General features: G+C 58.6%; 108 protein-coding genes (2 of these 108 cut by a window edge). 57 read left to right on the top strand and 51 right to left on the bottom strand.

The window, feature by feature from the left end:
• The 3 genes from ACWKV5_RS19335 to ACWKV5_RS19325 form a co-directional block, all read right to left on the bottom strand.
• Positions 1–2431 carry the 5' portion of a LuxR C-terminal-related transcriptional regulator gene (locus ACWKV5_RS19335; protein WP_483842587.1) on the bottom strand. Its footprint begins 131 nt before the window's first position, so 2431 of the gene's 2562 nt are visible here — the first part of the coding sequence; its start codon is at positions 2429–2431; the stop codon falls past the left edge of the window.
• Positions 2432–2570: 139 nt separating this feature from the next.
• The gene (locus ACWKV5_RS19330; RefSeq protein ID WP_483842586.1) at positions 2571–3938 is read right to left on the bottom strand and encodes a DUF1329 domain-containing protein; all 1368 of its coding nucleotides are present in this window, start codon (positions 3936–3938) and stop codon (positions 2571–2573) included.
• Between the two features lie 23 nt (positions 3939–3961).
• The gene (locus ACWKV5_RS19325) at positions 3962–5755 is read right to left on the bottom strand and encodes a DUF1302 domain-containing protein (RefSeq protein ID WP_483842585.1); all 1794 of its coding nucleotides are present in this window, start codon (positions 5753–5755) and stop codon (positions 3962–3964) included.
• A 749-nt stretch (positions 5756–6504) separates the two neighbouring features.
• On the opposite strand from ACWKV5_RS19325, the gene ACWKV5_RS19320 reads away from it, so the two are divergent.
• The 3 genes from ACWKV5_RS19320 (at position 6505) to ACWKV5_RS19310 (ending at position 9886) form a co-directional block, all read left to right on the top strand.
• On the top strand, positions 6505–8640 hold the full coding sequence (locus ACWKV5_RS19320) for an S-type pyocin domain-containing protein (protein ID WP_483842584.1): 2136 nt from the start codon (positions 6505–6507) through the stop codon (positions 8638–8640).
• A 1-nt stretch (position 8641) separates the two neighbouring features.
• Positions 8642–8905: a bacteriocin immunity protein gene (locus tag ACWKV5_RS19315; RefSeq protein WP_483842583.1), complete on the top strand. Its 264-nt coding sequence runs from the start codon at positions 8642–8644 to the stop codon at positions 8903–8905.
• A gap of 213 nt (positions 8906–9118) precedes the next feature.
• Positions 9119–9886 (top strand): N-acetylmuramoyl-L-alanine amidase, encoded by a 768-nt coding sequence (locus ACWKV5_RS19310; protein ID WP_483842582.1) that lies wholly within the window; start codon positions 9119–9121, stop codon positions 9884–9886.
• 65 nt (positions 9887–9951) lie between these two features.
• On the opposite strand, the gene ACWKV5_RS19305 is transcribed toward ACWKV5_RS19310, so the two are convergent.
• The 4 genes from ACWKV5_RS19305 to ACWKV5_RS19290 all read right to left on the bottom strand — a co-directional run bounded on the left by ACWKV5_RS19305 (position 9952) and on the right by ACWKV5_RS19290 (position 13317).
• Positions 9952–10863, bottom strand: a complete 912-nt coding sequence (locus tag ACWKV5_RS19305) for an SDR family oxidoreductase (protein ID WP_059181601.1) — start codon at positions 10861–10863, stop codon at positions 9952–9954.
• Between the two features lie 111 nt (positions 10864–10974).
• Positions 10975–11877 carry an alpha/beta fold hydrolase gene (locus ACWKV5_RS19300; protein ID WP_483842581.1) on the bottom strand — a complete coding sequence of 301 codons (903 nt, stop codon included), beginning with the start codon at positions 11875–11877 and terminating at the stop codon, positions 10975–10977.
• Positions 11877–12659 (bottom strand): class II aldolase/adducin family protein, encoded by a 783-nt coding sequence (locus ACWKV5_RS19295; protein ID WP_483842580.1) that lies wholly within the window; start codon positions 12657–12659, stop codon positions 11877–11879. The genes ACWKV5_RS19300 and ACWKV5_RS19295 overlap by 1 nt, the downstream gene beginning before the upstream one ends.
• A gap of 199 nt (positions 12660–12858) precedes the next feature.
• Positions 12859–13317, bottom strand: a complete 459-nt coding sequence (locus tag ACWKV5_RS19290) for a flavodoxin (protein ID WP_483842579.1) — start codon at positions 13315–13317, stop codon at positions 12859–12861.
• 101 nt (positions 13318–13418) lie between these two features.
• Between ACWKV5_RS19290 and ACWKV5_RS19285 the strand changes: the two genes are divergently transcribed.
• Entirely contained in the window at positions 13419–13895 is a 477-nt protein-coding gene (locus ACWKV5_RS19285) for a PAS domain-containing protein (RefSeq protein ID WP_483842578.1), read from the top strand.
• A 54-nt stretch (positions 13896–13949) separates the two neighbouring features.
• The gene (locus ACWKV5_RS19280) at positions 13950–14555 is read left to right on the top strand and encodes a hypothetical protein (protein WP_483842577.1); all 606 of its coding nucleotides are present in this window, start codon (positions 13950–13952) and stop codon (positions 14553–14555) included.
• Positions 14556–14558: 3 nt separating this feature from the next.
• Here the strand turns inward: ACWKV5_RS19280 and ACWKV5_RS19275 are convergent, their stop codons facing one another.
• On the bottom strand, positions 14559–15518 hold the full coding sequence (locus ACWKV5_RS19275) for a MerR family transcriptional regulator (RefSeq protein WP_483842576.1): 960 nt from the start codon (positions 15516–15518) through the stop codon (positions 14559–14561).
• A 211-nt stretch (positions 15519–15729) separates the two neighbouring features.
• Here ACWKV5_RS19275 and ACWKV5_RS19270 point away from each other — a divergent pair, with 211 nt between their 5' ends.
• The 11 genes from ACWKV5_RS19270 (at position 15730) to ACWKV5_RS19220 (ending at position 24408) form a co-directional block, all read left to right on the top strand.
• Positions 15730–16299 (top strand): antibiotic biosynthesis monooxygenase, encoded by a 570-nt coding sequence (locus ACWKV5_RS19270; RefSeq protein WP_483842575.1) that lies wholly within the window; start codon positions 15730–15732, stop codon positions 16297–16299.
• Positions 16300–16370: 71 nt separating this feature from the next.
• On the top strand, positions 16371–17081 hold the full coding sequence (gene folM / locus ACWKV5_RS19265; RefSeq protein WP_483842574.1) for a dihydromonapterin reductase: 711 nt from the start codon (positions 16371–16373) through the stop codon (positions 17079–17081).
• Between the two features lie 21 nt (positions 17082–17102).
• Positions 17103–17681 (top strand): GTP cyclohydrolase I FolE, encoded by a 579-nt coding sequence (gene folE / locus ACWKV5_RS19260; RefSeq protein ID WP_483842573.1) that lies wholly within the window; start codon positions 17103–17105, stop codon positions 17679–17681.
• Positions 17681–18052 carry a dihydroneopterin triphosphate 2'-epimerase gene (gene folX / locus ACWKV5_RS19255; protein ID WP_483842572.1) on the top strand — a complete coding sequence of 124 codons (372 nt, stop codon included), beginning with the start codon at positions 17681–17683 and terminating at the stop codon, positions 18050–18052. Before folE ends, folX begins: the two co-directional genes overlap by 1 nt.
• Positions 18053–18119: 67 nt before the next feature.
• The gene (locus tag ACWKV5_RS19250) at positions 18120–18416 is read left to right on the top strand and encodes a DUF1244 domain-containing protein (protein WP_007944633.1); all 297 of its coding nucleotides are present in this window, start codon (positions 18120–18122) and stop codon (positions 18414–18416) included.
• Positions 18409–18747 carry a HopJ type III effector protein gene (locus ACWKV5_RS19245; RefSeq protein WP_483842571.1) on the top strand — a complete coding sequence of 113 codons (339 nt, stop codon included), beginning with the start codon at positions 18409–18411 and terminating at the stop codon, positions 18745–18747. The genes ACWKV5_RS19250 and ACWKV5_RS19245 overlap by 8 nt, the downstream gene beginning before the upstream one ends.
• A gap of 278 nt (positions 18748–19025) precedes the next feature.
• Complete coding sequence (locus tag ACWKV5_RS19240) at positions 19026–20276, top strand: 2-aminoadipate transaminase (RefSeq protein ID WP_483842570.1); 1251 nt, start codon at positions 19026–19028, stop codon at positions 20274–20276.
• Between the two features lie 128 nt (positions 20277–20404).
• Entirely contained in the window at positions 20405–21379 is a 975-nt protein-coding gene (locus tag ACWKV5_RS19235; protein ID WP_027924560.1) for an amino acid ABC transporter permease, read from the top strand.
• 6 nt (positions 21380–21385) lie between these two features.
• Entirely contained in the window at positions 21386–22177 is a 792-nt protein-coding gene (locus tag ACWKV5_RS19230) for an amino acid ABC transporter ATP-binding protein (protein ID WP_483842569.1), read from the top strand.
• Between the two features lie 47 nt (positions 22178–22224).
• Positions 22225–23058 carry a transporter substrate-binding domain-containing protein gene (locus tag ACWKV5_RS19225; RefSeq protein WP_027924558.1) on the top strand — a complete coding sequence of 278 codons (834 nt, stop codon included), beginning with the start codon at positions 22225–22227 and terminating at the stop codon, positions 23056–23058.
• A 66-nt stretch (positions 23059–23124) separates the two neighbouring features.
• Positions 23125–24408 (top strand): NAD(P)/FAD-dependent oxidoreductase, encoded by a 1284-nt coding sequence (locus ACWKV5_RS19220; protein WP_483842568.1) that lies wholly within the window; start codon positions 23125–23127, stop codon positions 24406–24408.
• Between the two features lie 174 nt (positions 24409–24582).
• Here the strand turns inward: ACWKV5_RS19220 and trxB are convergent, their stop codons facing one another.
• On the bottom strand, positions 24583–25545 hold the full coding sequence (gene trxB / locus ACWKV5_RS19215) for a thioredoxin-disulfide reductase (RefSeq protein ID WP_140666732.1): 963 nt from the start codon (positions 25543–25545) through the stop codon (positions 24583–24585).
• Between the two features lie 313 nt (positions 25546–25858).
• Here trxB and cysZ point away from each other — a divergent pair, with 313 nt between their 5' ends.
• A complete protein-coding gene (cysZ, locus tag ACWKV5_RS19210; RefSeq protein ID WP_123435330.1) occupies positions 25859–26611 on the top strand; it encodes a sulfate transporter CysZ in 753 nt (250 codons plus the stop codon).
• Between the two features lie 40 nt (positions 26612–26651).
• A complete protein-coding gene (locus ACWKV5_RS19205; RefSeq protein WP_483842567.1) occupies positions 26652–27851 on the top strand; it encodes a glycosyltransferase family 4 protein in 1200 nt (399 codons plus the stop codon).
• A gap of 117 nt (positions 27852–27968) precedes the next feature.
• Here the strand turns inward: ACWKV5_RS19205 and ACWKV5_RS19200 are convergent, their stop codons facing one another.
• The 3 genes from ACWKV5_RS19200 to ACWKV5_RS19190 form a co-directional block, all read right to left on the bottom strand.
• Entirely contained in the window at positions 27969–29072 is a 1104-nt protein-coding gene (locus ACWKV5_RS19200; protein WP_483842566.1) for an NADH:flavin oxidoreductase, read from the bottom strand.
• Positions 29073–29228: 156 nt separating this feature from the next.
• A complete protein-coding gene (locus ACWKV5_RS19195; RefSeq protein WP_483842565.1) occupies positions 29229–29711 on the bottom strand; it encodes a glutathione peroxidase in 483 nt (160 codons plus the stop codon).
• Between the two features lie 122 nt (positions 29712–29833).
• On the bottom strand, positions 29834–30319 hold the full coding sequence (locus ACWKV5_RS19190) for an FKBP-type peptidyl-prolyl cis-trans isomerase (RefSeq protein WP_140666744.1): 486 nt from the start codon (positions 30317–30319) through the stop codon (positions 29834–29836).
• Here ACWKV5_RS19190 and ACWKV5_RS19185 point away from each other — a divergent pair.
• From ACWKV5_RS19185 to ACWKV5_RS19175, 3 genes are read left to right on the top strand one after another with little or no spacing between them, the layout of a single operon-like run.
• A complete protein-coding gene (locus ACWKV5_RS19185; protein WP_483842564.1) occupies positions 30288–30626 on the top strand; it encodes a DUF3565 domain-containing protein in 339 nt (112 codons plus the stop codon). The two genes, ACWKV5_RS19190 and ACWKV5_RS19185, sit on opposite strands and share 32 nt — an antisense overlap.
• Positions 30627–30686: 60 nt before the next feature.
• The gene (gene pta, locus ACWKV5_RS19180) at positions 30687–32786 is read left to right on the top strand and encodes a phosphate acetyltransferase (protein WP_483842563.1); all 2100 of its coding nucleotides are present in this window, start codon (positions 30687–30689) and stop codon (positions 32784–32786) included.
• Entirely contained in the window at positions 32787–33692 is a 906-nt protein-coding gene (locus ACWKV5_RS19175) for a 1-acylglycerol-3-phosphate O-acyltransferase, YihG family (RefSeq protein ID WP_483842562.1), read from the top strand.
• 180 nt (positions 33693–33872) lie between these two features.
• On the opposite strand, the gene cysN is transcribed toward ACWKV5_RS19175, so the two are convergent.
• The 3 genes from cysN to ACWKV5_RS19160 form a co-directional block, all read right to left on the bottom strand.
• On the bottom strand, positions 33873–35771 hold the full coding sequence (gene cysN, locus ACWKV5_RS19170) for a sulfate adenylyltransferase subunit CysN (RefSeq protein ID WP_483842561.1): 1899 nt from the start codon (positions 35769–35771) through the stop codon (positions 33873–33875).
• 9 nt (positions 35772–35780) lie between these two features.
• Positions 35781–36698: a sulfate adenylyltransferase subunit CysD gene (gene cysD / locus ACWKV5_RS19165; RefSeq protein WP_027924547.1), complete on the bottom strand. Its 918-nt coding sequence runs from the start codon at positions 36696–36698 to the stop codon at positions 35781–35783.
• A 172-nt stretch (positions 36699–36870) separates the two neighbouring features.
• Complete coding sequence (locus ACWKV5_RS19160; RefSeq protein ID WP_483842560.1) at positions 36871–37629, bottom strand: Nif3-like dinuclear metal center hexameric protein; 759 nt, start codon at positions 37627–37629, stop codon at positions 36871–36873.
• 102 nt (positions 37630–37731) lie between these two features.
• Here ACWKV5_RS19160 and algW point away from each other — a divergent pair, with 102 nt between their 5' ends.
• Entirely contained in the window at positions 37732–38892 is a 1161-nt protein-coding gene (gene algW, locus ACWKV5_RS19155) for a Do family serine endopeptidase AlgW (protein ID WP_027924545.1), read from the top strand.
• A 122-nt stretch (positions 38893–39014) separates the two neighbouring features.
• Here the strand turns inward: algW and hisC are convergent, their stop codons facing one another.
• The 10 genes from hisC to ACWKV5_RS19105 form a co-directional block, all read right to left on the bottom strand.
• Positions 39015–40067, bottom strand: coding sequence for a histidinol-phosphate transaminase (hisC, locus tag ACWKV5_RS19150; RefSeq protein ID WP_483842559.1), 1053 nt, complete (start codon positions 40065–40067; stop codon positions 39015–39017).
• 2 nt (positions 40068–40069) lie between these two features.
• Entirely contained in the window at positions 40070–41395 is a 1326-nt protein-coding gene (gene hisD, locus ACWKV5_RS19145; protein WP_483842558.1) for a histidinol dehydrogenase, read from the bottom strand.
• Between the two features lie 124 nt (positions 41396–41519).
• Positions 41520–42155, bottom strand: coding sequence for an ATP phosphoribosyltransferase (gene hisG, locus ACWKV5_RS19140; RefSeq protein WP_007942738.1), 636 nt, complete (start codon positions 42153–42155; stop codon positions 41520–41522).
• 126 nt (positions 42156–42281) lie between these two features.
• Positions 42282–43547, bottom strand: coding sequence for a UDP-N-acetylglucosamine 1-carboxyvinyltransferase (murA, locus tag ACWKV5_RS19135; protein ID WP_027924542.1), 1266 nt, complete (start codon positions 43545–43547; stop codon positions 42282–42284).
• A gap of 22 nt (positions 43548–43569) precedes the next feature.
• Positions 43570–43809, bottom strand: coding sequence for a BolA family protein (locus ACWKV5_RS19130; RefSeq protein ID WP_007912386.1), 240 nt, complete (start codon positions 43807–43809; stop codon positions 43570–43572).
• Positions 43810–43922: 113 nt separating this feature from the next.
• On the bottom strand, positions 43923–44228 hold the full coding sequence (locus ACWKV5_RS19125) for an STAS domain-containing protein (RefSeq protein ID WP_483842557.1): 306 nt from the start codon (positions 44226–44228) through the stop codon (positions 43923–43925).
• Complete coding sequence (locus ACWKV5_RS19120) at positions 44225–44881, bottom strand: MlaC/ttg2D family ABC transporter substrate-binding protein (RefSeq protein ID WP_483842556.1); 657 nt, start codon at positions 44879–44881, stop codon at positions 44225–44227. Before ACWKV5_RS19120 ends, ACWKV5_RS19125 begins: the two co-directional genes overlap by 4 nt.
• Before the next feature lie 11 nt (positions 44882–44892).
• A complete protein-coding gene (gene mlaD / locus ACWKV5_RS19115; RefSeq protein WP_027924539.1) occupies positions 44893–45360 on the bottom strand; it encodes an outer membrane lipid asymmetry maintenance protein MlaD in 468 nt (155 codons plus the stop codon).
• Positions 45360–46157, bottom strand: a complete 798-nt coding sequence (gene mlaE, locus ACWKV5_RS19110; protein ID WP_123435318.1) for a lipid asymmetry maintenance ABC transporter permease subunit MlaE — start codon at positions 46155–46157, stop codon at positions 45360–45362. The genes mlaD and mlaE overlap by 1 nt, the downstream gene beginning before the upstream one ends.
• A complete protein-coding gene (locus tag ACWKV5_RS19105; RefSeq protein ID WP_007942749.1) occupies positions 46157–46966 on the bottom strand; it encodes an ATP-binding cassette domain-containing protein in 810 nt (269 codons plus the stop codon). Before ACWKV5_RS19105 ends, mlaE begins: the two co-directional genes overlap by 1 nt.
• A gap of 277 nt (positions 46967–47243) precedes the next feature.
• Here ACWKV5_RS19105 and ACWKV5_RS19100 point away from each other — a divergent pair, with 277 nt between their 5' ends.
• From ACWKV5_RS19100 to ACWKV5_RS19055, 10 genes are all read left to right on the top strand, one after another.
• Entirely contained in the window at positions 47244–48218 is a 975-nt protein-coding gene (locus ACWKV5_RS19100) for a KpsF/GutQ family sugar-phosphate isomerase (protein WP_483842555.1), read from the top strand.
• Complete coding sequence (locus ACWKV5_RS19095) at positions 48218–48742, top strand: KdsC family phosphatase (RefSeq protein WP_483842554.1); 525 nt, start codon at positions 48218–48220, stop codon at positions 48740–48742. Before ACWKV5_RS19100 ends, ACWKV5_RS19095 begins: the two co-directional genes overlap by 1 nt.
• Positions 48743–48749: 7 nt before the next feature.
• Complete coding sequence (lptC, locus tag ACWKV5_RS19090) at positions 48750–49322, top strand: LPS export ABC transporter periplasmic protein LptC (RefSeq protein ID WP_483842553.1); 573 nt, start codon at positions 48750–48752, stop codon at positions 49320–49322.
• Positions 49309–49857 carry a lipopolysaccharide transport periplasmic protein LptA gene (gene lptA, locus ACWKV5_RS19085; protein ID WP_027924533.1) on the top strand — a complete coding sequence of 183 codons (549 nt, stop codon included), beginning with the start codon at positions 49309–49311 and terminating at the stop codon, positions 49855–49857. Before lptC ends, lptA begins: the two co-directional genes overlap by 14 nt.
• Positions 49857–50582: an LPS export ABC transporter ATP-binding protein gene (lptB, locus tag ACWKV5_RS19080; RefSeq protein WP_027924532.1), complete on the top strand. Its 726-nt coding sequence runs from the start codon at positions 49857–49859 to the stop codon at positions 50580–50582. Before lptA ends, lptB begins: the two co-directional genes overlap by 1 nt.
• A 183-nt stretch (positions 50583–50765) precedes the next feature.
• Positions 50766–52259 carry an RNA polymerase factor sigma-54 gene (locus ACWKV5_RS19075; RefSeq protein WP_483842552.1) on the top strand — a complete coding sequence of 498 codons (1494 nt, stop codon included), beginning with the start codon at positions 50766–50768 and terminating at the stop codon, positions 52257–52259.
• 74 nt (positions 52260–52333) lie between these two features.
• Complete coding sequence (gene hpf / locus ACWKV5_RS19070; RefSeq protein WP_007941242.1) at positions 52334–52642, top strand: ribosome hibernation-promoting factor, HPF/YfiA family; 309 nt, start codon at positions 52334–52336, stop codon at positions 52640–52642.
• A gap of 12 nt (positions 52643–52654) precedes the next feature.
• Positions 52655–53119, top strand: coding sequence for a PTS IIA-like nitrogen regulatory protein PtsN (gene ptsN / locus ACWKV5_RS19065; protein WP_123435314.1), 465 nt, complete (start codon positions 52655–52657; stop codon positions 53117–53119).
• Between the two features lie 2 nt (positions 53120–53121).
• Positions 53122–53979 (top strand): RNase adapter RapZ, encoded by an 858-nt coding sequence (rapZ, locus tag ACWKV5_RS19060; RefSeq protein ID WP_140666776.1) that lies wholly within the window; start codon positions 53122–53124, stop codon positions 53977–53979.
• Between the two features lie 15 nt (positions 53980–53994).
• The gene (locus tag ACWKV5_RS19055) at positions 53995–54270 is read left to right on the top strand and encodes an HPr family phosphocarrier protein (RefSeq protein ID WP_483842551.1); all 276 of its coding nucleotides are present in this window, start codon (positions 53995–53997) and stop codon (positions 54268–54270) included.
• Between the two features lie 8 nt (positions 54271–54278).
• Here ACWKV5_RS19055 and ACWKV5_RS19050 read toward each other — a convergent pair whose 3' ends face one another.
• The 4 genes from ACWKV5_RS19050 to pmbA all read right to left on the bottom strand — a co-directional run bounded on the left by ACWKV5_RS19050 (position 54279) and on the right by pmbA (position 57884).
• Complete coding sequence (locus ACWKV5_RS19050) at positions 54279–55172, bottom strand: ZIP family metal transporter (RefSeq protein WP_483842550.1); 894 nt, start codon at positions 55170–55172, stop codon at positions 54279–54281.
• Positions 55173–55202: 30 nt separating this feature from the next.
• Positions 55203–55814 (bottom strand): superoxide dismutase, encoded by a 612-nt coding sequence (locus tag ACWKV5_RS19045; protein WP_483842549.1) that lies wholly within the window; start codon positions 55812–55814, stop codon positions 55203–55205.
• Between the two features lies 1 nt (position 55815).
• On the bottom strand, positions 55816–56244 hold the full coding sequence (locus ACWKV5_RS19040) for a DUF2753 family protein (RefSeq protein WP_483842548.1): 429 nt from the start codon (positions 56242–56244) through the stop codon (positions 55816–55818).
• Between the two features lie 293 nt (positions 56245–56537).
• Positions 56538–57884, bottom strand: coding sequence for a metalloprotease PmbA (gene pmbA, locus ACWKV5_RS19035; protein ID WP_483842547.1), 1347 nt, complete (start codon positions 57882–57884; stop codon positions 56538–56540).
• A gap of 107 nt (positions 57885–57991) precedes the next feature.
• Between pmbA and yjgA the strand changes: the two genes are divergently transcribed.
• A complete protein-coding gene (yjgA, locus tag ACWKV5_RS19030) occupies positions 57992–58516 on the top strand; it encodes a ribosome biogenesis factor YjgA (RefSeq protein WP_123405273.1) in 525 nt (174 codons plus the stop codon).
• 50 nt (positions 58517–58566) lie between these two features.
• Here yjgA and tldD read toward each other — a convergent pair whose 3' ends face one another.
• From tldD to mreB, 8 genes are all read right to left on the bottom strand, one after another.
• Positions 58567–60009 carry a metalloprotease TldD gene (tldD, locus tag ACWKV5_RS19025; RefSeq protein ID WP_483842546.1) on the bottom strand — a complete coding sequence of 481 codons (1443 nt, stop codon included), beginning with the start codon at positions 60007–60009 and terminating at the stop codon, positions 58567–58569.
• Between the two features lie 18 nt (positions 60010–60027).
• Entirely contained in the window at positions 60028–60876 is an 849-nt protein-coding gene (locus ACWKV5_RS19020) for a carbon-nitrogen hydrolase family protein (RefSeq protein WP_483842545.1), read from the bottom strand.
• 80 nt (positions 60877–60956) lie between these two features.
• Positions 60957–64760: a YhdP family protein gene (locus ACWKV5_RS19015; protein WP_483842544.1), complete on the bottom strand. Its 3804-nt coding sequence runs from the start codon at positions 64758–64760 to the stop codon at positions 60957–60959.
• A 75-nt stretch (positions 64761–64835) separates the two neighbouring features.
• Entirely contained in the window at positions 64836–66293 is a 1458-nt protein-coding gene (gene rng / locus ACWKV5_RS19010; protein ID WP_008008603.1) for a ribonuclease G, read from the bottom strand.
• 57 nt (positions 66294–66350) lie between these two features.
• The gene (locus ACWKV5_RS19005; protein ID WP_483842543.1) at positions 66351–66947 is read right to left on the bottom strand and encodes a Maf family protein; all 597 of its coding nucleotides are present in this window, start codon (positions 66945–66947) and stop codon (positions 66351–66353) included.
• Between the two features lie 43 nt (positions 66948–66990).
• On the bottom strand, positions 66991–67482 hold the full coding sequence (mreD, locus tag ACWKV5_RS19000) for a rod shape-determining protein MreD (RefSeq protein WP_483842542.1): 492 nt from the start codon (positions 67480–67482) through the stop codon (positions 66991–66993).
• Positions 67482–68615 carry a rod shape-determining protein MreC gene (gene mreC / locus ACWKV5_RS18995; protein ID WP_483842608.1) on the bottom strand — a complete coding sequence of 378 codons (1134 nt, stop codon included), beginning with the start codon at positions 68613–68615 and terminating at the stop codon, positions 67482–67484. The genes mreD and mreC overlap by 1 nt, the downstream gene beginning before the upstream one ends.
• 142 nt (positions 68616–68757) lie before the next feature.
• Complete coding sequence (gene mreB / locus ACWKV5_RS18990; protein ID WP_002555108.1) at positions 68758–69795, bottom strand: rod shape-determining protein MreB; 1038 nt, start codon at positions 69793–69795, stop codon at positions 68758–68760.
• Positions 69796–70006: 211 nt separating this feature from the next.
• Here mreB and gatC point away from each other — a divergent pair, with 211 nt between their 5' ends.
• From gatC to ACWKV5_RS18960, 6 genes are all read left to right on the top strand, one after another.
• Complete coding sequence (gene gatC / locus ACWKV5_RS18985) at positions 70007–70294, top strand: Asp-tRNA(Asn)/Glu-tRNA(Gln) amidotransferase subunit GatC (protein WP_007901429.1); 288 nt, start codon at positions 70007–70009, stop codon at positions 70292–70294.
• A gap of 16 nt (positions 70295–70310) precedes the next feature.
• Positions 70311–71762, top strand: coding sequence for an Asp-tRNA(Asn)/Glu-tRNA(Gln) amidotransferase subunit GatA (gatA, locus tag ACWKV5_RS18980; protein ID WP_483842541.1), 1452 nt, complete (start codon positions 70311–70313; stop codon positions 71760–71762).
• A gap of 10 nt (positions 71763–71772) precedes the next feature.
• Complete coding sequence (gene gatB, locus ACWKV5_RS18975; RefSeq protein ID WP_223523715.1) at positions 71773–73218, top strand: Asp-tRNA(Asn)/Glu-tRNA(Gln) amidotransferase subunit GatB; 1446 nt, start codon at positions 71773–71775, stop codon at positions 73216–73218.
• A gap of 191 nt (positions 73219–73409) precedes the next feature.
• Positions 73410–73784: a septal ring lytic transglycosylase RlpA family protein gene (locus ACWKV5_RS18970; protein ID WP_483842540.1), complete on the top strand. Its 375-nt coding sequence runs from the start codon at positions 73410–73412 to the stop codon at positions 73782–73784.
• 50 nt (positions 73785–73834) lie between these two features.
• Entirely contained in the window at positions 73835–74896 is a 1062-nt protein-coding gene (locus ACWKV5_RS18965; protein ID WP_483842539.1) for a calcium/sodium antiporter, read from the top strand.
• A complete protein-coding gene (locus ACWKV5_RS18960; protein ID WP_452624944.1) occupies positions 74893–75273 on the top strand; it encodes a carboxymuconolactone decarboxylase family protein in 381 nt (126 codons plus the stop codon). Before ACWKV5_RS18965 ends, ACWKV5_RS18960 begins: the two co-directional genes overlap by 4 nt.
• 129 nt (positions 75274–75402) lie before the next feature.
• On the opposite strand, the gene ACWKV5_RS18955 is transcribed toward ACWKV5_RS18960, so the two are convergent.
• The 5 genes from ACWKV5_RS18955 to kdgD all read right to left on the bottom strand — a co-directional run bounded on the left by ACWKV5_RS18955 (position 75403) and on the right by kdgD (position 82058).
• Entirely contained in the window at positions 75403–76344 is a 942-nt protein-coding gene (locus tag ACWKV5_RS18955) for an AEC family transporter (RefSeq protein ID WP_483842538.1), read from the bottom strand.
• A 185-nt stretch (positions 76345–76529) separates the two neighbouring features.
• Positions 76530–78083, bottom strand: coding sequence for a galactarate dehydratase (garD, locus tag ACWKV5_RS18950; RefSeq protein WP_483842537.1), 1554 nt, complete (start codon positions 78081–78083; stop codon positions 76530–76532).
• Positions 78084–78094: 11 nt separating this feature from the next.
• Positions 78095–79474 carry an MFS transporter gene (locus ACWKV5_RS18945; protein ID WP_483842536.1) on the bottom strand — a complete coding sequence of 460 codons (1380 nt, stop codon included), beginning with the start codon at positions 79472–79474 and terminating at the stop codon, positions 78095–78097.
• A 166-nt stretch (positions 79475–79640) separates the two neighbouring features.
• The gene (locus ACWKV5_RS18940; protein WP_123435297.1) at positions 79641–81086 is read right to left on the bottom strand and encodes an aldehyde dehydrogenase family protein; all 1446 of its coding nucleotides are present in this window, start codon (positions 81084–81086) and stop codon (positions 79641–79643) included.
• 60 nt (positions 81087–81146) lie between these two features.
• On the bottom strand, positions 81147–82058 hold the full coding sequence (kdgD, locus tag ACWKV5_RS18935; RefSeq protein WP_027924508.1) for a 5-dehydro-4-deoxyglucarate dehydratase: 912 nt from the start codon (positions 82056–82058) through the stop codon (positions 81147–81149).
• 237 nt (positions 82059–82295) lie between these two features.
• Here kdgD and ACWKV5_RS18930 point away from each other — a divergent pair, with 237 nt between their 5' ends.
• On the top strand, positions 82296–83600 hold the full coding sequence (locus tag ACWKV5_RS18930; RefSeq protein ID WP_483842535.1) for a phospholipase: 1305 nt from the start codon (positions 82296–82298) through the stop codon (positions 83598–83600).
• Between the two features lie 14 nt (positions 83601–83614).
• A complete protein-coding gene (locus tag ACWKV5_RS18925) occupies positions 83615–83806 on the top strand; it encodes a hypothetical protein (protein ID WP_483842607.1) in 192 nt (63 codons plus the stop codon).
• 156 nt (positions 83807–83962) lie between these two features.
• On the opposite strand, the gene ACWKV5_RS18920 is transcribed toward ACWKV5_RS18925, so the two are convergent.
• From ACWKV5_RS18920 to ACWKV5_RS18905, 4 genes are all read right to left on the bottom strand, one after another.
• Positions 83963–84712, bottom strand: coding sequence for a FadR/GntR family transcriptional regulator (locus tag ACWKV5_RS18920; protein WP_483842534.1), 750 nt, complete (start codon positions 84710–84712; stop codon positions 83963–83965).
• Between the two features lie 190 nt (positions 84713–84902).
• Positions 84903–86630 (bottom strand): ABC transporter ATP-binding protein/permease, encoded by a 1728-nt coding sequence (locus ACWKV5_RS18915; protein WP_483842533.1) that lies wholly within the window; start codon positions 86628–86630, stop codon positions 84903–84905.
• A gap of 96 nt (positions 86631–86726) precedes the next feature.
• Positions 86727–87287, bottom strand: coding sequence for a response regulator transcription factor (locus tag ACWKV5_RS18910; RefSeq protein ID WP_027924503.1), 561 nt, complete (start codon positions 87285–87287; stop codon positions 86727–86729).
• Positions 87280–88542, bottom strand: a complete 1263-nt coding sequence (locus ACWKV5_RS18905; protein ID WP_483842532.1) for an ATP-binding protein — start codon at positions 88540–88542, stop codon at positions 87280–87282. Before ACWKV5_RS18905 ends, ACWKV5_RS18910 begins: the two co-directional genes overlap by 8 nt.
• A 364-nt stretch (positions 88543–88906) precedes the next feature.
• On the opposite strand from ACWKV5_RS18905, the gene ACWKV5_RS18900 reads away from it, so the two are divergent.
• Positions 88907–89623, top strand: coding sequence for an SIMPL domain-containing protein (locus ACWKV5_RS18900; RefSeq protein WP_483842531.1), 717 nt, complete (start codon positions 88907–88909; stop codon positions 89621–89623).
• Between the two features lie 213 nt (positions 89624–89836).
• On the opposite strand, the gene ACWKV5_RS18895 is transcribed toward ACWKV5_RS18900, so the two are convergent.
• Positions 89837–90208 (bottom strand): DUF6124 family protein, encoded by a 372-nt coding sequence (locus ACWKV5_RS18895; RefSeq protein ID WP_483842530.1) that lies wholly within the window; start codon positions 90206–90208, stop codon positions 89837–89839.
• Positions 90209–91682: 1474 nt separating this feature from the next.
• On the opposite strand from ACWKV5_RS18895, the gene ACWKV5_RS18890 reads away from it, so the two are divergent.
• The 8 genes from ACWKV5_RS18890 (at position 91683) to ACWKV5_RS18855 (ending at position 102438) form a co-directional block, all read left to right on the top strand.
• A complete protein-coding gene (locus ACWKV5_RS18890; RefSeq protein ID WP_483842529.1) occupies positions 91683–93308 on the top strand; it encodes an ABC transporter substrate-binding protein in 1626 nt (541 codons plus the stop codon).
• Between the two features lie 307 nt (positions 93309–93615).
• On the top strand, positions 93616–95214 hold the full coding sequence (locus tag ACWKV5_RS18885; protein WP_483842528.1) for an ABC transporter substrate-binding protein: 1599 nt from the start codon (positions 93616–93618) through the stop codon (positions 95212–95214).
• Positions 95215–95384: 170 nt separating this feature from the next.
• Positions 95385–96797, top strand: a complete 1413-nt coding sequence (locus tag ACWKV5_RS18880) for an OprD family porin (RefSeq protein ID WP_483842527.1) — start codon at positions 95385–95387, stop codon at positions 96795–96797.
• Positions 96798–96875: 78 nt separating this feature from the next.
• Positions 96876–98471: an ABC transporter substrate-binding protein gene (locus tag ACWKV5_RS18875; RefSeq protein WP_483842526.1), complete on the top strand. Its 1596-nt coding sequence runs from the start codon at positions 96876–96878 to the stop codon at positions 98469–98471.
• A 74-nt stretch (positions 98472–98545) separates the two neighbouring features.
• Complete coding sequence (locus tag ACWKV5_RS18870) at positions 98546–99556, top strand: ABC transporter permease subunit (RefSeq protein WP_483842525.1); 1011 nt, start codon at positions 98546–98548, stop codon at positions 99554–99556.
• Between the two features lie 11 nt (positions 99557–99567).
• Positions 99568–100479 (top strand): ABC transporter permease subunit, encoded by a 912-nt coding sequence (locus ACWKV5_RS18865; RefSeq protein WP_483842524.1) that lies wholly within the window; start codon positions 99568–99570, stop codon positions 100477–100479.
• 10 nt (positions 100480–100489) lie between these two features.
• The gene (locus tag ACWKV5_RS18860; protein ID WP_483842523.1) at positions 100490–101458 is read left to right on the top strand and encodes an ABC transporter ATP-binding protein; all 969 of its coding nucleotides are present in this window, start codon (positions 100490–100492) and stop codon (positions 101456–101458) included.
• Entirely contained in the window at positions 101458–102438 is a 981-nt protein-coding gene (locus ACWKV5_RS18855) for a peptide ABC transporter ATP-binding protein (RefSeq protein WP_483842522.1), read from the top strand. Before ACWKV5_RS18860 ends, ACWKV5_RS18855 begins: the two co-directional genes overlap by 1 nt.
• Positions 102439–102535: 97 nt before the next feature.
• Here the strand turns inward: ACWKV5_RS18855 and ACWKV5_RS18850 are convergent, their stop codons facing one another.
• Both ACWKV5_RS18850 and ACWKV5_RS18845 read right to left on the bottom strand, forming a co-directional pair.
• The gene (locus tag ACWKV5_RS18850; protein WP_483842521.1) at positions 102536–102790 is read right to left on the bottom strand and encodes a hypothetical protein; all 255 of its coding nucleotides are present in this window, start codon (positions 102788–102790) and stop codon (positions 102536–102538) included.
• A 257-nt stretch (positions 102791–103047) separates the two neighbouring features.
• On the bottom strand, positions 103048–104631 hold the full coding sequence (locus tag ACWKV5_RS18845; RefSeq protein WP_483842520.1) for a peptide chain release factor 3: 1584 nt from the start codon (positions 104629–104631) through the stop codon (positions 103048–103050).
• Between the two features lie 365 nt (positions 104632–104996).
• Between ACWKV5_RS18845 and ACWKV5_RS18840 the strand changes: the two genes are divergently transcribed.
• The 5 genes from ACWKV5_RS18840 to ACWKV5_RS18820 all read left to right on the top strand — a co-directional run bounded on the left by ACWKV5_RS18840 (position 104997) and on the right by ACWKV5_RS18820 (position 110080).
• A complete protein-coding gene (locus ACWKV5_RS18840; protein ID WP_483842519.1) occupies positions 104997–105713 on the top strand; it encodes an ABC transporter permease in 717 nt (238 codons plus the stop codon).
• Between the two features lie 20 nt (positions 105714–105733).
• A complete protein-coding gene (locus ACWKV5_RS18835; protein ID WP_483842518.1) occupies positions 105734–106627 on the top strand; it encodes a glycine betaine ABC transporter substrate-binding protein in 894 nt (297 codons plus the stop codon).
• Positions 106628–106639: 12 nt separating this feature from the next.
• Positions 106640–107293 carry an ABC transporter permease gene (locus ACWKV5_RS18830; protein WP_140664124.1) on the top strand — a complete coding sequence of 218 codons (654 nt, stop codon included), beginning with the start codon at positions 106640–106642 and terminating at the stop codon, positions 107291–107293.
• The gene (locus ACWKV5_RS18825) at positions 107290–108447 is read left to right on the top strand and encodes an osmoprotectant ABC transporter ATP-binding protein OsmV (protein ID WP_483842517.1); all 1158 of its coding nucleotides are present in this window, start codon (positions 107290–107292) and stop codon (positions 108445–108447) included. The genes ACWKV5_RS18830 and ACWKV5_RS18825 overlap by 4 nt, the downstream gene beginning before the upstream one ends.
• Positions 108448–108916: 469 nt before the next feature.
• A complete protein-coding gene (locus tag ACWKV5_RS18820; protein WP_027924486.1) occupies positions 108917–110080 on the top strand; it encodes a type III PLP-dependent enzyme in 1164 nt (387 codons plus the stop codon).
• A 46-nt stretch (positions 110081–110126) separates the two neighbouring features.
• On the opposite strand, the gene ACWKV5_RS18815 is transcribed toward ACWKV5_RS18820, so the two are convergent.
• Positions 110127–111005, bottom strand: a complete 879-nt coding sequence (locus ACWKV5_RS18815; RefSeq protein ID WP_483842516.1) for a hypothetical protein — start codon at positions 111003–111005, stop codon at positions 110127–110129.
• A 52-nt stretch (positions 111006–111057) separates the two neighbouring features.
• The gene (locus tag ACWKV5_RS18810; RefSeq protein ID WP_483842515.1) at positions 111058–113271 is read right to left on the bottom strand and encodes an alpha-xenorhabdolysin family binary toxin subunit A; all 2214 of its coding nucleotides are present in this window, start codon (positions 113269–113271) and stop codon (positions 111058–111060) included.
• A 252-nt stretch (positions 113272–113523) separates the two neighbouring features.
• On the opposite strand from ACWKV5_RS18810, the gene ACWKV5_RS18805 reads away from it, so the two are divergent.
• Together ACWKV5_RS18805 and ACWKV5_RS18800 are read left to right on the top strand one after the other, a co-directional pair.
• Positions 113524–114621 (top strand): alpha-xenorhabdolysin family binary toxin subunit A, encoded by a 1098-nt coding sequence (locus ACWKV5_RS18805; RefSeq protein ID WP_483842514.1) that lies wholly within the window; start codon positions 113524–113526, stop codon positions 114619–114621.
• Positions 114622–114659: 38 nt separating this feature from the next.
• On the top strand, positions 114660–115343 hold the 5' portion of the coding sequence (locus ACWKV5_RS18800) for an alpha-xenorhabdolysin family binary toxin subunit B (RefSeq protein ID WP_483842513.1). Its footprint extends 318 nt past the window's final position; the window shows 684 of its 1002 coding nt (coding positions 1–684); it begins with the start codon at positions 114660–114662; its stop codon lies off the right edge, out of view.

The raw sequence follows: 115343 nt of genomic DNA, 5'->3' as shown, positions 1-115343 counted from the left end.
CTTGATTGGAATGACCGAGGGCCACCAGCTTCAAGACTTGCAGTTCACGCTGACTCAAGGTTTCCGCTGTATCTGCACGACCGCACGGCTGATGACACGACTCTAGAGAAGCCTGTTCGTCGACAAACAATAACGGCTGACGCTGGCGCAACTCATTGAGCACTTGATGCGCCTGATACCGTGTCACGTTGCGCAAGCCCTCCTGCAATACATCAATCGCCTTCGTGGTTTGGCCTTCTAGCCACAGCACTTCAGCCAGGGCCAATTGCAATTCGGTCGCGAGCATCCACATGCCTTGCGCCTGCGCCAGCTTCATCAATGACTCAAGTTGTGCTGCCGCCTCGCCCGTATCCGGCTCAGTCCGAAACCTTGCGATGATCAACAGGTATTCGATACGCGGGATCAGCTCAAGCGTGGCCGGGGGCGCCTGCCGCGCCTGAGGTCCGCGATAGTGCTTGAGCACACGACTCAAGGCTTCGCACGCCAGTTCGGCACGCCCCTGTTGCAACCAGAAATGGCTACTGACTTGCAGCAGCACGCCGCGATAGACCGTGTCCGGAATATGCCGTTGCTGCATCAGCCTCTCGGCATCGCGCAGCAAGACGAACGCCTGGGCATAGTCACGCTGGTTAGCCGCCAACTGGGCAAGACCGAGAAAGCCGTAAAGCACGCGTTTGTCGTGGCTGCGCAAACACTGTTCCAGGCCGGCGTGAAAGAACGCCTCGGCGCGTTCATCGTTTCCTTGGCAGAGTGCGAGCCGACCACGACGCAGCGCGATTCGACCCAGCAATGGCACAGGTCGCTCGACGGGTTGATTGAGCAATTCATGAATGTTCGCGAGCAGGCTTTCGGCACGCTGGGGAGCGCCACGCTGTTCAAGCAATTGCGCATGATCGAGTTCCAGCAGCCCTTCGAACACCAGCGAGCCCTGCGCACGCGCCAGGCACAGCGCCTCGCGATTCAACGCCTGCGCCACATCGAGTTCGCCCCGCAGCAGGGCCTGTTGCGTCAAACCCGACAGGCACATCAAGCGCACGGTCCACAGGCCTGGACAAAGCTCGCTCAGCGCCTCAAGAAAATGTGCCCTCGAGCCCTCCATACGCCCCTGCAAATGCAGCAACCAACCCTGTTGCGCCTGCCATCGTGCGATCAGTTGCCGCTGCTGTACCGCCGAGGGTTGCGGGGTAAAGCGCGACAACTGTTCGATGCAAACGGCGGCTTGCTCGAATCGCCCGGCAAACAGCAATGCCGCGGTGATCAAGCCGACCAATTGTGGGGAGCCGAACATAAGCTCTGCGCCTTGATGCTCATACAAACGCAGCAACAGCACGACCGTCTGTTCCTCGAACAAGTGCTCGAAACTGAAGTGCTGCAACAGGCTGACCGCGACCTCAAATTCTTCGGCCAGCAGGGCCTGCTCGAAAGCCGCTTTCCAATCCAGTTCAGCGGCGAACCACTGGCAGGCGCGACGATGCCAGGAGCGCCCGGCCGGCCATTGTTCATCACGCATCAATTGCGTGAACGGCGGGAAAATCTGCAGCCAGTCGGCCGACGCCTGCCACGGTTCGATAAAGCACCCCAACTCCTGCAAGGTCTTGAGGCATTGCGCGCCCTCACCCACACCAAACAGGTGATCGCACAGCCGTGCATTGAATCGTGGCAAATGCGCGAGCACCCGCCAGACCTCGGTCAACTCCGGGGTCAGACTGGTGAACAGTTCGTGTTCGAGGTAATCGAGTAACGTGTCCGCTCGACCGTGAAGTGAATCGCTGCGCGACCAGTCGCATTTTTGCAGCAACGCCACGCGCACCCCGGCGCACCAGCCGCCGCTGCGCTGGATGATCTTGCTGGCGGCGGTGTTGGCATCGACCGGCGTCAGGTGATGCAACAACGAGGCAATTTCACTTTGTTTGAAGGCCAGCGTCGAGCGCTCACATTCGTACAGTTCGTCATCGAGCAGCAACCGTGGCCAGTTGCATTGCGGGCGACGGCGAGTCCCCAGCCACCAGGTCAACATCGGGCTGCTGACGGCCAGCATGCGGTCCAGCAGTTGGTCGAGTTCTGGATTGGGGACGCGGCAATAATCGTCCAGAAACAGCCAGGTCGGCGATTGCACTCGGGCCAGCGCGGCAAGTAGCGCGGTCTCCTCCGATGACGCCAGTCCCAATGCCTCAGCCACGCGCAGACAAAAATCCTCGACGCTCATGGCGATGCCCGACAGCGGCAACCAGCACACCCGGCACTGCGGCGGCGCCTGCAACAGGCAGTCGGCAAGCAGCGCCGACTTGCCACTGCCAGCGGGGGCGCAGATCAATTTCACCCGTGCGGTCGACGCCAGCAATGGGTCGCTCAAGCGCTCACGCGACAGGTGATGAGAGGACAGACGGGGCAGGAATCCGGAGCGGTCCAGACACGGAGTCATGGCGGTCATTGCAGCGTGCCTTTTTATAGTTGTGAGGCCACCCTAGACCTGTCTAACCCGCTTGTTGAGAAGTATTCAGGACGTTGATCGACAGCCATAAAAAAGGCGACCCATCGGTCGCCTTTTGCACGGTGAATGGATAAAGCCCTTAACGAACCCCCTCCGCACGCAACGCCGATGGCGTGTAGTCGGCGATCTTGGCTTCGAAACCAAACTCGAAACTGTGCTTCTCTTCGTTCTTCATCCCCAGCGCGATGTACCGGCCGGCAATGATGTCGTAGAGCGCTTCCAGCGTGTACGCCTGGGCCTGGTGATCGTAGTAATACTGAGCATGCCCTTCGGCCACTCGCCACAGTTGGCCGCGACCGTCGTAGTGATCCGCCAGCGCCACTTGCCAGCTGTCTTCGTCGATGTACATGTGGCGCTTGGCGTAGATGTGGCGCTCGCTCGGCTTGACCGTGCCGACCACTTCCCAGACGCGGTGCAGTTCATAACGGGTCAGGTCCTGATTGATGTGGCCGGCCTTGACGATGTCGTCGTACTTGAGACTCGGCGAGTCGAGTTTGTAGCTGTTGTACGGGATGTACATTTCCTTCTTGCCGATCAGTTTCCAATCGTAGCGATCCGGCGCACCGGAGAACATGTCGAAGTTGTCGGAGGTGCGCAGACCGTCAGCGGCAGTGCCCGGACCGTCATAGGCTACTTGAGGAGCGCGACGTACACGACGCTGGCCGGCGTTGTAGATCCACGCCAGACGCGGTTCCTTCACCTGATCGAGGGTTTCGTGCACCAGCAGCACGTTACCGGCCAGACGCGCCGGCGCAGTAACCGACTGTTTGAAGAAGGTCAGCACGTTGGCGGATTTGTCCGCGTCCAGGTCCTTCATCAGCTGCGGGACGGCGATTTCTTCCTCAAAGCGGATCGGCGTGTAGCTGCCGTTCGTTTGCGGGGTCACCTGGGTGATGATGCGTTTGACGTTACCGCCGTGGTAACGGGTGATGTGGTTCCACAGCACTTCGACGCCGTTCTTGGGAATCGGGAACGCGTAGTAGCGATTGCCGGTGAAACCGGCCAGGCCGTTACCGTCGTTGATGGTGCTCACGTTCAGTGCACTGCGCTTGGCCGATTCGAAAATTTCCGGCGGCACGGCCACGGTGCGGTGGGTCGGGTAGACCGGGATCTTGTAGGTTTCCGGGTAGCGCTTGAACATCGCCACCTGGCCTTCCGACAGTTTGTCCTTGTACTTGTCGACGGTCGCCGGAGTGATCACGAACAGCGGTTTTTCGCTGGCGAACGGGTCGGCGAGAAAGCCTTTGCTGTCCACCGCACCCGCATTTTTTGGAATGCCACCGGTCCAGGCCGGAATCGAGCCGTCAGCGTTGCCGGCCTTCTCGGCCCCCAGCGGCGTGAGGCTGGTGCCGAGTTTGTTGGCTTCATCCGGCGACACCGCCGCCATCACGTTGGCAGCCAGCAAGCTCAGGGCCAGGGCGCCGCATTGCAGAATCATCTTGCGCATTGAAATCATCCTTCTCAGCCAGATCAGAAGTTCACGCCGAAGCTCAGCGCCACGAAGTCGCGGTCTTCGAGGACGTTGTAGTCACCACCAAAGAAGTCGGTGTAACTGAGGCTCGCGGTATAGGTGTTGCGATAGTCGGCATCGACGCCGACGCTGACCGCCTTGACGCCTTCGTTGAACAGGCCGTTGGGGCCGTAGCCGGAAACGTCATGCGACCAGGACAAGTTGGGCTTGAGGTTGACCCCGGCGAATACGTCGGCGTAATCGAGGATCGCCCGGGCGCGGTAGCCCCACGAGGTCGAGGTGACAAAGCCTTCGGTGTCGCCCCCGAAACCGTACTGGCCGTAGACCGAGTCGCGGCCGTAACGCAATTGACTACGCCCCTCCAGGCCACCGACGTGAACCACGGCCGCTTCGCCCACCACAGTCAGTCGTTGCGCGCCCAGTACCTGGTCGAAAAACTGCGTCAGGGTGCTCTGGATCTGCGTGACTTCCTTGCGGCGGTAGCCTTTGTTATCAGCGCCAGGCGTCGTGGCAATCGGTGATGCGGCACCGCCGGCAATCGGGTTGATCAAGGCCAGGGTCAGGTCGTTGGTGTTGACCTGTACCGGGGCGTTAGGGCGATAGCTGATCTCGCCGCTCCACGCCGTACCGGTCGACAAGGTGGTGGAGAAGCTCGCGCCATACAGACGAATGTCTTCCGGGTAATCGAGGTAGTACTGGCCACGACCGAGCATCACACTCTGCGCCAGCCCCGCACCGCTACCGGGGGCCAGGCGGTTGGCGATGCCGACCATGCCCGGCAGGCTGGCCAGCGTCGACGCGCCAGCCGTGACAGTGCCCACCGTCGGTGTGCGGCTGTGGTAGTTCATGAAGTACAGGCCGTACTCGGTATCATCACCGAGCCAGCGCAACGCGGTGCCCCACTGCCCGGAGTCCCGCGCATCGCGGTCGCCGCCGCGAGGAACGACCACACCTTCGCGGGTCACTAGAATCGGCTGGCCGAACGCGGCTGCCACCGGCGCCAACGGCGCAATCGCGGGGCTGCCGACGGTGTAGTTGTTGTTGCAACCATCCGCCGCTACGTCGACAGCGAAGAACGTCCCGCAGTTGTCGAGAACGGTCTGGTCCCACTCCAGTTGGTAGAACCCGTCGACCGAGAGCTGATCCGTCAGGCCTTGGGAGACGTACAGCATGTTCACCGGAATCAAGCCTTCCTTGATCTCGGCACCCGGACGACGAAACGCAGAAACGTCAACCGGGTTGATGCTGTTGATCGAGTTGCCGATGAAGGTACTTTCACCCCAACTCACCACTTGCTTGCCGGCGCGCACGCTGCCCGGAAGTTCAGCGATGGAGTAGTTGTGATAAACGAAGGCGTCGAGGATTTGCGCGCCGGAAGACTTGGCGCCTTCCTTGCGGCCGTGGTCACTGATTTGTTTGAACGGACGATCTTCATCCTGCAATTCGAAGTCGTACCAGTACTTGCCCCGCACGAACACTCCAGTGTCGCCGTACTTCAGTTCGAGGTCGTGGATGCCCTTGACGATTTTGGAAAAGGTTTCTCCCTTCCCGAAGTTCTGCCGCCCGTCATCACCGGTCGACGACTGCCCGGTCCCGCCGTTGACGGTGCCCACCAACGATTTCTCGGCATCGCGCATGCCCCAACTCGCGCCGACGGACAGTGAGGAGTCAAACGTGCCCTCGATCTCGCCGATATTGAATGAAACAGCCTGCGCCTGGGCACAGCAACCCAAGGCCACCGCAGCGGCCAGCGCTTGCGGTTTGAAGATGGCGCGCATTGTTGTTTTTGTCATGCGTCTTCCCCGGTGAGTGACAGAAGGCCCCACCCTACTGCCGCAACCGAAGAGCGATAAGCGCACCAAGGAGGTATTCGCGGTGTACCTCTTAAGGATGAATGGCCAGACGGGCCGCGGCTTTGCGCCGGGCATGAATGGGCTGGATGAAGGGTTATCAGTCAGACGCATGGGACAGGTGAATGCCGACTTGTAGCAACGCGAGGCTGCAACTACAGGAGTGTGTCGAGCAGGGACTGTTACCCAGGCTGCAACACTGCATGTCGCGAATCGCTATTTTTCCTTTGGGCTCAACGGCTTATTCTTGCCGGGCTGTCACGGTGATCCGCCGGACAGCACGAAGCCATGGCGGTGTGATCAACCCACGCCATTGACAACAGAATCCAGATGAGTCGACGCTTTTTCGATTGATCACCCCGTGTACACAGACGTTGATTTGTAGCTCCTGATCCAACGTCTTACTTGGCCGCTGCGTTTGCAGCGGCCTTTTTTATGGGCGAGATTCCTGCAGGATGTTTCCTGTAACAGCATAAGAAACATCTCATTACGCGAAAGATAATCCTGCGTTTAATCCTGCCTGATCGAAATTTCTCTCGAATCTTTATGTAAAAACTGACGCACCTCTCGGACCCACACTTTCGATTTCCGTTGTAACTTTTAATGGCACGACGAAATAACCGGCATTCATTTTTTAATGACCAGCAATACGTTATTTCTCAATCCATATGCACATTCAAAAGGATATGAATATGCAAAAGCCACCTAACCATTCCAGCCAATCAGGGCCAGGTTTTCTTAATTTTGAAACGCCTCTCGAAATAAAGGGCATCGCACCCGACCACATGATTCCCGCACCGCGAACATCAAAAGTACTGGTAGATGGACCGCTCGGCCACGGCCTCAGCGCCTTTAATCAAAACCTGCTCACACTCCAACGCACAACCAAAGCGCTGGAACAGGAATACCAGGCCAGGTTCAGTCAATTACCTCAATCGATCGAAGCCGAACTGGCCTCCGTTAGAACTGAAGGTCCCACCGATCCACTTCCACCTTCGCAATCGATCATTCGGGAACTGGGAGTACTTAACACACTGACACAACGAAAAGCCGCGGAGTTTCACAGTAAAACTGCGACTGCCAATGCTTTCTATTCGGGTGATCCGTTTAACCGGAATATCAATGATTTCATGAAAAAAGCCACGACGATGGAAAAACGTCCAACGTCGAACGGCATTGCCATGCAGGCGTGGACTCAATCTTTGAGGGCAGGTTACGACGCAAGATTGTTGTCTCAAACACTCCAGTCGCTCAACCAGCGAACCGTTGATGTGCAGAACTTCCTCAGGGTTGTTCAAGCGAATGAAGAAGCACAAAGGGCCGCCGCTGAGTTGGTGCGCATAAATGAAGAAGCTGCGGCCCGGGCTCGTGAGCAAGCGCGACTTGCCGCATTGGAAAATGCACGGCAATTGGCGGCGGAACAAGCGCGGGTTGCGGCGCAAGCGGCAGCGCAGCAAGTCGCTGCGGAACGGGCTCTTCTAGAAGCACAAGCCGAGGCCAAACGGCAGGAAGAAAAGGCACGTGAAAAAAAAGAACAACAAGAAGAAAAAGAAAGAAAGGAAGCCGATGCCAAAAAGAATGCGCAAGAGCTCGAACGATTCAGAGCGATGGTTGCGATGTTCGAATCGTGGGAAGCCGCCAAAGCCAGTCGGCCGTTTCCCATATCAGGCCGGTCTGCCGCAGCCGGTCCGGTGTTCACCTTGGCAGCGGGACGTCTCGCCGCTGGCGTAGCGACAACCCAGGCCGTCAGGGTCGCACTGCACGCCGCAGTTGGCGCAGTAACAACGGCAGGCACCGCAGTTGCAAGCGCCGTACTAGTGGGATTTGCAGCACTCCTGTTCCCCTCGCCGCTGGCTGACGGTGAAAGCCGTGAACTGAGCACCCCGCTTTCGAAACTTGTCCCTGACAACTTCCATGCCTGGAGCCTCGCGCTTTCGGAGTACCAGCCCGAGGATCTCCACGCCTTTAGCATCCCGCTCTCGGATTTCGCACAGGTCAATGCAGATGACTTGTATGCCATTGCCCAGGTCAATGGAGACGCCAGGCTGGCAGTGGCGATCGGCTCCAGAACAGCGGGGAACATAACCGAGTTCTTTGTCGCTGCCACAAACGACACAACGCTGCCTGGCAACGTTCCGGTGCGACTCGCCACTTACGATACTGCCGTTAATGCCTACAGGTCTTACAACCCGGATGCCCCATCCATCGGTATGACCTGGACGCCGATCGTCACGCCGAACAACGCATCAACCACCCTCCCTGCCATCGAACGGAACACTGCCGTTTACGACGGCACCAGCCTGACCGCTTTGGAAGGAAGGCTCGATGAATTTCCAGAGCTGGATTTGTACAGCTTTGGTGGGTTTATCACAGTCTTCCCGGCTGAGTCGGGGCTTCCTCCGGTCTTCACGATGTTCAGGGATCGACGGAGTGAACCCGGTGTTGCCAGTGGTTCCGGACAGTCCGTTTCGGGAAACTGGGTGGGAGTAGCGTCAACACGAGATGGCGCACCGATTCCCAAGCAGATTGCGGATAAACTTCGAGGGAGGGAGTTTTCGAGTTTCAAAGCGTTTCGCAGGGAATTCTGGAAGGCCGTAGCAAATGAAGAGGTTTTGCTTGAACAATTTACCCTGTTCAACAAATTTGATATTCGAAAGGGACTATCGCCAAGCGCTCACCCAACAGAGCAGGTGGGCAAACGGCAAAAATTTGAAATCCACCATATCCAGCCAATCAGTGAAGGTGGTTCGGTCTACGATCTAGATAATCTCCAAGTATTAACACCAAGGCAACACATCGAGACCCACTCCAAAAAAGGAGATAATTAAAATGACTTTTAAAGATAAATTTGAAGAATATACAGAATCCGAATTTATGAGCCTTATAAACCGATTAGTTGAAGGCGATTACTCATCGGAGAAAGAACACGACGCGATCGTCGACAATATCGTAAGTACTTCAGAGCACCCCAACGGAACTGGAATTTTGTACTATCCAGAGCCGGGTGTTGAGGACAGTCCAACCGGCGTTATGAAAGCCATAAAACAATGGCGAGCCGCCAACGGCAAACCCGGCTTCAAAATAGAAGAATAGAAAATAAAACAGTGGAGCAGGCATACGTGCCTGACTCCACTTCCAAATCTCTAACTCCACCCCCCAGACTCCCACTACTTACACATCTTTCGGAAAGCGACTACAAGCTTCTGTAAACACACAAAGCGCCCCACGCATTAAGGTTAATGACAGCTCAGCCACTAACTCTCATTACGTGCTGACTTCAACTTAATTAACCACGAGCCGTTTTTCATGAAACCCATCATCTACAACAAACTCCACGCCACCCAGAGTTCCAACAGCCGAGTACGCTTTCTGATCTTCCACTACACGGCCGGCAACTTCTCCAGTTCGGTCAATGCATTGACCGGCCCGAATGTCAGCGCCCACTATTTGGTTCCGGACATTACCGATCCGAGCTACTTGAACGCCGGTTACACCGGGCAAGAAGTCTTCAGCCTCGTAGACGAAACCAAACGCGCCTGGCACGCGGGCGTCAGTCAGTGGGGTAACCGCAGCAATCTGAATGACACCTCTATCGGTGTCGAAATCGTTAACCTGGCGACGTTCAGCCAAGGGGTGTTCAATTTCCCGCCGTATCAGCCAGAACAAATTGCCGCGATTGAACAACTGGCGCTGAACATCCTTGAGCGCTATCCGGATATCAGTCCGACCCATGTCCTGGGCCACTCTGACGTTGCGGTCGGCCGCAAGAGCGACCCGGGGCCCAAATTTCCCTGGCATGCCCTGTATTTGAAAGGCATTGGTGCCTGGTTCGACGACGCCACCCGTGATGCCTATCTGCAGCAATACAGTGAAACCGGCACTCCAGCCCGAACCGAATTACTCAAACTGTTCAAAACCTATGGGTATGACGTTTCAAATGCGTCTACCGATCAAGGTTTCACGCAACTGGTTCGAACCTTTCAGTTGCACTTCCGCCCTGAAACATACGATGGAATCATGGATGCGCAAACGGCGGCGAATCTGGCCGCATTGGTTCGCAAGTATTTTCCTTGATAACCGTTGCAGCCCAGAACACTAAGCACCAGCAAGGTCATCAACTGTGACCTTGCCGGCCTCCATCAAAGCGAATACTTCTGCAAATTCCCCATCATTTCCTTCAGCGCTTCAATATTGTCCTTCGGATGCGCCGCGCCCTCGAAATCACAAATCTGCTCCCACTGCGCCGCTACATCCTCCGGCGAGAATCCCACCCGTGGATCGAACCCGGCGCCCAGGCTACGCTCCCAGCGCACCTTGCCCATCCAGCCGCCGCCGACTTCGAACAGCCCGGAAGTCTCCTTGCAGTTTTCACTGGCCAGATACACCACCAGCGGGCTGACCAGTTCCGGTTTGAGTTGTTCGAACACTTGCGGCGGGATCAGGCCTTCGGTCATGCGCGTGCCGCCAGTCGGTGCGATGGCATTGACCAGAATGTTGTTCTTGCGGCCTTCGATGGCGAGGGTGCGCGTCAGGCCATAGAGGCCGAGTTTGGCCATGCCGTAGTTGGACTGGCCGAAGTTGCCGTAGATGCCGGAGGTCGAAGCGGTGAAGATGACGCGGCCATAGTTTTGCTCGCGCATGTGCGGCCAGGCAGCGCGGGTGACTTTGTAGGCGCCTTCGACGTGGACGCGGTAAACCAGGTCCCAATCGGCGTCGTCCATTTTGTGGAAGGTCTTGTCGCGCAGAATTCCGGCGTTGTTGACCACTACATCGACACGGCCGAAAACATCGAGCGCGTGCTGGACGATTTTGTCGCCGTCGGTGACGGAATCATGGTTGGCTTCGGCAATGCCGCCGGCCTCACGAATCTCGGCCACTACGCGGTCTGCTGCGGACGCGTTGGCGCCCTCGCCTTGCGCCGACCCGCCGAGATCGTTAACGAGCACTTTGGCGCCCTGCTTGGCGAACAGCAGCGCATGTGCCCGGCCCAGGCCGCCGCCTGCACCGGTGACGATCACGACTTTATCTTCGAAGCGCACAGACTCATTCATGGGAGGAACTCCAGCAGGCCAGGGACAATAAGCCCGAGTGTCAGGCACGGCGCTGCTGGTCACAATGAACAGGGGTGAGGCTGAATGGTGCCCGATAAGGCAGGGGGATAATCAGGAGTACGCGAACTTGCGCGGCGGCAAAATCAGCCGATCGCGAAACTCCAGGTAATGCTTGAGCACCTGCACCGGGGCTTCGGTCTGTGGGTAATGGCCAATCTCGGCCAGCAGGACCGTGTCCGGGTTGGGAATCAGCTCACGATAGCGCGCGACCATATGTGCACCGGAGATCGGATCGACCTCGCCATCAATCACGCGCAACGGCACTTCTGCGCGCTGCATGGCACCCACCCAACGCTCGCGATGAACCCGCCTCTCAGGGATATAGGTGATGAGCTTGTGCATGATTCGTGGGCCATGGTTGCTGTCGACCAGCCCCCAGAAATCATCCATTTCACTTTCAGTCGGTCGGGTCATCCGCCCGAAAATCTGCCGAAAGCTCTTCACCAGCGCGTCACGTGTGAAGGCGCGGCCAATCATCCAGCCCAAGGGGCTGAGCAGCAGTTTTTGCGCGAGCAGCGGACGATGGGTTTCGGGAAACAGGCCACCGTTGAGGAACACACAACTGGCCAGGTGAACGCGGGTTTCGTAATGCCGGGCCAACAGTTCCTGCGCCACGCTGTCGCCATAGTCGTGAGCCAGTACGTGCACCGGTTGCGTGACACTCAAATGCGCCAGCAACGCCTGTTGCAAGTCGGCCTGTTCGAGCAGGCTGTATTCGTGGTCCACCGGTTTGGCAGAGTCGCCGAAACCGAGCATGTCGCAGGCAATCACCCGATAGCGCTGTGCCAGTGGTTGCCACAGGTAATGCCAGTCCCAACTGGCGGTCGGAAAGCCATGGATGAGCAACAGCGGCTCACCTTGCCCGGCCGTCCAATAGCGAATGGTCTGGCCACGGAATACGAACGTCTGGCCGCGTTTGCGCCAGACACACAGGGGGATCTCGGCGAGTGGCATTAGAGTTTATAACCCGGGTCTTGTTGATCGAGTTTGCGTAGCAGCGCCGGCCAGGCCAGCGCGCCACCCATCCCTTGAGCGCTTTTCGTCACGCCGGCGATCATCGCCTTGGCGCCCGCCAGAATCTGCGGTTCGATGGCGATCAATTCGGCGCCGCCATTCTGTGCCAGCACCTGGATATCGCAGGCGCGCTGGAAGGTAAACATCATCAGAAACGTATCGGCGATGGTGCCGCCACAGGTCAGCAGACCGTGGTTGTGCAGCATCAGGAAATTGTTTTCACCGAGATCGGCTTGCAGGCGTGCCTTTTCTTCATGGTTCAGCGCCACGCCTTCATACGCGTGGTAAGCCAGGCTGGACAGGACAAACAGGGATTGCTGGCTGATCGGCAGAATGCCCTGCTTTTGCGCCGAGACCGCAACACCTGCGGCGGTGTGGGTGTGCAACACGCAAACCACATCGTGACGAACCTCATGCACGGCACTGTGAATGGTGTAACCCGCCGGGTTGATCTCGTAAGGACTGTCCATCAGCTTGTTGCCGGCCTGATCGACCTTGACCAGGCTTGACGCGGTGATTTCGTGAAACATCAGCCCGAACGGGTTGATCAGAAAATCTTCGGTGCCCGGCACCTTGGCCGAAATGTGCGTAAAGATCAGATCGTCCCAACCATGCGCGGCGACCAAACGATAACAAGCCGCCAGATCGACGCGAGTTTGCCACTCGGCGGCACTGACCTGACCTTTGATGCTGTGGGGCGACTGGACGGGAGCAACATTCACGGCAAGACCTCCTGTTCTTATTGTTGTGCTGTCGTCACAGCAGTCTAGTCAGCCCCCAGTCTTCGTGTAGTTGCATTGGCAGCCAGCTTGATGGCCTAGCGAGTCAGTGACGCAATGAGCCTGGATCCATGTCAAAGGACCGACGCCAGTAACCCTGTAGCGCACAGATTCAGCGATCTCGTCAGAAGTATGACGAGCTTCATCTCCCGCGCAAAACGCTGACCAATTCTGCCAGCCAGGGCTCGGCATCGGTTTCCGGGGTCACCGTTTCGCTGGCGTCCAGGCGCAGCATCGGCAGAACTTCACGCAGCCCCAGCTCACCGAACAGTTCGCGCATTTGCTCGCCGCCGCCACAGAAAGTATCGCCGTAGCTCGCATCGCCCAGGGCGATGACCGCTCCCGGCAGACCGCGCCAGGCGGCGGGCAACTGATCGCGAATCATCGAATACAACGGTTGCAGGTTGTCCGGCAATTCACCCATGCCGGTGGTCGACGTCACCGCCAGAAACGCTTGCGGTTCGAACGCCAGGACATCGGCCAGTGACGCGCGCGGGTTGTGCAGGGTTTCAAAACCGGCGGCATTCAAAATACTTGCGGCGTGACGGGCGACTTCTTCAGCCGTGCCGTACACCGAGCCGGAAATAATGGCGACTTTCATCAATCTGATCCTGGAACTGAGTGAAAGACCGGATATTAACAGCAGGACCTGCATTGTTCTTTTAGAATGCAACACACCATCAAACCGGAAAGGACTCTCCGATGATCAATGCTCAACTGCTGCAAATGGTGATCAACGCTTCCAACGACGGCATCGTGATTGCCGAAAAGGAAGGCGAGCTGGACAACATCCTGATTTACGTCAACCCGGCGTTCGAACGACTCACGGGTTACACCAGCGAAGAAATCCTCTATCAGGATTGTCGTTTCTTGCAGTCCGGCGACCGCGATCAGGAAGCGCTTCCAACCATACGCGACGCGTTGGACAAGGAAGGATCCTGCCGGGAAATCCTCAGGAACTACCGCAAGGACGGCACGCCTTTCTGGAATGAACTCTCGCTGTCGACGGTGAAAAACCCGAGCGACGGGCAGACTTACTTCGTCGGCGTGCAAAAGGACGTCACCATTCAAGTCAAAGCGCAGCAGCGCGTTGTGCAACTGGAAACCCAGTTGGCCGAAGCGCTTGCTGAACTATCTGCGCTGAAAGCGACGAACGGCGCAAACAAAACTGCGAATTAAGTGTCATTAACTACAATCACCAATGACTTTGTAACTATATCTTTCGAGCAAGCCATGCAGCGCGACGCACTCCTCACTCAGGATGAGCTGGATTTCATCCAGACCATGCAACACAACCCGCAGCTCAATGTGCGGGATGCGACGTCGAGCCTGCTCGTCAACGGTGGTTCGCAGATACGTGATTTGCTCACGCGCCTCGCCGCTCATGAGCAAGTCACCATCCAGGCCAATTTCGAAAACCAGCAAATGACCTTCCCCCTGCACCTGGTGGAAGATGAATTTCATGCGCTGCATTTGCGTCTGGGTGTGCCAAGCATTTACGAAGACGGACCGATGGTTCGTCCTTGGCGCCTGGTTCTGGAAGAGCCGGTGGCGCTGGAGAATGCCAAAGGCCAACCAGGCACAATGTTTGTGCATGAAGTGTCGTGCAAAGGGGTTTTGCTGGAAGTGCGTAACAAGACCAAGCCACCCAAGCATTTTGCCTTGTGGTTCAGCCCCTCAGGCTATGAACGGATTGCATTGCGCGGCAGCTTTGAGCGTGAAACCGAACAGGGTTTTTACGCCTACGAATTGAGTCAGTCTGACAAGGACGAAACCGAACGTCTGCGCCAGTACATCCTTCAGCAACATCGCCTGACACACCCCGCCCTACATATCTGAAACTCAGGTATCCAGATTTCCCGCCAGGAACTGTTTCAGACGCTGGCGCATCACCGTTCCCTCATTCCCCAGACAACCGATCGACGAACCGGCCAGGCTTTCCTGAGCCAGTTCCGACGCATCACCGGCGAGCAACAACTGACAATCCAGACTCATGGCCAGGCGATTCAGCCGCCGAGGCAATTCTGCGGTCGGCGCGTGATTGGACACCAACACCAAGGCCTGGGGTTTGACCCGTTCACAGATCAGAGTCAACTCATCGAAGGGCTGACCAATCGCCAGCAACTGAATCGCCGAATCGACACTGCTCAAGTACAGCGCGGTGACCAGGACTTCCAGTTCACGGGCTTGGTCGGCCAAGCCACAGACGATGATTCGACGCGGTTGCATGACACGCACCAGCAGCAGCCGCTGCAGCACTCGAGAACGTAAAAAGCCGTCCAGAAATAGCCATTTGCTCGTCAGGCCGAAGGCTTCATAGTGCTGCAGCAATCGCTTCCAGACCGGCAGCAATATGTCCTCAAAGACCACTGAGAGCGGATAGCTGGAGAAGATCTGCCCATAAACCTGCTCCAGCCGAACCTCGTCAAAGGCCTTCACCGCGGCCACGACTTGTTCCTGCCATTGCTCGTAATCAGCGTGAACGAGTTCGTTGGGAATGATCTGCGCCAGCGCCTTGAGCGGCTCGATCTTGGCCAGGATCTTGCCAACCTTGCTGACCGCGACACCGCGCTCGATCCAGCCAAGGATGCTGCGAACGCGCTCGATATCGGCCATCGAGTACAAGCGATGCCCACTTTCAGTGCGCGTGGGCTGGATCAGACCGTAACGCCGCTCCCAGGCACGCAGCGTAACCGGGTTGATACCCGTCAGCCGTGCCACCTCGCGAATAGGAAACAGATCTTCGCGATCGACGGAAAGATTTGCCTTGGAAGCAGAAGGAACGTCAGTCAGGACAGGCATTGGGCAATGTACGTCCGTCGCACAAAAATTGGATCCCATTCTAACTCCTATGCCCCATTACTGTTCAACACCTGTTATCGACGAAAGTCGCTGGTATATCAGTCAATTTCAGGAATAATCCTTGCTTGTCTCAAGTCGCAGCCCACCACCCCGGAGCTGTGCCTGGCGAAACGCCTACCCGGTGTAACGCAAACGTCTACGGAGATACATGATGTCTACCTCACCCGTCACGCTGATGGTTGCACGCCGCGTTGCCGAAGGGCGCTATCAAGACCTGATGGCCTGGTTGCGCGAAGGCGAACAGTTGGCTACCGATTTTCCCGGTTATCTCGGCTCTGGTGTGCTCGCTCCGCCGCCCGACGATGACGAATTCCAGATTATTTTCCGCTTTGCCGATGAGCAGACCATGCACGCCTGGGAACACTCAGCGTCGCGCACTGCGTGGCTGGCGCGTGGCATTGACCTGTTCGCCCACAAGACGGAACATCGCGTCAGCGGCATCGAAGGCTGGTTCGGCGCGGTCGGTCAGCGCCCGCCACGCTGGAAACAGGCCGTGGCGATCTGGCTGGCGTTCTTTCCGGTGTCCCTGTTGTTCAACTTTATCCTGGGGCCTTTGCTGAACGAAGTGAGCCTGCTGCCACGGGTGCTTGTCAGCACGCTGTGCCTGACGCCGTTGATGGTCTACTTCTTCATTCCCTTGTCGACCCGTCTGCTGGCCAACTGGCTGAACAGCACACCGGCACGGCCATTGACCGTCCAGCCTTCCACGCAGAACCGCTAAGCCGTCACCAACCTAGGTACACGCCTCCCGTCGCTGGTATAGTTTTGCTCTTACCGCGACGCGAGCCGTTCATGACCTCTTCCGCAGCCCCCATCCTCATCACCGGTGCCGGCCAGCGTGTCGGACTGCATTGTGCGCAGCGTTTGATTGAAGACGGCCATCGGGTGATCTTCAGCTACCGCAGCGAGCGCCCCGGCGTCCAGGCATTGCGCGATCTGGGCGCTATCGCAGTGTTTGCCGACTTTTCCACTGAAGCCGGGATCCTGGCGTTCATTGCCGATCTGAAATCTCACACCGACAGCCTGCGGGCGATTGTCCACAACGCCTCCGAATGGCTGAGCGAAACGCCGGACAACGACGCTGCAGCCTTCACCCGCATGTTCAGCGTGCACATGCTTGCGCCCTACCTGATCAACCTGCACTGTGCCGACTTGCTGCAACGCTCTCACCCGGCGGACATTGTGCACATCAGCGATGACGTGACGCGCAAGGGCAGCAGCCGGCACATCGGTTACTGCGCCAGCAAAGCCGGGCTCGACAGCCTGACGCTGTCCTTCGCTGCGAAATACGCGCCGACAATCAAGGTCAACGGTATCGCGCCGGCCCTGCTAATGTTCAACCCCGAGGACGACGCGGCTTACCGCGCCAAGGCGCTGGCCAAGTCCGCGCTGGGCATCGAACCTGGCAGCGAAGTGATCTACCAGAGCCTGCGCTACTTGCTCGACAACCCCTATGTCACCGGCACCACCCTGACCGTCAATGGCGGAAGGCACATCAAATAAGATGCCCCGCGAGGATGCTCCATGACGCTGATCCTGCCCCAGAACGCGCTGTCCCAAAGCTACCGCGAGATCCTCATCGGACTCGGTGAAAACCCGGATCGCGAAGGCCTGATCGACACCCCGGCGCGCGCGGCCAAAGCCATGCAGTACCTCTGCCATGGCTACGAACAAAGTGTCGAAGAGATCGTCAACGGCGCGCTCTTCGCCTCTGACAACGATGAAATGGTCATCGTCGACAACATCGAGCTGTACTCGCTCTGCGAACATCACCTGCTGCCCTTCATCGGCAAGGCCCATGTGGCTTATATTCCAACGGGCAAGGTGCTGGGCCTGTCGAAAATTGCGCGACTGGTGGACATGTTCGCCCGTCGCCTGCAAATCCAGGAAAACCTCACCCGGCAAATCGCCGACGCGGTGCAACAGGTGACCGGCGCGGCAGGCGTCGCGGTGGTCATCGAAGCCAAACACATGTGCATGATGATGCGCGGTGTCGAGAAACAGAATTCAACCATGAACACCTCGGTGATGCTCGGCGCCTTCCGCGAGTCGAGCAACACCCGTCAGGAGTTCCTGCAATTGATTGGACGGAGCACGTCGTAATGCCACAACTTCAACCAGGCATGGCACGCATCCGGGTCAAGGACCTGTGCCTGCGGACCTACATCGGAATCAACGAGGATGAAATCCTCAACAAGCAGGATGTGCTGATCAACCTGAGCATCCTGTATGCGGCCCAGGAAGCGGTGCGCGATAACGACATCGATCACGCGCTGAACTACCGGACCATCACCAAGGCAATCATCGCCCACGTTGAAGGCAATCGATTTGCGCTGCTGGAACGCCTGACCCAGGAAATCCTCGATCTTGTCATGGCCAACACGTCGGTGCTGTACGCCGAGGTGGAAGTCGATAAACCTCACGCCCTGCGATTCGCCGAATCGGTGTCGATTACCCTGGCGGCGAGCCGCTGACCGCGTCTGGCGCATTGTTCGCCAGACTTTTATCATCCGCGCACGATTCGACCGCACAGAGCCCGCCATGACCGATCAACAACGCCTGGAACTTGAAGCCGCCGCCTTTCGCCGGCTGGTGGCCCATCTGGACAGCCGCAAGGATGTGCAGAACATCGACCTGATGAACCTCTCCGGTTTCTGCCGCAACTGCCTGTCCAAGTGGTACAAGGCCGCTGCCGACGAACGCCAGATCGACGTCAGCCTCGATGACGCCCGCGAAGTGGTTTACGGCATGCCGTACGCCGAATGGAAAGCCCAATACCAGCAAGAAGCCAGCGCCGAACAACAGGCGGCGTTCGCCAAAGGAAAACCCAATGAGTGATTTGGACACCCTGCGCGCCAGCCTCAAGAGCGGCGAGCACGTCTTTGCCGACACACTGGCCTTCATCGCCGCCGGTTACGACTATCAACCCCAGGCCTTCAACAACGGCGGCGTAGAAAACGCGGCCGGTCAGAATGAAGGTTCGTGCAAGACCCTGGGTCTGGCGCTGCTGGAAGGCCTGAGCGATGAAGAAGCGCTGTTGGCATTTGGCGAGCATTACCGCTCGGTGGTGGCAACGCCTGAAGGCAGCGATCACGGCAATATCCGCGCGCTGATTGCTCATGGATTGGCCGGTGTGAAGTTCGCGCAACAACCGCTCACTCGTCGCTGATCAAAGCCTACACAACACCTCACAAGCGACACTGAACCTGTGGCGAGGGAGCTTGCTCCCGTTGGGCCGCGAAGCGACCCTGCTTAACTTAAAAAGCAGGGGACCGCTGCGCAGTCCAGCGGGAGCAAGCTCCCTCGCCACAATTGCGTTTCGCTAGCCCCCTCGTCAGGCAACATCCCGACTTTTAAGATTGACCCGGCCACTTTATTTCGTTTGCCCCAAACCGCTGCTCACGGCTTAGATAAAAAGAAGCATCCCTTCTTCAGAGTCGGTCATCCATGAGCAGCGAATCCATCAGCCGGTCGATCAACATCGTTCATCCTGTCACACTCAGCCACGGCAAAAATGCCGAGGTCTGGGACACCGATGGCAAACGCTACATCGACTTCGTCGGTGGCATCGGCGTGCTGAACCTCGGCCATTGCCACCCGCGCATCGTCGACGCCATTCGCGAACAAGCCACCCGCCTGACCCACTACGCGTTCAACGCCGCCCCGCATGTGCCCTACCTCGAACTGATGGAGCGCCTGACCGCGTTCATGCCGGTGGATTACCCGGTCAGCGGCATGCTCACCAACAGCGGCGCGGAAGCGGCGGAAAACGCCCTGAAGATCGTCCGTGGCGCCACTGGCCGCACTGCCGTGATCGCCTTCGACGGCGCCTTCCACGGGCGCACCCTCGCCACCCTCAACCTCAACGGCAAGGTCGCCCCCTACAAACAGAAAGTCGGCGTGCTACCCGGCCCGGTGTTTCACTTGCCCTACCCGAGCAAGGATAACGGCGTAACCTGCGCTGAAGCGCTGAAGGCCATGGACCGACTGTTCAGCGTCGAAATCGACGTTGAAGACGTGGCCTGTTTCATCGTTGAACCGGTGCAGGGTGAAGCGGGCTTCCTCGCGATGGACGTGGAGTTCGCCCAAGCACTTCGTAAGTTCTGCGATGAAAAGAACATCCTGCTGATTGCCGATGAAATCCAGTCTGGCTTCGGCCGCACCGGCGAGCGCTTTGCGTTTTCGCGACTGGGCATTGAGCCGGATTTGATCCTGCTGGGTAAAAGCATTGCCGGCGGCGTGCCGCTGGGTGCGGTGGTCGGGCGCAAGGCGTTGCTCGACACGTTGCCCAAGGGCGGTCTGGGCGGCACTTACTCGGGCAATCCCATCGCCTGCGCCGCCGGTTTGGCGACGCTGGATGAAATGACGGATGCCAACCTGCAAGCCTGGGGCACACAGCAGGAGGAAGCGATCGTCAGCCGCTACCAAGCCTGGCGCGACAGCAAACTTTCTCCGTATCTGGGGCGTTTGACCGGCGTTGGCGCGATGCGCGGCATCGAGTTGGCCCATGCCGATGGCACACCGGCGCCGGCCCAGTTGACGCAACTGCTGGCACTGGCTCGAGAGGCAGGCCTGCTGCTGATGCCCAGCGGCAAGTCGCGCCACATCATCCGCCTGCTGGCGCCATTGACCACCGAAGCCTCGGTGCTGGAGGAAGGGCTCGACATCCTTGAGGCATGCCTCGCGAAACTATCCTGATTGCAAAATGAGCTCAGGGACTGACATAGCGAATTATGGTCGCTTGTTGTCCCTGAATTCGCGTCGCAATACTGCCCAAAGCCCCCTTTACCCAGCGAGATCGTCACCACCTACAAACTGAGGCAGTTATGTATCACGACAATATAATTTATAAGAAAAAGTCTAACGATCCTCAATTCCTGCTCGGCGTAGCCGTGGTGCTGTTTCTCGGCTCCTACCTGATGAACCTGGGTAACAGCGCACTCAGTCACTTTCTGCAACCGCTGCTGGGCAATGCCCCGGACAGCCTGACCGCTCGCAACATTGCCATTGGCCTGGGCATCGCCGCACTGGGCACACTGAACTTCCATGTGCTCGGGCGCTTGAAGTTCAAGGTACAAACCACGGTGGTGTGGGTCGAGTTGCTGATTCTGTTTCTGGCATTCTTCGACACCTTCGACCTCTCCTACAGTTTCATTCTCGACAAGGTCGGTTTCCTGATCATCCAGGGCGCCGCAACCACCTTGTACATCTCTGCCGTGGCCATTGTGATCGCGTTTGTCCTGGCATTGATCGGCGCGGTGGCGAAGCTGTCGAACAACGGCCTGGCCAATGCGCTCGCTTCGTTCTACACCTCGTTCTTTCGCGGCGTGCCGCTGCTGATCCAGATCTACCTGATTTACCTGGGCCTGCCGCAACTGGGCTATGTGGTTGACGCAGTGCCGGCCGGCATCCTTGCGCTGTCGCTGTGCTACGGCGCCTACATGACCGAAATTTTCCGCGCCGGTATCCAGAGCATTCCGGTCGGTCAGTGGGAAGCATCACGAGCGCTGAATATCAGCCCGTTCAAAACCCTCAGCCGCGTGATCATGCCCCAGGCCTTGCGGGTGATCATTCCACCGACCGGTAACCAATTCATCGCCATGCTCAAGGACAGTTCGCTGGTGTCGGTGATCGGCGTCTGGGAACTGATGTACCTGGCCAAGACCCAGGGCCGTGCCGACTTCCGCCACCTGGAGATGCTGATTACTGCGGCGATGATTTACTGGGCGCTGTCGTTCATTCTCGAACGGGTGCAGGCGCGCATCGAAAAACGGGTCAACCGTTCCACGGCAAGGGGCTGATACGTGATGACTCGAACCAATACCGCTGAACAACTCGACCCGGCCGTGACTGCACAGCCCGGCCCTTCGATGATTTCGATCACGGGCCTGAACAAGTGGTACGGCAATTTTCACGCCTTGCGCGATGTCGACCTGACTGTCGCCACCGGGGAAATTCTGGTGGTATGCGGACCGTCGGGCTCTGGCAAGTCGACGATGATTCGCTGCATCAACCACCTGGAAAATTTCCAGAAAGGCCACATCCAGGTCAACGGCATCACCCTCACCAGCGAAGCGGAAAGTGTCAGCGCCGTGCGCAGCGAAATCGGCATGGTGTTTCAGAGCTTCAATCTGTTCCCGCACTTGAGTGTGATCGACAACCTGACCCTGGCCCCGCAACTGGTGCAAGGCGTGTCGTCTGCCGAGGCGAAAAAGCGCGCACAGGTTTACCTCGAACGGGTGCGCATTGCCGAACACGCGCACAAGTATCCGTCGCAACTGTCCGGCGGTCAGCAGCAACGCGTGGCGATTGCGCGGGCGCTGTGCATGAATCCGAAAGTGATGCTGTTCGACGAACCGACCTCCGCGCTGGACCCGGAAATGGTCCATGAAGTGCTGGACGTCATGAGCGAACTGGCCACCGACGGCATGACCATGATCTGCGTGACCCACGAAATGGGCTTCGCCAGCAAGGTCGCTGACCGGGTGCTCTTTATGGATCAGGGCCAGGTCATCGAACAAGCCACCCCGGCCGAGTTTTTCAACAACCCGCAGACCGAACGCGCGCAGAAATTCCTGTCGCAAATCATCGGTCACTGAGAAGCGCTTTACCCCCCGCATAACAATAACGAAAAGTGGAGATGGACATGCTCAGTAGAAAACGCGCAATCACCCTCGCAGCCTCCCTGTCACTGTTGTTTGTTGGCGTTGCCAATGCCGGAGCCGTGCTGGACAAGATCCAGAGCAGCAAGACGATGACCGTCGCCACCTCGGCCACCTGGCCACCCCAGGGGTTTATCAATGACAAAAACGAAATCGACGGTTTTGACATTGATGTTTCGAAAGAGATCGCCAAGCGTCTCGGCGTCGAGGCCAAATTCATCACACCCGACTGGGACGTGATCACCGCCGGCAAGTGGAATGGCCGATGGGACGTGTCTGTGGGCTCGATGACCGCGACCAAAAGTCGTGCGCGGATTCTCGATTTCCCGGGGACCTATTACTACGTTCCCTATGTGTTTGCCGTGCACAACAAATCCACGGTCACCGACCACAAAGCCCTCAATGGCAAAACCATCGGCGTCGAAGGCGGCACCACGTCCGAGGATTACTTCAGCCAGGCGCTGGCCATCGAAACCACTGACGTGCCGCCAGTCGTCTACGACGTCAAAACCGAGAAAATGAAAACTTACTCCGGCTCCGTCGGCCCACTCGACGATCTGCGCCTGGGCGACGGTACCCGACTGGACGCCATCCTCACGCAACGCAGCACGCTGGATGCAGCCGTCAAGAAGGGTTATCCGTTGCGCGCCGTTGACAACGGCGTGGTGTTCTACGAACCGTTGGCCGTTGCCACCGACAAGGGTGACCCGGAGTTGAAGGCCAAGCTGGGCGAAATCATCGGCGAAATGCACAAGGACGGCACGCTGACCAAGCTGTCGGACAAGTGGTACGGCGTCGACTACTCGACCATCAAGTAAACGCCCCCCTTCTGTGGGAGCGAGCCTGCTCGCTCCCACAGAGAACCGACTCTTCAAGGATTGACCATGTCCTTCCCAAACACCTGGTATTCCCAGACCTCGCTGCCTCGCCCGGCGAGGTCCGAATTGAACACGGACGAAACCTGCGACGTGTGCATCATCGGTGCCGGCATCGCCGGCCTCACCGCGGCCCTTGAGCTGACCCGTCGCGGCAAGCGCGTGATCATCCTCGAAGGCCATCAGGTCGCTTGGGGCGCGTCGGGCCGCAATGGCGGCGTGGTCTCGCCGGGCTGGGCGGAAGGGTCTGGAGCGATTCGCAAAAAACTTGGGCTGGAGCACGCCAAGGCGCTGTTCCAGATGTCGGTCGAAGGCGTAGAGATTGTCCGCCGCAATATTGCTGAATTGGCCCTGAGCGGTTGCACGCCGTCGGCGGGCACAATTCGGGTCAAGCGCTACGACGACGGTGCAGGTGTGAAAAACCACATTGACGCCATGCGCCGCGATTTCGGGTACGAACTCAACTTTCTCGACACCGCGCAGGTCCGCGAACGGGCACACACGTTGCGCTATTTCCAGGGCGTCGAAGACCCGAACGCCCTGCATTTCCACCCGCTCAATTATTGCCTGGGCCTGGCCCTGGCCATCGAAACGGCGGGAGGCAGGATTTTCGAGCAATCGAAGATGCTCGCCTGGCACCGCGAAGGCAGCGACAAAATCATCAAGACCGCGCACGGCACTGTGTGCTGCAAGGACCTGGTGTTCTGCGCCGGCGGTTATGGCGGCCCCGAGTTGCAAAAACTCAGCCGCGCATACCTGCCCATCGCCACCTACGTGGTGTTGACCGAACACCTGGGCGACACGATCAAAAACGTCCTCGACTCCGGCGCGGCTTTTTCCGATGACCGTCGCGCGTCTGACTACTACCGCATCGTCGAAGGCGACCGACTGCTGTGGGGCGGACGCATTACCACCCGTAACGAACAGAATGAACAGGCCCTGGCAGCCATGCTCAAGGCCGACATGGTGTCGGTCTACCCGCAACTGGCACCGGTAAAAATTGAATTGGCCTGGTCCGGTCTGATGGGTTACTCCACCAATAAAATGCCGAACCTGGGGTTATTGGAGCCGGGTGTTTGGGCCTGTACTTCATTTGGCGGTCACGGTCTGAATACCGGCTCGATTGGTGGACGGGTGATTGCCGAGGCCGTGTGCGGGGAAACGAAGCGGTATGAGTTGTTCAAGCCGTATTTGCTGGACTGGAATGGCGGGCCGTTCGGGCGGGTGGCCGCCAATGCGATCTATCAATCGCTGAAGGTGATGGACTTCGTTCAGGAGCGACTCAGGGGCTGAGGGCGCAACACTTCCCCTGTGGGAGCGAGCCTGCTCGCGAAAGCGACTTATCATTCAACATTGATGTCGACTGACACACCGCTTTCGCGAGCAGGCTCGCTCCCACGAGGTTGATCGGATATTTGTGTGGGCACAAAAAAACCGGCCGAGACCGGTTTTTTCATTTCAACGATCTCAGAACTTGGCGTTCTGCAGGTCGTCCAGGTAACGCTCGGTGTCCAGCGCAGCCATGCAGCCAGCGCCGGCCGAGGTGATCGCCTGACGGTAAACGTGGTCAGCCACGTCACCGGCGGCAAAGATACCTTCGACGCTGGTCGCCGTGGCGTTGCCTTCACGGCCGCCCTGCACCACCAGGTAGCCATCTTTCAGCGTCAGCTGACCTTCGAACAACGAGGTGTTCGGGGTGTGGCCGATGGCAATGAACACGCCGTCGACTTTCAGCTCGTCGAAGCTGCCGTCGTTGTTCTTCAGGCGAGCACCGGTCACGCCCATGTTGTCGCCCAGGACTTCGTCCAGGTTCGAGTTCAGTTTCAGCTCGATCTTGCCTTCGGCAACCCGGGCATTGAGCTTGTCGATCAGGATCTTCTCGGCGCGGAAGGTTTCGCGACGGTGGATCAGGGTCACCTTGCTGGCGATGTTGGCCAGGTACAGGGCTTCTTCAACCGCGGTGTTGCCGCCGCCGACCACAGCCACTGGCTTGTTGCGATAGAAGAAACCGTCGCAGGTCGCGCAGGCCGACACGCCTTTGCCCATGAACGCTTCTTCGGACGGCAGGCCCAGGTAACGAGCGCTGGCGCCGGTCGCGATGATCAGCGCGTCGCAGGTGTACTTCGCGCTGTCGCCGATCAGGGTGTACGGCTTGGAAGCAAAGTCCACGGCATTGATGTGATCGAAAACGATCTCGGTCTCAAAACGCTCGGCGTGCTCTTTCATACGCTCCATCAACGCCGGGCCGGTCAGGCCGTGGACGTCGCCCGGCCAGTTGTCGACTTCGGTGGTGGTGGTCAGTTGACCGCCGGCTTGCATGCCGGTGATCAGCAGCGGCTTGAGGTTGGCACGGGCGGCATAGACCGCAGCGCTGTAACCGGCAGGGCCGGAACCGAGAATAATCACTCGCGAATGACGGACTTCAGACATGACCTGCTCCTGTTGACCGGCCCTGAACACCGGGCGCGGAACGCCGGATTGCCGGCGGGAATAAAAAAGGACCGTGGTTGACCTTGGGGAAGGCTTGAGTACGACAGTCCTGCAAAAAGATTGGGTGCAGCGTATCGAGGGGGCGAAGATTAAGGAAATACGGTTTAACAATCCAGCTCATAGGTGGTCTCTATCCGACCACGGCGACTATAAAGGCGTCTTTGTTACAGTGAATGTCGATACCGCCGCCGCGCTTTCCCCCTTTCGGCAAAGCCGGTAAGGTCGGCGCGTTTACCTCTGCCCGGAGCACGTTATGCCCGCACCCGTCCTGTCCGGACCGCAATACCTGCGCGAAGGCCTCAAGTTGGTCCTTAGTCCCAGCCTGCGTTTATTCGTGTTGTTGCCGCTGGCCATCAACCTGGTGCTGTTCGTCGGATTGATTTACCTGGCCGGCCATCAATTCAGCCTGTGGGTCGATACGCTGATGCCCACCCTGCCCGACTGGCTGAGTTTTCTCAGCTACATCCTCTGGCCGATTTTCGTGGTGCTGGTGGTGTTGATGGTGTTTTTCACCTTCACCATGCTCGCCAACGTAATCGCCGCGCCCTTCAACGGCTTCCTCGCAGAAAAAGTCGAAGTGGTGGTGCGCGGCACCGACGATTTCCCGTCCTTCAGCTGGGGCGAATTGATCGCCATGGTCCCGCGCACCCTGTCCCGGGAGATGCGCAAACTCGGCTACTTCCTGCCCCGGGCGATCGGGCTTTTCATCCTGTCCTTCATCCCGGTGGTCAACATCATCGCCGCGCCGCTGTGGCTGCTGTTCGGGGTATGGATGATGGCGATCCAGTACATCGACTACCCGGCGGACAACCACAAGCTGGGCTGGAACGAAATGCTCGCCTGGCTGCGGCAGAAACGCTGGCAGAGCATGAGCTTTGGCGGCAGCGTGTATCTGGTGCTGTTGATCCCGGTGGTGAACATTCTGATGATGCCGGCCGCCGTGGCCGGGGCGACGCTGTTCTGGGTGCGTGAGCGCGGCGCGGAAAATCTGGTGGCCCAGCGCTGATCAGGTCATAAATCCATCATCAAAGCGCCACAATGACGACATGGCCTCAGACGACACTGAGGTCATGACGACAGCTCTGCATATCACTCTGATCACTGAAACATTCCCTCCGGAAATCAACGGCGTGGCCAATACCCTTGGCCGTTTGTGCGACGGTTTGCGCGCGCGCGGGCATCAGGTGGAATTGGTCCGGCCACGCCAACTTAGTGATCAGCAAATGAGCAGTGACGATGATTTGCTGTTGTGTCGCGGCTGGCCGCTGCCGGGCTATCCCGGCTTGCAATGGGGCCAGTCGTCGATGCACAAGTTGCTCAGGCGCTGGACCCGGCATCGCCCGGACGTGCTGTACATCGCCACTGAAGGGCCGCTGGGTTTGTCTGCGTTGCGTGCGGCACGGCGGCTGGGGATTTCGGTGGTCAGCGGCTTTCACACCAACTTTCAGCAGTACTCCAGCCAATACGGGCTGGGGTTACTGACGCGAATGCTGACTCACTACCTGCGCTGGTTCCACAACCGTTCGACCCTGACCCTGGTCCCGAGCCCCAGCCAGCGCATGGAGCTTGAGCGTCGCAGCTTCGAACGCCTGGCCTTGCTCTCCCGGGGGGTCGACAGCCAATTGTTTCATCCGAGCAAAAGGCTGGCATCGCTGCGCGAACAGTGGGGACTGGCCGAGAATGACATCGCGATCATTCATGTCGGACGCTTGGCCCCGGAGAAAAACCTCGGCTTGCTCAAGCGCAGTTTCCACGCACTGAAGGCCACTTATCCACGGCGCAACCTGCGTTTGATCGTGATTGGTGACGGCCCACAACGAGCAGTGCTGGAGCAGGAACTGCCCGAGGCGGTTTTCTGCGGTTCGCAACGCGGCGAAGCGTTGGCCAGTCACTACGCATCCGGTGATGTGTTCCTGTTTCCGAGCATGACCGAAACCTTTGGCAACGTGGTGCTTGAAGCATTGGCCTCGGGGTTGGGGGTGGTTGCTTATGATCAGGCGGCCGCTGCTCAACATATCCGTCATGGCTATAACGGCGTACTGGCGATGCCGGGGGATGAAGAGGCGTTCTGTGAGGCGGCAGCGTGGCTGCTGGAAGCGCGCGAGACCTTGCGCTGTGTGCGCCTGAATGCGCGCCAGCATGCGAGCCGGCAGGGTTGGGCGGCGATTATCGAGCAGTTCGAAGGGCAGTTGCGGGGGGCTTGTGTGGGGGAGTTGGTGGTTCCTGGGGCCCAGACCTTATCCTGACTGTTTGGCAACCTTGAATCCGTCTTCGCGAGCAGGCTCGCTTCCACAAGGGTTCTGCGTCGTGCATAAAACCTGTGGGAGCGAGCCTGCTCGCGAAGAGGCCCTTCCAGTCGCCGCTTAAACCAAGGTCATCAACGCCTCACGGCTAAACGGCAGGATGTCTTCTTCACGCCCGTCACGCACCTTCTGCGCCCAGTCCGGATCAACCAGCAACGCACGACCCACAGCCACCAGATCGAATTCGTCGTTGTTCAAGCGCTCCAGCAGTTTCTCCAGGCTCGCCGGTTGGGCGATCTTGTCGGTGTTGACCATGAACTGCAGGAACTCGCCATCCAGGCCAACGCTGCCCACGGTGATGGTCGGCTTGCCCGTCAGTTTGCGAGTCCAGCCGGCCAGGTTTAGCTCGGAACCGTCGAATTCCGGCTCCCAGAAACGGCGCGTCGAGCAGTGGAAAATGTCCACGCCAGCGTCGGACAGCGGCTTGAGGAACTCGCCCAGCGCTTCCGGTGTTTGCACCAGTCGTGCGGTGTAATCCTGCTGCTTCCACTGCGAGAAACGGAAGATGATCGGGAAGCCTTCGCCGACCGCGGCACGCACGGCTTGAATCAGTTCGATAGCGAAACGTGAACGGTTGGCCAGATCGCCACCGTATTCGTCGGTGCGCTGGTTGCTGCCTTCCCAGAAAAACTGGTCGACCAGATAGCCGTGGGCGCCATGGATTTCCACGCCGTCCATGCCAATGCTCTGGGCATCCTTGGCGGCTTGGGCGAATGCGGCGATCACGTCCTGGATATCCTGTTTGGTCATGCCGTGAACCACGACCTGACCGTCCTTCAGTTTTTCCGACGGGCCGTAACCCGGCACACTCGCATCCGGCTCAGTGCCGATACGACGCACGCTACCGACATGCCACAGCTGTGGAACGATCTTGCCGCCTTCGGCATGCACCGCGTCGACGACTTTCTTCCAGCCGGCCAGCGCGGCGTCACCGTAGAAATGCGGCACGTTCGGGTAGCCGTTCGACGCCTTGTGACCGACGGTGGTGCCTTCGGTGATGATCAAGCCCACGCCTGCGGCGGCGCGACGACGGTAGTACTCGATCACTTTGGAATTAGGCACGCCACCCGGCGAAAACGAGCGGGTCATCGGCGCCATGACGACGCGGGTCGGCAGTTCGAGGGTGCCGAGGTGGAACGGTTTGAACAGGGCTTTAACGGGCATGGGGCACTCCACGAAAACGATATCGACGGGATGGAATTTTATGACAGCGATAATATGCGCAGTTCAAAGCGAAGCCCAGCACTATTGATCTGGGTGATTAAGGGTCAAAAGGCAGGCATAAAAAATCGCAGCCCGAGGGCTGCGATTTTTTGGGGTTCAGCTCAGTGCTTTTTCAATCGCATGCACGATCGTCGGATCATCCGGCGCCGTACGCGGGGAAAACCGCGCCAGCACACGACCGTCCTTGCCCAGCAGGAATTTTTCGAAGTTCCAGGTAATGTCACCCGGGAATTCCGCTCCCTCGCCCGCCAGCAGGCGATACAGCTGATGACGCTCATGACCGTTGACTTCCAGCTTGCTGGACAACGGAAAGGTCACGCCATAGTTGAGGCTGCAAAACTCCTGGATTTCCTGCTCGGAACCCGGCTCCTGCCCGGCAAACTGGTTGCAAGGCAAGCCGAGCACGCTGAAACCTTTACCTTTGTATTGCTGGTAGAGGTTTTCCAGCGCCGCGTACTGTGGGGTCAAGCCACATTTGGAGGCGACATTGACCACCAGCACGACGTGCCCCTTGAAGGGCGCCAGCGGTAGCTCCTGACCATCCAGGCCTGTCAACTTAAGGTCGTGAAAAGCACTCATGACGAACTCCAAATTCCCGTGTTTTTCTCGAAACAGCCACGTGGCGATGCCGCCAGGGACAGCCGCCGACTAAAAAGGCGCCCTCGGGCGCCTCTCCAGTTCTCTGAGCTTAGCGCAGAAAATCAGTGGTGATGGCCACCTTCGCCATGGACGTGACCATGAGCGATTTCTTCCTGGCTGGCGTCACGGATGTCGATGATCTTGACCTGGAAATTCAGGCGCTGACCGGCCAACGGGTGGTTGCCGTCGACGGTGACTTCGTCGCCGTCCAGATCGCGAATGGTGACGATCTGCATCTGGCCATCCGGAGCGGAAGCGTGGAACTGCATGCCCACTTCCAGTTCGTCGACGCCTTCGAACATGCTGCGGCTCAGGGTGCTGACCAGTTCGGCAGCGTACTCGCCGTAAGCATCTTCAGGTTCAACGGCTACGGTCAGCTCGTCGCCGACAGCTTTGCCTTCCAGCGCCTTTTCCAGGCCCGGGATGATGTTACCTGCGCCTTGCAGGTAGACCAGCGGCGCGCCACCGGCGGAGCTGTCGATGACCTCACCAGCGTCGTTGGTCAGGGTATAGTCGATGGAGACAGCCTTATTGGCGGCGATCAGCATGGGGCGAGACCTTTTGCATAAGAATGAAGAAAGGCCAAGTTTAGCGAAGCCATCGCCCGAAAGCGAACACAACCCGGACGGAAGGTTGGCGACGCCAGGCGCAACGGTCACCGGTTTCCATCAGGATGCGGACGGGCACTGGGTGGCCGAGCTATCCTGCGGCCACACCCAGCACCTGCGCCACCAGCCACCGTGGCAATCACGCGCCTGGGTCCTGGACGCCGCGAAACGTATTGAAAAAATAGGCCAGCCCTTTGACTGCGGTTGGTGCGCACAAGGCCCGGTTAGCGATAACCTTGGCGACTGAATTTCGGTAGATCGTCAGGTATAAACGATCGCCTTTGCCATGCTCCCTTAGAGAATTCGCATGCAAACTTTTTTTATCGCACCCACCGATTTTGGTGTGGGTCTGACTTCCATCAGCCTCGGGCTGGTGCGCACCCTTGAGCGCGCCGGCCTGAAAGTCGGTTTTTTCAAACCGATTGCCCAGCCCCATCCGGGCGACACCGGCCCGGAACGTTCCACCGAACTGGTGGCCCGTACCCACGGTTTGCGGCCGCCACAGCCGCTCGGCCTGGCGCACGTCGAGCGCATGCTCGGCGATGGCCAACTGGATGAGCTGCTCGAAGAAATCATCACCCTTTATCAGCAAGCCGCCGTCGGCAAGGACGTGCTGGTCGTCGAAGGCATGGTCCCGACCCGCAGCGCCAGCTACGCCGCGCGGGTCAATCTGCATTTGGCCAAGAGCCTGGATGCCGACGTGATTCTGGTCTCCGCGCCAGAAAGCGAAGCCCTGACCGAGCTCTCCGGCCGCGTGGAATTGCAGGCGCAATTGTTCGGTGGGCCGAAAGACCCGAAAGTCCTCGGCGTGATCCTCAACAAGGTCAAGACCGATGAAAGCATGGACGTCTTCGCCACACGCTTGAAGGAACACTCGCCGTTGCTGCGCAGCGGTGATTTCCGCTTGCTGGGCTGCATCCCGTTCCAGCCGGAATTGAATGCGCCGCGCACTCGCGACGTCGCCGACCTGATGGGCGCACAAATCCTCAATGCCGGAGACTACGAAACCCGGCGCATGACCAAAATCATCATCTGCGCCCGCACCATGCGCAACACCGTGGAGCTGCTCAAGCCCGGCGTGCTGGTGGTGACGCCCGGCGATCGCGACGACATCATCCTGGCCGTGAGCCTCGCGGCCATGAACGGCGTGCCGCTGGCCGGCCTGCTGCTGACCAGCGACACCCTGCCCGACCCGCGCATCATGGACCTGTGCCGTGGCGCCTTGCAGGCGGGTTTGCCGGTGTTGTCGGTGAGTACCGGCTCCTACGACACCGCGAACCAGTTGAACGGTTTGAACAAGGAAATCCCGATCGACGACCGCGAGCGTGCGGAGATCATCACTGACTTCGTCGCCAGCCACCTCGATGCCAACTGGCTGCACCAGCGCTGTGGTACCCCGCGTGAGATGCGCCTGTCGCCCGCGGTGTTCCGCTATCAATTGATCCAGCGCGCCCAGGCGGCGAACAAACGCATCGTACTGCCAGAAGGCAGCGAGCCGTTGACCGTGCAAGCGGCGGCGATCTGTCAGGCCCGTGGCATTGCCCGTTGCGTGCTGTTGGCGAAACCGGCAGACGTCGAAGCGGTGGCTCGTGCACAAGGCATCGAGCTGCCACCAGGGCTGGAGATCCTCGACCCGGACCTGATCCGTGAACGTTATGTCGAACCGATGGTTGCCCTGCGCAAAAGCAAAAGCCTTAACGCGCCGATGGCCGAACAGCAATTGGAAGACACCGTGGTGATCGGCACCATGATGCTGGCGCTGGATGAAGTCGACGGCCTCGTGTCCGGCGTCATTCACTCCACCGCCAACACCATCCGCCCTGCCCTGCAGCTGATTAAAACCGCGCCAGGCTGCACGCTGGTGTCGTCGGTGTTCTTCATGCTGTTTCCGGAAGAAGTGCTGGTCTACGGCGACTGTGTGATGAACCCGCACCCGAGCGCCAGCGAACTGGCCGAGATCGCCCTGCAAAGCGCCGACTCGGCAGCCGCGTTCGGCATCACCCCGCGTGTGGCGATGATCAGCTATTCCAGCGGTGAGTCCGCCAGTGGCGAAGAAGTCGAGAAAGTACGCGAAGCGACGCTGCTCGCCCACGAACAGCAAAACTCGCTGCTGATCGACGGCCCGCTGCAATACGACGCCGCTGCCAACGAAACCGTCGCCCGGCAACTGGCGCCTAATAGCCAGGTTGCAGGGCGCGCCACGGTGTTCGTGTTCCCCGACCTGAACACCGGCAACACCACCCACAAAGCCGTGCAGCGCAGCGCCGACTGCGTGAGTCTCGGGCCGATGTTGCAAGGCCTGCGCAAACCGGTGAACGACCTGCCGCGCGGCGCGCAAGTCGATGACATCGTCTACACCATCGCGTTGACCGCGATCCAGGCTGCCAACCGACCTATGGATGTTTAAATGCTGGATTTCTTGCCTGCCGCCGTGCGCGGTGTGATTGCCTCGTTGTTGTTGGCCCTCAATACCATTCTGCTGTGCTCGTTTCTGTTCTGCGTGGCGATTTTCAAGGTGCTGCCGTTCGCCATCACCCAGCGTTTCACGCGCTGGCTGATGAGCCACACCCATGAAGCGTGGATCAGCAACAACAAGGCCTGGATGAACCTGGTCTGCCGCACCCGCTGGCACCTCAGTGGCCTGGAAGGCCTGGACTATCAGCACTCGTACCTGATCACCAGCAACCACCAGAGCTGGGTCGACATCATGGTCCTGCAATATGTGCTCAACCGGCGCATCCAGCCGCTGAAGTTCTTCCTCAAGCAAGAGCTGATCTGGGTGCCGGTGATTGGTCTGGCGTGGTGGACGCTGGGCTTTCCGTTCATGAAGCGCTATTCCAAGGCGTATCTGGAGAAGCACCCGGAGAAGAAAGGCAAAGACCTGGAAACCACGCGCAAGACCTGCGCGAAATTTCGCAACAGCCCGGTGGGGATCTTCAACTTCGTCGAGGGCACGCGCTTCACCGAGGGCAAGCATGCCCAGCAGAAATCACCGTTCAAGTATTTGCTCAAACCCAAGGCCGGCGGCATTGCGTTTGTGCTGGATGCGATGGGTGAGCAGCTGGAGTCCATCGTCAACGTGACGATTCACTATCCGGGCGGCCGTCCGGGGTATTGGGATTTGCTCTGCGGGAATGTGAGGGACGTGGTCGTGCATTTTCAGGAGCTGAAGATTCCGCCGCAGTTCATTGGCAAGAACTACGACCAGGATGGGGAGTATCGGTTGCAGTTTCAGGGGTGGATCAATCAGTTGTGGCTGGATAAGGATGCGTTGCTGGGGCAGATGCATCGGGAATATCCAGCCAAGTCTTGAGGCGCCACGCTTGGCCTCTTCGCGAGCAGGCTCGCTCCCACAGGGGACTTGAGTGAACACAGAATTTGCGTTCACAGATAACCAGTGTGGGAGCGAGCCTGCTCGCGAAGGGGGTCTGAAGGGCACAAAAAAACCCGCCGAAGATTACTCATCGGCGGGTTTTTTATGACCGGCTAACGCTTAGATCGCGCCACGGCTACGCAGCAGATCCAGCACCTGCTTGACGCTTTCTTCCAGCGACAGCGACTGGGTATCGACCACAAGGTCGGCATCCAGCGGCACATCGAACGGGAAGGAATCGCCCGGGATGTTATCCCCGGCAGCCGCGTACAGACCTTGCGGGTCACGTTCGGCGCAAACAGCAGGCGAAGCCTGCACGTAAACAGTCAGCAAACGCTCTTTGCCGATCAGTTCCCGGGCCTGCTCACGACCTTCAGCACTTGGTGCAACGAAGGCTGCGAGGGTCAGCAAACCGGCTTCGTTGAACTGACGCGCAACATGCGCGGCACGACGCCAGTTCTCGGTACGCCCGGCGCGGTCCTGTGGCAGACCTTTGTTCAGGTCGTGACGCAGGTTCTGGCCATCGAGCACAAACACCGCACGGCCCATGTCGAACAGCTTGCGTTCAACCGCGTAGGCCAGCGTGCTTTTGCCCGCACCCGACAGGCCGCTGAACAACACGGTGGCTGGTTGCTGGCCGAAGCGCTGGGCGCGTTCTTCCGTGGCGACGTGAGCGAGTTTGCCATGGTGCGTAGCGCTGCCCTGCGCCACTGGCTGAGCGATGATCATGCCGGCGGCGACGGTGCCATTGGTCAAACGATCAATGACGATGAACGAACCGGTGGTGCGGTTACTCGCGTAACCGTCCAGCGCGATGGCCGCATCGAGGCTGATCTTGACCCGACCGATTTCGTTCAGCTGCAAGGCGCTGGCCGGACCTTCTTCCAGGGTATTCACGTCAACGCGGTTGACGATGCTGGTGATCGAACCCGGCACGTACGTGGTGGCGCGCTTGATGTCGTATTTCTTGCCCGGCAGCATTGGCTCTTCGGCCATCCACACCAGCATGGCGTCGAAGGCGTCGGTCACTTGCGGCAGGTTGTCGGCGTGTACCAGCAAGTCGCCGCGGGAGATGTCGATTTCGTCTTCCATGGTCAGCGTCACTGCCTGACCTGGACCTGCATGCTCCAGCTCACCTTCGAAGGTGACGATGGATTTCACGCGGCTGCTCTTGCCCGACGGCAGCACAACGACTTCGTCGCCCTTGTGCACGACGCCGCTGGCCAGGGTGCCGGCGAAACCACGGAAGTTCAGGTTCGGACGGTTGACGTACTGCACCGGGAATCGCAGGTCGGTGTAGTTGCGGTCGCTGGCGATTTCGACGGTTTCCAGAATTTCCATCAGCGACTGGCCGGTGTACCACGGCGAGCGCTCGGACTTGTTCACCACGTTGTCGCCTTTCAGCGCCGACATCGGCACGAAGGCCATGGTGGTCGGCTTGAAGGCGATGCCTTCGGCGAACTTCAGGTAATCAGCCTTGATCGTCTCGAAGACGCTTTGGTCAAAGCCATTGATGTCCATCTTGTTGACGGCCACCACGATGTGTTTGATGCCCAGCAACGAGGCAATAAAGCTGTGGCGACGGGTCTGGGTCTGCACGCCGTAACGGGCGTCGATCAGGATGATCGCCAGGTCACAGGTGGATGCACCGGTGGCCATGTTGCGGGTGTACTGCTCATGGCCGGGGGTGTCGGCGATGATGAATTTGCGCTTGGCGGTGGAGAAATAGCGGTAGGCGACATCGATGGTGATGCCCTGCTCACGCTCGGCCTGCAAGCCGTCGACCAGCAACGCCAGGTCGATGTCATCGCCAGTGGTGCCGACTTTTTTCGAGTCGCGGGTAATGGCTTCCAGGTGATCTTCGTAGATCATCTTGGAGTCGTGCAGCAGGCGCCCGATCAGGGTGCTCTTGCCGTCATCGACGTTGCCACAGGTCAGAAAGCGCAGCATTTCCTTGCGTTCGTGCTGGCCCAGGTAGGCGAGGATGTCCTCGCTGATCAAATCAGATACGTGCGACATGACAACCCCTTAGAAATAACCCTGACGTTTCTTTTCTTCCATCGAGCCTGCGCCATCGTGGTCGATGACCCGGCCCTGGCGTTCGGAAGTTCGCGTCAGGAGCATTTCCTGAATGATGTCGGTCAGCGTGACAGCCTCGGACTCGACCGCACCGGTCAGCGGGTAGTCACCGAGCGTACGGAAACGGACCTTCTTCTTGACGATGCGCGCCTTGTCTTCATCGCTCAGGTGATTGAGCAGGCGTTCGTCGTCGATCATGATCCAGGTGCCATTCATCTCGATGACGTCGCGCTCGGCGGCGAAATACAGCGGCACGATCGGGATGCCTTCGAGGTAGATGTACTGCCAGATGTCCAGTTCGGTCCAGTTCGACAAAGGGAACACACGAATGGATTCGCCCTTGTTGACGTTGCCGTTGTAGACGTTCCACAGCTCTGGACGCTGGTTTTTCGGGTCCCAGCGGTGCTTGGTGTCGCGGAAGGAATACACGCGTTCTTTGGCGCGGGATTTCTCTTCGTCACGACGGGCGCCACCGAAAGCGGCATCGAAACCATACTTGTCGAGGGCCTGCTTGAGGCCTTCGGTTTTCATGATGTCGGTGTGTTTGGCACTGCCGTGGGTCAGCGGGTTGATGCCCTGCGCGACGCCATCGGGGTTGACGTGCACCAGCAGGTCAAGGCCGAGCTCTTCGACCATGCGGTCGCGGAACGCGTACATTTCCTTGAACTTCCACCGGGTGTCGACGTGCATCACCGGGAACGGCAGCTTGCCCGGGAAGAATGCCTTGCGCGCAAGGTGCAGCATCACGGCGGAATCTTTACCGACGGAGTACAGCATCACCGGGTTATCGAACTCGGCGGCGACCTCGCGGATGATGTGGATGCTTTCGGCCTCCAGCTGTTTCAGATGCGTCAGTTTGTCGACCATGGCTACTCACGAAAACGATCTTATGGACGGCCAGCGGGCCGTGTTCGAGCGAGGAATCCTAGCACAGCGACCTCTTCTAATCAGGACGCCAACTAGATCGAAAGGGTATATGAATATACCCCCTCGTTTGGGCGCCAGAGCCTCATGCCATTCACAGAATTTGCACATACCCTCAAATAGGATTGGGGCAATCAATGAAGATATGTTCGAGGGCAAACCGGCGCGCCAGATAGTCACCCAGTGCCTGCACACCATAACGCTCAGTGGCGTGATGGCCGGCGGCGATGAAGCTGATGTCGTTTTCCCGGGCGCTGTGAAAGGTCTGCTCCGAAGCTTCACCACTGAGGTACAGATCGACACCGGCCAATACCGCCTGATCGATGTAACCCTGACCGCCGCCCGTGCACCAACCGACCCGGCGAATCATCTTGCTGCCTTCGACCAGCAGCGGCTCGCGGCCCATGACTTCCTGGACGCGACGGGCGAAATCACGCGGCGTCATCGGTTCGCTCAACGATCCGACCAGGCCAACAACTTTAGAATTGTCCGGATCCAGCGGGCCTTCGACGGTGATGTCGAGCTGACGTGCCAGTTGCACGTTGTTGCCGACGTCCGGGTGCAGGTCCAGTGGCAAGTGATAAGACAGCAGGCTGATGTCGTGCTTGAGCAAGGTCTTCAAGCGACGCTGCTTCATGCCGGTAATGCAGGGGTTCTCACCTTTCCAGAAATAACCGTGATGCACCAGCACCAGATCGGCCTCGGCTTCGACCGCAGCGTCCAGTAGTGCCTGGCTCGCCGTGACGCCACTGACAATGCGCATCACTTGCGGCCGGCCCTCGACCTGCAAGCCGTTGGGGCAGTAATCGGCAATTTTGGCGCTGGAGAGGTAACGGTCGGCTTCTTCAACCAGGGTGCTCAGGGCGACGGCCATAAAAGACTCCTAAATATCCCGTTCAGAGGCGCGCGTGGCCTCGTATAATGCGCGACATTATGGGCGGTCTCATACCGCCTGCAACCTTTCAGGAAGTGCTTAATGCTCAAGGCGCTGCGTTTTTCCGGCTGGCCGCTGTTGGCCGGCGTGCTTATCGCTCTTTTGATAATTCAGCGTTACCCGCAGTGGGTCGGGCTTCCGAGCCTCGACGTGAACTTGCAGCAAGCACCGCAAACCACCAGCGTGCAACAGGGCCCCGTGTCCTATGCCGACGCCGTGGTCATTGCCGCACCTGCGGTGGTCAACCTGTACACCACCAAAGTCATCAATAAACCGAATCATCCGCTGTTCGAAGACCCGCAGTTCCGTCGCTTCTTCGGTGACAACTCGCCCAAGCAGAAGCGCATGGAATCGAGCCTGGGTTCTGGCGTGATCATGAGCCCGGAAGGTTACATCCTGACCAATAACCACGTGACCACGGGGGCCGACCAGATTGTCGTGGCGCTCAAGGATGGCCGAGAGACCCTGGCCCGCGTGATCGGCAGCGACCCGGAAACCGATCTCGCGGTATTGAAGATCGACCTGAAGACCCTGCCGGCCATCACCATCGGCCGTTCCGACAACATCCGCATCGGCGACGTGGCACTGGCCATCGGCAACCCGTTCGGTGTCGGCCAGACCGTGACCATGGGCATCATCAGCGCCACCGGCCGCAATCAGCTGGGCCTGAACAACTACGAAGATTTCATCCAGACCGACGCCGCCATCAACCCAGGCAACTCCGGCGGTGCCCTGGTAGACGCCAATGGCAATCTGACCGGCATCAACACCGCGATTTTCTCCAAGTCCGGCGGCTCGCAAGGCATCGGGTTTGCGATCCCGGTCAAGCTGGCGATGGAAGTGATGAAGTCGATCATCGAACACGGCCAGGTGATTCGCGGCTGGCTGGGCATTGAAGTGCAGCCGTTGAGCCAGGAACTGGCGGAGTCGTTCGGTCTGTCGGGGCGTCCGGGGATTGTGGTCGCGGGAATTTTCCGTGACGGTCCGGCGCAGAAGGCCGGCCTGCAATTGGGAGATGTGATCCTCAGCATTGACGGCGAACCGGCCGGCGATGGTCGCCGTTCGATGAACCAGGTCGCGCGGATCAAGCCGACGGACAAGGTCACGGTTCAGGTGATGCGCAATGGCAAGGAGCTCAAGCTCACCGCCGAGATCGGCCTGCGCCCGCCGCCGGCACCGGTCAAAGAGAAAGAAGAAGAGTAACAGCCAACAAAAGACCACTGTGGGAGCGAGCCTGCTCGCGAAGGGGCCATAACATTCAATATCTATGTTGAATGTCAGACCGCCTTCGCGAGCAGGCTCGCTCCCACTGGGTCAGTGTTGAGTTAGAGATCGCCGAGGCCGTCGATCAGTGCCTGATTTTGCTCAGGTGTGCCGATGGAGATCCGCAGGAACTGGGCAATCCGTTCCTGCTTGAAGTGCCGAACGATCACGCCTTGCTCACGCAACTTCGCCGCCAGCCCTGCCGCATCGTGCTTGGGGTGACGGGCAAAAATGAAGTTCGCTGCCGACGGCAACACCTCAAACCCCTTCGCTTCCAGTTGCCCGACGACCTTGTCGCGACTCTCGATCACGAGCTGACAGGTCTTGTCGAAGTACTCGCGATCTTCGAACGCCGCCGCCGCCCCGACAATCGCCAGACGATCCAGCGGGTAGGAGTTGAAGCTGTTCTTGATCCGCTCCAGCGCCTCGATCAAGTCCGGATGCCCCACCGCCAGGCCAACCCGCAGGCCGGCCAGTGAACGGGATTTGGACAGGGTTTGAGTCACCAGCAGGTTCGGATAACGGTCCACCAACGTGATCGCCGTCTCACCGCCAAAGTCGATGTAGGCCTCATCCACCACGACCACTGAATCCGGGCTGGCCTTGAGGATCTGCTCGACGGCGTCCAGCGCCAGCAGGCAACCGGTCGGTGCATTCGGGTTCGGGAAGATGATCCCGCCGTTCGGTTTGGCGTAGTCGGCCGGGTTGATCTGGAACTGTTCGTCCAGCGGCACGGCGTCGAACTTGATGTCGTACAACCCGCAGTAAACCGGATAGAAGCTGTAGCTGATGTCCGGGAACAGCAGCGGCTGATCGTGTTGCAGCAAACCGTGGAAGATGTGCGCCAGGACTTCATCGGAACCGTTGCCGAGAAACACCTGATTGCCTTGCACGCCGTAGTACCTGGCAACAGCCTGCTTGAGCAGGTCGCTGTTGGGGTCCGGGTACAAACGCAGGTTGTCGTTCAGTTCGGTCTGCATCGCCGCCAGGGCTTTAGGCGATGGACCGTACGGGTTTTCGTTGGTGTTGAGCTTCACCAGTTTCGTCAGTTTCGGCTGCTCGCCCGGCACGTAAGGCACCAGGCTCTTGACGAAGGGGCTCCAGAATTTACTCATGTTCAGTTCCCCTGCTTGTCAGCAATGATGCGGTATTCGGCGCTGCGGGCGTGGGCGGTCAGCGACTCGCCACGGGCCAGTACGGAAGCGGTCTTGCCCAACTCGGACGCACCTTGCTCGGAGCAGAAGATGATCGAGGAGCGTTTCTGGAAGTCGTACACACCCAGCGGCGAGGAGAAACGCGCGGTGCCAGACGTCGGCAACACGTGGTTCGGACCGGCGCAGTAGTCGCCCAAGGCTTCGGAGGTGTGACGACCCATGAAGATCGCGCCCGCGTGACGGATCTGCGGCAACCAGGCCTGCGGATCCGCGACCGACAACTCAAGGTGTTCCGGCGCGATGCGGTTGGCCACTTCGATGGCTTGTTCCATATCGCGGACCTTGATCAGCGCACCCCGGCCATTGATCGAGGTTTCGATGATCTCGGCGCGCTCCATGGTTGGCAGCAGTTTGGCAATGCTCGCGGCGACCTTGTCGAGGAACTCGGCGTCCGGGCTGACCAGAATCGCCTGGGCGTCTTCATCGTGCTCGGCCTGGGAGAACAGGTCCATGGCGATCCAGTCCGGATCGGTCTGGCCGTCGCACACCACGAGAATCTCGGACGGACCGGCGATCATGTCGATCCCGACCTGACCAAACACGTGACGCTTGGCGGTGGCGACGTAGATGTTGCCCGGGCCCACCACTTTGTCGACCTTCGGCACGCTTTCGGTGCCGTAAGCCAGTGCGGCAACTGCTTGGGCACCGCCGATGGTGAACACCCGGTCGACGCCGGCGATGCAGGCTGCGGCCAGCACCAACTCGTTGATTTCACCGCGCGGGGTTGGCACCACCATGACGACTTCGGTCACGCCCGCCACTTTGGCCGGGATCGCGTTCATCAGCACCGAGGACGGGTACGACGCTTTGCCGCCCGGTACATACAGACCGGCGCGATCCAGCGGCGTGACTTTCTGGCCCAGCACCGTGCCGTCGGCTTCGGTGTAGCTCCAGGAGTCCTGTTTCTGTTTTTCGTGGTAGCTGCGTACGCGGGCCGCGGCTATTTCCAGGGCTTCGCGCTGTGGCACGGTGATCCGGGTCAGGGCCAGTTCCAGACGCTCGCGCGGCAGGATCAGGTCGGCCATCGAGGCGACTTCGAGGCCATCGAATTTCTGGGTGAATTCCACCAGCGCCGCATCGCCACGCTCGCGCACGGCTTTGATGATGTCCAGCACCCGCTGATTGACCGAGTCGTCAGACACACTTTCCCAGCTCAGCAGATGATCCAGATGATGTGTGAAATCCGGGTCAGCAGCGTTGAGTCGGCGAATTGCAGTCGGTGCGGTCATAGCGAGAGCCTCATAGGAATGGCGAAAACTCAGGTACCCGAAGCTACCATCGATCCGCTTGGGCACCTGAGAATTCTGGCTATGAGGCGGATAGACGGGCGCGACTTAACGTCGCGCAGGTGAATCAGCCGCGGTGTCGAGACTCCACTGCCTTGCGCAGGGTGTCGATCAACGCCTGGATACGGGCGTGCTGCATTTTCATCGAAGCTTTGTTGACGATCAGCCGGGAACTGATGTCGGCAATGAAATCCTGGGGTTCCAGGCCATTGGCGCGCAGGGTGTTGCCGGTGTCGACCACGTCGATGATCTTGTCGGCCAGACCGATCAGCGGCGCCAGTTCCATCGAGCCGTACAGCTTGATGATGTCGACCTGACGACCCTGCTCGGCGTAGTAACGCTTGGCAACGTTGACGAACTTGGTGGCGACCCGCAGGCGGCCTTTGGGCTCGACATCACCGACACGGCCGGCGGTCATCAGCTTGCACAGGGCAATGCGCAGGTCCAGAGGCTCGTACAGGCCCTGGCCGCCATATTCCATCAGCACATCTTTACCGGCGACGCCGAGGTCCGCGGCACCATGCTCGACATAGGTCGGCACGTCGGTGGCGCGCACGATCAGCAGACGTACGTCAGGCTGGGTCGTGGGAATGATCAGCTTGCGGCTCTTGTCCGGATTCTCGGTCGGCACGATGCCCGCTTCAGCCAGAAGCGGCAGGGTGTCGTCAAGGATGCGGCCCTTGGACAGTGCGATGGTCAACATGGGAAACGTCAGTCCTTATCAAGGTACTCATGCCCGGTCGCAAACGGCGCCGGACACACATCGAGCCGGAAACCGGCTCGACTTCAACAATTCAACGGGCATGTCCTTATGCCCATGCAGCAGAAACTAGCCCGGTACGCGGCGGATCTTGGCGCCGAGCATCTGCAGTTTCTCTTCGATGCACTCGTAACCACGGTCAATGTGGTAGATGCGGTCGATCAGGGTGTCGCCTTCAGCGATCAGCGCCGAGATCACCAGGCTGGCCGAAGCACGCAGGTCGGTGGCCATGACTGGCGCGCCTTTGAGCGTCTCGGTGCCGGTAACGATGGCCGTGTTGCCTTCGACCTGGATCTTGGCGCCCATGCGGTGCAATTCGTAAACGTGCATGAAGCGGTTTTCGAAGATCGTCTCGATCACAGCGCCCGTGCCTTCGGCAATGGCGTTGAGGGAGATGAACTGCGCTTGCATGTCAGTCGGGAACGCCGGGTATGGAGCGGTCCGCACATTGACGGCTTTTGGCCGCTTGCCGTGCATGTTCAGCTCGATCCAGTCTTCGCCGCAGGTGATTTCGGCACCCGACTCGCGGAGTTTTTCCAGAACGGCTTCAAGGATGGTCGGATCAGTGTCCTTGACCTTCACACGACCGCCGGTCACGGCAGCCGCCACCAGGTAGGTGCCGGTTTCGATGCGGTCAGGCATCACTTTGTACGTGGTCGGGTGCAGACGCTCGACGCCATCGATGGTGATGGTGTCGGTGCCGGCGCCAGTGATCTTGGCACCCATGGCGATCAGGAAGTTCGCCAGGTCGATGACTTCAGGTTCGCGAGCGGCGTTCTGCAACACGCTGCGGCCCTTGGCCAGAGCGGCCGCCATCATGATGTTTTCGGTACCGGTCACGCTGACGGTGTCGAAGAAGAAGTGCGCGCCGCGCAGGCCACCTTCAGGCGCCTTGGCCTTGATGTAGCCGCCTTCGACGTCGATGACCGCGCCCATGGCTTCGAGGCCACGGATGTGCAGGTCAACCGGACGCGAACCGATGGCGCAACCGCCAGGCAGTGCGACTTCGGCTTCACCGAAACGGGCAACCATCGGGCCCAGCACCAGGATCGATGCACGCATGGTCTTAACCAGTTCGTACGGTGCGATCAGGGTCTTGATGGTGCGCGGGTCGATTTCGACGCTGAGCTTCTCGTCGATCACCGGCTCGATGCCCATGCGGCCGAACAGCTCGATCATCGTGGTGATGTCGTGCAGGTGCGGCAGGTTGGCCACGGTCACCGGGCCATCACACAGCAGGGTGGCAGCCAGGATCGGCAGGGCAGAGTTCTTTGCCCCGGAAATGCGGATTTCGCCATCAAGACGAACGCCACCGGTAATAATCAATTTATCCATAAGAATCTCGACGCCCTTGGGCTCAGGTGCGCTCGGCCCAGGCCGCGCTGCTGAAAAATTTCATAGTGACCGCATGGATGCTGCCATCGGTGATCCATGGGTTCAAATGGGCATAGATCTGCTGCTGACGCTTCACCGGGCTCAACGCCGCCAGTTCATCGCTAATCACGTTCAGCTGGAAATTGCAGCCTTCGCCCTCAACTTCTACCAACGTTCCGGGCAGCTTTCCTTCAAGGAAGCTCTTCACTTCTACGGCCTGCATGCTCAACCTCAATCGGCGCCCTGTGCGCACGGGTCGGACATCATACAAAAAAGCCCCGCGCCTGCGAACCCCGCTAAGCAGGACTCTGACGGGGGGCTTCCTTATAGATGCGGTCAGGGGTGCGCCAACAGCTCGGTCAATTCGCTGACCTGAGCGATTTCACGCATGTCTTCGGGCATCCCGCGGATGCTCAGCGCCTTGCCGGCCGCCTCTGCATCACGCATGAAGCACAGCAGCAGCGACAAACCGACACTGCTGGATTTCAACACTGCCGAGCAGTCGACCACCAGTTCAGTCGCGGTACTGGACTTGATCAGCGCCTGCCCCTGCTTGCGCAGACCCGGGCCGGTGAGATAGTCCAGCATGCCACTCAACCGCAGTTCGCCGGATTCGCTCATGCGAATGGCCGACACACTCATTGGGTGCTCTTCTCGGTGGATGGCGTCTCTGTCGATGCCTTGGCTTTGGCGACTTCCCCGGCCCAACCGTTGATGGTCTTGTCCAGGTCGTTGCCATTGCGCTGCATTGCATCAGCGAACTGGTCACGGAACAGCTTGCCGATGTTGATACCGTTGATGATTACGTTGCGCAGTTTCCACTCGCCATTGATTTTTTCCAGTGTGTAGGACACAGGATAGATCGCGCCGTTACTGCCCTTGACGGTCATGCCAACACTGGTGCGATCGCCCGACTCGTCTTTGGCCGGGTCAACGGTGATGCCCTGGTTGTTGTACTCGAGTAACGCATTGCCATAGAACTGGAACAGGCCCTTCTTGAAGTTTTCTTCAAAGGTTTTCATCTGTGCCGGCGTGGCTTTGCGTGAGTACTTGACTGTCATGATGCTTTTGGAAATGCCTTCGGCATCCACCACAGGTCCGACGATGGTGTTCAGCGCCGTATAGAAGTCCTGTGGGTCCTGCTTGTACTTCTCTTTGTTGGCCGACAGATCGGCCAGCATCCGGTTGGTGGTGTCCTGTACCAGATCGTGCGCGGAAGGCGCCGCCACGGCGTTAGCCATCAACGGCAGCGCCGCGAGTACTACCAACAGGCCACGTCGCAAGGTAGAGATCATTCAAAAGCTCCTCATTTGGCGTCTTTGCTAACGGTATTGAGCAGGAATTTACCGATCAGGTCCTCGAGTACCAGCGACGACTGGGTGTCGTGGATGGTCCCACCATCCTTGAGCAAGGCTTCTTCGCCGCCCACGCTGATACCGATGTACTTCTCGCCCAACAGGCCAGCGGTGAGGATAGATGCAGTGGAGTCAGTCGGCAGGTTATCTACGCGCTTTTCCAGTTGCATGGTCACCCGGCCGGTGAAGCTGTCGCGGTCCAGATCGATCGCCGTGACCTTGCCGATGGTCACACCGGCCATGGTCACTTTAGCTCTGACCGTCAAACCGGCGATATTGTCGAAATACGCATAAAGTTTATACGTGTCAGTGCTCGGGCTCGGGGACAGACCACTCACCCGCAACGCCAGCAGCAATAAAGCCAGGATGCCAGCCAGCAAGAAAAGGCCGACACCGATTTCCAGGGTGCGGTTTTGCATCAGAAATCTCCAAACATCAAGGCGGTCAAAATAAAGTCCAGGCCGAGTACAGCCAGAGAGGCATACACCACGGTCTTGGTAGTGGCACGACTGATCCCCTCGGAAGTGGGTTCACAGTCATAGCCTTGGAATACGGCGATCCAGGTCACGACGAACGCGAAGACGATGCTTTTGATGATGCCATTGAGCACATCATCAGTGAACGTCACGCTGTTTTGCATGTTGGACCAGTACGAACCTTCATACACACCGAGCCAGTCGACGGCCACCCACGAACCGCCCCAGATACCCACCACGCTGAAAATCATCGCCAGCACCGGCAGGGAAATGAAGCCGGCCCACAAGCGCGGGGCGACGATGTATTTGAGCGGGTCGACACCAATCATTTCCAGACTGGACAACTGTTCGGTGGATTTCATGTTGCCGATTTCTGCCGTCAGCGCCGAACCGGCACGCCCGGCGAACAGCAATGCCGTCACCACAGGCCCCAATTCACGCAGCAGCGTCAGCGCAACCATCTGCCCAACCGCCTGTTCCGAGCCGTAGCTGGACAGGATGTTGAAGCCTTGCAGCGCCAGCACCATCCCGATGAACACGCCGGAGACGACAATGATCACCAGGGACATCACCCCCACTGAATGCAGCTGCTTGACCAGCAGGCCAAAGCCGCCGCCGATGCCGCCGCGACCGAGCAAGGCATGGAACAGGAAAATCGTCGAACGACCGAACACCGCCAGCACGTCGATGGCGGCATGGCCAAACCGGCGTACGCGTTCTATTAATGAAATCTTGCGCATCAACGCTTCCCCAGAAGATCTGCGCGGTAATCCGTCGCTGGAAAGTGGTATGCGACCGGACCGTCGGGTTCGCCCGTCATAAATTGACGGATCCGTGGCTCCTGCGAGTTCATCAGTTCCTCGGGAGTCCCCTGCCCCAACACCTGGCCTTCGCCGACGACATAGATGTAGTCGGCGATGCTCGCGGTTTCGGCCAGATCGTGGGAGACCACGATACTGGTGATTCCCAGGGCGTCGTTGAGCAGGCGGATCAGGCGCACCAGTACGCCCATGGCGATGGGGTCCTGGCCGACAAAGGGCTCGTCGTACATGAGGATCTGCGGGTCGAGAGCAATTGCCCGGGCCAGCGCAACACGACGCTTCATGCCGCCGGACAACTCGTCAGGCATCAGGTCGATGGCGCCACGCAAGCCCACGGCCTGCAATTTAAGCAGGACGATGTCACGGATCATTTCTTCCGGCAGCTCGGTATGAACGCGCAGCGGGAAGGCGACGTTCTCGAACACATCGAGGTCGGTGAACAGGGCGCCGCTCTGGAACAGCACTCCCATGTGCTTGCGCGCATCGAACAGATCACTGCGCGACAACTTGGGCAGGTTCTGGCCGTTGACCCAGACTTCGCCCTTTGTTGGACGCAATTGTGCGCCCATCAATCGCAACAGCGTGGTTTTGCCACACCCGGAAGGCCCCATGATGCCGGTGACCTTGCCGCGCGGGATACGGATATCGACGTTATTGAAAATGCTGCGCGTACCGCGCTTGAAGGACAGTCCCTTCAGCTCGACCGCGTAGGCGTTATCGGCACTCATCTAAACTCCTTGCGATGCAGCCTCTCACTCGGACGCCTGACTCTCTGACGAAAGCACATACCTCCCCGGGCAGGCCGAACTGGCGGCGAACTATATCACTGCAAAGGCCAAGCGCCCAAGGCCCAAGCCCGACCATGTTCAGTAACTTGACAGGCAAAAAGCCTCGTTTAGAGGGGATTCGGTTACAGGGGATGACAAAGCGTGACGAACTAGCGTGAGGGTTTTGATCATTACCGCTATAATCGCCGCCTTTTCATCAGGCTATACGATTTCTGACATGAGCCAATCCAGCGACCTGATTCAATCAGCACAACGCACCATCCGCCTCGAACTGGAAGCCGTAGAAGGCTTGCTACCCCACATCGACGCTGATTTCGTACGCGCTTGCGAGATGATTCTGGCCAGCAAAGGCCGCGTGGTTGTAGTAGGCATGGGTAAATCCGGGCACATCGGCAACAAGATCGCCGCCACCCTGGCCAGCACCGGCACCACGGCTTTTTTCGTGCACCCGGCCGAAGCCAGCCATGGCGACATGGGCATGATCACGCGGGATGACATCATCCTGGCCCTGTCGAACTCCGGTTCCACCAACGAAATCGTCACCCTGCTGCCCCTGATCAAGCGTCTGGGTATTCAGTTGATCAGCGTCACCGGCAACCCGGATTCCCCGCTGGCCAAGGCTGCCGAGGTCAACCTCAACGTTCACGTCGAACACGAGGCCTGCCCGCTGAACCTGGCACCGACCTCCTCTACCACTGCCGCTTTGGTGATGGGCGACGCCCTGGCCGTTGCATTGCTGGAAGCGCGCGGCTTTACCGCTGAAGACTTCGCCTTTTCCCACCCCGGTGGTGCACTGGGCCGACGTCTGCTGCTGAAAGTGGAAAACGTCATGCACGCCGGGCAAGAGCTGCCGCAGGTTCAACGCGGCACCTTGCTCAAGGACGCCTTGATGGAAATGACCCGCAAGGGCCTGGGCATGACCGTCATTCTGGAAGCCGACGGCAAGCTGGCAGGGATCTTCACTGACGGCGATCTGCGCCGCACACTGGATCGCAGCATCGACATCCACACCGCCACCATCGACCAGGTCATGACCGCCCACGGCAAGACCGCCCGCGCCGAAATGCTCGCCGCCGAGGCCCTGAAAATCATGGAGGACCACAAAATCAACGCCCTGGTCGTGGTCGACAGCGAAGACCGTCCGGTCGGCGCCTTGAACATGCACGACTTGTTGCGTGCAGGAGTAATGTAATGAGTGAGGACCTGCTGCAACGCGGCAAACAGATCAAACTCGCGGTGTTCGACGTCGACGGCGTGCTGACCGACGGACGCCTGTACTTCCTTGAAGACGGCAGTGAGTTCAAGACGTTCAACACCCTCGACGGTCAAGGCATCAAGATGTTGATGGCGGCGGGCGTACAGACGGCTATCATCAGTGGCCGCAAGACCCCGGTGGTCGAACGACGAGCGAAAAACCTCGGCATCCCGCACCTTTATCAAGGCCGCGAGGACAAACTGGTGGTACTGGACGAACTTCTGGCCCAACTCAACCTAAGCTATGAACAAGTGGCCTACCTCGGTGACGACCTGCCGGACCTGCCGGTGATTCGCCGCGTCGGCCTGGGCATGGCGGTAGCCAACGCTGCCAGCTTCGTGCGTGAAAACGCCCATGGCATTACCGTCGCCCGTGGCGGCGAGGGTGCCGCTCGCGAATTCTGCGAATTGATCCTGCGCGCCCAGGGCCGCCTCGATGCGGCTAACGCCGCGTACCTGTGAGCCCATTATGCTGAGCAAAAAGTTTCGTAACATCCTGTTGTTCAGTTGCATCGCGGCGCTGTTCGCTGCGGTCGGCTACTGGAACATCAGCCCGGAACGCTTCCTCGACAAGACAGTTGCCCCTGTCGATGAAAGCGCGATCGACTATTACGCACTCAACGCCCACAGCGTGCAGTACCTGCCGGATGGCAAATTGCAGTACGAAATGACGTCCGACAAGGTCGAACACCTGAAAGCGTCCGAGGTCACGCTGCTGACCAATCCCGACTTGAACATGTTTCGCGGCACCCAGTTTCCCTGGCACGTCCAGAGCGAACACGGGGAAGTCAATCCGGACGGTACTCAGGTCGAGCTGATCGATTCGGTACGTATCACCCGTTTCGACGAAAAAAACCGCAAGACCCTGATTACCACCACCCGTATGACTGTGTTCCCGCAGCAGCAATATGCGCAGACCGACCAACCCGTTAGAATCGACGGCGCTGGCGGTGTATCGACAGGCAACGGAATGAAAGCGTACTTGAAAGAAAGCAGGATACACCTGCTATCTAACGTAAGAGGACAGTATGAGGCTCGTTAAAACCCTCCCTATTTTGCTCAGTCTGGGCGCAGCACTGGGAAGCGTGAGCGCCTGGGCTCTGCCGAACGATCAAGAGCAGCCAATCCGCATTCAGGCCGACGATGCCCAACTGGACGACAAGAATGGCGTTGCCACCTACAAAGGTGACGTGATCATTACCCAGGGTTCGATGATCGTTAAGGGCAACACCGTGACCATCACGCGTACGCCGGCAGGCGACATCGACGTGGTGACTTCGGTGGGCAACCTCGCCTACTTCGAGCAACTACAGACCGCTGGCGACACCAAGCCTGTGCAGGGCTGGGGCGTGACCATCCAGTACCACGCCGCGCAAAACCGCGTCGTGCTGATCGACAAGGCAAAAGTTGTCGACAAGGACAACAACACCACCCAGGGCGAGAAAATCGTCTACGACACGGTCAAGAAGCTTGCGAGCGCTGGCCGTGCGACAGGTAACAAGGTCACCGAGGCGCGTCCACGCATCGACATGGTGATCCAGCCGAAGAAGAAAACCGACGAGCAGAAGGCCCAGTAATGGCAACTCTGAAAGCTCAGCATCTGGCCAAGAGCTACAAGAGCCGCCAGGTCGTGCGTGACGTCAGCCTGTCGATCGACAGCGGTCAAATCGTCGGCCTGCTGGGTCCCAACGGCGCCGGCAAGACCACCTGCTTCTACATGATCGTCGGCCTGGTGCAGGCTGATCAGGGCCGCGTACTGATCGACGATCTGGACGTCAGCCACCAGCCCATGCACGGTCGTGCAAAGGCTGGTATCGGCTATCTGCCGCAAGAAGCATCGATCTTCCGCAAACTCTCGGTGGCCGACAACATCATGGCGATCCTCGAGACCCGCAAGGAACTCGACAAGGCCGGGCGTCGCAAAGAGCTGGAAAGCCTGCTGCAGGAATTCCACATCAGCCACATCCGCGACAACCTCGGCATGAGCCTGTCCGGTGGCGAACGCCGCCGCGTGGAGATCGCTCGTGCACTGGCCACCAATCCGAAATTCATCCTGCTCGACGAACCTTTCGCCGGCGTGGACCCGATCTCGGTTGGCGACATCAAGCAGATCATCTACCACCTCAAGGCCAAGGGCATTGGCGTGCTGATCACTGACCACAACGTCCGAGAAACCCTGGATATCTGCGAAACCGCCTACATCGTCAACGATGGCCAGCTGATCGCCGAAGGCGACTCCGCCACTATCCTGGCCAACGACCTGGTTAAAGAAGTTTATCTGGGCCATGAGTTCCGCCTGTAAGCGTTGAGGTGTCTGGCTAGTCGACTGAGCGCTTACGGCGATAAAAATCAACAGGTTTTTATTGTTACAGCGCTCTAGGCAAACACTTCAGTTTCAGGCATATAATTTGCTTATGTTTGGCGCTCCGGCGCCCTGTAGTGGATGGCGCATGTGCGCCGGCGAATAAGGTGTTAAGCCCCTGCCATGAAACCATCGCTAGTCTTGAGAATGGGCCAGCAGCTGACGATGACACCGCAGCTGCAACAGGCCATCCGCCTGCTCCAATTGTCGACCCTGGACCTGCAACAGGAAATCCAGGAGGCCCTGGAGTCCAATCCGATGCTCGAACGCCAGGAAGAAGGCGACGACTTCGACAACGCCGACCCCTTGGCCGACAAAGCCGAACAGCAACCCAATGCCGATGTTTCGGAACCCTCCTACCAGGAAACCGCCCCGACGGTGGACAACCTCGAGGAAGGTGACTGGAACGAGCGCATTCCTAACGAACTGCCCGTCGACACAGCCTGGGAAGACGTCTACCAGACCAGCGCCAGCAGCCTGCCGAGCAACGATGACGACGAATGGGACTTCACCACTCGCACATCGGCCGGCGAGAGCCTGCAAAGCCACCTGCTCTGGCAACTGAACCTGGCACCGATGTCCGACACCGATCGCCTGATCGCCGTGACCCTGATCGACTGCATCAACAATCAGGGCTACCTGGATGAAACCCTCGAGGAGATCCTCGAAGCTTTCGATCCGGAACTGGACATCGAACTGGACGAAATCGAAGCCGTCCTGCACCGCATCCAGCAATTCGAACCGGCCGGCATCGGCGCGCGTAACCTGGGCGAATGCCTGCTGCTGCAATTGCGCCAATTGCCCGTCAAGACACCTTGGCTGACCGAAGCCAAGCGCCTGGTCAGCGACTACATCGATTTGCTCGGCAGTCGCGACTACAGCCAGTTGATGCGCCGCATGAAGCTCAAGGAAGATGAACTGCGCCAGGTTATCGAACTGGTCCAGAGCCTCAACCCGCGCCCCGGCTCGCAGATCGAATCCAGCGAAGCCGAGTATGTGGTCCCTGACGTAATCGTGCGCAAGGATAACGAACGCTGGCTGGTGGAACTGAACCAGGAATCGGTGCCAAGGCTGCGGGTCAACGCCCAATACGCCGGGTTTGTTCGTCGCGCCGACACCAGCGCTGATAACACCTTCATGCGCAATCAGTTGCAAGAGGCCCGCTGGTTCATCAAGAGCCTGCAAAGTCGCAATGAAACCCTGATGAAAGTTGCCACCCAGATCGTCGAGCATCAGCGCGGCTTCCTGGAATACGGCGACGAAGCCATGAAGCCGTTGGTCCTGCATGACATCGCCGAAGCGGTAGGCATGCACGAATCGACGATTTCACGGGTGACCACGCAAAAATTCATGCATACCCCTCGAGGTATTTATGAGCTGAAGTACTTTTTCTCCAGTCACGTCAGCACCTCCGAAGGCGGCGAATGCTCGTCCACGGCGATCCGCGCGATCATCAAAAAACTGGTTGCCGCGGAAAATCAGAAAAAGCCGTTGAGTGACAGCAAGATCGCTGGTTTACTGGAGGCACAAGGCATTCAGGTGGCTCGCCGCACCGTCGCCAAGTACCGCGAATCCTTGGGGATCGCGCCTTCGAGCGAACGCAAGCGGTTGATGTAGAGCCACGCCACAGCGTTCCAGTGGTAGATCATCTGATCTACCGCTTTATGCACTGGCAACGAAGGAGAAGCTGTATGCAAGTCAACATCAGTGGACACCAACTGGAAGTGACCGAACCCCTGCGCACCTACATCGGCGAAAAACTCGAACGATTAGAGCGGCATTTCGACAAGATCACCAACGTGCAGGTCACGATGACGGTCGAGAAGCTGAAGCAGAAAATCGAAGCCACCCTGCATATTCCCGGCAATGAAGTGGTCGCCAACGCGGAACATACCGATATGTACGCGGCGATCGACGCACTGACCGACAAGCTGGATAAACAACTCAAAAAGCATAAGGAAAAGACCCAGAGCCTCCTCCAGGGTGCAACCGGTCGTTAACACTCCCAACCCATGATCCGACTTGAAAACATCCTGACCCCCGGCCGTTCCCTCGTGAACGTGCCGGGCGGCAGTAAAAAGAAAGCCCTCGAACAAATTGCCAACCTGATCGCCCGGGAAGTGCCGGATCTGGAGATGCAAGATGTCTTCGAGGCTTTGATTGCCCGTGAAAAACTCGGCTCGACCGGTTTTGGCAACGGCATCGCCATCCCCCACTGCCGCCTGAAGGGTTGCGAGTCGCCCATCAGCGCCTTGATGCACCTCGACGCCCCTATCGATTTCGACGCCATCGACGGCGCTCCGGTTGACCTGCTGTTCGTATTGCTGGTCCCGCAAGCCGCTACCGATGCGCACCTTGAACTGCTCCGCCAGATCGCCAGCATGCTCGATCGCAAAGAAGTCCGTGATCGTCTGCGCAGCGCCCCGAGCAACGAAGCCTTGTATCAGGTTGTCCTGGACGAGCAAAACGGTCCGTAACCATGCGCTTGATCATCGTCAGTGGCCGTTCCGGCTCAGGTAAAAGTACCGTACTCGATGTTCTCGAGGACAACGGCTACTACTGCATCGACAACCTGCCCGCCGGCTTGCTGCCGGAACTGGCCGAACGCGCACTGATTCATACCGAACTGGCACAGCCGCTGGTCGCCGTGTCCATCGATGCGCGCAACCTGCCGAGCCACCTGTCACGCTTTCCCGAACTGCTCGAAGAAGTCCGTAGCCGGCATATCAAGTGCGATGTGCTGTACCTGGACGCCGACGAAGAAACCCTGCTCAAGCGCTTTTCCGAAACCCGTCGACGTCACCCGCTGAGCACTGCCAACCGTTCATTGGCCGAAGCTATCGAGGACGAAAGCAATCTGCTGGGTCCGATCGTCGATCTGGCCGACCTCAAGATCAATACCACGAACCTGAACCTGTACCAGCTGCGCGACACCATCAAGCTGCGCCTGCTGAACCAGCCGGAAGCCGGTACTGCATTTCTGGTCGAGTCGTTCGGATTCAAGCGTGGCATGCCCGTGGACGCGGACCTGGTGTTCGACGTGCGCTGCCTGCCCAACCCTTACTGGAAGCCGGAGCTGCGTGCGCAGTCCGGGCTCGATCAGCCGGTGGCCGAGTACCTCGCCGCTCAACCGGACGTCGAAGAAATGTTCCAGGACATATCGTCGTATCTGCTCAAGTGGCTGCCGCGCTTTGCCGCCAGCAACCGCGCTTATGTCACCATTGCCATTGGCTGCACCGGCGGGCATCACCGCTCCGTCTACCTGACCGAACGTCTGGGCCAGGTTCTGCAACAATCCCTGAAGAACGTCCAGGTCCGCCACCGCGACCTCAGCTAAAGGATTCACACCGCGATGCCTGCTCTGGAAATCGAAATCATCAACAAGCTGGGCCTGCATGCCCGTGCTTCTGCAAAATTTGTCGGCGTCGCCGGTGAATTCAAGAATTGCACGATCAGAGTAGGACGCACGCCGGAATCCACGGTCGACGGCAAAAGCATCATGGCCATGATGATGCTCGCTGCGGGCAAGGGCACCAAAATCCACCTGAGCACTGAAGGTGAACAGGCTGACGAAGCGATGCAGGCATTGGTGGACTTGATCAACAGATATTTCGACGAAGGTGAATAAACGCTCGCCTAGGCGAGCGCCGTATCCATCACCATCATCAAACAAAACCCGATCAGCAAACCAAGACTCGCCAGTTTGTCGTGACCGTTACGTCGCGACTCGGGGATGACTTCATGGGTGACCACCAGCAACATCGCCCCCGCCGCCAGTGCCAATCCCAAAGGTAACAACAGCTCCGCAAGACTCACCAACCACGCACACAACAGCGCAAATACCGGCTCGACCAAACCTGACGCCGCACCGATCAGGAACGCCTTGACCCGAGACATCCCCGCCCCGGCCAGCACCAACGCAATCACCAGCCCTTCCGGGACATCCTGCAACGCGATGCCCATGGCCAGACTGTCCGCATCCGGCATTCCACCGCCCGCCGAAACACCGACCGCCATGCCTTCAGGAATGTTGTGGGCGATGATGGCAAAGACAAACAACCAGATCCGCGGTGGAATTACTGGCCGCTCCAGCGTCCCGACCAGCATTTCCGGTGATGCGCCAGACACCTTGCGATCCACCAGAAACAATCCGAATGCCCCCAGCATGATGCCGAAGCTGATCAGGCCACTGGAAGCCCAAGGCGTCAGCCCCAGGCCTTCAGCGGCGGAAATACCCGGAACAATCAGCGAAAACGCCGTTGCAGCGAGCATCACCCCGGCCCCGAAACCGAGCAACGTATCGCTGACCACCTGAGGCATCCGACGTATCACCAACACGGGTACCGCACCCAACGCGGTGCCCAAGGCACAAATCGCCCCGCCTTGCAGTGCACGCGACAGTCTTGGTTCAAGGTCCAGCCACGCCAGCCCATGGCTGACCAGCAATGTCATGCCCGCCAGCAGTAACAGCGATCCGAATGCATAACGAAACATCCGTCCACTTCCGATCGCCAGTGTTTCAGTGCCCATAGTCAGCCTTGGAATGTTTTTATAGAGGACTTAAACCAGCGCAGCCTGATAGCGCGCGGCGACTTCAGGCCAATTGATCACGTTGTAGAACGCGTTGATGTATTCAGGACGGCGGTTCTGGTAACGCAGGTAATAGGCGTGTTCCCACACATCCAGACCCAGAATCGGCGTGTTGCCGCTCATCAACGGGCTGTCCTGATTGCCGCTGCTTTCAACGACCAGGGTCTTTTGCGGCGTCACACTCAGCCACGCCCAACCGCTACCAAAACGGGTCAGCGCAGCTTTGGTGAAGGCTTCCTTGAAACTGGCCAGGCCACCCAGTTGCCAATCAATCGCGTCGGCCAGCGCACCGTCAGGGTTGCCGCCGCCATTGGGCGCCATCACTTCCCAGAACAGCGAATGGTTGGCATGCCCGCCGCCCTGATTGATCACCGCTGCACGAAGGTTTTCCGGCAGTTGCTGAACGGCGGACACCAGTTTCTCCACTGGCCAATCGGCAAATTCAGTGCCTTCGACCGCCGCGTTGAGGTTGTTGATATAGGTCTGGTGATGCTTGGTGTAATGGATTTCCATAGTTTGCGCATCAATGTGCGGTTCCAGGGCATCGTAGGCGTAAGGCAAGGCAGGCAAGGTAAAAGCCATTTCAATGAACTCCATGATGTTGAGGCGCAGGCGAGGCTGCATCGATGTGCAGCAGCCGATGGGTGCGCGGGTATTCACCGTGCTCGCTGATGAAATTCAACAGCTCGACATAGGTCTTGCTGCTTTGGCGTAGCGCAGCATCGCGCAGGGCTGGCGCCAGACGCGGGTCCTGCAGGGTCTGCAACAGCCGTTGATGGATCGCGCACAAATATTCGGCGCTCTCCTCCGGCTGGTTCAGACGCAAATGCAGGTCCGCCAGGTTGTGGTGGGAAATCACGCAGGCCGCCACCGCTTCGTCGGCATCCGCCCAGCGCTCGAACAACACCTGGGCCAGAGCCAGTGCCTGTAAGTAAGCTTCGCGGGCATCGACGTATTCGCCCAGCATGAAACAGCGATTTGCCCGTTCGATCGTGCGTTTCCAATGTTCCATGGTGAGCCTCCAAAGCGGATGCGGTGATTAGATGGACCAGAGAGACGCTGCCCGGCCCGCTCGCTAATGCGATTGATTATTAGATGATAATGAGAACCAAAACAACCCCGGCGACATGCAACGGAATTATTGTGGGAGCGAGCCTGCTCGCGAAATGCGGAGTGCCAGTTGACATGGTGGGTGGATGTTTCAGTGCTATCGCGAGCAAGCTCACTCCTACAGGGGCCGGTGCAAGACGCATAAAAAAGGCGCGCCATCCGATGGGATGGCGCGCCTTTTTGAAGCGGTGAGGTTTAGCTACCCGCCACCGTCATCCGCTCGATCAGCACCGAGCCGGTGCGAATGTTGCTGCGCAGTTCCAGGTCATTACCGACCGCAACAATCTGCTTGAACATGTCGCGCATGTTGCCGGCGATGGTCACTTCCTGCACGGCGAACTGGATTTCGCCATTCTCGACCCAGTAACCCGCCGCCCCACGGGAGTAATCGCCAGTGACCATATTCAGGCCCTGGCCCATCAACTCCGTGACCAGCAGGCCACGGCCCATACGCCGCAGCAACGCCGCCTGATCTTCATCGCCATGGGTGACGAACAGGTTATGCACGCCGCCAGCGTTGGCCGTGCTCGGCATGCCGAGTTTACGCCCGGAGTACGTGCCGAGAATGTAGGAGACCAACTCGCCCTTTTCGACGAACGGTTTGGCGTAGGTCGCCAGGCCATCACCATCGAACGCCGAACTGCCCATGGCACGCATCAAGTGCGGACGCTCGTCGATGGTCAACCATTCCGGGAACAGCTTCTGACCCAGCGTGCCTTCGAGGAATGACGATTTGCGATACAGACTGCCACCGGAAATCGCCGACAGGAAGCTGCCGAACAAACCACCCGCCAACTCGGCGGAAAACAGCACCGGCACCTCGCAGGTCGGCACCGGTCGCGCGCCCAAACGGCTCGCCGCCCGTTGCGCGGCACGCTGGCCGATGCTCTCCGCAGAGGCCAGCAAATTGCCCTGACGGTTCACGTCGTACCAGTAATCACGCTGCATCTGGCCATCGGCCTCGGCGATCATCACGCAGCTCAGGCTGTGGCGGGTCGACGCATAGCCACCGATAAACCCGTGGCTGTTGCCGTACACCCGGCAGCCCTGATGGGTGCTGAGGGTAGTGCCATCAGCATTCTTGATCCGGCTGTCCGTGGCAAACGCCGCGGCTTCGCAGGCCAGCGCTTGTTCGATGGCTTGCTCCGGGGTGATGTCCCATTGGTGGAACAGGTCGAAATCCTGCAGGTCGCGAGCCATCAGCGCGGCATCAGCCAGGCCGGAGGCTTCGTCTTCGGAGGTGTGCTTGGCGATGGCCAGCGCCGCCGCGACGGTTTCGCGAATGGCCTCAGGGCCGCTCGCCGAAGTACTGGCCGAGGCTTTGCGCTGGCCGACGTACAAGGTGATGCCAAAGCCCTGATCGCGGTTGAATTCGACGGTTTCGACCTCACGCTGACGCACCGACGTGGACAGGCCCTGCTCCAGGGACACGGCGACTTCGCAGGCGCTGGCGCCCTGACGCTTGGCTTCAGCGATGATCTGCTCGACTTGTTCTTGCAGTGCCGGCAACGCTTGTGGGCCGACGCTTTCAACTGCACTCATGCTGTTCTCCACTCAAATTCTGCTTTCGGTAAGGCCTTCGAGCGACCGGGCCGGACAAGCGGCCCCCGACTGGTTATCATGGCGGCGTTTCTTTGCGGACGGCCACCATGGTTGATTCTTACGACGACTCCCTCGATACGGGAGAAAAAAGCAAATCCCAGGTTAAACGCGAGCTTCATGCTCTGGTTGACCTTGGCGAGCGCCTTACAACACTCAAGCCTGACTTGCTGGCAAAACTGCCGTTGACCGACGCTATGCGCCGGGCCCTGGCCGATGCGCCGAAGCACACCGCGAATATCGCGCGTAAACGGCACCTTATGTTCATCGGCAAACTGATGCGCGATCAGGACACTGACGCCATTCTGACCTTGCTCGATCAACTCGATGCCTCCACCCGGCAGTACAACGAACGTTTCCATGGCCTGGAACGCTGGCGCGATCGCTTGATCGCGGGCGACGATGCAGTCCTGGAGAAGTTCGTGATCGACTACCCGGAGGCTGATCGTCAGCAATTGCGCTCCCTGATCCGTCAGGCCCAGCACGAACTGGCGACCAACAAGCCACCGGCATCGAGCCGTAAAATCTTCAAGTACATCCGTGAGCTGGACGAGACTCAACGCGGTCTGCGTTAAGTCCCTTCTCGGGTGAGCCGCACGCGGCTCACCCGAAGCTCCATCCCTGCTTACGATCCTGTGCCACCCACAGTGATCGCATCGATTTTCAGCGTTGGCTGGCCGACACCCACCGGCACCGACTGCCCATCCTTGCCACACGTCCCCACGCCGCTGTCCAGCGCCAGATCGTTACCGACCATCGACACCTTGCTCATGGCTTCCGGACCGTTGCCGATCAACGTCGCGCCTTTGACCGGCGCGGTAATCTTGCCGTCTTCGATCAGGTACGCTTCGCTGGTGGAGAACACGAACTTGCCGCTGGTGATGTCCACCTGACCGCCGCCGAGGTTGGCGCAGTAGATGCCGCGCTTCACCGAGGCGATGATTTCCGCCGGATCGCTTTCTCCCGCCAGCATGTAGGTGTTGGTCATACGCGGCATCGGCAGGTGCGCGTAGGATTCGCGACGACCGTTACCGGTACGGGCCACACCCATCAGGCGCGCATTGAGCTTGTCCTGCATGTAGCCTTTGAGTACGCCGTTTTCGATCAGCGTGGTGCACTCGGTCGGGGTGCCTTCGTCGTCGACGCTCAGGGAGCCACGACGACCGGCCAGCGTGCCGTCATCGACGATGGTGCACAGCTTGGAGGCAACCATTTCGCCCATGCGTCCGCTGTAGGCCGAGCTGCCCTTGCGGTTGAAGTCGCCTTCCAGACCGTGGCCGACCGCTTCGTGCAGCAGCACGCCGGACCAGCCGGAACCCAACACCACTGGCAACGTGCCGGCCGGCGCCGGAATGGCTTCAAGGTTGACCAGAGCCTGACGCAACGCTTCACGGGCGTAGCCCATGGCGCGGTCGTCACTGAGGAAGTAACGGTAATCGGTACGCCCGCCACCGCCATGACCACCGCGCTCGCGGCGACCGTTTTGTTCAACGATCACGCTCACATTGAAACGCACCAGTGGCCGTACATCCGCGGCCAGGCTGCCGTCGGTGGAGGCAACAAGAATGCGCTCCCAGACACCGGCCATGCTCACGGTTACTTGCTGGATGCGCGGGTCAAGGGCGCGGGTGGCGACGTCGATACGCTTGAGCAGGTCGACTTTTTCGGCCCGGCTCATCACTTCCAGCGGGTTGTCCGGCCCGTACAACTGGGCGACGTCCTGAGTGGTGAACGCCTGCACCGTGCCGTTCTGCCCGGCGCGGGAGATCGATCGTGCAGCACGGGCCGCGGCACCCAGGGCTTCCAGGGTGATGGCGTTGCTGTAGGCAAAACCGGTTTTTTCACCCGATTGCGCACGCACGCCGACGCCTTGGTCGAGGTTGAAGCTGCCTTCCTTGACGATCCCGTCTTCCAGCGCCCAGGACTCGGAAATCTGCCCCTGGAAATACAGGTCGGCGGCATCGATGCCCGGGCCGGCCAGATCACCGAGCACGCCTTGCAGGCTCTCGATCGTTACGCCGCCGGGCGCCAGGAGGTGTTCACTGACTGAGGACAACAACTCGCTCATATGCTTTACGCCTTAAATTCATCGTTCTGAGGCAGGTCGCTGAGCGCCCTGCGAGAAAAAGCGCCGGTGACTGGACACCGGCATCCGCGCCCTGATGGACGCCTGTTCGCTGCTATCGCGTTCGGCCAGCAGCACGGCCTCGCCTTGATCCTGTTGTGCCAGCACCCGGCCCCAGGGGTCGACGATTGCGGCATGCCCCCAGGTTTCTCGCGGCCCTGGATGCGTTCCACCCTGAGCGGCCGCCAGCACATAACATTGAGTCTCGATGGCCCGGGCGCGAATCAGCACATCCCAATGCGCCGCGCCGGTCACCGCCGTAAACGCCGACGGCGCGGTAATCAATTGCGCCCCGGCAGCCCGTAATTCGCTGTACAGCTCCGGGAAGCGCAAGTCGTAACACACCGTCAGGCCGACTCGACCGACCGGCGTATCCGCAACCACCACGCCACTGCCATAAGCATAGTCATCGGACTCGCGATAACGCCCGCGATTGTCCGCCACGTCCACATCAAACAAGTGCAGCTTGTCGTAGCGCGCTACCGTTTCGCCATGATCGTTCACCAACAGCGAGCAGGCATGCACCTTTGCCGTCGGTTGATCCACCGGCGGCAACGGCAATGTGCCGGCCACTATCCATAACTTGAGGTCGAGGGCGGTCTGTTTCAACCATGGCAGGATCGGGCCTTCACCCAACGCCTCGGCGCGCCCGATGTCGGCGATGTCGCGACGGCCCATGGCGGCGAAGTTTTCCGGCAGCACGGCGAGTTGCGCACCACCAGCCGCTGCCTGCTCAAGCAGCCGGCGGACCTGGGCCAGGTTGGCCAGCACATCGCTTTGGCTGACCATTTGAATCACCGCTACGGACATGGAGCGCTCCTGCATCGCATTTCATGAGAACAGGCGCCCATGCTACTCCATCCTTGACGAGTGCTTTTTCAAAAAGCGACTTAAAAAGGTTTGTCGTAGGTAATCTGCGGCTCTTTCCACGGGCCTTTGACGGTGTACTTCACACTGGCAAAACGGGAGACACGGTCACCGATCAGTTTGTCGATCAGGAACAGCGCACCGCCGACGGCCGGCGCACCCACAATCAACGCCGCAATCGGCAAGTTGTTGGTCACAGGCAAGGTCACCAGCAACTTGGCGTCGATCTGATCACCCACCAAGTTCAAGGTGCCATCCAGTTCGACGTTGCTGGACGGGCCGGTCATCCGGATCGGCTCGCGGGTGACGTAGACGCCATTGGTCCCGACTAGCAATCCCTTGACCCGGTCATAGCTCAGGCCTTTGCTGAACAGGTCGGAAAAGTCCAGGCGCAGACGGCGGCCGATGGAGTTGAAGTTAAGCAGGCCGAAGACCTTCAGGGCCTGGGCGCTGCCCTCGACTTCAACAAACTGACCCTTGGTCAGCGACGCATCAAGGGTGCCGGAGAAACGCTTGCTGGCCAGCCAGGCCGGCGAACCGGGCCAGCGACCGTCAACATCCATATGAAACTCTTCACTGGTGACGCTCGGCGCAAAGCCCCAGCCTTTGAGCACATCAGCGAGATTTTTGCCGCTGATCCGCCCCTTGTACCAACTGCTGGAGTTGCCGGGCATACCTTCCCAGCCGCCACTGCCTTGCAACAAAATCCCTTTGAGGCCCATATCGAGGTTGTTGAGCGCGATACCTTTGGCAGTCGGACGAATTCTCAGCGACCAGCCACCCACCAGGTCCTGGCCCTGGAACAGCTGGTTGATGGTGATGTCCAGTGCCGGAATCTTTGTCGGGTCGACCGTGGCCAGTGGATCGGGCGAGTTCTCGTCAGCCACTACCTTCGGGTCCGGCGCGGGCAGGCGCACGTATTGCAGATTGACCGTGATTGGTGCGCCTTTCGCATCGGGAACACCGACGGTGCCCTTGACCTGCTGGCTGTCGAGTTGCAACGCCCAACTGGCGGGCTTTCGGTTCACCTGTACGGAAGCCTGATCGAGGGTCGTGCCCAGAGCACTGAGCTTGCCAATCTGTAAGTCTGCACTGCTGAAAAACTGCTTGGCACTGCCACCCGGATCCTGACCGGCGTACTTGCTCACCAGATCCTGCCAGGGACCGACATCCAGTTCCGACAGCGCACCGCGCACCCGCAGGCCTTTGGCGCCGGGCAATACGGCTTCGCCACCACCGAGGAACAACTCACCACGACCTTCGGCAAAACTACCGCTGGGGGCTGCAAACGTGAAGTTTGCCAACTGACCATAGTTGACCCAGTAACGCCGCTCCGGCCCTTGCAAGGTCATGCGGAACGTCGTGTCACGGCTGTCATCGGCCGTCATGCCAAATGGGGCCGGTAGATCGACCTTCACGCCTTTCAGGTTGGAATTGACCATCAACTGGCTGTCAGCGCCGTCCAGGTTCAGTTGCAACTGATACGGGATCACCCCGGAAACAGGCAATGGCTGAGTCACGCTCAACCAGTCCGTGAGTTTCTTGACCTCGACCTGACCGGAAGCCGTAACGCGTGTCTTGATGTTACCCGCGTTGCCGTCGGCGAAAATCCGCGCGGTGACAGGCTTGTCAAAAGCGCGTGCGCTGATGTTCTGTCCGCTCAAGCCCTTGGTGCTGTCAAAGCGGAAATCACCCTTGAGTTGAGTCAACTCCAGCGCTGGATCGGCCAGTTTCAGACGCGCCTTGGCGGTCTTGAAGTCGACGAGAATCTTCGGCTGCTCGCCTTTGGCCAGCGGGATATCCAGATTCAACGTGCCTTGCAGATCGCCCTCACCTTCCCACTTGGCAAACGTCTCAGCGGTGCCGATCGGCGCTTCCTGGAGAATTTTCAGGCCATCGCCCAAGCCGCCAGCGAATCCGCCGTCGAGGAACAGATGGACATTTTTGCCATCGGGGACATGGGGGATATTGACGTAAATGTCGCGCACCTGGGTGTCGAGCAACTGGCCCTTGCTGGCCAAAACCCGCACGCCACTGTCTTCCACAAACACATCACCGGTGACCTTGCTCACATGCGGCCAGCCCGGCTGGAACGCCAATTCGGCATCGTGCACCTTGAAGAACAGGCTGATGCTGCGGGCGGTATCGGTCGCACCATGGTTCAGCGAGCCCTGATACTGGAAGAAACCTTCATCCACCGCGCCTTTTAGAATGGCCGTACGCAACCATTCGTCGAGCGCCGGGCTGAGCATGCTCGGCAGGTACTTGGCGGTGTAGCGACCGTCCCCCTCGACCATGCCGACCCGCAGGTCCATGTAATCTTCCTGAGTGTGATCGAAATGCAGGCGAATCAGGAAGTCACCGGCAATCTTGCCCTCTTCGCCGAGTACCTTGAGGTACGGCGCAATCAAGGTGAAACCTTCTTTGTCGAGCTTCCAGGTCAGCGTCGCGTTGGCCTGGAGGTATTGCCATGGCTTGGCGAAAATCGGGTCCAGGTGCAGGACAAAGTCCTTGCTGTCCATGCGCAGTTCGCCCTTGCCGAGGTCACCGCTGATGCTGCCGCTGACATTTCGTGCCGCCGGTGCGCCGTGATAGGCATCAAAACCGACCCGGTCGAGGTTCGCGGCGAAGCTGAACTTGCTGTCGTCGGTGGCATTGGGGCGCAAGTCGATCAGCACATTGCGCAGCCCACCGGTCACCTTGAGTTTTTCAACCGCCGTGGCGACACCTTCAGGCAGTGGGCCCAGGGCATTCAGCAACGGCGTGAGCGGGGTGAGGTCGACGCGGTCGGCTTGCAGGTGCCAGAGTTCTTCGACTTTGTCGGTGGCTGAGGTTTGCGTGAGTTGCAGATGCGATTCCCAGCGCGTCTCGCCGAAGTTCATGGCCAGGGAATCCAGCGTCACCACAACGCCTTCAGTGCTGCGCTGGAAATAGCCATTGAGCGCCAGATTGTTGATCTGGATCGGCTTGCGTTCGGCGTAGGCGCCTTTGACTTGCGGGGCGTTCAAGCGAATGGCCGCAGATTGCAGTGCACCCTTGCCCCAGTTGATCCAGAGTTCGCCACCGGCCTTGATCTCGGAAAAATTCCATTGCTGGGTGAGGCGCTCGGGCAGCCATTTCGACCAGTCGCTTTGCGGCAGGCTCAGGTAAGCCTCGGCTTCACCGTCCTGCCACTGGCTGGCCTGGATACGCGTGCGCAGGCTCATGGCCACTGGCTGGCCATCGGGCAAGGTCATTCGCGCATCGAGGCGTTGACGGGAAGCGCCGGTTTTGAGATTGAAGCCGACATAGGTCAAGGTCAGCGGCGGCTGGTCGAGGGGCTGCAAGGTCACCTGACTGTCGATCACCGACAACTGCTGGACCATTTGCATGCGATTGAGCAGTTGTTCCGGATCAAGCGGCTGATCCTTCTGCACCGGCAGTCCTTCCAGCGACCACTTGCCGTCGTCGCCTTCCTTGAGGCTGATCTTCAGGCCGTTCAACTCCAGATGAGCGATGCGCACCTGGCGCGCCAACAGGCTTTCCCAAATGTCCGGCACTGCACGCACCTGGTCCAGGTGCAGGGCATTGGCGCCTTCGCCGACGGTCACGTCATGCGCCAGCAGGATCGGCGCAAAACCACTCCAGTTGCCTTCCAGCTTGCCGATTTGCAGCGGCATGCCCAAGGCCTCGGTGGCTTTGGTTTCAACGTCGACACGGTATTCGGCCACCAGAGGCGTCAGCTCTCGGCCGAGGCTGACGTACAACGCCATCAACACCAGTACCAACGCGCACAGGCCCAGACCCCAGCGGGTCAGTGCAACCAAAATGCGTGTCAGACGTTCCATGTCAGGTGGCTCCCATGGCAAAAATGCTGCAAAAAGCTGAGGCCAGCCGTTCTAGTAAGGTTGAAACACCGCGATTCAGAGCAACACCACGTCGTATTGTTCCTGGGAATACATGGTTTCCACCTGGAATCGGATGGTGCGTCCGATAAACCCTTCCAGCTCGGCAACGTTGCCTGACTCTTCATCGAGCAAACGGTCGACGACTTTCTGGTTCGCCAATACACGATAGCCTTCCGCCTGATAGGCGCGTGCCTCGCGGAGGATTTCACGGAAAATTTCGTAGCAGACCGTTTCCGGCGTCTTCAACTTGCCGCGGCCCTGACAGCTGCTGCACGGTTCGCACAGCACTTGTTCAAGACTTTCGCGGGTGCGCTTGCGGGTCATCTGCACCAGGCCCAACTCGGTGATGCCGATGATGTTGGTCTTGGCGTGATCGCGTTCCAGTTGCTTCTCGAGCGTGCGCAATACCTGGCGCTGGTGTTCTTCGTCTTCCATGTCGATGAAGTCGATGATGATGATCCCGCCCAGATTACGCAGGCGCAGCTGACGGGCAATGGCGGTGGCGGCTTCGAGGTTGGTCTTGAAGATGGTTTCTTCAAGATTGCGATGGCCGACGAAGGCACCGGTGTTGACGTCGATGGTACTCATGGCTTCCGCCGGGTCGACCACCAGGTAACCGCCGGATTTGAGCGGGACTTTGCGCTCCAGGGCTTTCTGGATTTCGTCTTCGACGCCATACAAATCGAAAATAGGCCGCTCGCCCGGGTAATGCTCCAGACGATCGGCGATTTCCGGCATCAATTCGGCGACGAACTGCGTGGTTTTCTGGAAGGTTTCCCGGGAATCGATGCGGATCTTCTCGATCTTCGGGCTCACCAGGTCACGCAGGGTGCGCAACGCCAGGCCGAGGTCTTCGTAGATCACACTCGGTGCGCTGATGGTTTTGATCTGTTCGTTGATCTGGTCCCAGAGACGACGCAGGTAGCGGATGTCCATGAGAATCTCATCGGCGCCTGCCCCTTCGGCAGCGGTGCGCAATATGAAACCGCCAGCTTCCTTGATGCCTTCTTTGGCCACGCAATCGGTAACCACTTGCTTGAGGCGCTCGCGCTCGGCTTCGTCTTCAATCTTCAGCGAAATACCGACGTGAGCGGTGCGCGGCATGTACACCAGATAGCGCGATGGAATCGACAGCTGCGTCGTCAGGCGTGCGCCTTTGGAACCGATCGGGTCCTTGGTGACCTGAACCACCAGGCTCTGGCCTTCATGGACCAGGGCGCTGATGCTCTCGACCGCCGGGCCTTCGCGCAGGGAGATTTCCGAGGCGTGAATGAATGCTGCGCGGTCCAGGCCGATGTCGACGAACGCCGCCTGCATGCCTGGTAAAACCCGTACGACCTTGCCTTTATAGATGTTGCCGACGATCCCGCGCTTTTGCGTACGCTCGACGTGGACCTCTTGCAGAACACCGTTTTCGACCACCGCCACGCGCGATTCCATCGGCGTGATGTTGATCAGAATCTCTTCACTCATGGCAGGGTCTCGTTCAGGCATGTTCACGATAATGGCTGCATCTTGTCAGTACGACGCTCAGCGCGCGTTAAGTGTTTGCCAACAGGGTATGCCGAAATGGCCGAGCAGTTCTGCGGTTTCGCACAGCGGCAGCCCGACCACCGCCGAATAACTGCCATTGAGCCCGGCAACAAATACCGCACCCAGGCCTTGAATGCCGTAGCCACCCGCCTTGTCGCATGGCTCGCGGCTGGCCCAGTAGGCTGCCGCTTCGTCGCGACTGATGTTGCGAAACCGCACCAGGCTGCGCACCACCCGAGACTCGCAGCGGTCGGCGTCGAGTACGGCGATGGCGGTCAGCACTTCATGTTCACGACCAGCCAACAGCATAAGCATGGCGCACGCATCCGCTTCGTCCACCGGTTTGCCAAGTATTTTGCCTTCGAGCACCACGGCAGTGTCGGCGCCCAACACACAAAAATCGGCGTCGGACACGACTGCGTCACGCCCGGCCTCGGCTTTGCCGCGCGCGAGGCGCTCGACATAGGCCGACGGGGATTCTTCAGGTAAGGGGGTTTCATCGATGTCCGCGCTGATGGCGGAGAACGGCACGCCGATCTGCGTGAGCAGTTCACGCCGACGCGGCGAGCCTGAGGCGAGGTATAGCTGTTTCATCAAGACATCTCCCTGTCGTGGTGCGGGCTAATGCCTGACCGAATTAATTGATTTTGTAGCGCCGACGCAGACCACGCAAACCGTAGCTGACCCAAGGCCACAACAACGCGCTGACCAGTGCCGGGAGCACCAGCGCCAGGGTTGGCTGACGGTTACCGGTCAAGGCACTCAGCCACAACTGAACCAGCTGCGCGAGGCCGAAGATCACCAGGATCACCAGGCTCTGTTGCCACATCGGGAACATGCGCAAGCGCTGTTGCAGCGACAGGACCAGGAAGGTAATCAACGTCAGGATCAATGCGTTCTGGCCAAGCAACGTGCCGTACAGCACGTCTTCGGCCAGGCCCAGACACCAGGCGGTGGCCATGCCGACTTTTTGCGGCAGGGTCAGCGCCCAGAACGCGAGCAGCAACGCCAGCCACAACGGGCGGAGGATTTCCATGAATTGCGGCAGCGGTGAAACGCTGAGCAACAGGCCGATGGCGAACGTCACCCAGACAATCCAGCTGTTTCGGGAGGCTTTGACGCCGACCATTATTCTTGTCTCCCAGTGGCAGCCGGTTCGGGGACAGGCGGTTTGGCAGCAGGCTTCACGGCCGGCGGTTTACTGGCGGCAGGTGGCTTGGAAGCCGCGGGTTTGGCCGGTTTGGCCGGGGTTTCAGGAGCCGGCGTTGCTGGAGCCGGTGCAGCGGCCGCCGGCGTGGCGGCAGGTGCAGCATTGGCCGCAGGCACAACGGTGGTGACAGGAACCGGTTTAGGAACGGTGGCGGGAATGATCGGGCCGCCGCCATGCTGATCCAGTGCCTCTTGTGCCTGGGCCGCTTCGTTGGCGCGCTCTTCGGCCGTGCGGCCATCGCTGAACACCAGCAGCAAATAACGGCTGCGGTTCAACGCGGCAGTTGGCACGGCGCGAACAATGGCGAATGGCTGGCCGGAATCGTGAATCACTTCCTTGACCGTCGCCACCGGGTAACCCGCCGGGAACCGCTGACCCAGGCCGGAGCTGACGAGCAGATCACCTTCCTTGATGTCGGCGGTATCCGCTACGTGACGCAGCTCCAGGCGCTCCGGGTTACCGGTGCCGCTGGCAATCGCCCGCAGACCGTTACGGTTCACCTGCACCGGAATGCTGTGAGTTGTATCGGTCAGCAGCAAGACACGGGAGGTGTAAGGCATCAACTCGACCACCTGCCCCATCAGGCCACGGGCATCGAGCACCGGCTGACCAAGGATCACACCGTCGCGCTCACCCTTGTTGATGATGATGCGATGGGTGAAGGGGTTGGGGTCCATGCCGATCAACTCGGCCACTTCGACCTTCTCGTTGACCAGCGCGGAAGAATTGAGCAACTCGCGCAGCCGAACGTTCTGCTCGGTGAGGGCGGCAAGCTTCTGCATGCGACCCTGCAACAGCAGGTTTTCGGTCTTGAGTTTTTCGTTTTCGGCGACGAGCTCGGTACGGCTGCCAAATTGGCTGGCCACACCCTGCCATAGCCGCTGCGGCAGGTCGGTGATCCAGTAAGACTGCATCAGCACCAGCGACATCTGGCTACGCACTGGCTTGAGCAGTGTGAAGCGGGCATCGACCACCATCAGCGCGACCGATAGCACGACCAGCACCAACAAGCGCACGCCCAGTGAAGGCCCTTTGGTGAAAAGCGGTTTAATAAGCCGCTCCTCCCAGGCAAATGTTCTCTTTATTCATACGGCATCAAACCGGCCTGGATGCAGACTGACAGAAGATAAACGCCAACAGGCAGCACTGCAAAGTGCTGCCTGCGCGCCAACAGCATAGATGCAACCGGCGAGATCACTCGCTGGAAAGCAGGTCCATGGTGTGTTTATCCATCATTTCCAATGCACGGCCACCGCCGCGAGCAACGCAGGTCAGCGGGTCTTCGGCAACGATCACCGGCAGACCTGTTTCCTGGGCCAGCAACTTGTCGAGGTCGCGCAGCAAGGCGCCACCACCGGTCAGTACCAGGCCGCGCTCGGCGATATCGGACGCCAGTTCCGGAGGCGATTGCTCCAGTGCACTTTTCACAGCCTGAACGATGGTGGCCAGGGACTCTTGCAGAGCTTCCAGCACTTCATTGGAGTTCAGGGTGAAAGCACGTGGAACGCCTTCGGCCAGGTTACGGCCACGAACGTCGACTTCACGCACTTCGCCGCCCGGGTAGGCCGTACCGATTTCCTGCTTGATGCGCTCGGCGGTGGATTCGCCGATCAGGCTGCCGTAGTTGCGACGCACGTAGGTGATGATCGCTTCGTCGAAGCGGTCGCCGCCAACCCGTACGGATTCGGCGTAAACCACACCGTTCAGGGAGATCAGGGCGATTTCGGTAGTACCACCACCGATATCGACCACCATCGAACCGCGCGCTTCTTCAACCGGCAGGCCGGCACCGATCGCAGCAGCCATTGGCTCTTCGATCAGGAACACTTCACGAGCACCGGCACCAAGGGCCGATTCACGGATGGCACGACGCTCAACCTGGGTGGATTTGCATGGAACGCAGATCAGTACCCGAGGGCTAGGCTGCAGGAAGCTGTTTTCGTGAACCTTGTTGATAAAGTATTGCAGCATCTTTTCGCAGACGCTGAAGTCGGCAATCACGCCGTCCTTCATCGGACGAATGGCAGCGATGTTGCCCGGCGTTCGGCCGAGCATGCGCTTCGCCTCGGTGCCGACAGCTACGACACTTTTCTGGTTACCGTGTGTCCGAATAGCCACAACCGATGGCTCATTCAGGACGATACCGCGCTCGCGCACGTAAATAAGGGTGTTGGCAGTGCCCAGGTCAATGGAAAGATCGCTGGAAAACATGCCACGCAGTTTCTTGAACATGGGAAAGGGACCCTAGGCAACGCGTGGGTAAAAAAGTGCGGCAAACTCTAACAACGACAGGGATTTTGGGCAAGGCGCCAATATGTTAAATTGGCCGCTTTTCTGTGCACCAACCCCCACAATCGCGGCCTTATGACCGTAGAAATGCGGTAGTGTTCCGACAATCTAACACACGGACGCCGTCCGTTCTGTATTCCACTGGAGAATCGCAATGGCGCTTGAACGCTCCGACGTGGAAAAAATCGCTCATTTGGCCTGCCTTGGCCTGAATGATGCCGATCTTCCACACATTACTTCGGCCCTGAACAGCATTCTGGGCCTGGTCGACGAAATGCAGGCGGTCAATACCGACGGTATCGAGCCGCTGGCCCACCCACTGGAAGCCAGCCAGCGCCTGCGTGCAGACGTCGTGACCGAGACCAATCATCGCGAGGCCTATCAGTCCATCGCACCAGCGGTCGAAAACGGCCTGTACCTGGTTCCGAAAGTCATCGACTAAAGGGAAAGAGCCTGCAATGCATCAAATGACTCTGGCCGAGATCGCCCGCGGACTCGCCGAAAAAAAGTTTTCTTCCGAAGAGCTGACCAAGACCCTGCTGGCGCGTATCGCCCTGCTTGATCCTCAGCTCAACAGTTTCATCAGCCTCACAGAAGACCTGGCGCTCCAGCAGGCGAAAGCCGCTGACGCACGCCGGGCCAATGGTGAGAGCGGCGCCCTGCTCGGCGCGCCGATTGCGCATAAAGACCTGTTCTGCACCCAGGGCATCCGCACCAGCTGCGGCTCGAAGATGCTCGACAACTTTAAAGCACCCTACGACGCCACCGTCGTCGCCAAGCTGGCCGCTGCCGGGACCGTGACCCTGGGCAAGACCAACATGGACGAATTCGCCATGGGTTCGGCCAACGAGTCGAGCTACTACGGCCCGGTGAAAAACCCGTGGAACCTGGAACACGTGCCTGGCGGTTCGTCGGGCGGTTCGGCCGCCGCGGTTGCCGCGCGCCTGCTGCCTGCGGCCACCGGCACCGACACCGGCGGCTCCATCCGTCAGCCAGCGGCCCTGACCAACCTCACTGGCCTGAAACCGACGTACGGTCGTGTTTCGCGCTGGGGCATGATTGCCTACGCCTCCAGCCTCGACCAGGGCGGCCCGATGGCGCGCACTGCCGAAGACTGCGCGATTTTGTTGCAAGGCATGGCCGGCTTCGATCCAAATGACTCCACCAGCATCGACGAGCCGGTGCCGGATTACAGCGCCAGCCTCAACGGGTCGCTGCAAGGCCTGCGCATTGGCGTGCCGAAAGAGTATTTCAGCGCCGGTCTCGACCCGCGCATTGCCGAGCTGATCCACAACAGCGTCAAGGAACTGGAAAAGCTCGGTGCGGTGATCAAGGAAATCAGCCTGCCGAACATGCAGCACGCGATTCCTGCGTACTACGTGATCGCTCCGGCAGAAGCCTCGTCCAACCTGTCGCGTTTCGACGGCGTGCGCTTTGGCCATCGCTGCGAGAACCCGAAAGACCTGATCGATCTGTACAAGCGCTCCCGTGGCGAAGGTTTCGGCCCGGAAGTGCAGCGCCGGATCATGGTCGGTGCCTACGCACTGTCGGCCGGTTACTACGACGCCTACTACCTGAAGGCCCAGAAGATTCGTCGCTTGATCAAGAACGACTTCATGGCTGCCTTCAATGAGGTCGACATCATCCTCGGCCCAACCACGCCAAACCCGGCCTGGAAGCTCGGCGCCAAGAACAGCGACCCGGTCGCTGCTTACCTGGAAGACGTCTACACCATCACTGCCAACCTCGCTGGCCTGCCGGGCTTGTCCATGCCTGCCGGTTTCGTCGATGGCCTGCCGGTGGGCGTGCAACTGCTCGCGCCGTATTTCCAGGAAGATCGCCTGTTGAACGTTGCCCACCAGTATCAGCTCAACACTGACTGGCACACCCGCACCCCAACCGGCTTCTGAGGAGACACACATGCAATGGGAAGTCGTGATCGGGCTGGAGATTCATACCCAGCTCACCACCCGGTCGAAAATCTTTTCCGGTAGTTCCACCACCTTCGGCTCCGAGCCGAACACCCAGGCCAGCCTCGTAGACCTGGGCATGCCCGGCGTGCTGCCGGTGTTGAACCAGGAAGCGGTGCGCATGGCAGTGATGTTCGGTCTGGCGATTGACGCCGAGATCGGCCAGCACAACGTGTTCGCCCGTAAAAACTATTTCTACCCGGACTTGCCGAAGGGCTACCAGATCAGCCAGATGGAACTGCCGATCGTCGGCAAAGGCCACCTGGACATCGCCATGGAAGACGGCACGATCAAACGTGTCGGCGTGACCCGTGCGCACCTGGAAGAAGACGCCGGTAAAAGCCTGCACGAAGAGTTCAACGGTGCCACCGGCATCGACCTGAACCGTGCCGGCACACCGCTGCTGGAAATCGTCTCCGAGCCGGACATGCGCAGCGCCAAGGAAGCCGTGGCCTACGTCAAGACGGTCCACGCGCTGGTGCGTTACCTGGGCATCTGTGACGGCAACATGGCCGAAGGCTCGCTGCGTTGCGACTGCAACGTGTCGATCCGTCCGAAAGGCCAGGTTGAGTTCGGTACTCGCTGCGAGATCAAGAACGTCAACTCGTTCCGTTTCATCGAGAAGGCGATCAACAGCGAAGTGCAGCGCCAGATCGAGCTGATCGAAGACGGCGGCAAAGTGATTCAGCAGACCCGCCTGTACGATCCGAACAAGGACGAAACCCGTCCGATGCGCAGCAAAGAGGAAGCCAACGACTACCGTTACTTCCCCGATCCGGACCTGCTGCCCGTGGTCATCGAAGACTCGTTCCTCGACGACGTGCGCGCGACCCTGCCGGAACTGCCACCGCAAAAACGCGAGCGTTTCCAGGAGCAATTCGGTCTGTCGGTCTACGACGCCAGCGTGCTGGCGACCAGCCGCGAGCAAGCCGATTACTTCGAGAAAGTCGCGAGCATCGGCGGCGACGCCAAACTGGCGGCGAACTGGGTGATGGTCGAGTTGGGCAGCCTGCTCAACAAGCAAGGCCTGGACATCGAAGACTCGCCGGTTTCGGCCGAGCAACTGGGCGGCATGCTGCTGCGCATCAAGGACAACACCATCTCCGGCAAGATCGCCAAGGTCGTGTTTGAAGCGATGGCCAACGGCGAAGGCAGCGCGGACGAGATCATCGACAAGCGCGGCCTCAAGCAAGTGACCGACACCGGCGCTATCTCGGCGGTGCTGGACGAAATGCTCGCGGCCAATGCCGAACAGGTTGAGCAGTACCGCGCGGCAGACGAAGCCAAGCGCGGCAAGATGTTCGGCTTCTTCGTCGGACAGGCCATGAAAGCTTCCAAAGGCAAGGCCAACCCGCAACAGGTCAACGAACTGCTGAAAAGCAAGCTCGAAGGCTGATGAGAATGGAGCCAGCCCTGGCTACTGGCTCCATTCCCTGTGGCGAGGGAGCTTGCTCCCGCTGGTCTGCGAAGCAGACCCAAATCGGCGACCGCATTCTTTCAACAAGAAAGCATCAGCTTATTTTGCGACCGCTTCGCGGCCGAGCGGGAGCAAGCTCCCTCGCCACATTTATTTTGGGAAACCTTTAAATGAAGCGTCTGCTCAGCGCCTGCGCCCTGCTCTCTCTGCTGGCCGGTTGCGCCAGTAACGATGTCATCGATCCACACGGCTACGACAAGACCGGCACGGCGTCCTATTACGGCGCCAAACACCAAGGCAAACGCACCGCCAGTGGCGAGCGTTTCGACAAGAATTCCATGACCGCCGCCCACCGCCAGTTGCCCTTCGGCACACGGGTGAAGGTCACCAACCTGAACAACGACAAGTCCTGCGTGGTCCGCATCAACGACCGTGGGCCGCATACCCGCGGACGCCTGATCGATCTGTCCCATGCAGCCGCCGAACGCCTGGGCATGATCAGCAGCGGTACCGCCAAGGTTCGCGTGCAGGCCCTCGACGACTGACAGACGGAGCACCGACCATTTTCGGACTTGCCGATTTACCCCTGATCAGCGTGATTGAACTGATCAGCGGCCTGGTTCTACTGATCATCGGCGCGGAGCTGATGGTGCGTGCCGCCGTGCGCCTGGCGGCGCGGCTGAATGTGCGGCCACTGATCATCGGCCTGACCATCGTCGCCCTCGGCAGCAGTGCGCCGCAGATGGCCGTCAGCCTGCAAGCCACCCTCGCGGAAAACGCCGACATCGCCGTCGGCAGCGTGATCGGCAGCAGCATCTTCAACATTCTCGTCACCCTCGGACTCTCGGCGCTGATCATTCCGCTGCGGGTTTCACGGCAACTGGTGCGCCTGGATATTCCGCTGATGATCGGCGCCAGCCTGCTGGTGTTCGTGCTGGCCTGGAATGAACAGCTGACCCGCACCGACGGCATGATCCTGCTGGCAGCACTGGCGTTGTATCTGGCCTTGCTGCTGCGCCAATCGCGGCACTCGGCTCGTCCACCATCGAGCGATCCGCACAGTCAGGCCGCGCCATGGTTCAGCAGCCTGCTGATGATCGTGGCGGGGCTGGCGATGCTGGTCTACGCCGGACATCTGCTACTGGGGGCAGCCGTTGTGGTGGCAACCGACCTTGGATTGTCGGAACGTATCATCGGCCTGACCATCGTCGCCATCAGCACCTCCCTGCCGGAACTCGCCACCTCCTTGATCGCCGCCCTGCGCGGTCAGCGTGACATCGCCGTGGGTAACGTGATCGGCAGCAACCTTTTCAACCTGTTGGGCGTGCTCGGCGTGACGGCGTTGATCGCGCCGTCGCCGCTGTCGGTGTCCCCCAACGCCCTGGATTTCGACTTGCCGGTAATGCTCGGCGTCGCGGTGTTGTGCCTGCCGCTGTTCTACACCGGCTACCGGGTGACCCGGGCCGAAGGTTTGCTGTGCCTGGGTTTGTACCTGGCTTACGGTCTGCATGTGGTGTCGTTCACCACCGGCATGCCGCTGGCCGGCAAGCTCGAACACCTGATGCTGTTTTTCGTTCTGCCGGCGCTGGTGGCGTTTCTGCTGCTCACGTCGCTGCTCGCCTGGCGTCGCCAACACCACAAGAGGGATGTGCCATGACCGACAATAAAAAACCTGGCGTTGAAGTCCGCCGCCAAGTGATGGGCGACGCTTTCGTCGACCGCGCACTGGGCAATGCCACTGAGTTCACCCAGCCGTTGCAGGACTTCGTCAACGAACACGCGTGGGGCGCGGTGTGGAACCGTGATGGCCTGGCGCTGAAAACCCGCAGCCTGATTACCCTCGCCGCACTGACCGCGTTGAAGTGCCCGCAGGAATTGAAAGGCCATGTGCGCGGTGCGTTGAACAATGGCTGCACCGTGGAAGAGATTCGTGAAACGCTGCTGCATTGCGCGGTGTATGCCGGTGCGCCGGCGGCGATTGATGCGTTTCGGGCGGCGCAGGAAGTGATTGAGAGTTATCAGAAGCCGGAATAAAAACCCGACATTTGTATTGGCAGTGAGATGGCTTTCGCGAGCAGGCTCGCTCCCACAGGGGAATGCATTCCAAATGTGGGAGCGAGCCTGCTCGCGAAGAGGCCCGAAAGAACACCGCAAATTCAGAAGCTAAATCCACCCACCCCACTGCAACAAAAAGATCCCGATGTTGGTCGTGATTGCCGCCATCAACGTGGTAATCACGATGATCGCCGCCGCCAGTTCATGATTCCCCTCAGCCTGACGGGCCATCACAAAACTCGCCGCCGCCGTCGGGCTGCCGAAGTACAAAAACAGAATCCCCAACTCCGCCCCACGAAAGCCCCACAGCCACGCCCCAAGGGTCGTCAGCACCGGCAACCCGATCATCTTCACCAGGCTGGAACTGAGCGCCATATCGCCGCTCTTGCGCAACGCCGCCAGTGACAGCGTGCCGCCAATGCAGATCAACGCCAGCGGCAAAGTAGTCTGCGCCAGGTACTGCCCGGACGTCTCCAGCCACCCCGGCAAGCCGATTTTGAAATAGGCAAACGGCGCCGCCGCAAACACGCTGATGATCAGCGGATTGCCCATTACGCTCTTGCAGATGCTCCACGGATCGGACTTGATCACCGGGCTGTACACCGCCAGCACAATGGTCGACAGCGTGTTGTAGAACAGGATCACCAACGCCGCGAGAATCGCCCCGAGGGAAATCCCGTAGGCGCCGTACATGCTCGCCGCCAGTGCCAGGCCGATCACCCCGTTGTTGCCGCGAAACGCGCCTTGGGTATAAATCCCCCGGTCTTCACGCGGACACTTCCAGATCGCCCAGACCCAGGCGATGGCGAAACTCACCAGCGTGGCAATCGAGAAGTAGATCAGCAGCGCCGGTTGCAGCGCGGCGTGCAGGTCGGCATGCAGGATGCCCAGAAACAGCAACGCCGGCATGGTGACGTTGAACACCAGGGCCGACGCCGTGTGGATGAAGTTGTCGTTGATCCAGCCAATGCGCTTGAGCAACACCCCCAGAAACAGCATGGCAAACACCGGCGCGGTGATGTTCAGGGTTTCGAGGAAGATTGCCAGCATGCCGGGGGGAACCTTGGGTGAGCGTCGTTAGGGGGCTAATGATAAGCCACTCAGCCCTTCGGCGTCTGTTAGACCGCTTTCGCGAGCAGGCTCGCTCCCACATTTGTCCTGCGTAAAACACACAATCTGCGCACGACGAAATTCCCTGTGGGAGCGAGCCTGCTCGCGAAGCAGGCGACTCGGTCTCAGGTAATCGGCGCAGGGTTAAACAGGGTGATGTCGTTATGCAGCTTGTGCTGCTCGGCCCACGTCTGTTTCTTGCCGCTGGCCACGTCCAGGTAGTAGTGGAACAACTCCCAGCCAAGGTCTTCGATCGACGCCCGTCCGGTCGCAATCCGCCCGGCATCGATGTCGATCAGATCCGGCCAGCGCTGCGCCAGCTCCGTACGGGTCGACACCTTCACCACCGGCGCCATCGCCAAGCCATACGGCGTACCGCGGCCGGTGGTGAACACATGCAGGTTCATCCCCGCCGCCAACTGCAACGTCCCGCAGACAAAGTCACTGGCCGGGGTTGCGCAGAAGATCAGGCCTTTGCGTTTAAAACGCTCGCCAGGGCCAAGCACCCCGTTGATCGCGCTGCTGCCGGACTTGACGATCGAGCCCAGGGATTTCTCGACAATGTTCGACAACCCGCCCTTCTTGTTGCCCGGCGTGGTGTTGGCGCTGCGATCCGCTTCGCCCTTGGCCAGGTAGCGGTCGTACCAGTCCATTTCCCGCACCAGTTCCTGAGCGACTTCTTGAGTCTCCGCACGGGAAGTCAGCAAGTAGATCGCATCGCGCACTTCGGTGACTTCGGAAAACATCACCGTCGCACCGGCACGCAGCAACAAATCCGAGGCGAACCCCAGCGCCGGGTTGGCGGTGATCCCGGAGAACGCATCACTGCCGCCGCACTGCATGCCCAGAATCAGCTCGGACGCCGGCACGGTTTCCCGGCGACGCTGATCGAGCTTCTTCAAACGGGTTTCGGCCAGCGCCATGATCTGCTCGATCATCTCGGTGAAACCGTGACTCGAATCCTGCAAGCGGTACAACCACGGCTCGCTCAAATCCACCGAGCTGTCGTTCTCATGCATCACCTGCCCGGCCTGCAATTTCTCGCAGCCCAGGCTGATCACCAACGCTTCGCCCCCCAGGTTCGGGTTGCGCGCCAGGTTGCGCACGGTGCGAATCGGGATGTACGCGTCGGCCGCCGTAATTGCCACACCGCAGCCGTAGCTGTGGGTCAGCGCGACCACGTCGTCGACGTTCGGGTACTTTGGCAGCAACTCATCCTTGATGCGCTTGACCGCATGATCCAGCACACCGGTGACGCACTGAACGGTGGTGGTAATCCCCAGAATATTGCGCGTGCCGACGGTGCCGTCGGCGTTGCGATAACCCTCGAACGTATAACCGTCGAGCGGGGCCTGCGCCGCCGGCACTTCGGTGGACAGCGGCAGGCTGTCCAGCGGTGGCGCAGTGGGCATGCGCAGTTGATCTTCCTTGACCCAGCTGCCACGCGGAATCGGCTGCAACGCGTAGCCAATGGTCTGGCCGTAACGAATCACCTGGCCGCCTTCAGGAATGTCTTCCAGCGTGACTTTGTGGCTCTGTGGCACGAAGTCCACGGTCACCAGGCCATCGGGAAACTCGGTGCCGGCTGGCACGCCCTGGTCATTGACCACGATCACTACGTTGTCCCGCTCGTGCAGGCGGATGTAGCGCGGCGAGTCGGAATGTTCAATCAACTGCATGACGCCGCTCCTCAGGAATGCGCTTGTGACAATTTGTTGTTTGTTTCAGGACCGCTGACTGGCGGCTCCTTGAGTACCACACGTTTGATCGGACCAACGATCACCAGGTAGCTGAACACTGCGACCAGTGCGTTGCAACCGACAAACACCAGCGCCCATTTGAACGAACCGGTGGAGCTGATGATGTAGCCGATCACGATTGGCGTGGTGATCGACGCGATGTTGCCGAACATATTGAACAGGCCGCCACTCAAACCGGCGATCTGTTTTGGCGAGGTGTCGGACACCACGGCCCAGCCCAATGCGCCCACGCCTTTGCCGAAGAATGCCAGGGCCATGAAGCCCACGACCATCCATTCGATGTCGACATAGTTACAGGCCACGATGCTGCTGGACACCAGCAGGCCCGCGATGATCGGCGCCTTGCGGGCGAAGGTCAGGGAGTGGCCTTTACGCAGCAGATAGTCGGAAATCACACCGCCCAACACACCACCGATAAAACCGCAGATCGCCGGCAACGAGGCAATGAAACCGGCCTTGAGGATGGTCATGCCGCGTTCTTGCACCAGGTACACCGGGAACCAGGTCAGGAAGAAATAGGTGATGGCGTTGATGCAGTACTGGCTCAGGTAGACGCCGAGCATCATGCGATTGGTCAGCAACTGACGCACGTAGTCCCATTTCGGACCTTCAGCAGGTTTGCCGGCCGCCTGCCCTTTGCCTTTGTCCTGGTCCATATCGACCATGCCGCCGTTCTCGGCGATGTGCTTGAACTCGGCCTCATTGATCATCGGATGTTGACGCGGACTGTGGATAACTTTCAGCCAGATCAGCGAGAACACGATGCCGATGCTGCCCATTACCACGAACACATGCTGCCAGCCGAACGTGTAGACGATCCAGCCCATCAGCGGAGCGAACAGCACCGTGGCGAAGTATTGCGCCGAGTTGAAGATCGCAGACGCGGTACCGCGTTCAGCGGTCGGGAACCAGGCCGCAACGATGCGTGCGTTACCGGGGAAGGATGGCGCTTCGGCCAGGCCGACGAGGAAGCGCAGCATGAACAGCGCAACGATCGCTGTGGACATGCCGAACTCACCGACGTAGCCCTGGAGCACGGTGAACAGCGACCACGTGAAGATGCTCAGTGCGTAGACTTTTTTCGAACCGAAACGGTCCAGCAGCCAGCCACCGGGAATTTGCCCGGCCACGTAGGCCCAACCGAATGCAGAGAAGATGTAACCGAGGGTGACCGCGTCGATGCCGAGGTCTTTTTGCAGGCTGGAGCCCGCGATGGCGATGGTCGCACGGTCGGCGTAGTTGATCGTGGTCACCAGGAAAAGCATGAGCAGGATCAAATAGCGGACATGGGTCGGCTTGGTCGCTTGCATGTAGATGTACTCCCACTGATTATTTTTATGCGGGGTGAATCTTTAGTTGTTTCCTGTGGGAGCGAGCCTGCTCGCGAAGGTGGTCAACGATGACGCGGGGCATCAGATTGAATGCCGCGTCCTCAAGACCTTCGCGAGCAGGCTCGCTCCCACAAGGGTATTGCGTTTAGGAACCGATGTAGCTGGTCTTCACCACGGTGTAGAACTCTTGCGCGTAGCGACCTTGCTCGCGGGAACCATAGGATGAACCTTTACGCCCGCCGAATGGAACGTGGTAATCCACGCCCGCGGTCGGCAGGTTGACCATCACCATCCCGGCCTGGGAGTGGCGCTTGAAGTGATTGGCGTACTTCAGCGACGTGGTCGCGATGCCCGCCGACAGACCGAATTCGGTGTCGTTGGCCATGGCCAGTGCGGCTTCGTAATCGGCAACGCGAACCACGTTGGCCACCGGGCCGAAGATCTCTTCGCGGCTGATGCGCATCGCGGCTTCGCTGTCGGCAAACAGGGTTGGCGCGAGGTAGTAGCCTTCGGTGTCGCAGGTCACCAGACCACCGCCGCTGACCAGTCGTGCACCTTCGGACTGGCCGATGTCGATGTACTTCATGTCTTGTTCAAGCTGAGCCTGGGAAACCACGGGACCAATGTCGGTGCCGGTTTTCAGCGCGTGGCCGACCTTGATCGACTTCATGCGCTCGGCCACGGCTTCGACGAATTTGTCGTGGATGCCGGCGGTCACGATGAAACGGCTGGAGGCGGTGCAACGCTGGCCGGTGGAGTAGAACGCGCTCTGTACCGACAGCTCGACCGCTTGCTTGAGGTCTGCGTCGTCGAGAATGATCTGTGGGTTCTTGCCACCCATTTCCAGCTGAACCTTGGCCTGGCGCGACACACAGCTGACGGCGATCTGACGACCGACACCGACGGAACCGGTGAAGCTGATGCCGTCGACTTTCGGGCTCTGCACCAGCGCATCGCCCACCACACGACCGCTGCCCATCACCAGGTTGAACACGCCAGCCGGGAAGCCTGCGCGGGAGATGATTTCGGCCAGGGCCCAGGCGCAACCCGGTACCAGATCGGCGGGTTTGAGCACGACGCAGTTACCGTAGGCCAGGGCCGGGGCGATTTTCCACGCGGGGATGGCGATCGGGAAGTTCCACGGGGTGATCAGGCCAACCACGCCCAATGCTTCGCGGGTCACTTCAACGTTCACACCCGGGCGTACCGACGGCAAATAGTCGCCGGACAGACGCAGGGTTTCACCGGCGAAGAACTTGAAAATGTTACCGGCGCGAGTCACTTCGCCGATGGCTTCAGGCAGGGTCTTGCCTTCTTCACGGGCCAGCAAGGTGCCGAGTTCTTCGCGACGGGCGAGAATTTCAGTACCGACTTTATCCAGCGAATCGTGACGTGCCTGAATGCCCGAAGTCGACCAGGCCGGGAACGCGGCGCGAGCGGCGTCGATCGCGGCGTGGACCTGAGCCAGATCGGCCTTGGCGTAGTGACCGATGGTGTCGGTCAGTTCGGACGGGTTGATGTTGGCGCAGTAATCACTGCCCGCAACCCATTCACCGTTGATGTAGTTATCAAAACGCTTTGCATCTGCCACAACAATTCTCCTTACGCAAAAGGCCGCTGATCACTCAGCGGCCCTGTTAAATCGGATGTGTTACTGCGCACCTTGCTTGTCGATCAGCGCGGCGAGCATTTCGTACTCTTCGGCCGTCAGATCGGTCAGCGGTGCACGCACAGGACCTGCGTCATAACCGGCAATTTTTGCCCCGGCCTTGACGATGCTCACCGCGTAACCGGCTTTGCGGTTACGGATGTCCAGGTACGGCAGGAAGAAGTCGTCGATGATCTTGCCAACGGTGGCGTGATCCTCGCGAGCGATGGCGTGGTAGAAATCCATCGCGGTTTTCGGGATGAAGTTGAACACCGCCGAGGAGTAAACCGGTACGCCCAGCGCTTTATAAGCAGCGGCGTAGACTTCGGCGGTCGGCAAACCACCCAGGTAGCTGAAGCGATCGCCGAGGCGACGACGGATCGACACCATCAGTTCGATATCGCCCAGGCCATCCTTGTAGCCGATCAGGTTCGGGCAGCGCTCGGCCAGACGTTCCAGCAAAGGAGCGGTCAGGCGGCAGACGTTACGGTTGTAGACCACCACGCCGATTTTCACCGATTTGCACACGGCTTCAACGTGGGCGGCAACGCCGTCCTGGCTGGCTTCGGTCAGGTAGTGCGGCAGCAGCAACAGGCCTTTGGCGCCCAGACGCTCGGCTTCCTGTGCGTACTCGATGGCTTGACGGGTCGAACCGCCCACGCCGGCCAGGATCGGCACGCTGGTTTCGCAGGTGTCGACGGCGGTCTTGATGATTTCCGAATATTCGCTGGCCGCCAGAGAGAAGAACTCACCGGTGCCGCCCGCGGCGAACAACGCCGTGGCGCCGTATGGGGCCAGCCATTCGAGACGCTTGATGTAGCCCGCGCGATGGAAATCGCCCTGAGCATTGAAATCGGTAACCGGGAAAGACAACAGGCCGGAAGAGAGGATGGACTTCAGTTCTTGTGGATTCATTATTCGAACACCCTGGGTAGCAACGTATGTGTGTGTGAGGAAACCGTTCAGCTTTCGCCGAGTTGTAGGTCATCGTACAACTTAAATAATAACCGTCAACTGCATTTCATCGCCGTCTGCATTTTTATGTAGGAGAGGTTCTTTCCTTGACGTAGGAAATTTCTCGGCTAAGATCGATTTAACTGTATATACATACAGTTATTTGAAATCCGCCTACGACATATCAAGGAGCTAGAAATGTCAGGTCTACACACTCAATCCCAGGAAAAATCCAAGCAAGTCATTGCCGTTTTCGATGATCTTTTCAGTGAGCACGGCATTGCCATCAGTGGCCATGAATCGCTGGTACTGCACGTGGGCACACCTCACAACCACGTACCGCAACCGCCCGCCTCCCCTTGCGGCAAAGCCTTGAATGGCCAGCCGCAGCTGAGGTTCGAGGGTGGTGAACATACGGCTATCGGCGATGCCACGCTGCTGCGCTTCATCAAAGATGCCCCCGCAATCCCGGCCTCACAGGTCGAACTGCACTTGCCCAACGGGCTGGCGCTGACTTATGGCCAGATCGTTGCACTGGGCGGGGATTTCTACGGAATTCCCGAGCAACCGATCAGCGAAGGCGCCACCCCCCCAGACCGAATCCAGCGCTTCGCCAACGCGTTCAACTCGCTGGCGGTGCTGCCGGCCGCGAATGCCGAGGCCAAGCTGATCCTTGGGGTCATGCAAAAGGAAATAGCCGCGGTGAAACAGGCGATCCTGGACGGCAAACAGCCCCATGAAGCCTATGACGCCCTCGGAGATACGTTGTCGGAAGAGTGGAACAAGATCACCGGCGGCGGCAGTTTCGTCTCGGCGCTGTTCCCGTTGGGGCGTTATCTGAAACTCGCCGCCAACAATACCGACCACTTTGCCGAAGGGGCGCTTGCGGCGTATATCGCCGGCCACACCGCCGCTGTGCAGCAAGCCGTGCTGGCAAAAAACAGTGGTGATGAAAAGCTGCTGGAAATCGCCTACGCGATGAATGCTTTTGCTGATCACTACCTGACCGACCTGTTTTCCGCAGGTCACCTGCGTGTACCGCGCAAGCAGTTGGCTGCGGTGGTCACACCCAGTGATCTGGGCTCATTGATCACCCGCTTCATGCATGACGAAGACAGTAAATTCGGTCTCAATGTAAGCAATGGCAACGGCGATCAATGGCGCGCGTATGGCGATAAACGCTACTTCGACGTGATCGACAGCGCCAATCGCGTGCAGGTCAATCAAGCGGTTCAACTGTCTGCAGATGAGATCTTCGCGGCGTACCTCAGCGGAGTCGCTCCTTCGCCGAGTCATTTCAGCGCCTTGAATAAGCTGCCGGACCTGCAAGTTGTACTGAACCCGGCGGGTAATTTCTCGCCGCTGTTCAGGGTCGAGGGCAGCAAAGTGCTTCGACGCAAGGACGTCAATAACCTGAACGACACCGCCACCGTCGACGACTGGTGGGGCTGGAGCACTTACTTGCTGCTCAAGGACTACACACCCACCGGCAACGTTGCCTGATAAGGAGATCCATGATGACGATCAAATTGAAACTGGAACTGGCTTCGGGCCAATCAATGAACGGTGCGCCGTTGGAGTTGCTGTCCAAGGGCGTGGTGATTGCGCGGGCGGTGGTGGATGGGCGTGGGGATGTGGCGTTTGATGCCAAGCCTGGGGTGACTGGGCTGGCGGTGAGGGTGGATCGGTCGATCCTGCGTTCAGTCTGACCCTTTAGCGCCAAGGCTTCTGGCCCCTTCGCGAGCAGGCTCGCTCCCACACTGAATCGAGGGTGTACACACATTGTGTATCCACTGAAGATCTCTGTGGGAGCGAGCCTGCTCGCGAATGCGCTCGGCCAGCCAACAAAACTTCCGACTTGAAGACTAAACCCGCTGCGCCTCAGCCTCTTCATGCGCATGACGCAACCGTTCGCGGCTGTTGGTCAGGTGCAAGCGCATCGCCGCCCGCGCCGCATCGGAATCCTGGCGGGCGATGGCGTCGTAAATTTCTTCGTGTTCACGGCTCAGGCGATTCATGTAGTGCTGCTGGTCGTCATGGGCCAGGCGCGCCGAGTTCAGCCGCGTGCGCGGAATGATGCTGGTGCCGAGGTGGGTCATGATGTCAGTGAAGTAGCGATTACCGGTCGCCAGCGCGATTTGCAGGTGGAACTGGAAGTCCGAGGCGACGGCATCGCTGGCATGCGAAGCGCTTTCGTTGAGGGCGTCCAGCGCGGCTCTCATCAAGCCAAGCTGCTCGTCGCTACGACGTTGCGCGGCGAGGCCGGCGGACTCCACTTCGAGGCTGATGCGCAACTCCAGAATCGCCAACACGTCACGCAGGGTGACCACCGTCGCCGGGTCGATGCGGAAACCGCTCGGGCTCGGGGTATCGAGCACGAAGGTGCCGATGCCATGGCGGGTTTCAACCTGCCCGGCCGCCTGCAAACGGGAAATCGCTTCGCGCACCACGGTGCGGCTGACGCCATGGGCATCCATGATTGCCGACTCGGTGGGCAATTTGTCGCCGCGCTTGAGGTGACCGTCGCGGATCTGCTCGGACAGCACCGTCACCAATTCCTGTGCGAGGCTGCGGCGCTTGCGAGGGAGGCGTGGTGCGTCGATCGGGTTTTCCATGGTGAACATCTGTCTCGAAAATTCGGCTGAAACCGCATCATAGCTCAACGCGGTTGTACGATCACCGTCGGGTTGAACACCGTTCCCCTTGTGGGAGCGAGCCTGCTCGCGAAGGCGTAGTGTCAGACACCTCTAGCGGAATGTCAGACCGCTTTCGCGAGCAGGCTCGTTCCCACAGGGGCGGTGGTGTTCAGGCGGTTACTGTCTGGTCCACCAAATGGCCGTTCTCGATTCGAACATGCCGTGGGTGGAAGCGCTTCAGGCTGCTGCGATGCCCGACGCTGATGATGCTCAGCCCCGGCAACTCATCGATCAACGCTTGATACAGCGAGCCTTCATCCTCTTCATCCATCGCCGAGGTGGCTTCGTCCATGTACAGCCATTGCGGTGCATACAGTAGCGCGCGGGCAAACGCCAAACGTTGCTGTTCACCCGGCGAGAGCATGCGCTGCCAGTGGTTCGCTTCGTCCAGACGTGCAACCAGATGCGGCAAACGGCAGGTTTCCAGCACGTGGACGTAGCGTTCCTGCGAATAGGTATCGCCAGGCTGTGGATAACTCAGCGCCTCGCGCAAGGTCCCAATCGGCAAATATGGCTTTTGCGGCAGGAACAGGTAGCGCGCCGACGGCAGACGGATACTGCCGTGGCCGGCTGGCCACAGATGCCCCATCGCGCGCAACAAGGTCGACTTGCCGCTGCCTGAACGGCCGCTGAGCATCACGCGATCGCCCTCTTCCACTGCCATATTGGCGTTGGTCAGCAGGTGACGACCGTCCGCCAGATCGAGGCCGAGGTTGTGGATGTTCAGTTCATCGCCCTGATTTTGTACGTCGATAGCCGGTTGGCGCTCTTCGTTGTCGGTCATGGCCTGACGGAAACTCAGCAGACGATCACAGGTGGCGCGCCATGAAGCGAGGTCCTGATACGCGCTGATGAACCAGCTGAAACTCTCTTGAACGTTGCCGAACGCCGAACTGATTTGCATCAGTTCACCGAGTTCGATCTTGCCGGCGAAGTAACGCGGCGCGGCGACCATGAACGGGAAAATAATCGCGGCCTGGCTGTAACCGGCGGTGAAGAACGTCAGGCGCTTGGACACTTTCATGATGTCCCAGAAGTTGTGCCAGACCATCCCGAAACGGCTGCTCAAGCGACGATTTTCATTCGGCTCGCCGTTGTACAACGCGATGCTTTCGGCATTCTCGCGAACCCGGACCATGGAGAAACGCAGGTCGGCTTCGAAGCGTTGTTGTTGGTTATTCAGGCCGATCAAGCGACGACCGATCAAATGCGTCAGCCAGCTACCGACCACGGCATACACCAGCACACACCAGAACATGTAGCCGGGAATGGTGAAACCGAACACTTCAATACTGCCCGACACACCCCACAAAATGATCGAGAACGACACCAGGCTGACGACGTTGCGGATCAGCCCGATGCCCAGGCTCAGGGTATTGGCCGTGAAGTTGTTGAGGTCTTCGGAAATCCGCTGGTCCGGGTTATCGGTGTAACCGCCCTGCTCCAGTTGGTAGTAGTTTTTATTGCCAAGCCAACGGGCAAAGTGTTTCTCGGTCAGCCAGGCTCGCCAACGGATCGTCAGCATCTGCGTCAGGTAGAGCCGGTACACCGCACCGACAATCGCCACGGCGGCAATCGCGCAGAAATACAGAATCAGCTGCCAGAACGCGGCTTCATCCTTCTTCTGCAAAGCGTTGTAGAAATCCTTGTACCAGGTGTTGAACCACACCGAGATCCCGACGCTGATCAGCGACAGGGCAATCACCGCGATCAGCAGCGTCCACGCCTTGACCTTCTCTTCACTTTGCCAATAGGGCGTGATGATCGCCCAGACCTTGCGGAAGAACTGCCCGCGCACGGCATCGTTGACCGCGGAATATTCAGCGTTCTGATTCATGGATAAGGCTCGATAGAGAAAAGAACACACACGAACCGATCATAGTTGATCGGCTCGGGTTATCGCGAGGGTTGGCGATGATCGTTCAGCGCCCGTTCAGCGGCGCACCGGACGTTTCTGCAGTTTGCGCTGCAGGGTACGGCGGTGCATGCCCAGGGCGCGGGCCGTGGCCGAGATGTTGCCTTCGTGCTCGGTCAACACGCGCTGGATGTGTTCCCACTGCAAACGGTCCACCGACATCGGGTTTTCCGGCACCAGAGTGTCGAGGTCGGCGTGCTCGGACAGCAGGGCTGCCAGCACGTCGTCGGCGTCGGCCGGTTTGCACAGGTAATTGCAGGCGCCACGCTTGATCGCCTCGACGGCGGTGGCAATGCTCGAATAACCGGTGAGGATCACCACGCGCATTTCCGGGTCCAGCTCCAGCAGCTTGGGCAACAAGACCAACCCCGAGTCGCCGTCCATTTTCAGGTCCAGCGCGGCGTAATCCGGCAGATCGGCCTGGGCGATGGTCAGGCCTTCTTCGGCAGAGCCAGCAGTGCTGACGCGAAAACCACGGCGGGCCATGGCGCGGGCCATTACGCGGGTAAAGGTTGCATCGTCGTCGACCAACAGCAAATGCGGCAGTTCTTCGCCTTCAACCTGGATATCGTCACTCATGTTCGTCTCCTCGGGCGACACGAGGCAGGCGCAGCTCGGTGAGCGTGCCTCCTTCCTCATGACTGTAGAGTTTCACTGAGCCGCCGGCGCGTGTCACGCTGGCCTTGCTCAAAAACAGGCCCAGGCCGAAACCTTTGCCCTTGGTGGTAAAAAATGGTTTGCCGATCTGTTCGGCGATGGCCAGCGGCACACCGGCACCGTGATCGCGGATGCTGATGGTCAGGTCTTCGGCGTTCCAGTCCAGCGTCACTTGCAGCCCTTCGGGGCATGCATCGGCGGCGTTATTCAGCAAATTCAGCAGCGCCTGGGTCAGGTCCGGTGGCGGCGCCATGCGCGGCACGGTGCCTTGGCCCAGACGCTGGAAGCGGTAACTGGCTTCCGGGCGCATCAGGTGCCAGCGGTTCAGCGCTTCGTCGAGCCAGTCGGTGACGTCCTGCATCTCCACCGCCAAACGCCGATTGGCCTCGGCGGCGCGCACCAGTTGCTGCAGCGTTTCTTTGCAGGCCTTGACCTGATCCTGCAGCACCTTCAGATCATCCTGCAACATCGGGTCTGGATGATCCTGCTGCATCTCTTTGAGCAACACGCTCATGGTCGCCAGCGGTGTGCCCAATTCATGCGCTGCACCGGCGGCTTGCGTCGCTACCGCCAGCAACTGCTGGTCACGCAGGCCTTCTTCACGCCGAATCGCCCGCAGCTCTTCCTGGCGACGCAGCTCTTCGGCCATGCGCGCGGCGAAAAAGGTAATCACCGCCGCCGCCAGCGCGAAGCTCAGCCACATCCCGTAGACCTGCAGGTTTTCCCGGGCAATCGGGAAGGTTTGCAGCGGATAGAAACGTGCGAGCAGCAAGGTGTACATCGTCAACGCGATACCCGACAGGATCACCGAATAACGCCATGGCAACGTCACCGCGGCGATGGTCAGCGGCACCAGGTAATAAGAGACGAACGGGTTGGTCGAGCCACCGGAGAAATACAGCAAGGCACTGTGGATAAACAGGTCGCAGGCCAGTTGCAGCGCATATTCCAGCTCGGTGACCGGCCACGTCGTGCGCAGTCGAACCGCGGTGAATGCGCACAGCAACGTCGAACAGCCGAGGGTCATTGCCAGTTGCACCCATGGCAGCGGCAGCAGGTCGAGCCAATAGGCCAACCCGACGGAACCGGCCTGAGCGGCAAGCACTAACGTGCGGATGAACGTCAGCCGCCAGAGGTTCTGGCGAGTGGCAGAAGTGATTTGAACGGGGGCGAGCATGAGCTCTCCTGATGAGCGCTCCAGGCGGATCGCACGGAGTATAACCAAGCACGGGGGCGGACAGGCAAAAGTGCGGCAAACAGCCACAGCCTGGACGCCATGTATTCCCTTTGTGGCGAGGGAGCTTGCTCCCGCTCGGCTGCGCAGCAGTCGCAACCCGGGCGGCTCGGATGACCTGATAAAACGCGCTGGATGCTTTTGGGTCTGCTTCGCAGTCCAGCGGGAGCAAGCTCCCTCGCCACAGGGTCACTTCCATCCCATCTGTATAGAAGTTGTAACTGTGCGAACCGGATCATTAAAGCTAGAGTCTGATGGTTTCACGCAGGCTCGGATCTCACACCTGCGCATCGCCCAAGGAGCTTTCATGCACACATTTCGCCGCAGCGCCGCCCTCCTCGCCCTGAGTGCCGGCACCCTCGCCAGCCTCCCGGCCCTGGCCGCCGACGAGCTGCATTACAACCAGATTTCCCTGCGCGCCGAAGTCAGCCAGGAAGTGGCCCGCGACCTGATGATCGTGACCCTCTACACCGAAGACCAAAACACCGACCCGGCCAAACTCGCCGCCGACGTCAGCACCACCATGAACAAAGCGCTGGCCCAGGCCAAACAGGTCAAAGACATCACCCTGCGCCAGGGCAGCCGCAACAGCTACCCGATCTACGACACCAAGGGCCAGAAAATCACCGGCTGGCGTGAACGCGCCGAACTGCGCCTGGAAAGCTCGGACTTCGCCGCCCTGTCGAAACTGACTGGCGAACTGCTCACCGACCTGAAAATGGGCGGCATGGACTTCGCCATCGCCACACCAACACGCAAGGCCAGCGAAGACGCACTGCTTAAAGAAGCCGTGACCGCCTTCAAGGCTCGCGCACAATTGGCGACCGATGCGCTGGGTGGCAAGAGCTACAAGATCGTTAACCTGAACCTGAACAGCAACGGTTATCCACAACCGTACATGCGCGGCCCGATGATGATGAAAGCCGCCTCGATGGATGCTGCACCGGTGACACCGGATGTTGAGGCTGGCACGAGTCATGTCAGCATGACGGCGGATGGGGCGATTGAAGTGTTGATGCCTTGATTTGATAGTCCGTACATAAAGACGGCGATCACTTGGGTGATCGCCGTTTTTTGTTGCGTGCCAGAAGTCCGGGTGAACTCTTCAGGTTATGTGGTGACTGGTCCACCGCCTTCGCGAGCAGGCTCGCTCCCACAGTTGATCTCCGGTGAGCACATTATTTGCGTACGGCGCAGATCCTGTGGGGAGCCTGCTCGCGAATAACGATAACGCGGTCTACGCCGGATCGACGTTATCCAAGGCGCGGTTCACCGCCAATTCCGCCAGCATGATGATCTGCTGAATCGCCAACACCGTATTGCGCTGCGGGCCGATCAGATTAGCGGCGAAATCGCTGGTCATGACGCTGGCGGAGGCCAGTGATTCGCAGGCTTGGGCCAGCAGACTTTCGGTGTCCGTGTTCGGGGCGATCATATACATCGTGCTGGGGCGGCGCGGTTTTTCGGTGTATTGGGACGGGGGATCGAGGTAGTAGTCGAGGGCGCGTTTTATGGCTTCGCGGTTTTTTGGTAGCGTTTCGGCGCGAAAGTCTTCGGCTTCGGTTTCAGCTTCGGGGGTGATGGGTGGATCGGGGATTAACTTATCCATGGAAACTCCTACTGGTAACGGGAGCCCTCCCTTCGCCGGATCTCAAGCGGCGAAGAGGTGGCAGCTATGTGCAGAGTGAGATCACCGGTAGTAGGCACCCGGCCAGACCGAAGTCTGCCCGCACACAGCCGCCATAACGCATTTACAGGCAGCGGATAAGCTGGCGCCAATTATGGTGGCATTGGCGCTAGATGAATACTAATAGCCGGGGATCTCACACCCGGTCGCTGATTTTGCAGCGACAGCCAGAGGTTAGAGACAGGGCTTCCTACCCGGCAACCTGAAAAATGCGTGGGAAAGCTCTGTGTTTTTTACACATCGTTCAACACAAAACGGAACGCGGAGCGTCCCTGGCGGCATTCCCACACGGGAGCGTGGGAATGAGCAGTTGGGGGTGGCAGAAAGAAATTTAGCTGTTGTGAGGCCGTCTTCGCGAGCAGGCTCGCTCCCACATTTTGATCTACGTACATCAGATAGAGATTGGTCGGCTTTCAGGCCGCCATCGCTGGCAAGCCAGGCTCCTACAATAGATTGGTGTACAGCCGTTGCTTCTCACCACTCAACAGGCCGAGCGTTAGCTCGCCTGCAGCTTTTGATCTGCCCGCCCCTTCGGGAGGCTGAGTGGAGGTGTTCATCCGGGGAGTGGCGCGCAGCGCCGTTCGACGCAGTCGAACACGCTGCATGTAGGTCGTAGCGAAGCAGACCGGAGGGCAGTGTCCCCGGATGGATACCGGAGCGAAGGAACGCCGAGCCTAGGCGAGGGGCCGGACGCTCGGGGCGAGCCTTTTTTTGCTTACTTTTTTTGGCGTTTGAAAAAAAAGTGAGTCGCCGTAAGGGCGAAACCCTAAGTGGCCGTAACCGCAGGAATGGATATGTACACCAAGGAAGAGATTGGTCGGCTATCAGGCCGCCACCGACAAAAGGCGCTACCAATAAATAGCCACGGTTGCACCCGGTACCACCCATAAACACTCAGCCCACGACCGTGCGCCAACCGTCGCCACAAATGTACTGATTAGATCAACAACCAAGATGTCCACTGACAAACACCTGCCAGTCAAACTGCACCCACCGCCACAACAAACCCGTTAAACAACAAATACCTACCACACGCCCACAAACTCAACAGCAACCCACCCCGGCGCAAAACATTCTCAATCCCAAACAGTCCCCCACCCAACACATTCAGCCCGCAAAGCGTGGGTATAAATAAGTAACACCACGCTCCAACCGGGTGCGCAATCCCCGCCAAATGCCCCGCACCGGTGCGCCGGTTGCACCGAAAAAAACCCGCGCAAACGGTCAAATGCGCGTGAATTTATACAAATGCGACATTAAGGTACGTACGTGCCACTGTTTAACGCCTGTGGTCGCTCTGCATCTTGCATTGGGTACGGCCCCTGCATAAGTATCCGCAGGTCGACTCACGAGGTCGTCCTCTAATTCCAAAAATGACAACAATCATGAGGCCACCATGCTTAAAAACGCGGTCATTCCGTTTTTAGTCGGCGCCAGCTTGTTAGCTAGCGCCCCCTTCGCCCAAGCCGCGACTAACCTGGTGTTCTGCTCCGAAGGGAGCCCCGCCGGTTTCGATCCGGGTCAATACACCACCGGAACCGACTTCGACGCCTCTGCAGAAACCATGTTCAACCGCCTGACCCAGTTCGAGCGCGGCGGCACCGCCGTGATTCCTGGCCTGGCGACCAGCTGGGACATTTCCCCGGACGGCCTGACGTATACCTTCCACCTGCGCGACGGCGTCAAGTTCCACACCACCCCGTACTTCAAGCCGACTCGTGAGTTCAACGCCGACGACGTACTGTTCACCTTCAATCGCATGATTAACAAGGATGACCCGTTCCGTAAGGCTTACCCGACTGAATTCCCGTACTTCACCGACATGGGGATGGACACCAACATCACCAAGATCGACAAAGTCGACGACAAAACCGTCAAGTTCACTTTGAAAGAAGTGGATGCCGCGTTCATCCAGAACATGGCGATGAGCTTCGCCTCGGTGCAGTCCGCCGAATACGCAGCCCAGTTGCTGAAAGAAGGCAAAGCGGCGGACATCAACCAGAAGCCAATCGGCACTGGTCCGTTCGTGTTCAAGAGCTACCAGAAAGACTCCAACATCCGCTACACCGGGAACAAGGACTACTGGAAGCCTGACGACGTCAAGATCGACAACCTGATCTTCGCCATCACTACCGACCCGTCGGTACGTATTCAGAAGCTGAAAAAGAACGAGTGCCAGATCACTCTGTTCCCTCGTCCAGCCGATCTGAAGGCGCTGCAAGAAGACAAGACCCTGAAAGTGCCTAACCAGGCTGGTTTCAACCTGGGTTACATCGCCTACAACGTGATGGACAAGGTAAAGGGTAGCAACGAGGCAAACCCGTTGGCCCAGCTGAAAGTGCGTCAGGCACTGGACATGGCCGTCAACAAGCAGCAGATCATCGACTCGGTTTACCAGGGTGCGGGCCAATTGGCCGTTAACGCCATGCCGCCGACTCAATGGTCCTACGACACCACCATCAAAGATGCCAAGTACGATCCTGAGAAAGCCAAAGAGCTGCTCAAGGAAGCTGGCGTCAAGGAAGGCACCGAGATCGTCCTGTGGGCGATGCCGGTACAGCGTCCGTACAATCCGAACGCCAAGCTGATGGCTGAAATGCTGCAGTCCGACTGGAAGAAAATCGGTCTGAACGTGAAAATCACCAGCTACGAATGGGGCGAGTACATCAAGCGTTCCAAAGGCGGCGAGAACCAGGCCATGCTGATTGGCTGGAGCGGCGACAATGGTGATCCGGACAACTGGCTGAACGTGCTGTTCGGCTGCGACTCGCTGCAAGGCAACAACTTCTCCAAGTGGTGCGACAAGAAGTTCGACGGCATCGTCAAAGAAGCCAAGCGCACAACCGACCAGGCCAAGCGCACCGAACTGTACAAACAGGCGCAACACGTCCTCAAAGATGCAGTTCCAATGACACCTATCGCTCACTCGACGGTGTTCCAACCAATGCGCGACAACGTGCAGGACTTCAAGATCAGCCCGTTTGGCTTGAACTCCTTCTACGGCGTCAGCGTCAGCAAATAAGGTTTTGCAACGGCGACGTTTTTGACGTCGCCGTTGCTTTATCTGCCGAGAAAGTAGGAAAACTCTTACATCCGTTTCCTCCGTGTACTACGGCGGTGGAGTCGGACGCGTTGCCATTTCCTACGAGTCTTTAGGACTCTACGCATTTACTGCCAGATCCACGGGTCATACCGTCGGGTTCTGACCAGCTCATGCGTGGGCTCTCGGTTATTGCTGAAAAGCATGGTTTGAAGTCAATGATCCTCCACGTCCCAGGACGGGACGGCGGCTCATTGTCAAAACACTCGTGATTACAAGAGGGAGCGTCATGCGCCATTCCTTGGTTTTATCCGCATTACTGGGCACCGGCCTGTTGGCCGCCACATCAATCCAGGCCGCCAATAACAGCCTGGTGTTCTGCTCTGAAGGCAGCCCCGCCGGTTTCGACACGGCGCAGTACACCACTGCGACCGATAACGACGCCGCCGAGCCGCTGTACAACCGTTTGGCAGAGTTTGAAAAAGGCGCGACCAATGTCGTACCGGGCCTGGCCACCAGTTGGGATATTTCCGAAGACGGCCTCAAGTACACCTTTCACCTGCGCGAAGGGGTGAAGTTTCACACCACGCCTTTCTTCACGCCGACCCGCGACTTCAATGCCGATGACGTGCTGTTCACGTTTAATCGCATGCTCGATCCGCAACACCCTTTCCGTAAGGCTTATCCGACCGAGTTCCCGTATTTCAACGGGATGAGCCTGAACAAGAACATCGCCAAGGTCGAAAAGACCGGGCCGCTGACCGTGGTCATGACGCTCAACAGCGTCGACGCCGCGTTCATCCAGAACATCGCCATGAGCTTCGCCGCCATTCTGTCCGCCGAGTACGCCGACAAGCTGCTGGCAGGCGGGAAGCCGAGTGACATCAATCAGAAGCCGATCGGCACAGGCCCGTTTGTCTTCAAGAGTTACCAGAAAGACTCCAACATCCGTTACATCGGCAACAAGCAGTACTGGGACCCGAGCCGGGTCAAGCTCGACAACCTGATTTTCGCCATCAACACCGACGCTTCGGTGCGCGTGCAGAAACTCAAGGCCAACGAGTGCCAGATTACCCTGCATCCACGCCCTGCCGATGTGACCGCGCTGAAGAACGACGAAAAACTCAAGCTCATCGAGAAGCCTGGCTTCAACCTCGGCTACATCGCCTACAACGTTCGGCACAAGCCTTTCGACCAGCTCGAAGTGCGCCAGGCGCTGGACATGGCGGTGAACAAGCAAAGCATTCTCAACGCCGTCTACCAGGGTGCCGGGCAGTTGGCCGTCAACGCCATGCCGCCGACCCAATGGTCGTACGACGAAACGATCAAAGACGCCGCCTACAACCCGGAAAAAGCCAGGGAACTGCTCAAGGCTGCCGGCGTGAAGGAAGGCACCGAAATCACCCTGTGGGCGATGCCTGTTCAGCGCCCTTACAACCCGAACGCCAAGTTGATGGCCGAGATGCTCCAGGCTGACTGGGCGAAAATCGGCCTCAAAGTGAAGATCGTCAGCTATGAATGGGGCGAGTACATCAAGCGCACCAAGAATGGCGAGCACGACATCAGCCTGATCGGCTGGACCGGGGACAATGGAGACCCGGACAACTGGCTCGGCACGCTTTACAGCTGCGACGCCATTGGCGGCAACAACTACTCCATGTGGTGTGATCCGGCTTACGACAAGCTGGTCAAGCAGGCCAAGGTCGTCACTGACCAGGGCCAACGCACCGTGCTGTACAAACAGGCGCAGCAGTACCTCAAACAGCAGGTGCCGATCACGCCAGTCGCCCACTCGACGGTTAACCAGCCGTTAAGCGCCAAAGTCGAAGGGTTCAAAGTCAGCCCCTTCGGCCGCAACGTGTTCTCGGGCGTCAGTATCGACCAATAACCGATTAGCCAGAACGCTGGGGGCGTATTACGCCCTCACGCAAGCGTATTGCCGTAATTCGCCAATCCGGCCTGCAGCAAACGTTTGCGATGCCTTGTATGAGTTCTAAACCAATAGCCGGATCACCAATAAGACCGGCATTAAAAAAAAGAAAGTAAGGAGCTTCACCCATGAAACTGAGCAGCACCGCGTTATTGGCCTTGGCCATCAGCAGCGTTACCGCCTCGGCGTACGCAGAAACCCAGAGCCAGGAATTCACCCCGGTGACGGTCAACACCAAAAGTGCACAAGCTGATGCAACTGGCTTCGTCGAAGGTCAATCGGTCTCCGGCACTACGCGCAACTGGTACGCTAACGAACAACTGAAACGTGGCGGCAAGTTCACTTACCGCAAAGACGGTGTAGCCACCCCGACTGATCGTCGTATCAACTGGGTTCAAGGCACCATCGTCAAGTACAACTCCGGTTTCACCGAAGGCACTGTAGGTTTCAGCACCGAAGTGGCCGCCTACAACGCTGTTGCGTTGGAGCGTGATCGCGAGAACCTGGCCTCCAATAACGGCGGCGCACCGGGCTCCCGTCCAGGCGCGGGCAACAACCGTACCCTGACCAAAGAAGGCGGCGACGCTCAAGGTCAGTGGAGCAAGGTAGGCCTGGCCAACGTCAAGGCGCGCATCTCCAACACCACCCTGACCGCCGGCCGCATGAACTTCAGCAGCCCGCAGGTCGATGTGATCGGTAACCGTGCCCTGCCTTCGAGCTTCGAAGGTGTGGCGATCCACAGCGAAGAACTTAACAACCTGGCATTCGACCTGGGGACCTTTGACCGCGTTTCGCCGCGTACCGAAGAAAGCCTGAGCAAGTTCCGCTCCGAATACCAAAACATTACTGCTGAAACCGATCACGTTAATACGGCAGGCCTCACCTATACCCCTTTCGCCAGCCTGACCACCAGCCTGTGGGCGACCCAGGCCGAAGACTTCTGGAACCAGTACTACTTCGGCGCCAGCCACGTGTTGGGTGACAGTTCGGTACTGAGCCTGACCACCGGCCTGAACTACTACAAGACCGTCGACGAAGGTAAAAGACTGCTGGGCGAAATCGACAACCAGGCCGGCTCCCTGTCGTTCGGCCTGACTCACCAGGCTCACAGCCTGACCTTCTCGTACCAGGAAATTAACGGTAACGAGTACTTCGACTACCTGCACGAAACCAACGGCATCTACCTGGCCAACTCCCTGCTGTCGGACTTCAACGGCCCGAACGAGAAGTCCTTCCAGATCGCCTACGGCCTGAACATGGCTGAATACGGCGTGCCAGGCCTGAAATTCAACATCTACCAGGCTCGCGGCTGGGGCATCGACGGTACTCACTACACCGGTACCGCCTATGACGTGAAAAACATGGACGGCGAGACCCACTACGAATACGGCATCGGTTCGACGTACGCCATTCAAAGCGGCCCACTCAAGGCCACCACTGTTCGCGCGACCTACACCGCTCACCGCGCCAGTGAAAACCAGGGTGATGGCAGCATCAACGAGTTCCGTCTCGTGACCACCATTCCTTTCAACATCCTGTAATGCACCTGCCCAACGGCTGATTCAGTGACGAATCAGCTGTTGGGCATTAGTCCTTTAACTGATTGCAGAGGGTTCTTGATGAAAATGCTTCCCCTACGTGCGGCCATCGCTGCCGCGTTGCTGAGTGTCGCTGTTGGCGTCGCTGCCAAACCCCTGGTGGTCTGCACCGAAGCCAGTCCGGAAGGCTTCGATATGGTCCAGTACACGACTGCAGTCACAGCCGACGCCGTGGCTGAAACCATCTTCAACCGTCTGGCGGACTTCAAGCCGGGCACCACTGAAGTGATTCCGGCACTGGCCGATTCCTGGGACATCAGCGAAGACGGTCTGAGCTACACGTTCCACCTGCGCAAAGGCGTCAAGTTTCACACCACCGATTACTTCAAGCCGACGCGCGACATGAACGCCGACGATGTGGTCTGGAGCTTCCAGCGTCAGCTGGACCCGAACCACCCATGGCACAAACTGTCGAGCGTGGGTTTCCCGTACTTTGAAAGCATGGGCTTCAAGGAACTGCTGAAAAGCGTCGAGAAAGTCGACGACAACACGGTCAAGTTCACCCTGACGCGTCGTGAAGCGCCGTTCCTGGCCGACATCGCCATGGCCTTCTCCTCGATCTACTCGGCCGAATACGCCGACCAGTTGCTCAAGGCGAACAAGGCCGGCGACCTGAACAACAAGCCGATCGGCACCGGCCCGTTCGTGTTCCAGCGTTACAACAAGGACGCTCAGGTTCGCTTCAAGGCCAACCCGGACTACTTCCGTGGCAAGCCACCGGCTGACGCGTTGATCCTGGCGATTGCCACCGACAACAACGTGCGTCTGCAAAAGCTCAAGGCCAACGAGTGCCAGATCGCGCTGTATCCGAAACCGGATGACATCCCGAGCATCAAGAAAGACACCAACCTGAAGGTTGATGAGCTGAACGCGATGACCGTTTCCTACATCGCGATGAACACCTCGCACAAATACATGAGCGATGTGCGCGTGCGCAAAGCCATCGACATTGCGTTCGACAAGGCGGCCTATGTCAACGCGCTGTTCGGCAAAGGCAATGCGACGGTGGCGGTCAACCCGTACCCGGACACCCTGCTGGGCTACAACCACAAGCTGACCAACCCGCCGCGTGACCTGGACAAGGCCCGCGCCTTGCTCAAGGAAGCAGGCGTACCGGAAGGCACAACGTTTACACTGTTCACCCGTAACGGCGGCGGGCCGACCAACCCGAACCCGATGCTGGGCGCGCAGATGATGCAGGCTGACCTGGCCAAGGTCGGCATCAAGATCGATATTCGCGTCATGGAATGGGGCGAAATGCTCAAACGTGCGAAAAACGGCGAGCACGACATGGTTTCCGCCGGATGGGCGGGTGATAACGGCGATCCGGATAACTTCCTGACGCCTATGCTGAGTTGCGAAGCAGCCAAGAACGGCGAAAACTACGCGCGCTGGTGCAACGAGAAATTCCAGACGCTGATCGACGAAGCCCGAGCTAAAGTGAACCCGACGGAACGTGCAGCGCTCTACGAGCAAGCCCAGGAGGTTTTCAATCAGGACCAGCCATGGATCAGCATGGCGCACACCCGTATGTTTACTGCAATGCGCAACAACGTAGAGGGCTATCACATTAGCCCGCTTACCACGAATAACTTCGCCACCACCCAGGTGAAGTAAATAAGAAAACTCCCGGTGTCCCTGACTCCAGGGACACCAGGCACGCCTAACCGGCTGATGAGGTACACCACAAGATGTTTAGTTTTATTGCCCGCCGATTGGGGTTATTGATCCCCACGTTCTTCGGCATCACCTTGCTGACTTTCGCGTTGATTCGCATGATTCCAGGCGACCCCGTGGAAGTAATGATGGGCGAACGTCGAGTCGACCCCGAAATGCATGCTCAGGCAATGGAACGCCTTGGTCTGAACAAACCGCTGTATGCCCAATACCTGGACTACGTCGGCAAACTGGCTCACGGCGACCTCGGCGAATCGCTGCGTACCCGTGAAAGCGTGTGGAGCGAATTCAAGTCCCTGTTCCCCGCCACCTTCGAGCTGTCCATGGCCGCCCTGCTGTTCGCTGGCGTCCTGGGACTGCTGGCCGGGGTGATTGCGGCACTCAAGCGAGGGTCCCTGTTCGACCATGGGGTAATGGGCATCTCCCTTGCGGGATATTCGATGCCGATCTTCTGGTGGGGCCTGATTCTGATCATGTTCTTCTCGGTGACCCTGGGATGGACGCCGGTATCGGGGCAAAACGACCTGCTTATCGATATCGAGCGCCCAACAGGTTTCATGCTGATCGATACCTGGCTCAGCGATGAACCCGGCGCCCTGCTCGACTACCTGCACCACCTGATTCTCCCCGCAATCGTATTGGGCACCATTCCGCTGGCGGTGATTGCACGGATGACCCGCTCTTCAATGCTCGAAGTGCTGCGTGAAGACTACATCCGCACCGCCCGCGCCAAAGGCCTGTCGCCAGCACGCGTGGTATTCGTCCACGGCCTGCGCAACGCCCTGATCCCGGTGCTGACCGTGGTCGGCCTGCAAGTCGGCACCCTGTTGGCCGGTGCGGTCCTGACCGAAACCATCTTCTCCTGGCCAGGCATCGGCAAATGGCTGATCGAAGCCATTGGCGCGCGGGATTATCCCGTGGTGCAGAACGGCATCCTGCTAATTGCCTGCATTGTGATTCTGGTCAACTTCATCGTGGACATCCTCTACGGCTTTGCCAACCCACGCATTCGTCACCAGCGCTGAGATCAAGACTAATGAGCACTCCAACCCCCTCAGTAGCAGTCGATCAAAGCCTGCTTTATCCATCGCCGTACAAAGAGTTCTGGCAAGCGTTCTCGAAGAACAAAGGGGCTGTCGCCGGCCTGCTGTTCATGATCCTCGTGGTGTTCTGCGCACTGTTCGCGCCATGGGTTGCCCCGCACAACCCGAGCGAACAATTTCGCGAGTTCCTGCTGACACCGCCGGCCTGGCTGGAAGGTGGGCAGATTCAGTTCCTGTTCGGCACCGATGAGCTGGGGCGTGACCTGCTGTCACGGCTGATCACCGGCTCACGCCTGTCGCTGCTGATCGGTCTGTCGTCGGTGGTCATGTCGCTGATCCCCGGCATCCTGCTGGGTCTGTTCGCCGGTTTCTTCCCGCGCCTGCTCGGCCCGACCATCATGCGTCTCATGGACATCATGCTGGCCCTGCCGTCCCTGCTGCTGGCCGTGGCGATTGTCGCCATCCTCGGCCCTGGCCTGATCAACACCATCATCGCCATCGCCGTGGTTTCGTTGCCGTCCTATGTTCGTCTGACCCGCGCCGCGGTGATGGGCGAGCTGAACCGCGACTACGTGACCGCCGCACGCCTGGCCGGTGCCGGCCTGCCACGCCTGATGTTCGTCACTGTGCTGCCCAACTGCATGGCGCCACTGATCGTTCAGGCGACCTTGAGCTTCTCCTCGGCGATTCTCGATGCCGCGGCTCTGGGCTTCCTCGGCCTTGGCGTACAACCGCCAACCCCTGAGTGGGGCACCATGCTGGCTTCGGCTCGCGACTACATCGAACGCGCCTGGTGGGTAGTCAGTCTGCCAGGTTTGACCATTTTGCTCAGCGTGCTGGCAATCAACTTGATGGGCGACGGCCTGCGCGATGCGCTGGACCCGAAACTCAAGAACGCCGCCTGAGGAGATTCAAATGTCACTGTTAGAAATCAAGAATCTCAGCGTTCGTTTCGGCGACGCCAATGCTGTTCCGGTGGTCGACGGCCTCGACATTTCCGTGGACAAGGGCGAAGTTCTGGCCATCGTTGGCGAGTCGGGTTCGGGTAAATCCGTGACCATGATGGCGCTGATGGGCCTGATCGAGCACCCGGGAATCGTTACCGCCGACGCGCTGAATTTCGACGGTACGAACATGCTCAAACTCAGCAACCGTCAACGTCGGAAGATCGTCGGCAAAGACCTGGCCATGGTCTTCCAGGACCCCATGACCGCGCTGAACCCGAGCTACACCGTCGGTTTCCAGATCGAAGAAGTGCTACGCCTGCACCTGAAAATGTCCGGCAAACAAGCGCGCAAGCGCGCCATCGAGCTGCTGGAAAAAGTAGAAATCCCGGGCGCCGCGAGCCGTATGGACGCCTACCCGCACCAACTGTCCGGCGGTATGAGCCAGCGTGTTGCGATCGCCATGGCGATTGCCGGCGAACCGAAACTGCTGATCGCTGACGAACCGACCACGGCACTGGACGTAACGATTCAGGCGCAGATCATGGACCTGCTGCTGGCGTTGCAGAAAGAGCAGAACATGGGCCTGGTGCTGATCACTCACGACCTAGCGGTCGTGGCTGAAACCGCCCAGCGCGTGTGCGTGATGTACGCCGGCCAAGCGGTTGAAGTCGGTCAGGTGCCACAGCTGTTCGACATTCCGGCGCACCCGTACAGCGAAGCACTGCTCAAGGCAATTCCGGAACACAGCCTGGGCGCCACACGCCTGTCGACACTGCCGGGCATCGTTCCCGGTCGTTATGACCGTCCGCAGGGTTGCCTGCTGTCGCCGCGTTGCCCGTACGTGCAGGAAACCTGCCGTCAGCAACGTCCTGCCCTGGACCCGAAAAGCAACAGCCTCGCCCGCTGCTTCTACCCGCTTAATCAGGAGGTGGCGTAATGGCCGTCGTACTTACCGCCCGCGACCTGACCCGTCACTACGAAGTGTCCCGCGGCCTGTTCAAGGGCCATGCGACCGTACGCGCCCTCAATGGCGTGTCGTTCGAACTGGAAGCCGGCAAGACCCTCGCGGTCGTCGGTGAATCGGGTTGCGGCAAATCCACCCTGGCCCGTGCGTTGACCCTGATCGAAGAGCCGTCCTCCGGCTCCTTGAAAATCGCCGGCCAGGAAGTCGCCGGTGCCGACAAGGCCCAGCGCAAGCAACTGCGCAAAGACGTGCAGATGGTGTTCCAGAGCCCGTACGCGTCGCTCAACCCACGGCAAAAGGTCGGTGACCAGCTCGCCGAACCCCTGCTGATCAACACCAACCTGAGTGCGTCCGAACGTCGCGAAAAAGTCCAGGCGATGATGAAGCAGGTCGGCTTGCGTCCCGAGCACTACCAGCGTTATCCGCACATGTTCTCCGGCGGTCAGCGCCAGCGGATCGCTTTGGCCAGGGCAATGATGCTGCAGCCTAAAGTGCTGGTAGCGGACGAACCGACCTCGGCGCTGGACGTGTCGATTCAGGCACAGGTGCTGAACCTGTTCATGGATTTGCAGCAAGAGTTCAACACCGCTTACGTGTTCATCTCCCACAACCTGGCAGTGGTACAACACGTTGCCGATGACGTGATGGTGATGTACCTCGGTCGCCCGGTGGAAATGGGTCCGAAGAACGACATCTACGAGCGTCCGCTGCACCCTTACACCCAGGCGCTGTTGTCGGCGACACCGACCATTCACCCGGACCCGAACAAGCCGAAAATCAAGATCGTCGGCGAATTGCCCAACCCGTTGAACCCGCCGTCGGGTTGCGCTTTCCACAAGCGCTGCCCGTACGCCACCGAGCGTTGCAGCACCGAAGAGCCAGCCTTGCGCCCTCTCGATAACCGCCAGGTGGCTTGCCACTACGCCGAGCAATTCCTCCACGGCGCGGCATAAAAATGTGGGAGCAGATTTGCTCCCACAGCAATACCGGACCTCTTCTACATCGACTGCGCATCAGTTGGAGTAGAAGGGGTTTTCTTTTGCCTGCCGATCAAGACTGGCTGTCACCTTCATCGTCGTCGGTGTCGGGTTCTTCAGTGGTCGAATCGTCATCATCCTTGCTGCCGCCCTGATCCTGGTCCCCAGGTTCGGATTCGGATTTGGCGATCATCATTCCGGCATGTACAACTTGCCCGCTCGACACCTGCTCGCCATGCTCAGGGCATTCCGCCCACGCCGCCGACATGCCCACGGACAACATCACTAAAACCTTAAGCAACAGCACAATGCGTTGAAAAATGCTCATAGCCGAATCCATCCTTTTTGGGTGACGCTTGGGTGCCTGACTGGCACTGAATGAAATCTAGTTCCGATCAGCGTGGTTCACCAGATAGGACGCTAACGATGGGCTGGAAATGCCCGTGATCGGCAGATTGGTTTTGAATAAGGGTTATGGCGAACAGTTATTTCAAGTCATGGAAAGCTCCCACAAGGGGAACTACCTCAGGCAATAAAAAACCCCGCAGCTTTCGCAACGGGGTTTTGTGTGTTTCGACTCAGCGCTTAGTGGTGCTCACGCGTCGCACGGAATTTCACATCCGGCCAGCGCTCTTCCATCAATGCCAGGTTGACCCGTGTCGGGGCCAGGTAGGTCAGGTGACCACCGCCGTCGATCGCGAGGTTTTCCACGGCCTTGTTGGAGAATTCCTCCAGCTTCTTCTTGTCGCTGCAATCGATCCAGCGTGCGGAATAAACGGTGATCGGCTCGTAGGAGCACTCAACCTTGTATTCCTCTTTCAAGCGGCTGGCGACCACATCGAACTGCAGCACACCGACGGCGCCGAGGATGATGTCGTTGCTGCGCTCGGGGAAGAACACCTGGGTCGCGCCCTCTTCCGCCAATTGCTGCAAGCCCTGACGCAGCTGCTTGGATTTCAGCGGATCACGCAGGCGTACGCGGCGGAACAGTTCCGGGGCGAAGTGCGGGATACCGGTGAAGCCCAGGACTTCGCCTTCGGTGAAGGTGTCGCCGATCTGGATGGTGCCGTGGTTGTGCAAACCGATGATGTCGCCGGCAAACGCTTCTTCCAGTTGCTCACGCTCGGAGGAGAAGAACGTCAGCGCATCGCCGATCCGTACGTCCTTGCCGGTGCGCACGTGGCGCATCTTCATGCCTTTTTCGTACTTGCCGGAGCAGATACGCATGAAGGCGATGCGGTCGCGGTGTTTCGGGTCCATGTTCGCCTGGATCTTGAACACGAAACCGGCGAATTTCTCTTCAACCGGCTCGACGGTGCGCTCGTTGGCCACACGGGCCAGCGGTTTCGGCGCCCAGTTGACCACGGCGTCGAGCACGTGATCGACACCGAAGTTACCCAATGCAGTACCAAAGAACACCGGCGTCAGTTGGCCGTCGAGGAACTCCTGCTGATTGAACTCGTGGCAGGCACCCTGCACCAGTTCCAGCTGATCGACGAAGCGATCGTACTCGTCGCCCAAATGCGCGCGGGCTTCATCGGAATCGAGCTTCTCGATGATTTTCACATCGGTACGTTCGTGGCCGTGACCGGCGGTGTACACGATGATGTAGTCGTCGGCGAGGTGGTACACGCCCTTGAAGTCGCGGTAGCAACCGATCGGCCAGGTGATCGGCGCAGCCTTGATCTTCAGGACCGCTTCGATCTCGTCGAGCAGTTCAATCGGGTCGCGGATGTCACGGTCGAGTTTGTTGATGAAGCTGACAATCGGCGTATCACGCAGACGGCAAACGTCCATCAGCGCGATGGTCCGTGGCTCTACACCCTTACCGCCGTCAAGAACCATCAACGCCGAGTCCACCGCAGTCAGTGTGCGGTAGGTGTCTTCGGAGAAGTCTTCGTGGCCCGGTGTGTCGAGCAGGTTGATCATGTGGTCGCGATACGGGAACTGCATGACCGACGTGGTAATGGAAATACCACGCTGCTTTTCCATTTCCATCCAGTCGGAGGTGGCATGGCGGTCGGACTTGCGAGACTTCACCGTGCCCGCAATCGCAATCGCCTTGCCCATCAGCAAAAGCTTCTCGGTGATGGTGGTTTTACCGGCATCGGGGTGGGAAATAATGGCGAAAGTGCGGCGTTTCGCGACTTCGGCGGCCTGTTTGGTCATGGGAAATCGCCTGGCAGGTGATTCAAAAAAGGGCGGCGAGTATAGCGCAAACCGAGCCTTACGGACCACCGCTCGCCCTGTCGCCAACGGCGATTGACCGACCCGAGGGGACATCAAGGGTGGCTAAATGCTGTTAATTATGGAACCTTTTAAAAGGTGCAGACGTCCACTCCCCTGTTACAGCACTCGTACCAGGGGCTGAAAAATCAGCAAGTTGGCCTGACGAGGCTGCGCTTATGGCTCGATTCATGTCCCTTTGCGGACATAGAACGCGCTGCTTCTCGCGAACGTTATTTCCCGGCAGCCAGGAATGGCATTGCCACTCGGGACTGCGTTCGCCGACAAAAGAAAAAAGGAGTCCGCCTGTGGCTATTCGCTATGGCAAAGGGCTGATAGGAGGAGCGGTTGTCGTCGCCCTTCTGGCCCTGCTGGTCCATTGGATTGGCATCAACACGATCGAACATTACCGCGACGATTTGTTGTTTTACCTGCAAGCTCATCTGATTCTCGTCCTTGTTTCCATGCTGGCCGCCCTTGTTGTGGGCATTCCCGCCGGTATCTTCCTCAGCCGTCCGTCCATGGTGGACCGAGCTGAGCGCTTCATGCAGCTCTTCAACATCGGCAACACCGTGCCGCCTCTCGCCGTACTGGCCATCGCCCTGGGGATTCTGGGCATTGGCAGCGGTCCCGCGATCTTCGCCCTGTTCCTCGCCTCGCTGTTGCCGATCGTGCGCAACACCTATGAAGGCCTGAAAAACGTTCAGGGTTCACTGAAAGAAGCCGCTGTCGGCATCGGCATGACCCCGACCCAAGTGCTGTGGCGAGTCGAACTACCGAACGCGGTACCGATCATCATCGGTGGCGTGCGCGTGGCTCTGGCGATCAACGTCGGCACTGCACCGCTGGCGTTCCTGATCGGTGCCAACAGTCTGGGCAGCCTGATTTTCCCTGGCATCGCCCTGAACAATCAGCCGCAATTGCTGCTCGGCGCGGCCTGCACCGCCCTGCTGGCCTTGCTGCTCGACGGTCTGGTGACACTCGCCAGCCGCCTCTGGCTCGAACGCGGCTTGCGCCCGTCTTAAGCCTCGGCAAAGGAATCTATATGAAGACATTTAGCTTTTTACTAGGCTGCGCCCTGCTGTTCGCAGGATTTGCCCAAGCCGCTGAAAAACCGGTCATCCGCATCGGCGCGCGGGTGTTCACCGAACAAACCCTGCTGGCGGAAATCACCTCCCAATACCTGCGCACCAAGGGTTACGACACTCAGGTGACCGGTGGTCTGGGCAGCAACCTGGCTCGCAGCGCCCACGAAAGTGGCCAGCTGGATCTGATGTGGGAATACACCGGCGTGTCGCTGGTGGCTTACAACCACATCACGGAAAAACTCGACAGCGCCCAGTCCTACGCCAAGGTGAAAGAACTCGACGCGAAAAAAGGCCTCGTCTGGCTGACCCCGTCGAAGTTCAGCAACACCTACGCCCTGGCCCTGCCGGAAAAAACCGCGAAGGCCTATCCACAGATCAACACCATCAGCGAGCTGAACACGGTGTTGCAGGCTGAGCAGAAACAGAATCACCTGGTCGCGCTGGACACCGAGTTCGCCAACCGTTCCGACGGTCTGAACGGCATGGTCGACCTCTACGGCATGAACCTGACGCGCAAAAACATCCGGCAAATGGATGCTGGCTTGGTCTACACCGCCCTGCGCAACGGCCAGGTATTTGCCGGTCTGGTCTACACCACTGACGGTCGATTGAACGCCTTCAAGCTGAAACTGCTCGAAGACGACAAGCACTACTTCCCCGACTACACCGCCGCGCCAGTGGTGCGTCAGGTTTACCTCGACGCCCATCCGAAACTCGCCGAAGAACTCAAGCCGCTGGCCGAACTGTTCGACGACGAAACCATGCGCCAGCTCAACGCGCGGGTCGATGTCGATCACCAAAGCCCGTCATCCGTTGCCGCCGATTTCCTGCGCCAACATCCCATTAAATAAGGAGGAAAAGACATGGAATTTCTGAACGCCTTTTCCCATCTCGACTGGCCATTGGTGCTGCACCTGACCTGGCAACACATCACCCTCGTCGGCATCGCCGTGACGTTGGCGATCGTGGTCGGCGTACCGCTGGGCATTCTGATGACGCGTTTTCCGACGCTCGCCGGTCCCTTGCAGGCCAGCGCCACGGTGCTGCTGACCGTGCCGTCGATTGCGCTGTTCGGCCTGCTGCTGCCGTTCTACTCCAAATTCGGCCAGGGCCTCGGTCCGATGCCGGCGATCACTGCAGTGTTTTTGTACTCGCTGCTGCCGATCATGCGTAACACCTACCTCGCCCTGACTGGTGTCGATCCCGGCATTCGCGAAGCCGCCCGTGGCATCGGCATGACCTTCGGCCAGCGCCTGCGCATGGTCGAACTGCCGATTGCAGTGCCAGTGATCCTCGCTGGCGTTCGCACCGCCGTGGTCATGAACATCGGTGTCATGACCATCGCCGCGACCATCGGTGCCGGTGGCCTCGGTGTACTCATTCTCGCTTCCATCAGCCGCAGCGACATGTCGATGCTGATCGTCGGCGCCGTGCTGGTCAGTCTCCTGGCCATCTTCGCCGACCTGCTTCTGCAATGGCTGCAACGCACGCTGACTCCAAAAGGACTCCTGAAATGATCGAACTTCAAAACCTCAGCAAGACCTTCCAAAGCAACGGCAAAGATGTGAAAGCCGTGGACTCGGTGAGCCTGACCGTCAATGAAGGCGAAATCTGTGTGTTCCTCGGGCCATCGGGCTGCGGCAAAAGCACCACGCTGAAGATGATCAACCGCCTGATCAAGCCGACCTCGGGCAAGATCCTGATCAACGGCGAAGACACCACCGACCTCGACGAAGTGACTTTGCGTCGCAACATCGGTTATGTGATCCAGCAAATCGGTCTGTTCCCGAACATGACCATCGAGGAAAACATCACCATCGTTCCGCGCCTGCTCGGCTGGGACAAGCAGAAATGCCACGACCGCGCCCGCGAGTTGATGAGCATGATCAAGCTCGAGCCCAAGCAATACCTGAATCGCTACCCGCGTGAATTATCCGGTGGTCAACAACAGCGGATCGGCGTGATTCGCGCACTGGCGGCGGATGCGCCGTTGTTGCTGATGGATGAGCCGTTCGGCGCGGTCGACCCGATCAACCGCGAGATGATCCAGAACGAGTTCTTCGAGATGCAGCGTGCGCTGAACAAGACAGTGATCATGGTCAGCCACGACATCGACGAAGCGATCAAGCTGGGCGACAAAATTGCGATCTTCCGCGCCGGCAAGCTGCTGCAGATCGATCACCCGGACACGCTGCTGGCGCATCCGGCGGATGATTTCGTCAGCAACTTCGTCGGCCAGGACAGCACGCTCAAGCGTCTGTTGCTGGTCAAAGCCGAGGACGCGGCGGACAACGCACCGTCGGTGAGCCCGGAAACGCCGGTGGCTGAAGCGCTGGAGTTGATGGATGAACTCGACCGTCGTTATGTCGTGGTCACCTGTGCTGACAACAAGGCACTGGGCTATGTGCGTCGTCGTGACCTGCACCGTCAGGCCGGAACTTGCGCGCAGTACCTGCGTGAGTTCAACGCCACGGCGGCGTTTGACGAGCACTTGCGCATCCTGCTGTCGCGCATGTACGAGTTCAACCGTTCGTGGCTGCCAGTGATGGATGCCGAGCGGGTGTTCCTGGGGGAAGTGACGCAGGAATCGATTGCCGAGTACCTGAGCTCCGGCAAGTCTCGTGGTGGCAAGACCAGCATTGTTTCGCCAGCCGAGGTTGCACTGGCCTGACGGACGCCTTCGCGAGCAGGCTCGCTCCCACAAGGGATCTGTGGTGTGCATGCAATTTGCGCATCAACAAAAATCTCCTGTGGGAGCGAGCCTGCTCGCGAATGGCAACACCATAAATCCCTCTGACACCCCTCAAATACCCATCCAGCGGGAACATCACACTGTCATGCAGGTCGGTTACATCAGTAGATGTCCGGGACCGCACGACGGAAGCGTGCAAAAACGCGACATTTTTTGTTGATCTCAAGCCCCTCACGCCCTAAAGTTCGCGCCGAACGTCCATGCTGGAAACGATCCATCCGGCTCAAGTACTGACGACGAGACAGCAAGGCCAAGGGAAAGCACCGCTTCCCATGGCCTTTTTGCTTTCGGCGACATGCCTTGGGAAGTAGGCGAACCAAAGTGGGGATACGGAGGACGTTCATTTGCACCCATTGTTAATTTCAGTTTGCCAGTAGGAGTTCCCAGCATGTCGATCAACGTCGAAGACTATTTCGCGCGCGATACCTTCAACAAAATGAAGGCCTTCGCCGACAAACAAGAAACCCCGTTCGTGGTGATCGACACCGCGATGATCAGCCAGGCCTATGACGACCTGCGCGCCGGTTTCGAATTCGCCAAGGTCTACTACGCCGTCAAGGCCAACCCGGCCGTCGAAATCATCGACCTGCTCAAAGAAAAAGGTTCGAACTTCGACATCGCGTCGATCTACGAGCTCGACAAAGTGATGAACCAGGGCGTTGGCCCGGATCGCATCAGCTACGGCAACACCATCAAGAAATCCAAGGACATTCGCTACTTCTACGAGAAGGGCGTGCGTCTGTATGCCACCGACTCCGAAGCCGACCTGCGCAACATCGCCAAGGCTGCACCGGGTTCGAAAGTCTACGTGCGCATCCTCACCGAAGGCTCGACCACGGCTGACTGGCCTTTGTCGCGCAAATTCGGCTGCCAGACCGACATGGCCATGGACCTGCTGATCCTCGCCCGTGACCTGGGCCTGGTGCCTTACGGCATCTCGTTCCACGTCGGCTCGCAACAGCGCGACATCAGCGTCTGGGACGCAGCGATCGCCAAGGTCAAAGTGATCTTCGAGCGTCTGAAGGAAGAAGACGGCATTCACCTCAAGCTGATCAACATGGGTGGCGGCTTCCCGGCCAACTACATCACCCGCACCAACAGCCTGGAAACCTACGCTGAAGAAATCATCCGTTTCCTCAAGGAAGACTTCGGTGACGACCTGCCGGAAATCATCCTGGAGCCTGGCCGCTCGCTGATCGCCAACGCCGGTATCCTGGTCAGCGAAGTGGTACTGGTCGCGCGTAAATCCCGCACGGCGGTAGAGCGCTGGGTGTACACGGATGTGGGCAAGTTCTCCGGCCTGATCGAAACCATGGACGAAGCCATCAAGTTCCCGATCTGGACCGAGAAGAAAGGCGAAATGGAAGAAGTGGTCATCGCCGGCCCGACCTGCGACAGCGCCGACATCATGTACGAGAACTACAAGTACGGTTTGCCGCTGAACCTGGCAATCGGTGATCGCTTGTACTGGCTGTCGACCGGTGCGTACACCACCAGTTACAGCGCGGTTGAATTCAATGGCTTCCCGCCGCTGAAGTCGTTCTACGTGTAAGTATTCCGCTCAATAAAAAAGGCCCATGGAGACATGGGCCTTTTTTTTATTTCCGTAGCCATTTTTCAAAATGCGTCATCATCGCCATACATTCATCAGCGCCCTCCAGCGTTGCGCCCAACTTGAAATTCAACTCACCCAGTCTGGAGACACTCTTTGCCATCAATAACTCTTTCATCATGCCATCGATGCGCTGGATCAGTTCCTCGATAAACACCCCCATCGGTGCATTCACGGAAACGAAACTGGCAAACAACACTGCAATATCGGCCTTATATTCTACGGCCCTGACCGAAGCGTCCCTGGACGAATAAGCGATGTCCCATGCAGGTGCAGTGTTAGTCTCGCGAAACAATTCCTGCACAACCGTCGGTTGTACATGGCAATGACAGGATCGATGGTCCATTGCCTGGGTGAATACCGAACTCAGTCCAAATGCCTCGATGAACAATTCCGAGGTCGTATATTTCAGTTGTCGTACCGCAGACTTCAGTTCATCAAATCGAAGAAATAATTCGTGAACCAGATCCTTTACATCCCGAGGTGGAAATAACATCCAGGTCTGCGATCGGGACAAACTGTAAAACCTGAAGTCGACTTGACCAATAGGTTGATTCCTCGACATCTGCCGGGTTATTTCCAAGGACTCGCCGGCAAATATTTTAAGATCGCTTACATAAGCACTGCATAAAAGCCGGGTTTGTTCGGTACGCCCCCAAAATTCATGCAGATATCGCTCATTAAACGGGGCATTGTTCAAACGAGAATCCTTGGCCAGAACCGCCAATTGATGCCCGCTGTTTCTTCGACGCTCAAACACAACGGGTATCTTGTTGAACGTAGAGTGCAGCGTACCCAAAAACCGGGTGTAACGATCTAACACGCGCCGCTGCGTTGCGGTAAATTCATAGGTAAGTGTGTTCATCTTCCATGTTAGAAGAGGTGGGCACACGGCCCACCTCCCCCACTCCTTACGACTACTGAATAGTCTTCATGTATTTAACAACGGTTGCGATCCGGGTAATGGCGGTATCAGTTCGCGACTCGACAGGCAGAGACTTATTTTGCTTAAAGTCGAGAGAAAACCTTTCAAAGTCGGCAACCAGCTTCGACAGTTCAATCACGTAGGCCACCCGGCCATTGTCCAGTTTGTCCAGCGTCTGAACCAATTCAATCTTTCCGCTAATCCGAGTGATCTCTTTGGCATGTTGTTGCGACTGCACTCGTAGATCGCCTGCTCTTTCCTTGAGTCGGTTGTACGCCGCCAACATGTTGAGATAAGAAATAGCCTCGCCAATACCAGAAATCAGTTTTTTAAGCGTATCAATGGCCAACAAGGCGACTTGAACCTGCGGCGGCGCCAGACCCAGCGCTTTCAGATTATCCAGCGACAACTGCACCTCTTGACCGATTTTTTCAATTCCGGCTTTTCCGATCAAGTCAATTGCCTCGGACACAGACTTCATCTTCGCGGTCAGTTCAGCGAGTTTTGCTTCAGCGTGATTTTTTAGCTCTTCAACAAATGTCCGATCCTGTTGCAGCGTAACAGCCCACTTTTCAGAGGCGGCTCTGTCATAAGGAGAGCTGATACTCTTTTGGATATTTTTCAGATCTTCAGATTGTGCAGACATTGTGCTGTATGCAATCTTGAGTTCCGCTTCCATATCTTCATGAATCTCCTCCATGTCGTCCGAAGACTTGAGTTCTGCCTGATAGCCCTTCAGTTTTTTCTCAGTACCCACAAGATTGATGGTGGTTGTCTGAACCTGGCGGCATAGGTCGGACGTTGTCTTGTTGATAGCGATCGCCAGATTGTTCATCGCGCTGACGGTGCCAGGCAAATAATCGTATTGTTCGAAGAGCATCAATGCAGTGGTGTTGGCTCCTTGCACCGCAGCATTATGACCACGCAGGTCCGTCATATTGAAAACTGGATTTTCTGAAACATTAGACAGCGAAAACATGTGCGCCCTACCTTTTATCAACAAACGGTCACTCTCATATTCTTTATCAGCCTGTGCGAACACCCCCAGCAACTGATCCGAACTTGTTTTTATCTGCTCCCACGGTTCAATGACACTCAGTATCTGATTTTTGAATCGCCTCAAAGTAGTCGCATCTTCCAGCTTGTCGACTTCTTTGACGGATGCGTTGATATAAGTACTCAGCGCATTCCACACCAGCATAAGGTTCTGAGTTGCAACCTCAGCTTCGATCGCCACGTAGCTCAGATTTTGAAGATCATCACGCACCTTGTTCAAGGAGCTCAATGTCTGACTCTTACTGGCCATTTTTTGATTAGAGACGTGTTGCGCGTCCTTCAGTTTATTGCGTTCACCGCGTATCTTTTCAGCCTTGACACCCTGATAGATGCCGAGAATCAACCCGCCAATATTGAGGGTCGCGGCCGCCTTGATCGCCTCTTGAACCAGGTTATCGTACTGTTTATTGAGTTCATCAATGTCTTTCGAGCGCTGATCAATTTCACCTTGCAGAACTTTGATATCTGCCTGATACGTATTTCGGGAAACAAACTCCAAGCGCAGTTTTATTTCGGGCAGTACCGCCTCACGCATATCAATGCCAAAACTATCCAGCTCTGCTCTTACACTCTCGGCCTTATCATGGCATCGCTTGATTTTCCCCAGCATGTCATTGAGGTGGGCCTTTATTTCCGGAACATCTCCTTCAGGCAAGCCAAGATCTGGAAGATTCGGAATACGGAGTTTCAGTTTCTGATACTCCTCTGGCGTATTGATATTATGTTCTTCCAGGTACTTCGATGACTTGAGATCTTCATAGACCTCTACAATGCCGTTGCCGGTCCTGATAATGCTGCCACCGAAAATTTTAAGATCGGTACCCGTCAGCATTATTTTCTCGCGCAAGGGCGACCAGCGCTTGGCATGGTCATACGTCATAGAGAATGTGCGTAGAAAATCCCTCGCGGCAAGTCCCACACCGCCCGCATCGCCTGCGCCGTAATTGAGATACGCAATAACATCTTGCAGTCGAACAGGAAGCGACAAGCCTAAAGTTTCATACTTCCTCAGACTGACAATCTGCTTTGCCGTCAACTGAATTCCGGTCTCGCGATTATAGTCCGCTCCATCGCCAATCGATGCATCCACAAAAACTTTCGGCGCCTTGGCTGCGGCCTGAACGATCTTATCGTCTATATTGAATTCCATCAGAGACTCCTTGTCTTCTCAGGGCTATTTATAATAATAAATTGTCGTCGATACTGACGAGCTGATCACTCACTGCATTTCAGATATCGCGCAAAAAGACTCTAATACGACGCAACACTTAGCCGCCAGCGCTCAAATATATACAATTAATACAACCCCTCCAAACACCATGAATAGTTACAGACCAATCAATCATCTATTACCCAATTGAAGTTATGCTGCACCCTCACCCATTTGACAAGGATTTCAAGCATGCAACTTAATCAACCGCCAGCACTCAACAGCAAAGGCTTCGCTTTTAGTGCCTCTCCGCCGATTGTGACCAAAGGGGACATCACCCGAATTAAAGAATACATTTCAGAAGCAAAGAAGCTTCCGATCAACATCGACGATGTTAAAAATCTATTAAAAAGCGAAAACACTGGCATTGCGGGACTGGAGCCTTATGACATCGCAAATACCTGTGCAAAAATCGTCACCAACGCCAATCGCTGGAACGACATCGAACTGTCGATGAAAAGAGTCGCCGGCAGCCTCCAGGCATTCTCTGAAGACCTGCGGTATTTCGGAGACGACATTATCGCGGCCATTGAAACAATGCCCGGCTACAAAAATTACATTGGCACAATTGAAGGCCTGACCGACGAGGAAATTGCCAAACTTCCTGAACTGAAAATTGGACGAGATGAGACAAACAGATTTCCGTCCATCAAAGACTCGATCCATTTCATTGCCAGTTCCATCGAACAAAAGAAACCCGGCAGCACTGACATCCAGCTTCGCCTGAAACACTTCAAAACCGAGTTAACGGACGTGGTCGCGGTGTTGATTGGAGAAAAGCTGAAGCTGGCCGGCAACCACGAATTGAGTGCCGAGATCACTCGAATCAATGCTGAAATTGATGAAGCTCAGCGTCTGGTCGATGAAAAAACCAGGGAAGGCGAGCCCAACTTCTTCGATTACTTTATGGCTTTCACCGACCCGCTGGGCTCCCAGTATCTAAAAGTCAAAGCAGTACTGCAGGATGTCCATGTAGCGCCATTGATCCGACGTCGGGATGAACTCACCGAGCAAGTCCGCAAAAAAAGCGTTCTGACCGGTACCTTGCTGACCCTGCACGACCGTTTGCAAAGCGTCGACGCTTACATCATCGGAGCTACGGAGAGCACCGCACATCTGGAAACCTTGTGGATCACAATATCGGAATACATAAATTCTTCAAAAAACAAAATTGATGGCATTCACGAGTTTCTCACACTCAGAGCTTTTGTTTCGAGCCTGAAAATCGTACTCAGCAACTGGAAAAATATCGAGTCCAACGCCAAGGCCCTCACCAAAGCATTCGACTGAACTAACGACGATCCAAACCATTATAAATAAGGATATTTATGACAACACTATCGTATGCCGCGCCGGACATGTCGCTTATTCGCGACAGCCGAGAAACCATTCGTTATCAGGCCATTATCGGCTCTGCTGATTTGTATATTGAGGCGCTGCGGAATGAACTGATCAAACTAAGTTCGGAAATCACCGCTACAGACCTGGTCGCGTCCAAAACATTAACGTCCGCGATTATCAGCCTTGAAACCACGGCACTCAATGAGACGCTCCAGGCGCTGGACACATTGTCAGCAGGCGAAATGAACCCGCCTACCAAAAACGCCATTGAGTCCTATACCAAAATAGCCAGGCAGCTAATCTCGCTGTGCACTGACAAGCTGGATGAAGCTCAAACAGAACTCAGCCAAGCCATTTACAGTGTCAGGTACTCCCCCATCAGTAATAACCGGTTCAGGATTGCCGAACTGATGGAAGCTCGCGAAGTGCTGTCTGCGGAACTGGAAAAAGAAAAGCCTCCTGTGGATGCGCTTCTCGAAGATGAAAGGGTCTTGAACGAAGCAATCCGCCTGTTTGAAAGCCTCAGCATCATTGACCGCGTGAAACCTCTTCTTGAGCAATTGACCGGGATGATCGGTACTCAACCTGAAACACCTCAAACCGCCGCACTGAAAGCCGGCCTGGCGGTGGCGAACAAGTTTCTTGATGAGGCAAACGAACTGATCAAATAC

Source organism: Pseudomonas oplopanacis, assembly GCF_057128725.1.
Note: the sequence above shows the minus strand (reverse complement) of the source record. Positions and strands in the feature narration are given on the sequence as shown.

Excerpts from the sequence above, each read along its gene's own strand:
- ACWKV5_RS19195 (WP_483842565.1), bottom strand. The coding sequence starts at position 29,711 with ATGAGTGCTTTTCACGACCTTAAGTTGACAGGCCTGGATGGTCAGGAG.
- ACWKV5_RS19120 (WP_483842556.1), bottom strand. The coding sequence starts at position 44,881 with ATGATCTCTACCTTGCGACGTGGCCTGTTGGTAGTACTCGCGGCGCTG.
- ACWKV5_RS19200 (WP_483842566.1), bottom strand. The coding sequence starts at position 29,072 with ATGCCCGTTAAAGCCCTGTTCAAACCGTTCCACCTCGGCACCCTCGAA.
- hpf (WP_007941242.1), top strand. The coding sequence starts at position 52,334 with ATGCAAGTCAACATCAGTGGACACCAACTGGAAGTGACCGAACCCCTG.
- rapZ (WP_140666776.1), top strand. The coding sequence starts at position 53,122 with ATGCGCTTGATCATCGTCAGTGGCCGTTCCGGCTCAGGTAAAAGTACC.
- ptsN (WP_123435314.1), top strand. The coding sequence starts at position 52,655 with ATGATCCGACTTGAAAACATCCTGACCCCCGGCCGTTCCCTCGTGAAC.
- ACWKV5_RS18905 (WP_483842532.1), bottom strand. The coding sequence starts at position 88,542 with ATGCTCGCCCCCGTTCAAATCACTTCTGCCACTCGCCAGAACCTCTGG.
- ACWKV5_RS18970 (WP_483842540.1), top strand. The coding sequence starts at position 73,410 with ATGAAGCGTCTGCTCAGCGCCTGCGCCCTGCTCTCTCTGCTGGCCGGT.
- ACWKV5_RS19310 (WP_483842582.1), top strand. The coding sequence starts at position 9,119 with ATGAAACCCATCATCTACAACAAACTCCACGCCACCCAGAGTTCCAAC.
- ACWKV5_RS19205 (WP_483842567.1), top strand. The coding sequence starts at position 26,652 with ATGGCCTCAGACGACACTGAGGTCATGACGACAGCTCTGCATATCACT.
- ACWKV5_RS18865 (WP_483842524.1), top strand. The coding sequence starts at position 99,568 with ATGAGCACTCCAACCCCCTCAGTAGCAGTCGATCAAAGCCTGCTTTAT.
- ACWKV5_RS18860 (WP_483842523.1), top strand. The coding sequence starts at position 100,490 with ATGTCACTGTTAGAAATCAAGAATCTCAGCGTTCGTTTCGGCGACGCC.
- ACWKV5_RS19245 (WP_483842571.1), top strand. The coding sequence starts at position 18,409 with ATGAGTGATTTGGACACCCTGCGCGCCAGCCTCAAGAGCGGCGAGCAC.
- ACWKV5_RS19055 (WP_483842551.1), top strand. The coding sequence starts at position 53,995 with ATGCCTGCTCTGGAAATCGAAATCATCAACAAGCTGGGCCTGCATGCC.
- ACWKV5_RS18955 (WP_483842538.1), bottom strand. The coding sequence starts at position 76,344 with ATGCTGGCAATCTTCCTCGAAACCCTGAACATCACCGCGCCGGTGTTT.
- pmbA (WP_483842547.1), bottom strand. The coding sequence starts at position 57,884 with ATGAGTGCAGTTGAAAGCGTCGGCCCACAAGCGTTGCCGGCACTGCAA.
- ACWKV5_RS19185 (WP_483842564.1), top strand. The coding sequence starts at position 30,288 with ATGGAGACAGCCTTATTGGCGGCGATCAGCATGGGGCGAGACCTTTTG.
- trxB (WP_140666732.1), bottom strand. The coding sequence starts at position 25,545 with ATGTCTGAAGTCCGTCATTCGCGAGTGATTATTCTCGGTTCCGGCCCT.
- ACWKV5_RS19330 (WP_483842586.1), bottom strand. The coding sequence starts at position 3,938 with ATGCGCAAGATGATTCTGCAATGCGGCGCCCTGGCCCTGAGCTTGCTG.
- ACWKV5_RS18885 (WP_483842528.1), top strand. The coding sequence starts at position 93,616 with ATGCGCCATTCCTTGGTTTTATCCGCATTACTGGGCACCGGCCTGTTG.
- ACWKV5_RS18895 (WP_483842530.1), bottom strand. The coding sequence starts at position 90,208 with ATGGATAAGTTAATCCCCGATCCACCCATCACCCCCGAAGCTGAAACC.
- ACWKV5_RS19095 (WP_483842554.1), top strand. The coding sequence starts at position 48,218 with ATGAGTGAGGACCTGCTGCAACGCGGCAAACAGATCAAACTCGCGGTG.
- mreB (WP_002555108.1), bottom strand. The coding sequence starts at position 69,795 with ATGTTCAAGAAACTGCGTGGCATGTTTTCCAGCGATCTTTCCATTGAC.
- ACWKV5_RS18945 (WP_483842536.1), bottom strand. The coding sequence starts at position 79,474 with ATGCAAGCGACCAAGCCGACCCATGTCCGCTATTTGATCCTGCTCATG.
- ACWKV5_RS19020 (WP_483842545.1), bottom strand. The coding sequence starts at position 60,876 with ATGTCCGTAGCGGTGATTCAAATGGTCAGCCAAAGCGATGTGCTGGCC.
- ACWKV5_RS19270 (WP_483842575.1), top strand. The coding sequence starts at position 15,730 with ATGTCTACCTCACCCGTCACGCTGATGGTTGCACGCCGCGTTGCCGAA.
- folX (WP_483842572.1), top strand. The coding sequence starts at position 17,681 with ATGCCACAACTTCAACCAGGCATGGCACGCATCCGGGTCAAGGACCTG.
- ACWKV5_RS18820 (WP_027924486.1), top strand. The coding sequence starts at position 108,917 with ATGTCGATCAACGTCGAAGACTATTTCGCGCGCGATACCTTCAACAAA.
- lptC (WP_483842553.1), top strand. The coding sequence starts at position 48,750 with ATGCTGAGCAAAAAGTTTCGTAACATCCTGTTGTTCAGTTGCATCGCG.
- ACWKV5_RS19285 (WP_483842578.1), top strand. The coding sequence starts at position 13,419 with ATGATCAATGCTCAACTGCTGCAAATGGTGATCAACGCTTCCAACGAC.
- ACWKV5_RS19160 (WP_483842560.1), bottom strand. The coding sequence starts at position 37,629 with ATGGCCGTCGCCCTGAGCACCCTGGTTGAAGAAGCCGACCGTTACCTC.
- folE (WP_483842573.1), top strand. The coding sequence starts at position 17,103 with ATGACGCTGATCCTGCCCCAGAACGCGCTGTCCCAAAGCTACCGCGAG.
- algW (WP_027924545.1), top strand. The coding sequence starts at position 37,732 with ATGCTCAAGGCGCTGCGTTTTTCCGGCTGGCCGCTGTTGGCCGGCGTG.
- ACWKV5_RS19130 (WP_007912386.1), bottom strand. The coding sequence starts at position 43,809 with ATGCAGGCCGTAGAAGTGAAGAGCTTCCTTGAAGGAAAGCTGCCCGGA.
- ACWKV5_RS19305 (WP_059181601.1), bottom strand. The coding sequence starts at position 10,863 with ATGAATGAGTCTGTGCGCTTCGAAGATAAAGTCGTGATCGTCACCGGT.
- folM (WP_483842574.1), top strand. The coding sequence starts at position 16,371 with ATGACCTCTTCCGCAGCCCCCATCCTCATCACCGGTGCCGGCCAGCGT.
- gatB (WP_223523715.1), top strand. The coding sequence starts at position 71,773 with ATGCAATGGGAAGTCGTGATCGGGCTGGAGATTCATACCCAGCTCACC.
- ACWKV5_RS18830 (WP_140664124.1), top strand. The coding sequence starts at position 106,640 with ATGGAATTTCTGAACGCCTTTTCCCATCTCGACTGGCCATTGGTGCTG.
- ACWKV5_RS19325 (WP_483842585.1), bottom strand. The coding sequence starts at position 5,755 with ATGACAAAAACAACAATGCGCGCCATCTTCAAACCGCAAGCGCTGGCC.
- ACWKV5_RS18915 (WP_483842533.1), bottom strand. The coding sequence starts at position 86,630 with ATGAATCAGAACGCTGAATATTCCGCGGTCAACGATGCCGTGCGCGGG.
- pta (WP_483842563.1), top strand. The coding sequence starts at position 30,687 with ATGCAAACTTTTTTTATCGCACCCACCGATTTTGGTGTGGGTCTGACT.
- ACWKV5_RS19050 (WP_483842550.1), bottom strand. The coding sequence starts at position 55,172 with ATGGGCACTGAAACACTGGCGATCGGAAGTGGACGGATGTTTCGTTAT.
- ACWKV5_RS19320 (WP_483842584.1), top strand. The coding sequence starts at position 6,505 with ATGCAAAAGCCACCTAACCATTCCAGCCAATCAGGGCCAGGTTTTCTT.
- ACWKV5_RS18925 (WP_483842607.1), top strand. The coding sequence starts at position 83,615 with ATGACGATCAAATTGAAACTGGAACTGGCTTCGGGCCAATCAATGAAC.
- murA (WP_027924542.1), bottom strand. The coding sequence starts at position 43,547 with ATGGATAAATTGATTATTACCGGTGGCGTTCGTCTTGATGGCGAAATC.
- gatC (WP_007901429.1), top strand. The coding sequence starts at position 70,007 with ATGGCGCTTGAACGCTCCGACGTGGAAAAAATCGCTCATTTGGCCTGC.
- yjgA (WP_123405273.1), top strand. The coding sequence starts at position 57,992 with ATGGTTGATTCTTACGACGACTCCCTCGATACGGGAGAAAAAAGCAAA.
- ACWKV5_RS19280 (WP_483842577.1), top strand. The coding sequence starts at position 13,950 with ATGCAGCGCGACGCACTCCTCACTCAGGATGAGCTGGATTTCATCCAG.
- ACWKV5_RS19175 (WP_483842562.1), top strand. The coding sequence starts at position 32,787 with ATGCTGGATTTCTTGCCTGCCGCCGTGCGCGGTGTGATTGCCTCGTTG.
- ACWKV5_RS18810 (WP_483842515.1), bottom strand. The coding sequence starts at position 113,271 with ATGGAATTCAATATAGACGATAAGATCGTTCAGGCCGCAGCCAAGGCG.
- ACWKV5_RS19005 (WP_483842543.1), bottom strand. The coding sequence starts at position 66,947 with ATGAAACAGCTATACCTCGCCTCAGGCTCGCCGCGTCGGCGTGAACTG.
- ACWKV5_RS19075 (WP_483842552.1), top strand. The coding sequence starts at position 50,766 with ATGAAACCATCGCTAGTCTTGAGAATGGGCCAGCAGCTGACGATGACA.
- ACWKV5_RS18845 (WP_483842520.1), bottom strand. The coding sequence starts at position 104,631 with ATGACCAAACAGGCCGCCGAAGTCGCGAAACGCCGCACTTTCGCCATT.
- ACWKV5_RS19240 (WP_483842570.1), top strand. The coding sequence starts at position 19,026 with ATGAGCAGCGAATCCATCAGCCGGTCGATCAACATCGTTCATCCTGTC.
- mreD (WP_483842542.1), bottom strand. The coding sequence starts at position 67,482 with ATGGTCGGCGTCAAAGCCTCCCGAAACAGCTGGATTGTCTGGGTGACG.
- ACWKV5_RS19225 (WP_027924558.1), top strand. The coding sequence starts at position 22,225 with ATGCTCAGTAGAAAACGCGCAATCACCCTCGCAGCCTCCCTGTCACTG.
- ACWKV5_RS19190 (WP_140666744.1), bottom strand. The coding sequence starts at position 30,319 with ATGCTGATCGCCGCCAATAAGGCTGTCTCCATCGACTATACCCTGACC.
- hisC (WP_483842559.1), bottom strand. The coding sequence starts at position 40,067 with ATGAGTAAATTCTGGAGCCCCTTCGTCAAGAGCCTGGTGCCTTACGTG.
- cysN (WP_483842561.1), bottom strand. The coding sequence starts at position 35,771 with ATGTCGCACGTATCTGATTTGATCAGCGAGGACATCCTCGCCTACCTG.
- ACWKV5_RS18815 (WP_483842516.1), bottom strand. The coding sequence starts at position 111,005 with ATGAACACACTTACCTATGAATTTACCGCAACGCAGCGGCGCGTGTTA.
- ACWKV5_RS19230 (WP_483842569.1), top strand. The coding sequence starts at position 21,386 with ATGACTCGAACCAATACCGCTGAACAACTCGACCCGGCCGTGACTGCA.
- tldD (WP_483842546.1), bottom strand. The coding sequence starts at position 60,009 with ATGAGCGAGTTGTTGTCCTCAGTCAGTGAACACCTCCTGGCGCCCGGC.
- ACWKV5_RS18880 (WP_483842527.1), top strand. The coding sequence starts at position 95,385 with ATGAAACTGAGCAGCACCGCGTTATTGGCCTTGGCCATCAGCAGCGTT.
- hisD (WP_483842558.1), bottom strand. The coding sequence starts at position 41,395 with ATGACCGCACCGACTGCAATTCGCCGACTCAACGCTGCTGACCCGGAT.
- ACWKV5_RS19220 (WP_483842568.1), top strand. The coding sequence starts at position 23,125 with ATGTCCTTCCCAAACACCTGGTATTCCCAGACCTCGCTGCCTCGCCCG.
- ACWKV5_RS18900 (WP_483842531.1), top strand. The coding sequence starts at position 88,907 with ATGCACACATTTCGCCGCAGCGCCGCCCTCCTCGCCCTGAGTGCCGGC.
- ACWKV5_RS18825 (WP_483842517.1), top strand. The coding sequence starts at position 107,290 with ATGATCGAACTTCAAAACCTCAGCAAGACCTTCCAAAGCAACGGCAAA.
- ACWKV5_RS19100 (WP_483842555.1), top strand. The coding sequence starts at position 47,244 with ATGAGCCAATCCAGCGACCTGATTCAATCAGCACAACGCACCATCCGC.
- cysZ (WP_123435330.1), top strand. The coding sequence starts at position 25,859 with ATGCCCGCACCCGTCCTGTCCGGACCGCAATACCTGCGCGAAGGCCTC.
- mlaD (WP_027924539.1), bottom strand. The coding sequence starts at position 45,360 with ATGCAAAACCGCACCCTGGAAATCGGTGTCGGCCTTTTCTTGCTGGCT.
- mlaE (WP_123435318.1), bottom strand. The coding sequence starts at position 46,157 with ATGCGCAAGATTTCATTAATAGAACGCGTACGCCGGTTTGGCCATGCC.
- ACWKV5_RS19300 (WP_483842581.1), bottom strand. The coding sequence starts at position 11,877 with ATGCCACTCGCCGAGATCCCCCTGTGTGTCTGGCGCAAACGCGGCCAG.
- ACWKV5_RS18855 (WP_483842522.1), top strand. The coding sequence starts at position 101,458 with ATGGCCGTCGTACTTACCGCCCGCGACCTGACCCGTCACTACGAAGTG.
- ACWKV5_RS18930 (WP_483842535.1), top strand. The coding sequence starts at position 82,296 with ATGTCAGGTCTACACACTCAATCCCAGGAAAAATCCAAGCAAGTCATT.
- ACWKV5_RS19250 (WP_007944633.1), top strand. The coding sequence starts at position 18,120 with ATGACCGATCAACAACGCCTGGAACTTGAAGCCGCCGCCTTTCGCCGG.
- hisG (WP_007942738.1), bottom strand. The coding sequence starts at position 42,155 with ATGTTGACCATCGCACTGTCCAAGGGCCGCATCCTTGACGACACCCTG.
- ACWKV5_RS18960 (WP_452624944.1), top strand. The coding sequence starts at position 74,893 with ATGACCGACAATAAAAAACCTGGCGTTGAAGTCCGCCGCCAAGTGATG.
- ACWKV5_RS19125 (WP_483842557.1), bottom strand. The coding sequence starts at position 44,228 with ATGAGTGTGTCGGCCATTCGCATGAGCGAATCCGGCGAACTGCGGTTG.
- lptA (WP_027924533.1), top strand. The coding sequence starts at position 49,309 with ATGAGGCTCGTTAAAACCCTCCCTATTTTGCTCAGTCTGGGCGCAGCA.
- garD (WP_483842537.1), bottom strand. The coding sequence starts at position 78,083 with ATGCAGTTGATTGAACATTCCGACTCGCCGCGCTACATCCGCCTGCAC.
- ACWKV5_RS18850 (WP_483842521.1), bottom strand. The coding sequence starts at position 102,790 with ATGAGCATTTTTCAACGCATTGTGCTGTTGCTTAAGGTTTTAGTGATG.
- ACWKV5_RS18920 (WP_483842534.1), bottom strand. The coding sequence starts at position 84,712 with ATGGAAAACCCGATCGACGCACCACGCCTCCCTCGCAAGCGCCGCAGC.
- cysD (WP_027924547.1), bottom strand. The coding sequence starts at position 36,698 with ATGGTCGACAAACTGACGCATCTGAAACAGCTGGAGGCCGAAAGCATC.
- ACWKV5_RS19040 (WP_483842548.1), bottom strand. The coding sequence starts at position 56,244 with ATGGAACATTGGAAACGCACGATCGAACGGGCAAATCGCTGTTTCATG.
- ACWKV5_RS19015 (WP_483842544.1), bottom strand. The coding sequence starts at position 64,760 with ATGGAACGTCTGACACGCATTTTGGTTGCACTGACCCGCTGGGGTCTG.
- rng (WP_008008603.1), bottom strand. The coding sequence starts at position 66,293 with ATGAGTGAAGAGATTCTGATCAACATCACGCCGATGGAATCGCGCGTG.
- ACWKV5_RS18875 (WP_483842526.1), top strand. The coding sequence starts at position 96,876 with ATGAAAATGCTTCCCCTACGTGCGGCCATCGCTGCCGCGTTGCTGAGT.
- ACWKV5_RS19235 (WP_027924560.1), top strand. The coding sequence starts at position 20,405 with ATGTATCACGACAATATAATTTATAAGAAAAAGTCTAACGATCCTCAA.
- ACWKV5_RS18835 (WP_483842518.1), top strand. The coding sequence starts at position 105,734 with ATGAAGACATTTAGCTTTTTACTAGGCTGCGCCCTGCTGTTCGCAGGA.
- ACWKV5_RS19315 (WP_483842583.1), top strand. The coding sequence starts at position 8,642 with ATGACTTTTAAAGATAAATTTGAAGAATATACAGAATCCGAATTTATG.
- ACWKV5_RS18870 (WP_483842525.1), top strand. The coding sequence starts at position 98,546 with ATGTTTAGTTTTATTGCCCGCCGATTGGGGTTATTGATCCCCACGTTC.
- kdgD (WP_027924508.1), bottom strand. The coding sequence starts at position 82,058 with ATGAATCCACAAGAACTGAAGTCCATCCTCTCTTCCGGCCTGTTGTCT.
- ACWKV5_RS19290 (WP_483842579.1), bottom strand. The coding sequence starts at position 13,317 with ATGAAAGTCGCCATTATTTCCGGCTCGGTGTACGGCACGGCTGAAGAA.
- ACWKV5_RS19105 (WP_007942749.1), bottom strand. The coding sequence starts at position 46,966 with ATGAGTGCCGATAACGCCTACGCGGTCGAGCTGAAGGGACTGTCCTTC.
- ACWKV5_RS18910 (WP_027924503.1), bottom strand. The coding sequence starts at position 87,287 with ATGAGTGACGATATCCAGGTTGAAGGCGAAGAACTGCCGCATTTGCTG.
- ACWKV5_RS19275 (WP_483842576.1), bottom strand. The coding sequence starts at position 15,518 with ATGCCTGTCCTGACTGACGTTCCTTCTGCTTCCAAGGCAAATCTTTCC.
- ACWKV5_RS18890 (WP_483842529.1), top strand. The coding sequence starts at position 91,683 with ATGCTTAAAAACGCGGTCATTCCGTTTTTAGTCGGCGCCAGCTTGTTA.
- gatA (WP_483842541.1), top strand. The coding sequence starts at position 70,311 with ATGCATCAAATGACTCTGGCCGAGATCGCCCGCGGACTCGCCGAAAAA.
- ACWKV5_RS18805 (WP_483842514.1), top strand. The coding sequence starts at position 113,524 with ATGCAACTTAATCAACCGCCAGCACTCAACAGCAAAGGCTTCGCTTTT.
- ACWKV5_RS19045 (WP_483842549.1), bottom strand. The coding sequence starts at position 55,814 with ATGGCTTTTACCTTGCCTGCCTTGCCTTACGCCTACGATGCCCTGGAA.
- lptB (WP_027924532.1), top strand. The coding sequence starts at position 49,857 with ATGGCAACTCTGAAAGCTCAGCATCTGGCCAAGAGCTACAAGAGCCGC.